Raw genomic sequence first — 115,343 nt, forward strand, 5'->3', positions numbered from 1 at the left:
CGTATGGGTTCGCGCATCTGCGGGTTCGGCGACCGCATCCGGAGATTCTGGAGTATCTGGAACGTATTCAGGACACCCTGGATCCGTTCGGCGGCCGGTTCGTCATTCACGGTGAGCCGGTGGAGGTGGTGGAGGGGGAGTGGCCGGGCAGCATGGTGCTGCTGGAGTTCCCGAGCATGGAGCGGGCGCGGGCCTGGTACCGCTCGCCCGCGTATCAAGAGATCTTGCATTTGCGGTCGGATCACATCGACGGTGACCTTTTGTTGATCGAGGGCGTCGGCCCGGACTACGACCCGAGCGAGCGCGCCGCCAAGCTGCGCGCCCGCGCTTGATCGCGCCCGAGTCGAATCGGTCTCAGCCGACCGGTGTTTGGCGCGTAGCCGCGAGCTGCCCGCGCATCTTCATCACCTTGCCGGTCATACCCGCGCCGACCACGGCGACCAGGGTGCCGTCCCGGAACAGATGGGCCAGGAATTTGCGTCCCTTGTCCTCCACGATCTGTACCTCGTCGGCGAGCGCGGGGGTGCCGAGCACCTGGATCTTGACGTCGTACTGATCGCTCCAGACGTACGGAACCCGGACGGCGGCGGGCGGTTCGGCACCGAGCAGTGCGGCGGCCAGCAGCTGCGCCTGTTCGCCCGCATTGGTCCAGTGTTCGACGCGCCGGTTGCGCCCGGCTTCGTGCGCGCCGCGCCAGGCCGCCACATCGCCGACGGCCCAGACGCCGTCGACGCCGGTGTGCCCGTTCTCATCGGTGAGCACGCCGCCGCCCTCTGCGGGTGCGGCGAGCGGGATGCCGGAGTCGGCGAGCCATTCGGTGACGGGTACCGAGCCGACGCCGATGACGACGAGATCGGCGTCCACGACGCTGCCGTCACCGAGTCGCACACCTGTCACGGCCGGTCGCGAATCATCCTGGCCCGCAGCGGATTCGGTGGTGATCAGCGCGTCGACGCCGACGCCGCAGCGCACATCGACGCCCTCTTCGCGGTGCATGCGCGCCACCAGTTCACCGATCTCGGTGCCGAGCGCGGCGGCCAGGGGAGTGGCCTGCGGTTCCACCAGCGTCACGTCCACTCCGCGCGCCCGGAAGCTGGCGGTGAGTTCGCAGCCGATGAATCCCGCGCCGACGACGACCGCGTGCCGCGCGTCCGCCAGCTGTTCGCGGAGTCCGGTGGCGTCGTCATGGGTGCGCAGTACGTGCACGCCGGCCGCGTCGGGGAAGCTGGGAATGCGCCGGGGCCGCAGTCCGGTGGCGATGACGAGCTGGTCGTAGCCGATCGTTTCGCCGTCGCCGAGCCGTACCCGCCGGGCGGTGGTGTCCACGCCGGTGGCGGTGACTCCGAGGCGCAGGTCGATGCGGTTTTCGGTGAAGAATTCGGCGGGCCGCAGGGCGGTGTCGTCGATTTCGCCGCGGACGAACTGTTTGGACAGCGGGGGCCGGTCGTAGGGTGCGTGCGGTTCGTCGCCGAGCAGGGTCAGTTCCCCGTCGTAACCTGCGCGTCGCAACTCTTCGGCGGTTCGTAGTCCGGCCAGCCCGGCCCCGACAATTAGAACGTGTTCTACCGATTGCGACATGGTGCTCACCATATCGGTTCCGGAGGGGCCTTGACGCTGTGTCACGGGTCACATCCGATCAGGTGCTGAATCGTAGCCGGGAGTTTATTGATCGGGCGGTCAATCAGGACTAAACCGGAAAGTAGGACATATCCTCAGCCTTTAGGAGGCACCCCATGTTCACCGAGAGCCGCTCCCACGCGGTGACCGTTATCCTCGGCGCCGTCGCCGCCCTGTCGCCCCTGTGGGTCGGCCACAACGACAAGGCCCTGTGGTCCCTGGTCGTGCTGGGCGTGCTGATCGCCCTCACCGGTCTGGGCCTGATCGGCGATCTGCTCGGCGGTATCGCCGACTACGCGCTGCTGGTCCTGGGCGCACTGCTGTTCATCTCCCCCTGGGTGATGAGCTTCGATTCCTACAGCGGGGCCTCGTGGACCGCGTGGGTCGTCGGCGCGCTGAGCGTCGTGATGGCACTGTCGGCCATGCCCGCGGTGACGGGCCGTCTGCACCTGGGCGCCAGCCACTGATGCAGATGCGTCGACCGGGAGCGGGGCGCCGCCGGACCAGGAAGCTGGACGGCGACGCCCGTCAGCTCATTCTCGATGCCGCCGAAAAGCTTTTCGCGGCACAGGGATTCGATGCGACCCCGACCGCCGCGATCGCCGCGGCGGCCGGGGTTCCCAAGGGTTTGGTCTTCTATTACTTTCCGGCCAAGGACGCCATTCTGTCGGCGTTGATGGCCGAGCGGGTCCCGGCGCAGCCGATCGATGACATCGAATCATTGGTCGCCCCGGGCGATCCGGTGAAGAGCCTGGTGAATCTGGATGCGGCGCTGAATCTTCGGGATACCCGCTCCGGGGTGTTGCGGGTGATCATGTGGCGGGAGGCGGATACGCACCCGGACGTCCGGAAACAGTTGCGCCGCATGCGCGATCAGATGCTCGATATCACCGCGCGGGTATTGCAGGCGAGTGCGCCCGATCCGGTGCAGCCCACCACCCTGCGGGCGTGTGCGGCGGCCTTCGTTTCGGCCATGTTCGCCATCGCGAGCACCGATCGATTGCATGCGCTGGACGGTCTGCCGCTACCGACCTCGGACGAGATATTCACTGTCGCGCAGGTGGTCGCGGCCGGTATGGCGCAACTCGGTTAACTCATTTGCTGGTGTGTCGCTGAAGCATCTGAAACGTTTCGCTGTGACACTCGATGTGGGGCAGAAAATGCACCACGACGAGGTAAATCATGGTGGAGGTGCGGATGCGGTCCGGATGGTTGCTACACAAGGTCATGCTCGTGGGGGCGGTCCTGGTGAGCGTGATCATCGCCGCCCCGGCCGCCACGGCGGAACCCATATATCCAAGACCGGATCCGGACCCGTTCTACGCGCAGCCCGCCGATCTGGCGCGGCACGATCCGGGCGATGTGCTGGATTCGCGAATCATGCCGCCGCTGCCGTTCTTTCCGGATACCACCGTCACGGTGATCAAATTCCGTTCCACGAATTCGCGGGGCGCGCCGATTGCCGCGATCACCACCGTGCTGACTCCGCGCGAGCATCGCCCGGACGGTCCGCTGCTGTCGTATCAGCACATCATCAATGGCCTGGGCAGTCAGTGCGCGGTGTCGAAGGTGCTGTACACCTCGGACCCGAATCTGTTCGTCAAGGAATCGGTCGCTTTGAATGTGGCGCTGCGGCGCGGCTGGTCGGTGGCGCTGCCCGATCATCTGGGCCCGAATTTCGCCTATGGCGCGGCCAAATTGGGCGGTCAGATCACCCTGGACGGTATTCGCGCGGCCCAGCGGCTGCCGCAGTTGGCGGTGGCGAACAGTCCGGTGGCGATGGCCGGTTATTCCGGCGGCGGGATGGCGACCGCGTGGGCGGCCGCGCTGGCCCCGTCGTACGCGCCGGATCTGCGCATCGCGGGCGCGGCCACGGGCGGTGTGCCCATGAATATGCTGAAGATGGTGAATTCGCTGGGCTGGCAACCGCATCCGGCCTTCGGTCTGGCGATGGCGGCGGCGATCGGCCTGGAGCGCGAGTATCCGGATCGGCTGCCCATCAGCACCCAGATGAATCGTCAGGGTCTGGCGGCGCGCGATGCCATGGCCAATGGCTGCACCAATGAGATCATGGCCGTCGGGGCCGGTCACAGTGCTCGCGAATTCGCCGCCAGTACATCGATGATCGATGATCCGGGCGTCCAGGACGTACTGCGGGAGAACAGTCTGGAGCTGTTCGACGGGGTGCCGAATATGCCGGTGTTCGAATGGCATTCGCCGAGTGATCCGCTGATTCCGGTGGATGCCATAGTCAATACCGATCGACGCTATTGTGCGGCGGGGGTGCGGCTGCAAATGGATGTGAACGCCTCGCCCGAGCACCTGTCCGCCGCGGTGTTCGGGGTGCCGTCGGCGCTGGCCTGGGTGGATGCGCGCTTGCGGGGTGAGCCCGCACCGTCGAACTGCTGATATACCGTCAATCCCCCAATACTGTTGCTCGTGAATCGCTTTCGCCGCGGCCCGACTCGCATGGGCCACGGTGGAGCGGTAAGAATGTCGCCCATGGATGCCGATTTCACCAACGGCTCGAGTTCTTCGCGGAACTCGCGTCAGGAGAACTACCGCCTCACCAATCCGAATGGCGCCGATTCGAACGGTTACGGCTCTCCGGCGCTGACCGGCGTCGATACCGGCTCCCACGCCACCCTCGGGCGCACCGCCCTGGACCAGCCGGAACAGCCGGTGCAGTGGTCATCGCCGATGACCCGCCGCACCGCCGAATCGGATCCGCCGCAGCGGCGTTCGGTCCAGGATTTCGCGTCGACCCCGCGTCTGTCGACGCCGGAGGTGGATACGCCCACGCGTCGCTCGGTGCAGGATTTCGATGCCGCGCCCAACTTCACGGCCGATTTTCCCCCGGCCACCAATGGGCACGCGATCACCGAAGCGGATTCGCGTCGTGCGTCCCAGGATCTGGAATCCTCGCGCCGCGCCGCACAGGATCTGGAGGCGTCGCTGCGCCGTGCGGCCGAGCTCGAGGCCGCGGTGCGGCGTGCGGCCGCCGAATCCGATTCCGCCCCGCAGGCTCTCGCGGAGCCCGAACCCGGGTCGCGGCGTGCGATTCCGGAGCCGGAGCTCGCCTCCTGGCGTGCCACGCCCGAGCCCGAACTCGCGTCCTGGCGTGCGATTCCGGAGCCGGAACCCGCCTCCCGGCGCACCGCTCCGGAGCCCGATCTCCCGTCCCGGCGTGCGGCTCCGGAGCCCGACCTGCCGTCTCGGCGTGCGGCCCCGGAACCCGAACTCGCATCCCAGCATTCGGCCGCGGACGCGGGCACCTCGCACCGCGCGGTCGCCGAGGTCGACGCGCCCGCACGCCGTGCCGCCCCGGAGGTGAACACGCCCGCCGGTCATGCCGCGCCGGAGTCGAACGGGATCTCGCGCCGGGCGGAGCGGTCGAACGTGTCGTCGGGCCGCCGTGCCGCCCCGGAACCCGAACTGCCGCAGCCGGTTCCGAACGCCGATGGTGAGCGTGCCCGGCAGTTCCGCGCCGAGGACGCCCCCAATATCGATCTGCACCACATCATGGGCCTGCTGGTCGCCAGCCATGACCTGGAGGTGGCGGCGCAGGCGGCGGAGTCCGGTGCCGGTTCGGTCGCGGATCTGGCCGAGGCCGCGCGCCGCACGCGCACGGCGGCGGTGGATTTGGTGGCGGCCTGGTACGGCGGCCCGGATCATATGCGCCGATTCGGCGAGGTGCTGTTACAGGCCGCGGCTGAAACCGCTTGATATCGCGCATCGTCCGGTGCGCTCCCGAATTCGGGAGCAGGGACCCGATGATGCCGGTTGACGATTTACCGCTCCGGCGTGGAGCGGAGTTGGTGTCGGTGCCCTGCCCGATCATGGTGGGGTGACTGGTGAATTGACCGCGGCGGCGGTGCAGGGGGAATTGTCGAAGGTCGCCGATGCGGGGGACGCCGTGCATCTGCGGCGCTTCTTCAAAACCGGGCCGGGTGAGTACGGCGCGGGGGATGTGTTCATCGGGGTGCGGGTGCCCAAGACACGGGCGGTGGTGAAATCGTTCGCGGGTATGCCGCTTTCGGAGATCGATCTATTGCTCGACAGTGCGGTGCATGAGCATCGGCTGGCGGGTCTGATCATTCTGAATGGGGAGATGGCGCGGGCCACGCGCACCAGGGGTGCGGATGTGGCGGCGCAGCAGCGGATCACCGATCTGTATTTGGCGGCGGTGCGTCGTGGCCGGGTGAACAACTGGGATCTGGTGGACGCTTCGGCGGAGTTCGTGCTTGGCCCGTGGTTGCTGGCGCGCCCGCGCGATGTGCTGTTCGAGTTGGCGGCCGCGGATTCGCTCTGGGAGCGGCGGGTGGCTTTGCTGACGACTTTCGCGTTCATCAAGGCGGGGGATACCGGTACCACGCTGGAACTGTGTGAGCGATTCCTCGAGGACAAACGCGATCTGATTCAGAAGGCGGTGGGCTGGATGCTGCGCGAAATCGGTAAGCGGGTGGATCGCGCGATTCTCACCGGATTTCTCGACGCGCACGCCCCAGCTATGGGCCGGACAGCTTTGAGCTACGCCACAGAACACCTGACTTCGGAGCAGCGGGCGCACTATCGATCCCTGCGCTGAGCGGGGGAATCGGTGGAACGCGTGACAGTCGCGCCCATCCGGCAATCTATCTGTTCATCTTCAGTTAAGTTTACGTTAACCTAGCGCAATCATTCTGTGACTTACCAAGAACAGACCGCGCGTCCGGTTATAGCCGGACGTACTCGACCTTCATGCGGAATCCTCCGCGATCCGAGACGCCTCCGGCGGCGGTGTTCACCACATAAGTCAGCAGGTCATCAGAATGCGAAAACTGTTTCCCCTAGCCGTACTCGCCGCGCTCGCGGTGGTGCCCGTCCAGGCGCATGCCGATGTCCCCGGCGTCCCGGCGGAGCTGCAGCAGCCCGTCGAGCAGGCTCAGCAGTTCGCTCGCACGCTGCCCGCGCCGCAGCAGGATCAGATCCGCCAGTTCACCCAGACGCTGCCCGCGCCGTACACCGAGCTGCTGCCGCCGACCTTCACCGATGATCTGGACGGCTGGATCAAGAACGCCCTCTACGTGATGGGCAAGAACAACATCCCGGGCGATTACGACAGCATCTTCCGGAACATCATCCGCGAGTCCGGCGGCAACCCGCGCGCCATCAACCTCTACGACTCGAACGCGGCGGCGGGCATCCCCTCCAAGGGTCTGCTCCAGGTCATCGACCCCACCTTCCAGGCGTACCACGTCGAAGGCACCTCCTGGGATATCTACGACCCGGTCGCCAACATCACCGCCGCCTGCAACTACGCGGCCCACCGCTACGGCACCATCGCCAACGTCTTCTCGGCCTACTGAGGCTGTCTCCCAACGAAATTGGCCGCCGCGTCACTGACGCGGCGGCCAATTTCGAGAATTGGGTAGCTAGAACTGGATCTTCAAGCGATCCGTCGTCGGCCGCGCCTGGCAGCCGAGGATGTAGCCGTTGGCGATGTCCTCGGGATCCAGGATCTCCGCGTTCTCCATCTCGACCGAGCCCTCCACGACGGTGCAGGCGCACGAGCCGCATTCGCCCTCGAGGCAGGAGTAGGGCACGTCCAAGCCCTTGGAGAGCATGATGTCGACCAGCGTCTGACTGCGCGGCCAGGTGAGTTCGTGTGTCTCCCCGTCGAGTTCGACCTCGACGGTCGCCGCGTCCGCCGCTTCCTCTTCGCTGATCTCGCTGGGTGCGACATCGGCGAACGGATCGCCGGAGAGCGAGTTGAACACCTCGGCGTGAGTCCGGTTGCGCGGCATCTCGTTCTGCGCGAGCGCGTCGTGCACCCGATCCATGAACGGCTTGGGCCCGCACATGAACGCCTCGTACCCGGCGTAGGGCGCGGTGAGGGTGGCGAGCGCGTCTGCGGTCGGCAGCCCCTGTAGATGCTCGAGCCAGTGGATGACCACGAGCCGCTGCGGATGCTTGTCCGCGAGTTCGCGGAGCTCCGAGGCGAAGATGACCGATTCGTGGTCCCGGTTGGCGTACACGACCACGATGCGCCCGTTGCCGCGCGCGAGCCCGGACTTGAGGATCGACATCACCGGGGTGATGCCGGATCCGGCCGCGAACAGCAGCAGATCCTCGTCGAGGTTCTTGGGCGTGAAAACGCCGGAGGGCGGCAGTACTTCGATCTCGCTGCCCGCGACGAGGTTGTCGCACACCCAGTTCGAGGCGTAGCCGTCGACGGTGCGCTTGACGGTCACCTTGGGCTGGTCGTCGGTGTGGGGTGAGCTGGCGAGCGAGTAGCAGCGCGCGACGGACCCGGTGAGGTCGCTGGGAATGCGCAGGGTCAGGAATTGGCCCGGCTGGTAGGCGAAGCGTTCGCGCATATCCTCGGGGACGTCGAATACCAGCGATACGGCGTCGGCTGTCTCATTGATGACCGCGGAGACCCGCAGCACAACCGATCGTGAGCTGTGCGGTACGTCGACGGTGGTCATAGTGTCCTCTCGAACCCGGCGCGGTAAGCGATTCCGGCCCAGTGTGCCCAAACTAGAACGTGTTCTAGTTTAACTATACGGTGCTGTCTCGCTGCCGGACAAGCTGAGCCTCGAGACCGGCGACCAGCACATCCATCGAGAAGTCGTAGGAATACTTTCCGCGCAGGTCGCCCAGGTGTTTCATGGCTCTTTCCACCGCCTCGGGCAGCGCCCGATCCTGGAGTGCCCCGCGATCGCGCGGATTCACTTTGCTGCGCCCGAACAGATAGGTGTGGATGGTCGCATAGGCGGCGAGCACATTGCGTTCGTTGAATCCGGCGTCGAACAGGATCTCCATCACCGCGGCGATCAGGTCGAGCTGTTTGCCGAGCATCTGCTCGATCAGCACATCGCCGAGTCCCGGGTGCCTGCGCAGTTTTTCGTCGATCTGATCGATGAGGTCGCGCAATCGCATTTGCCAGGGCCCGAATTCGGGTGGCTGCTTGCGTACTCCGGTGAGGGCGGCGGTGGCGACGAGATCGAGTAGCTCGCGCTTGTCGGCGACGTAGTAATAGGGAGCCATCGGGGAGACGCCGAGTTCGCGCGAGAGCCGGCGCATGGAGAGTTTTTCCACGCCGTCCTGACGAACCACCCGCAATGCGGCTTCGACGATCTCTGCTTCGGAGAGAGTGTTACTCCCGCCCCCGCTGGTCTGCATACGTCCTACTCCCATGCCACCGGATTTCCGTTCCTGCCTGTTCACCTGCCGGTTTTTCCGCCCCCGCAGTGTAGAGCGCCGGGTGTTCGACCGGTTCCGCCACTGTGATCCGCACGGACTTATGGACTATCGGTGATAGTGAGCGGCGCGCCAATCATGATTGCCGGTGGTGTGCTGACCTAGCATTTCAGGAATGCGCCATGATCGCCTTCCCGATGGTTTCGGGGTGCGAATCGATCCGCGGGTGCGCACTTACTCCGGTGGACGGTTCCTGGTCGGCGGCACGCCGAACCGGTTGCTCCGCCTTGCGCCGGAGGCTGCGGCCATGATCGGTGACGGGTACCTCGAAGTTAAGGACCCTACTTCCGCCCGGGTTGCCAGACGTCTGCTCGATTCCGGTGTCGGTAATCCGCGGCCGCGGTTGCTGCCTTCGCTGGAGGACGTCACGGTTATCGTTCCGGTGCACAATGATCCGGATGGTCTGACTCGGTTGCTGTCCGCTTTGCGCGGTTATGCGGTGATCGTCGTCGATGACGGATCAGACCGCCCGGTTCGAATTCCGGTGGCGCGCGCCAATCGCTGCCGGGTGACCGTGCTCCGCCGCGATAAACGCTACGGCCCGGCCGCCGCCCGCAATTTCGGATTGCGCTGCGCCTCGACCGAATTCGTGGCCTTCCTGGATCCGGATGTGGTGCCGCGCACCGGCTGGCTGGAGGTCATGCTCGGACATTTCAGCGATCCGAAGGTGGCGCTGGTGGCCCCGCGCATCCTGGCCATGGATCCGGACTCCACACTGCTGGCCCGCTATGAGCACACCCGCGGTTCGCTGCATCGCGGCCGCCGCGAATCGGCGGTGCAGGCGCACGGCCCGGTGCCGTACGTGCCGAGTACCGCACTGCTGGTGCGCCGCTTGGCCCTACTGGCCGAGGGCGGTTTCGACGAGTCCATGGCGGCGGGCGGCGATATCGACCTGTGCTGGCGGCTGGATCGCGCGGGCTGGCGGCTGCGCTACGAACCGGCCGCCCGGGTGGCGCACAGCAATCCGGTATCGCTGCGAAAGTGGTTCGCGCACAAGGTGACCCACGGCACCGGCGTCGCGCCGCTGGGCCAGCGGCACGCGGGTATGGCCGCACCGCTGTCGATTCCGATCTGGACGGCCGTGGCCGCACTGCTCTTCGGCACCCTGACCCGCTGGGGTGCGGTCGGCGGTGTGCTCACCCTGGTGGCCACGCTCTTCCGATTACGCCGCGTCTTCGCCGAACTCGACAACCCGACCCGGGTCTCCGCCATATATATGGCGCGCGGATTCTCCGGCGGCCTATGGCGTTTGGCGTCGTCCCTGTGTCGTCACTACTGGCCGGTGACCCTGCTCGGCATGCTGTGCTCGCGCCGCATCCGCCACCTCGCGGTGACGATCGCGGTGGCCGACGGCCTGGCCGACTGGTTCATCCACCGCGAGACCGGGAGCCTGGACCCGACCCGCTACGTGGCCTGCAAACGCCTGGAGGACGTGGCCTACGGCACCGGCCTCTGGTGGGGCGCGGCCAAACTCCGCGATCTCGCCGCCCTACGACCCACCCTGCCCCCCAACTGATTTCGCGGTCAACCGCACCGGCATATGCCGCACGCCCGTGTGTTTGTTGCTGCGCGTGTATTCGATCGGCCCGGTGAGTTCGACGCCGTCGACCTGATCGAGCAGTGCGGTGAACACCACGCGCATCTCCATCCGCGCCAGCGCCGCACCGAGGCAGAAGTGGCCGCCGCGCCCGAATGCCAGGTGCGGGTTGGGTTTTCGGGTGATGTCGAAGCGGTGCGGGTCGGCGAAGACCGCCGCGTCGCGATTGGCGGAGGCCCACCAGAGGGTGATCTTGTCCCCGGCGCGGATCCGCTGTCCGTGCAGTTCGTGGTCGCGGGTGGCGGTGCGCCGGTTGTACGGCGTGGAGGAGGCCCAGCGCAATATCTCCTCGACGGCCCCGTCCAGCAGCGTGCGATCCCGCCAGAGCGCGCGCCAGAGCTCGGGCCGTTCGATGAGCGCCGCCATGCCCAATGCGACGGAGTTCCTGGTGGTTTCGCTCCCGGCGGCGATGAGCAGGCTGAACAGCATGGCCTGTTCCATATCCGAGAGCGGTGCGCCGTCGATGGTCGCGGTGGCGGCCAGTGACATCAGATCGTCCGCGGGATCGCGTTTCTTGGCCGCCAGCAACCGCGTCCCGTAGGCCCGGGTCTCGGCCACGGCCTGCCGGGTGCGCTCGGTGATTTCGCCGAGTTCGCGATCCTGGTAGTCCAGCGCCACATTCGCCCAGCCGAACAGTCGATGCCGGTCTTCCTGCGGCACGCCCAGCAATTGCGCGACCGCCTGCAGCGGTAGCTCCGCGGCGAGGTCGATCAGGAAATCGCATTCGCCCTTGGCAACCGCAGCCGCGACGATGGCATCGGCCCGCTCGCGCAGTTCGTCTTCGATCAGCCGCAGCGTGCGCGGTGCGACGCTCGGTGCCAGCAGGCGTCGTACGCGTGCGTGCCGAGGGTCGTCCATCATGTTGAGCAAAACTCCGGCGGCCCAGTCGGCGGGCAGGTCTTCGATGAGTGTGCCGCCGCCGGAACGGTTTCCGCCGCCCTGTGAGGAGTAGGTGCCGGAATCCCCGGCCGCGGTGACGATATCGGCGTACCGGCTCAGTACCCAGAAGCCATCCCCGTCGGGGGTGTGCGCGGTGGGCGAATGCCAGTGGACCGGGGCGTTTTCCCGGAGCCGATCGAAGTGCGCGTGTGGAAACCCGGCCGTGAAGAGGTCCAGTGCGGTCAGGTCGATATCGTCCACAACCCCGTGCTTACACCGTATGACGCAGTCCCGTGGCGGATCCGCAATTAGACGGGGCTCACATTCTGCGTGGTTCGGTTTCCGGTGTGACCTGCGGGACAAACGATCGGTCTCGTACTTGTGTGCGGTAGCCGGTCGGTACTCTTCGGGTACGGAAAGAAAGGCAAATGGTCAGCAATCTCGCAGGTGGGAGCAGTCCGCAGCACGGTGCCGAACCGGGCACTCAGTTGGGTGCGCTCGAGGCCTATGCCGCGCAAGCCCACGGATATCTCAGTGTGGGCGGCGAACAATTGGGTCAGCTGCCTGGTTTGTTGCGACCGATGGTGCTCGAGTCGTGGCTGCGCAGTGTGCGCGGCGGCGTCGATCCCATGGACGACAATGACGGCCGCGGACTGCGCGGCGCTGATCTCGAACGTTATCGCGACGCGCACCCGATCGCGGCGGTCATGCCCCTGGTGGACAAGCTGCTGCTGCGCGACGCGACCAGTACCGGTCTGATCGTCGTCATCGCCGATCAATTCGGGCGGGTGCTGTCGGTGCACGGTAATCCCGATCGGGTGCAGGCGGCGGCCGATGCCGGTTTGCGCGAGGGCAATGATCTGAGCGAGCGCCGGGTGGGCACCAATGCCGTTGGGCTGGTGGTGCGTACCGGTCGCGCCGCGTGGATTCACGGTCCGGAGCATTTCCTGCATCGCATGCATCAGATCACCGGTGCGGCCGCGCCCGTTCACGATCCGGATGGCCGCCTGGTGGGCGTGCTGATGATCGCGGGTGGGGTGCGGGTCGCGCGCCCGGAGATTCTGGCGCTGGTGAAGGCGGCGGCGACGGCGGCGGAGATGGATCTGCTGCTGGCGGCGGTGCGTTCGGGTCATGATCGCCGCGCGGGTGCGGACGCCCCGATGCCGGAGCGCCTGGGTCTCGAGGTGCTGGGCCTGGGTCAGCCGCAGTTGACGGTGGCGGGTGAGCGAGTTCCGTTGTCGCAGCGCCATGCCGAGATCCTGTTGCTGCTGGCCGAACATCCGGAGGGTTTGTCCGCGGATCATCTGGCGCTGCTGCTCGATGACGCGGATCTGGACAACGCCACGATTCGCGCCGCCATGTCGCGGTTGCGGTCGGTGGTGGGTCCGAATGTGTTCGGTTCGCGCCCTTACCGTTTGCGCGTTCCGATCGCCACGGATGTGGAGGCTTTGCGGGCCGCCCTGGATTCCGGGGACGTCGATGCGGCGGTGCGGCTCTATGCGGGTCCGGCGCTGCCGCGTTCGAATGCGCCGGGAGTTATAGACATTCGCGATGAATTGCGAGTCCGCCTGCGGACCGCCGTGTTGCGTTCCGGTGAAGCGGCGGTCCTGAGCAAGTGGACCGCGGGTGCGGAAGGCCGGGACGATGCGGCCGCGTGGGCGGTGTATCGATCGACCGTCGACCGTGATTCGCCACTGTATTCACAGATCGAGGCGAAGATTCGCGTGCTCGATCGGCGCATGGGCGCCGATGCAACGCAGATGCAACGTTTCGACTCATAGTCTTCGCAACCGAAAGTGCGCTCGGTCACACGTTGGCCTCGCCATGTGGTTGCACCCACATTCTCTGCGGTCTCCGCGTAATCTCCGGAACCAACTAGACGCTCGTCCAACTTTTTTTCGGGAAAAAGTTCCGTTTTATTCACTTTGCCCCTAGTCTTCGCAATGCATGGACGGCATCCATGTGATGCAGGCGACAGGGCATCGCTCACCAAGATCGAGTGGGCGCGGTGAAGTTGGAGGAGATCGACAGCACGACAAACCGATGCGGATGACCCGGAGGCACCCGCATCCCGGCCGAGAACAACGGGCACCCGGCCGGAGCGAGAACCAGTAGGAATCACGCGCGAAAGCGTCATCCCCGACGCCGCGCATTCGTCGAATCACCCAGGGCAGTGCGGTTTTCCGCGACCTGGCGGCCGGTTTCCCACCGGCACGCACAGGTCTATTTCGCGATGCCCGAAAGCGTTCGGCCACAAAGCAATTCGGGCAAATCGAGGAGGCTCTGGTGCAGGGTACGGAGTTGGGTGGTTTCGGACCGGGCAGCGATCGGGCGGTGGGCAGCGGCCCCGCGCCGGAGGCTTTCGAACTCACCCCCGGGCAGCTCGGACTCTGGTACGCCCAGCTGCTCGATCCGGATGTGCCGATCAATGTCGCGCAGTACGTGGACGTACAGGGCGAACTCGATCCGGCCGCCATCGCCGAGGCCACCGGCCACACCATGCGCGAGTACCAGGCGCTGGTCACGCGCCTGATCGAGGTCGACGGCCAGCCCCGGCAGATCGTCGATCCCACGCTGCCGGTTCCGGTGCCGTACCTGGATATGCGCGATGCGGCCGATCCGATCGCCGCCGCCCGCGAATGGATGCACGCCGACTTCTCCGCACCCGCGGATCTGCTGCGCGACCGCCTGTTCAACGGTGCGGTGCTGCAGGTCGCGGATCACCGCTACTTCTTCTACCTGCGCTGCCACCACATCCTGCTGGACGGATTCGGCGCGCTCAACATCACTTTGCGCGTGGCCGATCGGTACAACGCGCTGATGACCGGCGGTGAACCGTCGGCCATCGATCCGGGCGATATCCCGGTGCTGGTCGAGAACGAGCAGCGGTATCGCGCCAGCGCGCAGTTCGCCGGGGATCGCGAGTACTGGGCCGATCGGGTGCTGGGCCTGGAGGCCACCACCCTGGATCGCCGTACCGCCCCGCCCGCCGCCGCCAATCTGCGATTCGGCCGGCAGCTGCCGCAGCGGGTGCTGGATCGCGTGAACCAGGTTGCCCGCGAACGGGATTCGAAGCCCGTGGTGGTGCTGCTGGCCGCCTTCGGCGCCTATCTGGCCCGGCTCACCGATCAGCGCGAAGTGGTGGTGAGCCTGCCGGTGACGGCGCGCACCGATGACTACACCCGGCGTTCGGCGGGCATGCTCTCCAATATCGTGCCGTTGCGCCTGGCCGTCGGCGATCAGGACAGCTGGGGCGCGGTACTGGCCGGGGCGCGGCAGGAATTGTCGAACGCGGTGCGCCACCAGCGGTATCGGCACGAGGACATTCGCCGGGACGCCGATCGCGACGGGCAGCAGACCCGGCGCGCGCTGTTCGGCCCGCTGGCCAATTTCATGCTCTTCGATATGGCCCTGCCGCTCGGTGCGGCGACGGCGCGCTATCACGTGCTCACCACCGGTCCGGTCGAGGATCTGAGTCTGCAGGTGTACTACGCGGACACCGATCAGCTGCACCTGGAGCTGGAGGCCAATCCGAATCTGTACGGCAGCGACGATCTGGCCCGCCATCACGCGCGCTTCACCGGTTTCCTGGAGCGGCTGCTGGAGCTGGATCCGGCGACCCCCCTCGCCGCGGTCCCGGTCATCACCGAGCTGGAACGCGAAGTGAGCCTGCGGATTTGGAATGACACCGCGCGGGACTTCGGCGCGGCCGAGCCGCCGGTCGCCGAGGACGCGACGCTGGTGTCCATGTTCGCGGCGCAGGCCGCGCGCACCCCGGATGCGGTAGCGCTGCGCTACGCCGGGGAACCGGCGGTCGAACTGACCTACGCCGAACTCGCGGGACGGGTGAATCGTCTTGCCCGGCATCTGATTTCGCTGGGCGTCGGCCCGGAGACCACGGTGGCGCTGCATCTGCGCCGTTCGGCCGAGCTGGTGACGGCGCTGTACGCCGTGCAGGCGGCGGGCGGCGCCTATGTGCCGCTGGATCCGGATCATCCGGCCGATCGCACCGCGCACATCGTGGCGACGGCGCAACCGGCAGTGGTGCTGACCAGCTCCGCCGACCGGCCCGCCGCCGAATTCGACGCACCGGTGTTGCATCTGGACGAACTCGCGCTGGACGCGTACTCGGCCGCACCCCTCGATGCAGCGGAACTGCTTGCGCCGCTGCGTCCTTCCAATACCGCCTATGTCATCTTCACCTCGGGGTCGACCGGTCTCCCCAAGGGTGTCGCGGTCACGCACCGCGGCATCGTGAACCGGCTGGCCTGGATGCAGTCCGAGTACGGTCTGACCGCCGAAGACATTGTGCTGCAGAAGACCCCGGCCACCTTCGACGTCTCGGTGTGGGAGTTCTTCTGGCCGTTGCAGATCGGCGCGACGCTGATCGTGGCGACGCCGGACGGGCATCGCGATCCCGGCTATCTGGCGGAAACCATTGTCCGCGAACGGATCACGGTCGCGCACTTCGTGCCCGCCATGCTGGCGGTGTTCCTGGGCGAGCTGGTCGCGGCGTCCGCGCGCGATATGCGGCTGCGCCTGGTCTTCTCCTCCGGTGAGGCGCTGCCCGCCGCCACCGCGCAGCGCTTGCGCGCGCTCACCGGCGCGGCGCTGCACAACCTCTACGGACCGACGGAGGCGGCGGTCGACGTCACCTTCCACGCGGTCACCGACTTGGATACCGAGGTGGTGCCGATCGGCGCGCCCGTATCCAATACCCGGCTGTACGTGCTCGATTCACGTCTGCGGCCGGTCCCCGTGGGGACCCCGGGTGAGCTGTATCTGTCGGGGGTTCAGCTCGCCCGGGGCTACGTGGCACGGCCCGGACTGACCGCGGAGCGCTTCGTCGCCGATCCCTTCACCGGGCGCGACGGTCACGGCGACGCGGGTGAATTGATGTACCGCACCGGCGATCTGGTGCGCTGGACGCCGCAGGGCGAACTGGTCTATCTGGAGCGCACCGATTTCCAGGTGAAGCTGCGCGGTCTGCGCATCGAACTGGGCGAGATCGAAACCGTGCTCGCCGCACAGGATTCCGTGCGCCAGGCGGTCGTGGTGGTGCGCGACGAACAGCTCGTCGCCTATCTGGTTCCGGTCGCCGATCGAGCGCCGGATGTGGCGGCGTTGCGCATCGCGGCCGCCGAGGCGCTGCCCTCCTATATGGTGCCGTCCGCGTACGTGGTGCTGGATGCGTTGCCGCTCAATGCTTCCGGCAAGCTGGACCGCCGGGCGCTGCCCGCGCCGGAGCCGACCGTCACCGTCTATCGCGCCCCCGTTTCGGTGGTGGAGCAGGCGATAGCGCGGGTCTTCGGCGAGGTGCTCGAGCGCGAGGGCCTGGGGCTCGACGACGATTTCTTCGCCCTGGGCGGCAACAGCCTGATCGCCACCCGGGTGGCGGCGCGCATCAGCGGTGATCTGGGCTGCCGGATCGGGGTGCGCGAGCTCTTCGGCGCGCCGACGGTGGCGACGCTGGCCGAGCTGGTGGAGCGGCAGTTCCTCGATGACGATGCCGAATTCGGCACGAGGGTGCCGGAACTCGCGGTGCGTGAGCGCCCCGAGGTGCTCCCGCTCTCGCCCGCTCAGCAGCGCATCTGGTTCATGAACCGGTTCGCCACCGGCAGCGCCGACTACAACATGCCGTTCGTGCTGCGCCTGCACGGTGAGCTGGACGCGGACGCCATGCGGGCCGCGATCGCGGATCTGGTGGCCAGGCACGAGGTGCTGCGCACCGTCTTCCCGCAGACCCCGCAGGGTCCGTGCCAGCGCGTGATTCCGGCGGCCTCGCTGTCCCCGCGCGGTGCGCTGGAGACGCTCGCTGATCAGTTGCTGACCGATGCGGTGACCGAGTTCGACGCCACCGCGACGGGTCTGATCGCGGGCACCGATCTGATCGCCGTGGTCGAGGAGATCGCGGCCGCGGATCTCGAGGCCGAACTGCTCGAGTTCGCCGCTCGCGGCTTCGATCTCGAGACCGAGATCCCTTTCCGGACCCGCCTTTTCGACATTCGGGACGAAAAGGACAGTGGCGAGGCGGATTTCGCGCTCGCCGTCGTCCTGCACCACATCGCGGCGGACGGTCTGTCGCTGCCCGTGCTGGCGCGGGATCTGGTGGCCGCGTACACCGCGCGCCTGGCCGGTCACGCGCCCGGCTGGGCCCCGCTGCCGCTGCAGTACGCGGATTACGCACTGTGGCAGCGGGAACGGCTCGGGGACGCGGCCGATCCGAATTCCCTGCTGGCGCAGCAGTTGGAGTTCTGGACGCGCACGCTGGCCGGCGCGCCGGAGCAGTTGGATCTGCCCTCGGATCGCCCGCGTCCGGCGGTGGCGAGCGGTCGCGGCGGTACCCACCATCTGGAAATACCGGCCGGTCTGCACTCTCAAATTCTGGAAACCGCTCAGGAACATGGGGTTTCGGCCTTCATGCTCATGCACGCGGTGCTCGCGGTGCTGCTCGCGCGCCTGTCCGGGGGTGATGACATCGTCATCGGCACCCCCGTCGGCGGTCGCGGCGAACGCGATCTCGACGAACTGATCGGTATGTTCGTCGGCACCCTCCCGCTGCGCACGCATATCGACACGCGCAGCACCTTCGCCGAATTGCTAGGCACCGTACGGGAATCCGATCTGGCCGCCTTCGCGCACGCCGATGTGCCGTTCGAGCAGCTGGTCGAGACCCTGAATCCGGCGCGCTCACAAGCCCGCCATCCGGTCTTCCAGGTGACGCTGTCTTTCACCGGTACCGGGAATATCGACATCGAACTGCCCGGATTGCTTGCCATGCCGGGTACGCTGGACACCGGAGTGGCCAAGTTCGACCTATCGATCGCGGTCACCGAAAGCTTCGCCGGTGCCGGTCCCGGGGAAGGTCCGGCACCGGCGGGGATCCAGGCGGAGTTCGCTTTCGCCACGGACCTCTTCGATTCCGCCTCCATCTCCGTGCTCGCCGCGCGCTTCCTGCGCCTGCTCGAGTCCGTCACCGCCGCCCCCGCGACCGTGGTCGCCGATCTACCGCTGCTGTCCCCGCGCGAATACGCCAATCTCACCACCCGCTCCGGTGGCCCGGTCGTCGCGACCGGTTTGCTGCCCGAGGTGCTGGCCGAGGCGGCCGAGGCCGATCCGGACGATATCGCCCTGTGCGATGAGCGCCGCGCCCTCACCTACGCCGAACTCGACGCCGCCTCTTCGCGTTTGGCGCGACTGCTGATCGATCGCGGCATCGGCCCGGACGATCTGGTCGCCGTCGGCGTGCCGCGTTCCATCGAACAGGTCACCGCGGTCTGGGCCGTCATCAAATCGGGTGCGGGCTGGCTCCCGGTGGATCCCGCCTACCCGGTGGACCGCATCACCCATATGGTGACCGATTCCCGCGCGGTCCTGGGCCTGACCACGGCCGCGTCCCAGGCCGCGCTGCCGGGCCCGCTGCCCTGGCTGCTGCTGGACGATCCCACGTTCGAGGCCGCCTGCGCCGGATTCTCGGCCGAGCAGATCACCGACGCGGACCGGCTGCGCCCGCTGCACCCGCAGCACATCGCGTATGCCATCTACACCTCCGGTTCCACGGGTCTGCCCAAGGGCGTGCTGGTCACGCATGAGGCGCTGGTGAGCCTGGCGGCCGAGCAGACCGTGCACTACTTCGGTCATCCGGGCGCGCGGGTGCTGAGTGTGGCCTCGCCTTCCTTCGATATCTCGGTTGCCGAACTGTTGCTGGCGGTGAACTCCGGGGCGACCCTGGTGATCGCGCCCGCCGGTGCGACCGTCGGTCAGGAGCTCGCGGATTTCGCTCGGGTACAGCGGGTCACGCATCTGGCCATGACGCCGTCCGCCGCCGCCTCGCTGGATCCGGCGGATCTGCCGGATGTGCAGTCGGTCGCGGTCGGCGGTGAGGCCGTACCGGCCGAACTGGTGCGCCGCTGGGTCGAGGCCGGGCGGACCATCGTCGACGCCTACGGCCCGACCGAGACCACGGTCATCGTGAATATGTCGCAGCCGTTGCGCGCGGGTGAGCCCGTGCACGTGGGCCGCCCCATCCGCGGTGTGCGCGAATGGGTGCTCGATGCCGCGCTGCAGCCGGTGCCGGTCGGCGCGATCGGCGAATTGTATGTTTCCGGAACGCAATTGGCGCGCGGCTACCACGGTCGCCCGGAGCTGACCGCGAATCGTTTCGTGGCCTGCCCGTGGGCGCCGGGCGAGCGCATGTACCGCACCGGCGATCTGGTGCGCTGGGCCGCCGACGGCTCCGTCATCTATGTGGGCCGCAACGACTCCCAGGTGAAGGTGCGCGGCTACCGCATCGAACTCGGTGAGATCGAATCCGCGCTGGCCGCGCACGAGCAGGTGCGCCAGGCCGTCGTGGTGGTGCACAGCGATGCGGTGCGCGGCGATCAGCTGGCCGCCTACCTGGTGCCCGCCGATGCCGCCGCGGGCGTGCGCACCGAGTCGGTGCGGGCGAGCCTGGCGGGCCGGTTGGCCCCGCATATGGTGCCCGCCGCCTTCACGGTCATCGCCGAACTGCCGATGACCCCGAACGGCAAGCTCAACCACAAGGCGCTGCCCGCACCGGAATTCGCGGCTCGTGAATACCGTGCGCTCACCACCTCGGCCGAGCGCCTGGTGGCCGCCGCCTTCGCCGAGGTGCTCGGTGGCAGTGCCGCCATCGGCGCGGACGACGACTTCTTCGATCTGGGCGGCAATTCCCTCATCGCCACCCGCCTGACCGCCCGCCTCGGCGCGGCCCTGGACGCCCGCGTCCCCGTGCGCCTGATCTTCGACGCCCGCACGGTCGCCGAATTGGCCGCGGCCCTCGGCGATCTCGCGGGCACCGGCGGCCGCCCGCCGCTGGTCGCGGGCGAACGCCCCGCCACCGTGCCGCTGTCCTACGCCCAGCAGCGCATGTGGTTCCTGAACCGCTTCGACACCGCCTCGGTGGCCGATAACCTGGTCGCCGCCATCCGCCTCTCCGGCGACCTGGACCGCGAAGCCCTCGCAGCGGCCCTCGACGATGTCATCGAGCGCCACGAAACCCTGCGCACCATCTACCCCGCCACCGACGGCATCGGCCGCCAGCAGGTACTCCCGCGCACCGAAGCCGCCGTCGGCCTGCGCACCGAAGATGTCGCCGCCGCCGATCTGGATGCCCGCATCCGCGAACTGGCCCTCCAGCCCTTCGCCGTCGACAGCCGGGTTCCCCTGCGCCTCAACCTGCTTCGCACCTCCGATGACGAGCACATGCTCGTGTTCGCGGTGCATCACATTGCCGCCGACGGTCTGTCGGTCGCGCCGCTGACCTTCGATCTGATGGCCGCTTACGCCGCTCGCCGTCGCGGTGAGGCTCCGCAGTGGGCCGCGCTGCCGGTGCAGTACGCCGATTACGCGCTGTGGCAGCGGGAACTGCTCGGCGACGCCGGTGTGCCGGAGTCGCGGCTGGCGCAGCAGATTTCGTTCTGGCGGGATGAGCTGTCCGGGCTGGCTCCGGAACTGTCGCTGCCCTTGGATCGGCCGCGTCCGGCCACCGCCTCCGGGCGTGGCGCGCGGTTCGAGTTCACCCTCGACGCCGGGCTGCACGAGCGGCTGCGGGAGCTCGCGGAGCGCTCGAACGCCTCGCTGTTCATGGTGGTGCACGCGGCCCTGGCCACGCTGCTGGCCAAGGTTTCGGGACAGTCGGATATCGCCATCGGCACCCCGGTCGCCGGTCGTGGTGAGCAGGCGCTGGACGGCCTGGTCGGCATGTTCGTCAACACCCTCGCCCTGCGCACCGAGGTCGCGCCGCGAAACTCGTTCGCGGAGTTGGTCTCCGCCGTCCGCGACGCCGACCTGCGCGCCTTCGCGCACGCCGACGTCCCGTTCGAGCGACTGGTCGAGGCGCTGAACCCGGTGCGCACGCAGGGTCTGCACCCGCTGTTCCAGGTGGTGCTGGACTTCCAGAACATCGCGGGCGCGGCCCTCGAGCTGGAGGGTCTGGAGGTGTCGCGGCTCGATATCGATACGCACACCGCCAAATTCGACCTGCAACTCTCCATCGGCGAGCAGGCCGACGGCGGCCTGGCCGCCGTATTCACCTACGCCACCGATATTTTCGACGCCGACGGCATCGCGGCGCTGGCTCGCCGCTTCGAGCGCGTGGTCACCGCGGTCGCGAACGACGACCTGCTGCCGGTCGGCGATATCGAGGTCCTCGATGCCGATGAGCGCGAGCTGGTACTGCACGAGTGGTCGGCCACCGGCACGGATATCGCCGAAACCGCCACGCTGGCGGATCGTTTCGCCGCCGCCGCGCTGATCGATCCGCACGCCGTCGCCGTCCGCTCGGGCGAGACCACCCTCACCTACGCTCAGCTCGACGCCCGCGCGAACCGGCTGGCCCGCCGCCTCATCGCCGCCGGTGTCGGCCCGGAATCGCTGGTGGCCGTTGCGCTTCCGCGCACCGCCGAACTCGTCGTCGCATTGCTCGCGGTGCTCAAGTCCGGTGGCGGTTACCTGCCCATCGATCCGAACTACCCGGCCGATCGCATCGAGTACGTGCTCGATGACGCCCGTCCGGTGTGCGCGCTCACCAGCGCGGCCGCGAATCTGCCCGCCGGTTGGTTCGGCGGTCCGGTGCTGGATCTCGACGCCCTGGATCTGGCGGACCACTCCGACGCCCCGGTCACCAATGCCGATCGGCGCGCCACGCTGAACCCGGCGAACACCGCCTACGTCATCTACACCTCGGGTTCCACCGGCCGCCCCAAGGGCGTGCTCATCCCGCATCTGAATGTGGTTCGGCTGCTCGACAATTCGCAGCGGCACTTCGAATTCGGCCCGTCCGACGTGTGGACCATGTTCCACTCCTACGCCTTCGATTTCTCGGTGTGGGAGCTGTGGGGCCCGCTGCTGTCCGGCGGCAGCGTCGTGGTGGTCGACTATTTCACCTCGCGTTCGCCGCAGCAGTTCCGGGAACTGCTCGCCGCCGAGCGGGTTACGGTGCTCAACCAGACTCCGTCGGCGTTCTACCAGCTGATCGCCGCCGATCAGGAGCGGGAGGCCGACGATCTCGCACTGCGCGTGGTGATCTTCGGTGGCGAGGCCCTGGAGCCGCAGCGGCTGCGCGAGTGGTTCGCCCGCCATCCGCAGGCCCCGGCGCTGGTGAACATGTACGGCATCACCGAGACCACGGTGCACGTGTCGTACCGCCCCATCACCCCGGACACCGGTTCGGCCAGTGTGATCGGCGGTGCGCTGCCGGGCCTGGTTGTGCGCGTGCTGGATTCGCGGTTGCGCCCGGTTGCGCCGGGTGTGCCCGGTGAGGTCTACGTCTCCGGCGGGCAGCTCGCGCGCGGTTACCTGTCGCGTCCCTCGCTGTCGGCGGCCCGCTTCGTCGCGGACCCGTTCGGCCCCGCCGGTAGCTCCGCCTACCGCACCGGCGACCTGGCCCGCTGGACCGCGACCGGTGAACTGGAATACCTGGGTCGCGCCGATCAGCAGGTCAACCTGCGCGGATTCCGCGTGGAACTCGGCGAGATCGAGGCCGCGCTGCTCGATGAACGCGGTGTGCGCGAGGCCGCCGTGGTGGTCCGGCACGACGATATCGTCGCCGAGGACCGCCTGGTCGGTTACGTGGTTGCCGAGGCGACCGTGGACACCGCCGTGCTCCGGCAGGCGATCGCCCGTCGTTTGCCCGAGCATATGGTGCCTTCCGCCATCGTGGTGATCGATCGAATTCCGCTGACGGTCAATGGAAAACTGGATCGCGCCGCTCTGCCAGCCCCGACTTTCGAGGGTGCGGCGTACCGGGAGCCCGGCACGCCCGCCGAGATCGCGGTGGCCGGTGTGTTCGCCGAACTGCTCGGTCTCGAGCGGGTCGGCGTCGACGATGATTTCTTCGCGCTCGGCGGCAGTTCGCTGCTGGCGGCGCGCGCGGTCGCCCGCATCGGCGTGGCCCTGGATTGCGAGATCCCGGTGCGCGCGCTGTTCGAAACCCGCAGTGTGGCAGCGCTGGCCGAGTACGCGCACGAACGCTCCGGCGCCGGCGCGCGCACGCCGCTGCTGCCGCGCATGCGCCCGGAGCGGTTGCCGCTGGCCCTGGCGCAGCAGCGCATGTGGTTCCTGAACCGGTACTGGGCGGCGGAGGAAACCGCCGGACCCGGTGCGGCGGCGGACAATATCCCGCTGGTCATCCGGTTCTCCGGACAACTGGACACGGTCGCGCTGGCGGGTGCGCTCGCCGATCTGGTGGCGCGGCACGAAACCCTGCGCACCGTGTACCCGGACGGGGTGGAAGGTCCCGAACAGGTGATTCTGCCTGTCGCCCAGAGCGTTCCGGCGGTCGTCGCCGAGCAGCTCGACGAATCCGAACTGGATGCCCGCCTGGTCGACGCCGCCACCCACGCGTTCGACCTGACCTCCGAAACCCCCGTGCGCGCTGAGCTTTTCCGGCTGTCGGGCACCGAACACGTACTGGCCCTTGTCCTGCACCACATCAGCGCAGACGGTTTCTCGCTCGGCCCGCTGGCGCAGGATCTGATGGCGGCGTACATCGCCCGCCACACCGGTCAGGTCCCGGCCTGGCAGCCGCTGCCCGTGCAGTACGCGGATTACACGCTGTGGCAGTCCGAGGTGCTCGGTGCGGACACCGATCCGGAGTCCGAGGCCGCGCGTCAGCTGAACTACTGGCGCACCCGCCTGGCCGGGCTGCCCGATCAGCTGGACCTGCCCGCCGATCGCCCGCGCCCCGCGGTGTCGACCCAGCGCGGCGGCACGCACCACTTCACCGTGGACGCGGGCCTGCACGGTGATCTCGCGGCGCTGGCGCTGAAGCTGGACACCACCATGTTCAGCACCGTGCACGCGGCGCTGGCGGTCCTGCTGTCCCGGCTGTCCGGCGCCACCGATATCGCCATCGGCACCCCGGTGGCCGGACGTGGTGAACAGGCCCTGGACGGTCTGATCGGCATGTTCGTCAACACGCTGGTGCTGCGCACCGAGATCGATCCGCGCACCGGGTTCGACACCCTGCTCGGTCAGGTCCGCGGCGGTGATATCGCGGCCCTGTCGCACACCGACATCCCGTTCGAACGTGTCGTGGAGGCGCTCGCCCCCGCCCGCGCCCAGAACCGGCACCCGCTGTTCCAGGTGCTGCTGACCTTCCAGAACTTCCCGCTGCCCACCCTGGAACTGCCCGGTCTGCGCGTGCACCCCGCCCAGATCGAGTCGGGCATCGCCAAATTCGACCTCCAGTTCACGGTGACCGAATCCTTCGCCGCCGAGGGCCGCACCGGCGGCATGGATATCGAGATCACCTACGCCACCGACCTTTTCGACGCCGACAGCATCGCCCTGCTGGCCCGCCGCTTCGAACAGGTGCTGGAGACGGTGGCCTCCGACCGCATGATCGCCGTCGGCGATATCGACCTGCTGCGCGCCGACGAACGCCGTCGCGTCCTCACCGAGTGGAACGCCACCGCCCGCGACATCACCACCGTGCTGCCCGGCAATCGGTCCGGCGCTCCCGCGCTGACCGAGGCCAACCTCGTATCGCTGTTCGAGGCGCAGGCCGCGGCCACCCCCGATGCGCGGGCCATCGTCTTCGAGGCGATGCCCGAGCAGGCACAGGCTCGCGTGGAACTGTCCTATGCCGAGTTCGCCGCCCGGGTGCACCGCCTCGCCCGGCACCTGATCGCCCAGGGCATCGGCGCGGAAGCGACTGTCGCCCTGGCGATTCGCCGCTCGGTCGACCTGGTGATCGCCATGTACGCGGTGCTCGAGGCCGGTGCGGCCTACGTTCCGCTGGATCCGGATCAGCCCGCCGACCGCATCGACTACGTCCTGGATACGGCGCGCCCCGCCGCCATCCTGACCACCGGTCGCGATGCCGTCGCGACCGCCAGCGGTGCCCTGCTGGTGGAGGTCGACACCCTCGACCTCGCCGAGTACTCCGCCGCACCGATCACCGATGCCGAACGCGGACAGGCGATCAGCCCGTCGCATACCGCGTACGTCATCTTCACCTCCGGTTCGACCGGTCGCCCCAAGGGCGTGGCGGTGGAGCACGGTGCGATCGTGAACCGTCTGCTGTGGATGCAGCACGAGTACCCGATCTCCGCCGAAGACGCTGTGCTGCAGAAGACTCCGGCCACGTTCGATGTGTCGGTGTGGGAGTTCTTCTGGCCCTTGCAGACCGGTGCGCGTCTGGTCGTCGCCAAGCCCGACGGCCACCGTGATCCGGTGTATCTGGCGCAGATCATCGCCGAACAGGGCATCACCACAGCGCATTTCGTGCCGTCCATGCTGGCACTGTTCGTTGCGGAACTCGGCGACGCCGCTGCCTCCACGATCGGCGATACCGCCGATACGGCTCTGCGCCAGGTGTTCGCGTCCGGTGAGGCGCTGCCCGTCACCATCGCGCAGCAGTTGCGCGAGCTGACCGGTGCCCGCCTGCACAACCTGTACGGCCCCACCGAGGCCGCCGTCGACGTCACCTACCACGAGGTCATCGACGCCGACACGCTGTCGGTGCCGATCGGCCGCCCGGTGTGGAATACCCGCACCTACGTGCTCGACGCCCGCCTGAACCCGGTCGCCCCGGGTGTCGCGGGTGAGCTGTACCTCGCGGGTGATCAGCTGGCCCGTGGCTACCTGGGCCGCCCGGACCTGTCCGCGGATCGTTTCGTGGCCAACCCCTTCGGCGCCTCCGAGCGCATGTACCGCACCGGCGATCTGGTGAAGTGGAACGCCGAAGGCGAGATCGAATACCTCGGCCGCACCGATTTCCAGGTGAAGCTGCGCGGTCTGCGCATCGAGCTCGGCGAGATCGAATCCGCGCTCGTCGCACAGGATTCCATCGCTCAAGCCGTGGTCGTGGTCCGCTCCGACGACCGCCTCGGTGACCAGCTGGTCGCCTATCTGGTCCCCGCGATCTCCGCCGCCCCGGTCGCGAATATCGCGAACGCGCCGGAATGCGCCGCGACCGCGAGCACAGGAATCACGGACACCGCCGCGAACACTCGCGGCGCGGGTGCCGCTGACAGCGCACAGATTTCGGCGACCGCCGCGGATCGTGTACAGCTGGATCAGATCCGCTCCGCACTCGCGGCGGCACTGCCCGGCTACATGGTCCCGGCCGCCTTCGTGGTGCTGGACGCGTTCCCGCTCAATGCCTCCGGCAAGCTGGATCGCAAGGCGCTGCCCGCGCCGGTGTTCGAGGCCAAGGTGTTCCGGGCTCCGTCCACACCGGTGGAGGAGATCGTGGCCGGGGTGTTCGCCGATCTGCTCGGCAGTGAGCGCGTCGGCGTGGACGACGACTTCTTCGAACTGGGCGGCAGTTCGCTGCTGGCCGCGAAGGCGGTCGCGCGGATCGGGCAGGCGCTCGGCACCACCGTGGGTGTGCGGGCGATGTTCGAGGCGTCCGCCGTCGGCACGCTGGCGGCCCGCGTCGAGGTCGCGCCGCAGGGTGTTTCGCGTCCCGCGCTGGTGGCGGGGGAGCGGCCCGACAGTCTGCCGCTCTCGCCCGCACAGCAGCGCATGTGGTTCCTGAACCGCTTCGACGGCAGCTCGACCGCGTACACGATTCCGCTGGCGCTGCGCCTGCGCGGCGATCTGGATATCGCCGTCATGCGCGCGGCCGTGGCCGAACTCGTCGAACGGCACGAGACGCTGCGCACCGTCTATCCGGAGACCGCCGCCGGACCGGTGCAGGTCGTGCTGTCCGCCGAACAGGCCGCACAGTCGCTGGATGTCATCGACTGCACCGCGGCCGAACTGCGGCGGCGCATGCTGGAGCTGGCCGGAACCGAATTCGATGTCACCACCGCGGTTCCGGTGCGGTTCGCACTGTTCCGGATCACCGACGCGGTCGGCCCGGAATACGTGTTCGCCGGTGCGCTGCACCATATTTCGGCCGACGGCTCCTCGCTGGTGCCGTTCGTGCGCGATCTCATGCACGCCTATGACGCACACCTGGCCGGGGCCGCCCCGGCGTGGTCGCCACTGGCGGCGCAGTACGCCGATTACGCGCTGTGGCAGCGCGCGCTGCTCGGTGCCGAGAGCGATGCGGAATCGATTGCGGCACAGCAGCTCACCTTCTGGCGCGAGACCCTGGCCGGTCTGCCGGATCAGCTGGATCTGCCCGCCGATTTCCCGCGCCCGGCACGGCAGAGCCTGCGCGGTAAGCGCATCGCGTTCGGCGTGGACGCCCAGCTGCACGCCGAGCTGACCCAGGTGGGCCGCCGGCACGGCGCGACCCTGTTCATGGTGGTGCACGCCGCGTTCTCGGCCCTGCTGGCCCGGTTGTCCGGTACCGCCGACATCACCGTCGGCACCCCGATCGCCGGTCGCGGCGAGGCCGCCCTGGACGACATCATCGGCATGTTCGTCAACACCCTGGCGCTGCGCACCGAAATCGATGCGGCGGAACCGTTCTCGGCGCTGCTCGGCCGGGTGCGCACCGCCGATATCGCCGCCTTCACGCACGCCGACGTCCCGTTCGAGCGTCTGGTGGAGGTGCTCAACCCGCAGCGCTCCACCGCCCGGCATCCGCTGTTCCAGGTCGGCTTCTCCTTCCAGAACCATGAGCGCGCCGCCCTGGAGCTGCCCGGTCTGACGGTCTCGGAGGTCGAATTCGACAATGAGATCGCCCAGTTCGACCTGCACCTGTTCGCGGTCGATCACTACGGTGCCGCCGGTGTGCCCGCCGGGGTCGAACTGACCCTGGGCTATGCCACCGATCTGTTCACCGAGGCCACCGCGCTGCGCTTCGCCGCCGCGCTGCGGCGGGTGCTGGAAACCGTTGCGGCCGAACCGGACAGCATTGTCGGCTCGATCGATCTGCTCGGCGCGAACCTGCGCGAGCGGGTGCTCACGGAGTGGAATGCCACCGCGCACGCGGTCGCTCCGGTCACCCTGGTGGATCTGGTCGACGCCCAGGCCGCCGCCACCCCGGATGCGGTCGCACTGCTCAGCGCGGATGGCGAAATCGCCCTGAGCTACGCCGAATTCGATGCTCGGGTGAACCGCCTGGCCCGCCGCCTGATCGCCGACGGCGTGGGTCCGGAGCAGACGGTTGTGCTGGCCATGCGCCGCTCCGTCGAGCTGGTGATCGCCATGTACGCGGTGGTCAAATCCGGTGCCGCGTACGTGCCGATCGATCCGGACCACCCGGCTGATCGCATCGCCTACATCGTCGAGACCGCCGCTCCCGCAGCGGTTCTCACCACCTCCGCCGACGGCGTCCCGTTCGAGACGGTGCTCCCGGTGCACGAGGTGGATCGCCTCGACACCGCCGCGCTCTCGTCCGCGCCGATCGCCGACGGTGAGCGGGTGCGCCCGCTGCGCCCGCACAATCCCGCCTACCTGATCTTCACCTCCGGCTCCACCGGCAAGCCCAAGGGCGTCTCCCTCCCGCACGCCGCCATCGCCAACCAATTGCAGTGGCTGCGTGACACTTTCGCCCTGGGCGCGGGGGATCGCGCACTGCTGAAGACCCCCGCCACCTTCGATCTGTCGGTGTGGGAGTTCTGGTCGCCGCTGACCACCGGCGGCAGCCTGGTCGTCACCGCCCCCGGTGACGAGCGCGATCCGGACCGCCTGTGGGAACTGCTGGACACGCACGCCGTCACCGTCCTGCACCCGGTCCCGTCCCTGCTCGGCATGCTGCTCACCACCGGCCCCCTCCCGGCTTCGGTGCGCACGGTGCTGGCCATCGGCGAGGCCCTGCCGGTCGCCACCGCCGCCGAGTTCCTGCGGCTGCACGCCTCGGGTTCGGCTCGCCTGTTCAACCTGTACGGCCCGACCGAAGCCGCCGTGTCCATCACCGCGTTCGAGGTATCGGAGCAGCCCGAGCAGGTCGTTCCGATCGGCGCTCCGGCCTGGAACAGCGGTGCGTACGTACTGGATTCGCGTTTGCAGCCGGTGCTGATCGGCGTCCCCGGCGAGCTCTACCTCTCCGGTGCGCAGCTGGCGCGCGGCTACCACGGCCGCCCCGGGCTCACCGCGGATCGCTTCGTGGCCAACCCGTTCGGCGCGGGCCGCCTGTACCGCACCGGCGATATCGTCCGCCGCCGTGCCGATGGCGCACTGGAATACGTCGATCGCGCCGATTTCCAGGTGAAGATCGGCGGCTTCCGCATCGAGCTCGGCGAGGTCGAGACGACGCTGCGCCGGCAGGACGGGGTGACCGCCGCGGTGGCGGTGGCTCGCGATGACAGTGGCAATGGAGCCAGGCTGGTCGCCTATGCGGCCGTGCCGGGTGCCGACCCGGCCCGCTACGACGAGGTGGCGGCCGGGTTGCGCACCGCGCTCGCGGCCGAACTGCCGCACTACATGGTCCCCGCCGCCCTGGTGGTGCTGAACGCGTTGCCGCTCAACGCCAATGGCAAGGTCGACCGGGCGCGCCTGCCCGAACCGGTCTTCACCGCCGCCGCCTACCGTGCCCCGGTATCGCGGATCGAGCGCCTGGTCGCGGCCGCGTTCACCGAGGTCATCGGCCTCGCCGCGACCGATGCGGCTGCCGCCGAGGCAACCCCGGAGTCCGGTGCCACTGTCGGCCTCGACGCCGATTTCTTCGCCCTGGGCGGTAATTCGCTCATGGCGACCCGGCTCGCGGCCCGCCTGGGCGCGGATCTGGGTGTGCGGGTGCCGGTCGCGGCGGTGTTCGAAGCGCCGACCGTATCGGCGCTGGCCGAGCGGCTGGCCGCGATCGATCCGTCGGACACCCGGCCCGCCCTGGTCCGCCGGACCGGTACCGGACCGGCTCCGCTGTCGCTGGCACAGCAGCGCATGTGGGTGGTGAACCAGCTCTACCCGGCTTCAGGTGCGTACAACGTCCCCGCCGCGATACGCCTCACCGGCACGCTGAATCACGCCGCACTTGCCGCCGCCCTGCGGGATCTGGTGCAGCGCCACGAGATCCTGCGCACCCGCTACCCCAAGCTGGACAGCGGTGAGGTCCAGCAGGTGCTGGCCGTCGACGACGTACATTTCGATCTGACCCCGATCCCGGTGTCCGCCAACGGCATAGACGATCGCATCGCCGAAATCGTCGCGGCCGGTTTCGATGTCACGATCGCACCGCCGGTGCGCATCGCGCTGCTGTCGGTATCGGCGAGCGATCACGTGCTGGTCGTGGTCATGCACCACATCAGCACCGACGGCTACTCGGTCGCACCGATGGCGCGAGACCTGGTGTCGGCGTACACGAGTCGACTCGGCGGTGCCGCCCCGTCCTGGGCTCCACTGGCCATCCAGTACGGCGATTACAGCGACTGGCAGCGCACCGTGCTCGGCGCCGAGGCCGACGCGGACAGCCTGCTCAACGCCCAGCTCGGCTTCTGGCGCACCGAATTGGCCGCTCTCCCGGAGCAGCTCCCGCTGCCCACCGACCGCCCGCGCCCGGCTCGCCGCGAAATGCGCGGTGACACGGTCGATTTCGAGATCTCCGCCGATCTCACCGAGCGACTGTCCACCCTCGCCCGCGAGCACAACGCCACCCTGTTCGGCGTACTGCACGGCGCTTTCGCGGTGCTGCTGTCCAAGCTGTCGGGCCTGAGCGATATCGCCGTCGGCACCCCGGTCGCCGGTCGCGGTGAACGCGCCCTGGACGACCTGATCGGCATGTTCGTCAACACCGTGGTGCTGCGCGCCGAGGTGGACACCCGAGCGCCGTTCACCGATCTGCTGCGTCAGGTCCGGGATCGCGATCTGGCCGCCCTGGCCCAGGCCGACGCCCCGTTCGAGCGGGTGGTGGAGGCGGTGCTGGCCGCGTCCGGCCGCGCCCGTTCCACCGCGTACACCCCGCTCTTCCAGGTCATGTTCACCTACCAGAACATGAACACCGGCACGGTCGCCCTGCCCGGCCTGGATGTCGAGGTGCTGGAACCGCGCTTGGCCGAGGCCAAGTTCGACCTCCAGCTCACCGCACTGGAGCAGTACGACCCGCGCGGCCGCGTCACCGGATTGCGCATGCAATTCGCCTACGCGACCGATATTTTCGACTCCGCCACCATTCGCCTGCTGGCTGAGCGGCTGCTGGGCGTGCTCACCGCGATCGCCGCGAATCCCGCGATCACGGTGCGCGCCATCGATATTCGTACCGAATCGGAGCGGCCTCGCAGCGGCAACTCCGGTCCGGCGTCCACCCCGGTGCCGTCGCGTGCGGCGGCCGGGGCGGAGCGGACACCCGCCGAGGTGCCCGCGGCCGAGCTCCCGGCGCTCATCGCAGCCGCCGCCGAGCTCGCTCCCGACGCTGTCGCCGTCACGCACGGCGCGCACAGCGTCACCTACCGCGATCTGGCCACCAAGATCGCCGCCGTCGCCCGGGCCATGGGCGCCGCGGCGAAGCCGGAGGCCCTGGTGAATATCGCGCTCGCCGGTTTGGTGCCCGGCATCCTGGCCGCCCTCGGTGCGGGTGGCCTGTCCCAAGTCCTGCACACGCTTTCGGGCGCGGCGCAGGCGCTGGTTCAGTCAGAAGGAGACCTCTGATGTCTCGTGTGGAGTCGGTCGCCCTCAACCGGTTCGGTAACCATGCGGCGCTGCGCAGCGCCTACGGCGCCGCGGACCTGCCGAATCTGATCGAAACGGTGGCAGCCCTGGACCCGGATCGCATAGCGGTCCGGCACGGGGAGCTCACCGTCGCCTACGGCCCGCTCGCGGCCGAACTGGGTGCGCTGGCCGAGGCCATGGGCGGCGCACTGGAACCCGAGGCCCTGGTCCAGGTGGTCATCTCGGGTCAATTGCCGGCGCTCATGGAGGGGGAGGAGGGCGCGCTCACCGCCGTCCTGGACGACCTGCTCGATGACGCCGTCGAGGCCGCGGCCGCCGTGCTCACCCCGCACTTGGCCCCGGTCGAAACCCTCGCGACGCTGTTCGAGGAGCAGGTGCGCCGCACCCCCGACGCGGTGGCGCTGCAATTCGGCGGCGAAAGCCTGACCTACGCCGAATTCGACGCCCGCGCCGACACTCTGGCCCGCCGTCTGATCGCCTCGGGCGTCGGCCCGGATGTGCTGGTGGGCCTGGCCGTGCGGCGTTCGTTCGAACTGCTGGTCGGCATGTACGCGATCATCAAGGCCGGTGGCGCGTACGTGCCGCTGGATCCGGATCATCCGGCCGAGCGCCTGTCCTATGTGCTGTCGGTCGCGAATCCCGCCGTGGTGCTGACCACCACGGCCGATGAACCGGATTTCGAGACCGCCGTCCCGGTGCTGCGCATCGACGAGTTCGAGCGCACGGTCACCACCTCGGCGCTGTCGCCCAGCGCGGATCCCGAGGTGCCGCAGGCGATGGCGGACAACATCGCCTACGTCATCTTCACCTCCGGTTCCACCGGCCGCCCCAAGGGCGTTGCGGTCTCGCATCGCGCGATCGTGGCGAATCTGCGCTGGCGGCAGCGCATGTACCGGCTGCACGGCGATGACGCGGTCTTGCAGAAGACCCCCTTCACCTTCGACGTATCGGTGTGGGAGTTCTTCTGGCCCTTGCAGATCGGCGCGCGCCTGGTGATCGCGGAACCGGACGGGCATCGTGATCCGGCCTATCTGCTGCGCACCATCGCCGACTACGGCATCTCCATCGCGCATTTCGTGCCGTCCATGCTGTCGGTGTTCGTGGCCGAGGCCGCGCACGAGGGCGTATCCGATTCGCTGCGCGCGGTTTTCGCCTCCGGTGAGGCGCTGCCCGCCGCCACCGCGGCCGGATTCCGCGATGTCAGCGGTGCGACGCTGCACAATCTGTACGGCCCCACCGAGGCCGCGGTCGACGTGACCGCGCACGAGGTGACCGCCGCCGATACCGTGCAGGTGCCGATCGGCGCGGCCGCCGACGATACCGATCTGCTGGTGCTGGACGAGAACCTGCGCCCGGTCCCGATCGGCGTGGTCGGTGAGCTCTACCTGGCGGGTGTGCAGCTGGCACGCGGCTATGTGGCGCGCACCGGTCTGACCTCCGAGCGCTTCGTCGCCAATCCCGAAGGCGCGCCCGGTGATCGCATGTACCGCACCGGTGACCTGGTGCGCTGGCAGCCCGCCGTGGACGGCGGCCCGAACGAGCTGGAATACCTGGGCCGCACCGATTTCCAGGTGAAGCTGCGCGGTCTGCGCATCGAACTCGGCGAGGTGGAGGCCGCGCTGCTGACCCATCAGCAGGTGGCGCAGGCGGCGGTGCTGCTGCACCACACCGCGACCGGTGATCATCTGATCGGCTACGTGGTGCCCGCCGCGGCCGAACTGGATACCGCCGCGGTGCTGGCGGCGGCGCGGGATCGGCTGCCCGAGTACATGGTTCCGGCCGTGCTCATGGCGCTGCCGGAATTCCCGCTCAACCCGAACGGCAAGCTGGACCGGCGCGCGCTGCCGGAGCCCGAATTCACCGATGCCGCGGTCGAATTCCGGGCGCCGGAGACCACCGCCGAGCTGGCGGTGGCGGCCATCTTCGCGGATCTGCTCGGTACCGACCGGGTCGGCGCGGATGACGATTTCTTCGCCCTGGGCGGCAATTCGCTCATCGCCACCCGGGCCATCGCCCGGGTCGGCGAGGCGCTGCGCATCACCCTGGATGTGCGCGATTTCTTCGAGCGCCCGACCGTCGCCGCGCTCGCCCTGCTCGCCGATGATCCCGCCGCCCAGCTGGATTCGGACGCCGAACTGATCGGCCCGGCCGAATTCGACGCCGATCGCCCCGTGCTCGCGGCGGGGGAGCGGCCCGCCCTGGTGCCGCTCTCGCCCGCACAGCAGCGCATGTGGTTCCTGAATCGCCTCGCGCACGACGAATCCGCAACGCCCGCCGACGGTTTCGACGCGGCGGCGGTCGACAATGTGATCGTCGCGCTGCGCCTGCGCGGTGATCTGGACACGGCCGCGCTCACCGCCGCGGTCACCGATCTGATCGCCCGCCACGAGGTGCTGCGCACCTCGTATCCGCAGACCCCCGCCGGTCCGATCCAGCTCGTGCACGCCGCACCGTTCGGCCCGATCTCGGCCGGGCATCCGATCGCCGCCGAGCTGACCCCGGCCGATACCACCGAGGGTGAGCTGCGCGCCGCCATCGAGGCCGAGGCGAAGCGCGGATTCGATGTGGCGGCACAGGTTCCGCTGCGCCTGCGCCTGCTGCGCGCCGATGCCACCGATCACACGCTGGTGCTGGTGGTGCACCATATCGCCGCCGACGGCGTCTCCATGGCCCCGCTGGTGCGCGATCTGGTCGAGGCGTACACCGCGCGCCGGGCCGGGGAGCGGCCGGACTGGGCTCCCCTGGAGATCCAGTACGCGGATTACGCCCTGTGGCAGCAGCGCCTGCTCGGCGATGACGCCGACTCGGAATCGCTTGCCGCGCGCCAGCTCTCGTTCTGGACCCGGGAATTGGCCGAACTGCCCGCGCAATTGGATCTGCCCGCCGATCGCCCGCGCCCCGCGGTCTCCGGATATCGCGGCGCGACCGTCGGTTTCGCACTCGACGCCGATTTGCGCGCCGCCGTGGACGCGCTCGCCGCCCAGGCCCGGGCCACCCCGTTCATGGTGCTGCACGCCGCGCTGGCCGCCCTGCTGGCGCGGTTGTCCGGCACCACCGATATCGCCATCGGCACCGCCGTCGCGGGTCGCGGCGAACGCGCCCTGGACGATCTGGTCGGCATGTTCGTCAATACGCTGGTGCTGCGCACCGAGGTGCGCGGCGAACTGTCCTTCGCCGACCTGGTTTCGGTTGCCCGCGAACGTGATCTGCGCGCGTTCGCGCACCGCGATGTGCCGTTCGAGCGCCTGGTGGAGGTGCTCAATCCGGCCCGCGCGCGCAATCGCCATCCGCTGTTCCAGGTCGCCCTGGTCTTCCAGAACCTGGGCGTCTCCACCCCCGAACTTCCCGGGGTGGACACCGAAACCGTCGAATTCGACGCCGGTTTCGCCAAATTCGACCTCCAGCTGACCGTGGCCGAGGACGGCGACGGCTATCGCGCCGAATTCAACTACGCCACAGAACTGTTCGACGCGCCCACCGTCGCGGAGTTCGCCGCCAAATTCACCCGCCTGCTGACCGCCGCCACCGCCGCGCCCGAGCGCGCGATCGGCGATCTCGAACTGCTGGACGCCGGTGAACTCGACTATGTCGTGGATTCCTGGAACGCCACCGGCCACAAGGTCCCGGATCTGTTCCTGCACGCCGGTTTCGACGCCCAGGCGCAGCGCACCCCCGCGGCGCGCGCCCTGGTATTCGGCACGACCGAGCTGACGTACGCCGATCTCGACGAGCGCGCCAATCGACTGGCCCGCCTGCTCATCGAATCCGGTGTCGGTCCCGAATCCCTGGTCGTGCTGGCCATGGGCCGTTCGGTGGAGCTCATCGTCGCCATGTACGCGGTGCTGCGCGCCGGTGGCGCGTACGTCCCCGTCGACCCCTCGCATCCGATCGAGCGCATCGGCCATATTCTCGGCACCGCCGAACCGCAGCTCGTATTGACCACCGCCGGTGACGGTTTCGCGCTGCCCGCGCATATCGACGTCCCGCTGCACCGCGTCGACGAACTCGATCTCGCCGAGTACTCCGCCGCCAAGATCACCGATCGCCAGCGTCGCGCGGTGCTGCATCCGGAGCACCCCGCGTACGTGCTGTTCACCTCTGGCTCCACCGGTAAGCCCAAGGGCGTCGCCGTGAGCCATCGCGCCATCGCCAACCAGATGGCGTGGATGCAGGCCGAATACGGTATCGGCCGCAAGGACGTCTACCTGCAGAAGACCGTCTCCACCTTCGATGTCTCGCTGTGGGGCTACTTCCTGCCGCTGCGCGCCGGTGCCACCATGGTGCTGGCCGCGCCGGACGGGCATCGCGATGCCCGCTACCTCGCCGAAACCGTCGCCGCGCACGGTGTCACGCTCACCGATTTCGTACCGTCCATGCTGTCGGTCTTCGCCGCCCACGCCGAGGCGGGCGAACTCGATTCCCTGCGTGCGGTTTTCGTCGCCGGTGAGGCGTTCCCGCCGGAGACCGTCGCGGCGTTCCGCGCGGTCTGCGACGCCGATCTGCACAATCTGTACGGCCCCACCGAGGCCGCGGTCACCGTCACCTACCGCGAGGTTGGCGATGAGCCGCACGCGGTCCCCATGGGTGAGCCGGAGTGGAACACCCAGGTCTACGTCCTGGATTCGCGCCTGCGCCCCGCCCCGATCGGCGTCCCCGGTGAGCTCTACCTGGCCGGTGTGCAGCTGGCGCGCGGCTATCACCGCCGCGTCGACCTCACCTCGGATCGCTTCGTGGCCAACCCCTTCGGGTTCGGCGGCGAGCGCATGTACCGCACCGGCGATCTGGTGAAGTGGACCCAGGACGGTGAACTGGTCTACCTGGGCCGCATCGATTTCCAGGTGAAGTTCCGCGGTCAGCGCATCGAACTCGCCGAGATCGAGACCGCGCTGCTGACCGCCCCCGAGGTCGCGCAGGCCGCGGTCCGGGTGATCGCGGGCGATACCGGCGACTACCTCGCCGGGTACGTGATCCGCACGGCCGGAACCGAACTCGACACCGAGGCGCTGCGCACCCGCCTCACCGCACTGGTGCCCGCCTACATGGTGCCCACCGTCATCGTGGAGCTCACCGAGTTCCCGCTCGGCACCAGCGGCAAGCTGGATCGCGGCGCACTGCCCGTTCCGACCTTGGCCGCCAAGCGTTTCCGCGCCCCCGTCGACTCCGCGCAGCGCCTGGTCGCCCGCGTCTTCGGTGAGGTGCTGGGCCTGGAGCGGATCGGCCTGGACGACGATTTCTTCGCCCTCGGCGGCAGCTCGCTCTACGCCACCCAGGTGACCGCCCGCGCCGGAGCCGAACTGGGCGTGCGCATTCCGGTGCGCACCCTGTTCGACGCGGGCACCGTGGCCGGTTTCGCCGCGGCCGTCGGCGAATTGGCCGGTGCCGCAAAGCGTCCCGCGCTGGTCCCGCAGCCGCGCGTCGATCGCGTCCCGCTGTCCTCCGCGCAGCAGCGGCTATGGTTCCTCAATCGCCTGGAGAGCGAACAGGAACTCCCCAGCAGCTACAACCTGCCGATCGTGCTGCGCCTGTCCGGCCGTCTCGATGTGACCGCGCTGGAGCAGGCCATGCTGGACCTGCTGGCCAGGCACGACGCACTGCGCACCTACTTCCCGGACACCGAATTCGGCCCGTACCAGAAGACCCTCGATCCCGCCGATGTCGGTCTCACCCTGAACCCGGTGCCGGTCCGCGAATCGGAGATCGTCGCCGCCGTCACGGCCATCGCCGAGGCCCCGTTCGACGTGGTCCGCGAACTCCCGTCGCGCATCGCCCTGCTCGTGGTGGATCGCGGTGCGGACGCGCCCTTCGACTCCGATGAGTACGTGCTGGTCATCGTCCTGCACCACATCGCGGGCGATGCCCTGTCCATGACGCCCCTGCTCGGCGATGTGGTGCGCGCGTACACCGCCCGCCTGGCCGGACAGGCCCCCGGCTGGGAGCCGCTGGCCATCCAGTACGCCGATTACAGCCTGTGGCAGCGCGCGCTGCTCGGCTCGGACACCACCCCCGGCGATCTGGCCCACCAGCAGCTGGAATTCTGGCGCGACACCCTCGCCGGTCTCCCCGCCCAGCTGGCCCTGCCCACCGACCGCCCGCGTCCCGCCCAGCCCCGGAACACCGGTGGCGCAATCGATTTCGAACTCGGCCCGGATATCCTCGCCGCCCTGCGCGATCTCGCCGCCACCCGGCAGGCCACCCTGTTCATGGTGCTGCACGCCGCTTTCGCCGCCACCCTGGCGCGCCTGGCGGGCAGCACCGATATCGCCATCGGCACCCCCGTCGGCGGCCGTGGCGAGCGCGAATTGGACGCGCTTATCGGCATGTTCGTCAACACCCTGGTGCTGCGCACCGAGGTCGACCTCGCCGCCCCCTTCACCGAACTGCTCACCCGCGCCCGCGACACCGATCTGGCCGCCTTCGCCAATGCCGACCTGCCCTTCGAGCGCCTGGTCGACGATCTGGTGGTGGACCGCTCCACCGGCGCGCATCCGCTCTTCCAGGTCATGCTCAGCTTCGGCGAAGACCGCGGCGCGACAACGGATCTGACGCTTCCGGGCCTGACCGTCACCCCCGTCGAACTCCCCGACGCGGTCGCCAAGTTCGATCTCCAATTGGTCATCAACGAGCGTTCCACCGTCCCCGGCGACGCCCTCACCGGCAGCCTCCGCTACGCCACCGAACTGTTCGACCCCGCCACCGCGTCCGCCCTGACCACCCGCCTCACCCGCGTCCTGGCGGCGGTGGCCGCCGACCCGAACGTCCGCGTCGGCGATATCGACCTCCTCGACGCCACCGAGCGGGAGTTGGTTCTACACGGCTGGAACGACACCGCCACCCCCGTCGACACCACCGCGACCCTGGTCTCCCTCTTCGAGGCCTGCGCCCTGACCAGCCCCGACGCCCCCGCGCTCGAATTCGAGGGGACAGTCCTGTCCTACGCCGAATTCGCCGCCCGCGTAAATCAACTGGCCCGCTACCTGGTGGCCCAGGGTGTCGGCGCGGAATCATCGGTGGCCCTCGGCATGCGCCGCTCCCTGGACCTGGTGATCGGCATGTACGCCGTCATCACCGCCGGCGGCGCCTACGTCCCACTCGATCCCGATCACCCGGCCGACCGCACCCGCTACATCGTCGAGACCGCGCGCCCGGTGTGCGTGCTGACCTCCGGCCACGACCTGGAAGAGGTTGCGGCGCAGCAGGTTCGCATCGATACCCTCGACCTGTCCGGCTATTCCGATGCCCCGCTGACCGATGCCGAACGGGTCACCCCGCCGCGGCCGTCGAATACCGCGTACATCATCTTCACCTCCGGTTCCACCGGTCGCCCCAAGGGTGTCGCGGTCTCGCACGCCGCCATCGTCAACCGCCTGGTCTGGATGCAGGCCCGGTACGGCCTGACCGCCGCCGATGTGGTGCTGCAGAAGACCCCCGCGACCTTCGATGTCTCGGTGTGGGAGTTCTTCTGGCCCATGCAGATCGGTGCCCGACTAATCGTGGCCAGGCCGGACGGGCATCGCGATCCGGCGTATCTGGCCGAACTCATCGCCGACCGCGGTGTCACCGTCGCGCATTTCGTGCCGTCCATGCTGGCGGTGTTCGTCGCCGAGCCCGCGGCCGCCGAATGCGATTCGCTGCGTATGGTTTTCGCCTCCGGTGAGGCGCTGCCCGCGCCGATCGCGCAGCAACTGCGCGCGCTGACCGGTGCGGCGCTGCACAATCTGTACGGCCCCACCGAGGCCGCCGTCGACGTCACCCATCACGAGGTCATCGATGCCGATGCGGTGTCGGTGCCGATCGGCGCGCCGGTGTTCAACACCCGGCTGTTCGTCCTGGACGCGCGCCTGCACCCCGTTCCCGTCGGCGTTCCCGGCGAGCTGTACCTCGCCGGGGCGCAGCTCGCCACCGCGTACGCCGCCCGCCCCGATCTGACCTCGGATCGCTTCGTGGCCAACCCGTTCGGCGCGTCCGAGCGCATGTACCGCACCGGCGACCTGGTGAAGTGGACCCCCGGAGGTGAGCTGGAATACCTGGGCCGCACCGATTTCCAGGTGAAGCTGCGCGGTCTGCGCATCGAACTCGGCGAGATCGAATCCGCCTTGACCGCACAGGATTCCATCGCACAGGCGGTGGTCGTGGTGCGTTCCGACCACAACACCGGTGACCGCCTGGTCGCCTATCTGGTACCCGAGGCCGATGCCCGCATCGAGATCGATCTGCTGAAGATCGCCCTCGATCAGCGCCTGCCCGCCTATATGGTGCCCGCCGCCTTCGTGGTGCTGGACGCGCTGCCGCTCAATGCTTCCGGCAAGCTCGACCGCCTCGCGCTGCCCGCGCCCGTGCTCACCTCCCGCGCCTTCCAGGCTCCCGCGACCCGGGCCGAGCGCATCGTCGCCCGCATCTTCGGCGAGGTGCTCGGGCTGGAAGCCCCGGTCGGGGCCGGGGACGACTTCTTCGAACTGGGCGGAAATTCGCTCATCGCGACCCGTCTGGTGGCGCGGCTCGGCGCGGCCCTGGACACCCGGGTGCCCTTGCGCGCGCTCTTCGAGCACAGCACGGTCACCGCGCTGGCCGCCGATGTCGGCGATCACGCCGGTGCGGGCGCACGGCCCGCGCTGGTCGCGGGTCCGCGCCCGGATGAGATTCCGCTGTCGCTGGCGCAGCGCCGCATGTGGTTCCTGAACCGCTTCGACACCGAATCGGTCGTCGACAATATTCCGCTCGCGGTGCGGCTCACCGGCGCTCTCGATGTCGACGCGCTGCTGACCGCGGTCGCCGATGTGGTGGACCGGCACGAGGTGCTGCGCACCATCTACCCCGAGACCGCGACCGGGCACGGCGTGCAGGTGATCCTGCCCGCCGGACGGGGGCTGCCGGACCTCGGACCGGAACCGGTCACCGCGGCCGAACTGCCCGCCCGCGTCCGCGAGCTGGTGCTCGCCGGATTCGACGTGACGATGGAGGTTCCGGTGCGCGCCCGGCTGTTCCGGGTGACCGACGCCGAAACGCCCACGCACGTCATGGCGCTGGTGGTGCACCACATCGCCGGTGACGGCTGGTCCGTGCATCCGCTCGCCCGCGATATCATGGCCGCCTACACCGCGCGCACCGAAGGCCGTGCGCCGCAGTGGAATCCGCTGCCGGTGCAGTATGCCGACTACGCGCTCTGGCAGCGCACGGTGCTCGGCTCCGAGGACGATCCGGATTCGATCATCGCCCAGCAGGCCGCGTACTGGTCCGGCGCCCTGGCCGGCCTGCCGGATCAGCTGGAACTGCCCGCCGATCGCCCCCGCCCGGCCGTCGCCTCGTATCGCGGTGACGTGCACGGCTTCTCGATCGACGCCGAGCTGCTGGACGCGCTGAACAGCCTGGCCCGCAGGCACGGGGCCAGCCTGTTCATGGTGGTGCACGCCGCCTTCGCCACCCTGCTCGCGCGGCTGTCCGGACAGGACGATCTCGCCATCGGCACCCCGGTCGCGGGGCGCGGTGAGGCGGTGCTGGACGACGCGGTCGGCATGTTCGTCAACACCCTGGTGCTGCGCACCGCCGTCGATTCCGGCGCCACCTTCCCCGAGCTGCTGGCCCGGATCAAGGACGTCGACCTGACCGCGTTCGAGCACGCCGAACTGCCCTTCGAGCGGCTCGTGGAACTGCTCGATCCGGCCCGATCGCAGGCCCGGCACCCGCTGTTCCAGGTGATGCTGTCGTTCCAGAACACCGGCAGCACCACCTTCGAGGTGCCCGGTCTGGACGTTACCGGGCTGCCGGTGGAGGTGGCCTCGGCCAAGGTCGACCTGCAGCTCAACTTCTCCGAGGTGCCCGGTGTCGACGGCCTCGCCGCCGAATTCACCTATGCCACGGATCTTTTCGACGCCGACACGATCGCGGCCATGGCGGACCGCCTGCTGCGTGTGCTGCACGCCGCCATCGCCCAGACCGGCGAGCCGATCGGCGATATCGAGCTGCTGCGCACCGCCGAGCGCGATCTGGTGCTCTCCGAATGGAACTCCAGCACCGTCGAACTCCGGCCCGCGCTGCCCGAGAACACCGCGGCGACCCTGGTGTCGCTGTTCGAGGCGCAGGCCCTGACCAGTGCCGACGCACCCGCGCTCAGCTTCGACGGGACAACTCTGTCCTACGCCGAACTCGCCACCCGGGTACACCGCCTGGCCCGTCATCTCATCGCCCAGGGTGTCGGCCCGGAAACCACCGTCGCGCTTGCCATTCGGCGCTCACTGGATCTCGTCATCGCGATGTACGCGGTGCTGGAGTCCGGTGCGGCCTACGTCCCGCTCGATCCGGATCAGCCCGCCGACCGCATCGAATACGTGCTGGACACGGCCCGACCGGTCGTCATCCTGACCACCGGTCGCGATGACTTCCAGGCCAGCCGCTTCACCCCGGTCCTGGCGGTCGATGCCCTCGACCTCACCGGATACCCGAGCACGCCGATCGTCGATGCGGAACGCCGCACCGCGCTGCTGCCGTCGCACCCCGCGTACGTCATCTTCACCTCCGGTTCGACCGGCCGCCCCAAGGGTGTCGCGGTGGAGCATCGCGCCATCGTGAACCGCCTGCTGTGGATGCAGTCGGAGTATCCGATCGATGCGAATGACGCTGTGCTGCAGAAGACTCCGGCGACATTCGATGTGTCGGTGTGGGAGTTCTTCTGGCCCTTGCAGACCGGTGCGCGTCTGGTCGTCGCCAAGCCCGATGGCCACCGCGATCCGGCCTACCTCGCCCGGGTCATCGCCGAAGAGGGCATCACCACGGCGCATTTCGTGCCGTCCATGCTCGCGCTCTTCGTCGCCGAGCCGGCGACGGCCGAACGCACCGCGCTGCGTCAGGTATTCGCCTCCGGTGAGGCACTGCCCGCCTCGACCGCGCAGCGCCTGCGCGAGTTGACCGGCGCCCGCCTGCACAACCTGTACGGCCCGACCGAGGCCGCCGTCGACGTCACCTTCCACGAGATCGCCGACGCCGACACCCTTTCCGTGCCGATCGGCCGCCCGGTGTGGAACACCCGGCTGTACGTGCTGGATGCACGGCTGCACCCGGTGGCCCCCGGTGTCGCGGGTGAGCTGTACCTCGCGGGTGATCAGCTCGCTCGCGGGTACCTGGGCCGCCCGGACCTGTCGGCGGATCGTTTCGTGGCCAACCCGTTCGGCACGTCCGAGCGCATGTACCGCACGGGCGACCTGGTGAAGTGGAACGCCGAGGGTGAGATCGAATACCTCGGCCGGACCGATTTCCAGGTGAAGCTGCGCGGTCTGCGCATCGAGCTGGGTGAGATCGAATCCGCTTTGACCGCACAGGATTCCATCGCCCAGGCCGTGGTCGTGGTCCGCTCCGACGACCGTCTCGGTGACCAGCTCGTCGCCTATCTGGTCCCCGTGGATTCCGCCGCACCGGCCTCGACCGAGGTGAGCTCCACCGGTGCGGGCGTCGTTGACGGCGTATCTGTTTCGGCGGCCGCCACCGATCGCGTGCGAGTGGAACAGGTGCGTGCCGCGCTGGCGGATGTGCTGCCCGGGTACATGGTTCCGGCCGCGTACGTGGTGCTGGATGCCATGCCGCTCAACGCCTCCGGCAAACTGGACCGCAGGCAGCTGCCCGCGCCGGTGTTCGAGGCCAAGGCGTTCCGCGTGCCCGCGACTCCAATTCAGGAGATCGTGGCGGGCACCTTCGCCGAGGTGCTCGGCGTCGAGCCCGCGCTGGGTTCGGTCGGTCTCGATGACGACTTCTTCGGGCTCGGCGGTAATTCGCTGCTCGCCACCCAGGTGACCGCCCGATTGTCGGCCGCCGTCACCGCCGAGCTGTCGGTGCGTGATCTGTTCGAGGCGTCCACCGTCGTCGCGCTGGCGGCGCTGCTGGAATCCCGTGCGGGCGCGGGCAGCAGCCGCCCTCCGCTGGTGGCGGGGGAGCGCCCGGCCGAGCTGCCGCTATCGCTGGCGCAGCAGCGCATGTGGTTCCTGAACCGATTCGATCCCGAATCGGCGGTGGACAATATTCCGCTGGCCGTGCGGTTGCGTTCGGACGCTGCGGGTTTCGGCGCGCTGGACACCGAGGCGCTGCGGCTGGCCGTCGGTGATGTGATCGACCGGCACGAGGTGCTGCGGACCGTCTACCCGGCCACCGAGAGCGGTAGTGGCGTTCAGGTCGTGCTGCCGCCCGGGCAGTCGATCGGCGATCTCACCCCGATTCCGGTGACCGAGGACGAACTGGCCCGTCGCATTGCCGGACTCGTCGGCACGCCGTTCGATGTGACCTCCGAGATCCCGGTGCGCGCAGCGCTTTTCACCCTGCCCTCGGGTGCCGAACATGTGCTCGTGGTGGTCCTGCATCACATCTCGGGCGACGGCTGGTCGCTCGGCCCGCTGGCCCGCGATGTCATGGCCGCCTATGCGGCGCGCAGCGAAGGGCAAGCGCCGCGGTGGAATTCGCTGCCGGTGCAGTACGCGGACTTCGCACTGTGGCAGCGTGCGGCACTGGGCTCGGAATCCGATCCGGAGTCCGTCCTCGCGCGCCAGCTCGACTACTGGAGCGATGCGCTCGCCGCCCTGCCGGACGAGCTGCGGCTCTCCACCCGCCCGCGCCCGCCGGTGGCTTCGGGACAGGCCGGTACGCACCGGTTCGAGGTGCCCGTCGATGTGGTGACCGCACTGCATCGCGTCGCGCGATCGCACGGCAGCACGCTGTTCATGGTGGTGCACAGCGCCTTCGCGGCGCTACTGGCCCGGCTCAGCGGCAGCGACGATATCGCCGTCGGCATTCCGGTCGCCGGACGCGGTGAGCAGGCGCTGGACGCATTGGTCGGCATGTTCGTCAACACCCTGGTGCTGCGGGCCCGGGTCGATACCGGCGCGACCTTCACCGAACTGCTGCAGTCGGTGCGCGAGCGCGATCTGCAAGCCTTCGCGCATACCGATGTGCCGTTCGAGCGTCTGGTCGAGGCGCTCGACCCGGCTCGCTCGCAGGCCCGGCATCCGCTGTTCCAGGTCATGCTGTCCTTCCAGAACCAGGGCGGCACCGCCCTCGAACTGCCGGGCCTGGCCGTCACCGAATACCGCCTGGATCAGCAGGGCGCGAAGTTCGATCTCCAGCTCGCACTCGGCGGTGGCACCGATGCGGAGCCGATGCGCGCCGAACTCGTCTACGCCACCGACCTTTTCGACGCCGAGTACGCGGATTCGTTCGGACGCCGCCTGCTGCTCATGCTGGCGGCGGTCGCGGCCGATCCGGCCGCCCGCATCGGCGATGTGGAACTGCTGGACGCCGCGGAGCGGTCGCGGGTGCTACACGGCTGGAACGACACCGATGCCGATCTGTGGCTGGAGGGCGTCGCCCCCACCCTGGTTTCGCTGTTCGAGGCGCAGGCCGCGCGTTCGGAACAGCGCACGGCGGTGAGCTTCGACGGGACGGGTCTGTCCTACGGCGAATTCGCCGAACGGGTGAACCAGCTGGCCCGGCACCTCATCGCGCACGGTGTCGGACCCGATTCCCTTGTCGCCCTGGGCATGCGCCGCTCCCTGGATCTGGTCGTCGGCATGTACGCCGTGCTCACCGCCGGTGGCGCGTACGTGCCGCTGGATCCGGATCAGCCCGCCGAGCGCATCGAATACATTCTCGCCACCGCCGACCCCGTCGCCGTACTGACCTCGGGTGCGGACCTGTCCATCGATACCGCGCAGGTGCGCATCGACCTGCTGGACCTGTCCGGCTACGCGGCCGATCCGATCGCCGACGCCGATCGCCGCCGCCCGCTGCGCGCGGACAACATCGCCTACGTCATCTTCACCTCGGGTTCGACCGGTCGCCCCAAGGGTGTCGCGGTGCCGCATTCGGCGATCGTGAACCGCCTGGTCTGGATGCAGTCCGAATACCGGCTGGCCGCCGATGACGTCGTGCTGCAGAAGACCCCGGCCACCTTCGACGTCTCGGTCTGGGAGTTCTTCTGGCCGTTGCTGACCGGCGCCCGCCTGGCGCTGGCCAAGCCGGAAGGTCATCGCGATCCCGCCTACCTGGCCCGGATCATCGCCGAGGAGAGCGTCACCACTGCGCATTTCGTACCGTCCATGCTCTCGGTGTTCGTCGCCGAGCCGGGTGTGGCCGAATGCGTCTCACTGCGTACGGTTTTCGCCTCCGGTGAAGCCCTGCCCGCCCCGACCGCACAGCGACTGCGCGCGCTGACCGGAGCGGCGCTGCACAATCTGTACGGTCCCACCGAAGCCGCCGTCGACGTCACCTATCACGAGGTGACCGACGCCGACACCGTCACCGTGCCCATCGGCGGCCCGGTGTGGAACACCCGGGTGTACGTACTGGATTCGCGCCTGCACCCGGTGGGCGCCGGTATCGCGGGTGAGCTCTATCTCGCGGGCGAGCAGCTGGCCCGTGGCTACCTGGGCCGTCCGGAGCTGTCCGCGGACCGCTTCGTCGCCAATCCCTTCACCCCCGGCGAGCGCATGTACCGCACCGGTGACCTGGTGGTCTGGACCGCCGACGGTGAGCTGGAATACCTGGGCCGCACCGACTTCCAGGTCAAACTGCGCGGCCTGCGCATCGAACTGGGTGAGATCGAGGCGGCGCTCACCGCGCACGACTCCGTCGCCCAGGCGGTGGTGGTGCTGCGTTCGGACGCGCGCACCGGCGATCTGCTCGTCGGCTATGTGGTTCCGTCCGCCGCCGGGTCGGTCGATGTGGCGGCCCTGCGCACCCACCTGGCCGCGGCGCTGCCGTCGTACATGGTGCCGTCGGCCCTGGTGGTGCTGGAATCCTTCCCGCTCAATGCCAACGGCAAGCTGGATCGCAACGCGCTACCCGCTCCCGAGATCACCGCGGCCGCGTTCGAGGCCCCGGAGGGTGAGGTCGAGGCGCTGGTCGCGGCGATCTTCGCCGATCTGCTCGGCGTGGAACGAGTCGGCGCGGGTGATGACTTCTTCGCCCTCGGCGGAAATTCGCTGATCGCCACCCAGTTGGCGGCGCGCCTGTCCAAGGCCATGACCACGCCGGTGCCGGTGCGCACCGTCTTCGATGCCGCCACGGTGCGCGAACTCGCCACCCGGGTGACCGCGCTCGCGAACGAAGCGGACGCGAATCTGCCACTGCCCCCGCTGGTTTCGCAGCCGCGCGAGGGCCGCATCCCGCTGTCCATCGCACAGCAGCGGATGTGGTTCCTGAACCGCTTCGACGCACAGGGCGGCGGCTACAACATCCCCTTCGCCCTGCGGTTGACCGGTGCGCTGAACGTGCCTGCGCTACAGGCCGCCATCGCCGATGTGATCGACCGGCACGAGACGCTGCGCACCCTGTATCCCGAGCGTGACGGCGAGGCCGCACAGCTGATCCTGCCCGCCGGAACGCATCTGGTGGAGCTGGAGCCGGAGACCATCGCCGCGGCCGAACTCCCCGCACTGGTGGAATCGGTGTCCGCCACCGTTTTCGACGTCACCGTCGAGGTGCCGATTCGGGTGCGGCTGCTCGAACTCGCCGATGAACACCCGCAGACGCACATCCTGCTGTTCGTGGTGCACCACATCGCGGCCGACGGCTGGTCCTTCGCGCCCCTGGCCCGGGATCTGGCCAAGGCGTACGTGGCCCGCTGTGCCAATACCGTCCCGAATCTCGGTGTGCCGCAGGTGCAGTACGCGGATTACGCGCTCTGGCAGCGGGCCGCGCTCGGAGCGGTCACCGATGAACAGTCGGTGCTGGCCCGGCAACTGCGCTACTGGAAGCGCCGCCTGGCGGGCGCGCCCGAACTGCTCACACTGCCCACCGACCGTCCCCGCCCGGCCGTGGCGAGCACCCGCGGCGCGGCGCTGCTCGGCACCCTGGACTCCGAATTGCATTCCGATATCGTGGAATTCGCGGCCGAGCACCGGGTGACCCCGTTCATGGTGCTGCACACCGCATTGGCCGTGCTGCTGGCCCGGCTGTCCGGAAGCGCCGATATCGTCATCGGCACCCCCGTCGCGGGTCGCGGCCAGCAGGAGCTGGACGATCTGGTCGGCATGTTCGTCAACACCCTGGTGCTGCGCAGCGAGATTCGCCCCGGCGCTGCCCTGGGTGAGGTGCTGGCGCAGGTGCGCGATACCGATCTGGCGGCCTTCGATCACGCCGCGCTGCCCTTCGAAGCACTCGTCGACGCGCTGAATCCGGCACGCTCCCAGGCGCATTCACCGATCTATCAGGTCGCGTTCACGCTGCAGAACCACGCCAAGCCGGAGTTCCGGTTGCAGCGGCTGTCCATCACCGGACTCGACGCCGGGGTGCCGCCCATCCAGTTCGATATGGACTGGACCCTGCACGAGCATTTCGCCGACGGTGTGCCCGCCGGACTCGACGTGCACGTGCACTACGCCCGAGATCTGTTCGACGAGAACACCATCGGCGAATTCCTGGTCCGCTACGAGCGGGTGCTGCGCGCCCTGCTCACCGATCCGCGCACCACCGCCGCCGATGTGGAACTCATGTCGGTGGCCGAGCGCGGCGTGGTGCTGTCCGACCGCAACGCCACCGCGCGGATGATCCCGCGCGAAACCCTCGCCGATCTGCTGGACCGGCGCGCCGCCGTCGATCCGGCGGTGACGGCGGTGGTGCTCGAGGACGAAACCCTGAGCTACGGCGAACTGGCCGCCCGCGCGAATCGACTGGCGCGCTGGCTGATCAGCCAGGGCGTCGGCCCGGACGATATCGTCGGCGTGACCGCGCAGCGTGGATTCGATATGGTCATCGCGCTGTACGCCGTGGTCGCGGCGGGTGCGGCCTATCTGCCGGTGGACCCGGCGCATCCGGCGGATCGCCTCGCGCACATTCTCGGCACCGCCGAAACCACCCTGGTGCTGGCGGTCGACGAGCTGCTCCCGCCCGCGCTGGACGGCGTGCGCACCGTGGCCGTCGCGGATCTGGATCTGAGCGGCTACGCGGGCACACCCGTCACCGATGCCGAGCGGATCGTGCCGCTGCGCCCGGACAACCTGGCGTACGTGCTGTTCACCTCCGGCTCGACCGGTCTGCCCAAGGGTGTGGCCACCAGCCACCACGCCATCGTCAATCAGCTGTACTGGCTCGAACACCGCTACGGCGTCACCGCCGCCGACCGCATCATGCAGCGCGCGCCGCTGTCCTTCGACGTCTCGGTGTGGGAGTGCTTCCTGCCCGCGCTGGTGGGCGCGCCGCTGGTGCTGCTGAAGCCCGGCGGGCACCTGGACCTGGACTACCTGGCCGGGAAGATGCGCGAGCACGGCATCACCATCGCCGAGCATGTGCCGTCCGTGCTGGCCGCCCTGGTCGCCGAGGGCCAGGGATCCGCGCTGGGTTCGTTCCGGCATCTGCACACCGGTGGTGAGGCGCTGCCCGCCGAACTGCTCGCCGCGCTGCGCGAGCACGTCGGCGGTGCGGTGCACAACGCCTACGGACCCACCGAGGCCGCCGTCTCGACCATCTACCACGAATTCACCGACGCCGATCCGGATTACGAGGTCGCCATCGGCCGTCCCAACTGGAACACCCGCGCGTACGTGCTGGACGCCCGGCTGCGCCCGGTGCCGACCGGCGTCATCGGCGAGCTGTACCTCGCCGGTGATCAGCTGGCTCGCGGCTACCAGGGCCGCGGTGCGCTCAGCGCGGAACGCTTCATCGCCGATCCGTTCGGCGTGCCCGGTGCGCGCATGTATCGCACCGGCGATCTGGTGCGCTGGAACCGCTCCGGTGATCTGGTGTACCTGGGCCGCAACGACTTCCAGGTGAAGCTGCGCGGTCAGCGTATCGAGCTCGGCGAGATCGAGGCGGCCCTGCTGACGGCCGCCGGTGTCGCCAATGCCGCCGTGCTGCTCGCCAAGGACTCCGCCGGCACCGATGCCCTGGTCGGATACGTCTCCGGCCCCGGTCTTTCCGCCGAAGCGGTACTGGCGCATATCCGCGAGCAGTTGCCCGCGTACATGGTGCCCGCGCACCTGGTGGTGCTCGACGATATGCCGCGCACCAGCGTCGGCAAACTGGACCGCAAGGCCCTGCCGCCGGTCGAATTCACCGCCGCGGCAACCGCTTTCCGCGCACTGCGGGAAGGCTCGGAGTCGATGCTGGCCGGGCTGCTGCACGATCTGCTCGGCGGTGATCCGATCGGCGCCGATGACGATTTCTTCGACCGGGGCGGTAACTCGCTGCTGGCCATGCGTCTGGTGGCGCGCGTCAACGCGGCCTTCGGCTGCGAGATCGGCGTGCGCGAGATCTTCGAGGCCCCGACCGTTGCCGAACTGGCCACCCGGGTCGCGGGCGGTGGCCGCACCCTGCCGCCGCTGACCGCGGCGCCGCGGCCGGATCGAATCCCGTTGTCACTGGCGCAGACTCGTATCTGGCTGCTGAACCGGCTCGATCCGGAATCGGCCGCGTACAACATCCCGGCCGCCATCCGGCTGATGGGCGATCTCGACATTCCGGCATTGCGCGCCGCCCTCACCGATGTGATGACCCGGCACGAGGTGCTGCGCACCATCTACCCGATGGACGCCGAGGGCGAGGGCTACCAGGTGATCCTGCCCGCGGGCACCGCCATCGAGTTGCCGGTCGAACTCGTCAGGGGTTCGGTGCTGCCGCGCATCTACGAATTCGGTTCCACCGGTTTCGATATCACCACCGAACTGCCGATGCGCGCGGTGCTGCTGCGCGAATCCGAGCACAGCACCGTACTGGTCGCGGTGCTGCACCACATCGCCGGTGACGGTGCGTCCATGGATCCGCTGCTGCGCGATGTGATTCTGGCGTATCTGGCGCGCACCTCCGGGTCCGCACCGCAGTGGGAACCCCTGGCCGTGCAGTACGCCGATTACGCCCTGTGGCAGCACGACGTGCTGGAAACGGTTGCCGCACCGGAACTCTCGTACTGGCGCGAACAGCTCGCCGGACTGCCGGACGAGCTCCCGCTGCGCACCGACCGGCCCCGTCCGGCGGTCTCCTCCTATGCGGGCGCGGTGGTGCGCGGTCGCATAGGCGGCGATGTCGGCGAACGAGTGCGCACGGTTGCCAAGCGGCACAACGCGACTCCGTTCATGGTGTATCACGCCGCGCTGGCCGTACTGCTGGCCCGGCTCTCGGGCACCGAGGACATCGCGATCGGCACCCCGGTCGCCGGCCGCGGCGAGGCCGCCCTGGACGACCTGGTCGGCATGTTCGTCAACACCCTGGCGCTGCGCACCCGCCCGGCCCTGGACCGCCCCTTCGCCGACCTGCTGGCCGAGAGCCGGACCGTGGACCTGGCCGCCTTCGCCAATGCCACGGTGCCGTTCGAGCGCGTGGTGAACGAGCTCGGCATCGAAACCAATCGGTCCCGGCATCCGCTGTTCACGGTGACGCTGAACTACCTGAACCTGGACGGCGATACGCACGGTGTGCCCGGACTGGTGCTGGAGAACGTCGAATTCGACGACACCATCGCCAAATTCGACCTCACCTTCTCCATCGGCGATGAACTCGACGATGACGGCCACCTGATCGTCGAGGTCACCTACGCCACCGATCTGTACGACGAGGCGACCGCGGCGGATCTGCTGCGCCGCTTCGGCCGGGTGCTCGGCGCGGTCACCACCGATCCGGCGGTGACCATCGGCGAGATCGAACTGCTGGCTCCGGTGGAGCGCGCCGAACTGCTGGCCCGGCGTGGCCCGCGGGCGCTGCCGCCACGCACCCTCGCCGAGCTCATGCGGGCCGCGGTCGAGCTGAATCCCGAAGCGACGGCGCTGATTTCGAGCGGTGAGACGCTCACCTACGGACAGCTGGACGAGCGCTCCTCGCGGCTGGCCCGGTTGCTCATCGGATTCGGCGTCGGCGCGGAGGATTTCGTCGCCGTCGCGGTGCCCCGCTCCATCGATTCCGTGGTGGCGCTGTGGGCGGTCGCCAAGACCGGCGCGGCCTTCCTGCCGGTCGACCCCACCTATCCGGCCGAGCGCATCGCCTACATGCTGGCCGATTCCGGCGCCACCCTCGGGCTGACGCTCACCGCGCACCTGGAACAGCTTCCGGCGCAGGCGACCTGGATCGTGCTCGACGGCGAATCGCTGTCCCGCGATCTGCTCGCCTTCGACGCGAACCCCATCGCGGACACCGAACCGGTGCGCCCGGTGCGCATCGGCAACGCCGCCTGGATGATGTACACCTCCGGTTCCACCGGCCGCCCGAAGGGCGTGGTGGTCAGCCACGCCGGTCTGCCGGGCGTCGCGGCCATCCATCAGGAGCACGCGCCGACCTCCGCGTCGGCCCGCGTCCTGCACCGGGCCTCGCCCAGCTTCGACGCCTCGCTGATGGAACTGCTGATGGCCCTGCCGGTCGGGGCGGCACTGGTCATCTCGCCCGCCGACGTCTTCGGCGGCGAGGAGATGAGCGAGCTCATCCACCGTCAGCGGGTGACCCACGCGCTCATCACCCCGTCGGTGCTGCAGACGCTCGATCCGGAGCGACTGCGTGGCCTGCGGCACCTGTCGGTCGGCGGCGAGAGCTTCGGCCCGGAACTGGTGGAACGCTGGGGCGGCGGCCGCGATCTGTACAACTCGTACGGGCCGACCGAGGTCACCATCACCACGCATATGAGCTCGCCGCTGCGGCCGGGCGACGGTGTGGTGCTGGGCGGGCTCGCGCACGGTCTCGGCGCGGTGGTGCTGGATGCCCGGCTGAGCCCCGTGCCGGACGGCGCGGTCGGCGAAATGTACCTGCGCGGACCGGGATTGGCGCGCGGCTATCACGGTCGCGCCGATATCACCGCGGACCGCTTCATCGCCGACCCGTTCGGCGAGCCCGGCGGGCGGCTCTACCGCACCGGTGATCTGGTGCGCTGGGTGCGGCGCTCGGTCGGCGGCATCAGCTACCCGGTGCTCGAATACCTGGGCCGCTCCGACGATCAGGTCAAGGTGCGCGGCCTGCGCATCGAACTCGGCGAGATCGACACCGTGCTCACCACCCATGAGAGCGTCGATTTCGCGGTCACCATCGGCCACACCGGTCGTTCCGGCGATATCTCGCTGGTGTCCTACGTGGTGCCCGCACCGGGCCGCGTCGTGGACACCGAAGAGTTGCGCGCCTTCGCGGGCCGCTCGCTCATCGCCTATATGGTGCCCGCCGCCATCATGGTGATCGACGCCATTCCGCTCACCCCGACGGCCAAACTGGATCGAAAGGCACTGCCGGAACCGGTATTCCGCACCGCGGAGTTCCGGGCCCCGGTCACGGTCGCAGAACGAGCCATCGCGACCGTCATGGCCGAACTGCTCGGGGCCGCCGATCCGGTCGGCCTGGATGACGATTTCTTCGCACTCGGCGGCAATTCGCTGAGCGCGGTGAAGCTTTCGGCCCGGTTGTCCGCGCGCCTGGGTGTCGCGGTGGCCATGCGCACCGTGTTCGAGCATCCGACCGTGGCCGGATTGGCCGCTGTCATCAGCACCTCCGGCGAAATCGTCGCGACCGGTCCGGAGCTCGTGTCGCGCCGCGAGCAGGGCCCGGTGCCGCTTTCGCTGGCACAGCGGCGCATGTGGTTCCTGAACCGGTTCGACGGTGAATCGGCGGCCTACAATATGCCGCTCGCCATCCGGCTCACCGGTGAGCTGGACATCGCCGCCCTCGACGCGGCGTTCGCCGATGTGGTGGCCCGGCACGAGGTGCTGCGCACGCTGTACCCGCTCACCGAATCCGGTCCGGTGCAGGTGATCCTGCCCGCCGCCGAGGCGCGCGGGCCGCGGCTCAGCCCGATTCCGGTGGCGGCGAGCGAATTGCTCACCGTCGTCAGCGAATTCGTTTCCGTGGGCTTCGATGTCACCGCCGCGGTACCGCTGCGCGCCCGGCTCTACCTGCCCTCGGATGCCGCGGATGAGCACGTGCTGGTCGTGGTGCTGCACCATATCGCCGCCGACGGCGCCTCCATGGCCCCGCTGGCCCGCGATGTCATGGCCGCCTACGCCGCCCGGCATGCGGGCGCCGCGCCCGTGTGGGAGCCACTGCCGGTGCAGTACGCGGATTACGCGCTCTGGCAACGGGATCGGCTCGGCTCCGAAGACGATGCCCAATCGCTGCTGGCACAGCAGCTGCGGTTCTGGACCGAGGCCCTGGCCGGGCTGCCGGATCAGTTGGAGTTGCCCGGCGATCGACCGCGTCCGGCGGTGGCTTCCACCGTCGGCGACGAGATCAATTTCGGCATCGACGCCGGGCTGCACGCCCGGCTCGCCGAACTGGGCCGCGCCCAGGGCTCGACGCTGTTCATGGTGGTGCACGCGGCCTTCGCGCTGCTGCTGTCCCGGCTGTCCGGGAGCGCCGATATCGCGGTCGGCACACCGGTCGCGGGTCGCGGCGAGGACGCGCTCGACGATCTCGTCGGCATGTTCGTCAACACCCTGGTGCTGCGCGCCGAGATCGATCCCGCGCTCGGCTTCAGCGCCCTGCTGAACCAGGTCCGCGCCCGCGATCTGGCTGCCTTCTCGCACGCCGACGTGCCGTTCGAGCGCCTGGTGGAGGTGCTCAACCCGGAGCGCTCCACCGCTCGGCATCCGCTGTTCCAGGTCGGCTTCTCGTTCAACAACACCGAGCCCGCCGCCTTCGAACTCGACGGATTGCGCGTCGGCGCGGTCGATTTCGAGACCGCCATCTCGCAGTTCGATCTGCACCTGGTGGTCGTGGACCGCTATGACGCGGACGGCACGCCCGCCGGACTCGCGGTCTCGCTCACCTACGCGACCGCGCTGTTCGACGCCGACACCGTCGCCGGATTCGCCCGGCGCTTCGAACGCCTGCTGGCCGCGGTGGTCGCCACCCCGGAGCTCGCGGTCGGCGCGCTGGAACTGCTCGCGCCCGACGAGCGCGTCCGAATCCTGGAGTCCTGGAACGGCACCGCGCAGCCGGTCGACACCGAGGCGACCCTGGCCACCCTGCTGGACCGAGTTGTCGCCGGCGATCCGAAGGAGATCGCACTCGTCGCCGATACCGCCACCGGGCGTGAGGAATTGACCTACGCCGAGCTCGACGCGCGGGTGAACCGTTTGGCGCGTGAGTTGATCGCGCGTGGTATCGGTGCGGAAGACCGTGTGGCGCTTGCCATCCGGCGTTCCACCGATCTTGTGGTCGCGATGTACGCGGTGGCCAAGTCCGGTGCGGCGTATGTGCCGATCGATCCGGATCAGCCCGCCGATCGCACCGGTTACATCCTCGAAACCGCCGCTCCGGCGGTGGTGCTGACCACCTCGCGGGACGGCTTCGAGCATGAATCCGCATCGGTAGCGCGTATCGATGAGCTGGATCTGTCCGGATACTCGGACGAGCCGATCACCGCTGCCGAGCGGGTGCGGGAGCTGACGTCCGCCAATACCGCGTACGTCATCTTCACCTCCGGTTCCACCGGCCGTCCCAAGGGTGTGGCGCTGCCGCATGCGGCGGTCGTGAACCAGTTGCTCTGGAAGGTCACCGAATTCGGTCTGGATCCGGCCGATGCGGTGCTGCTCAAGACCGCCGCGACCTTCGATCTCTCGGTGTGGGAGTTCTGGTCGGCGGTGGCCTGCGGTGGCCGTCTGGTCATCGCGCAGCCGGACGGGCACAAGGATCCGGCGTACCTGAACGAGCTCATGGCTCGGGAGTGGGTGACCACCCTGCACGTGGTGCCGTCGATGTTGGACGCGCTGCTGGCGGACGGGCTGCCGGATTCGCTGTGGCGCATCCTGGCGATCGGTGAGGCGTTGCCGGGCGCGCTGGCCCAGCGGGTACTGGCCGAGCGTCCGCGTACCGAGCTGTTCAACCTGTACGGTCCGACCGAGGCCGCGGTCTCGATCACCAATCACAGGGTCACCGATGCGGATCAGACCGCGGTGTCCATCGGCGCGCCCGAATGGAACAGCCGGGTGTACGTGCTGGACGCACGGCTGCGTCCGGTGCCGGTCGGCGTCTCGGGTGAGCTGTACCTGGCGGGTGCGCAGCTGGCGCGCGGCTACTTCGGCCGCGCGGATCTGACTGCGGATCGCTTCGTGGCCAACCCGTTCAGCGCGGGCGAGCGCATGTACCGCACCGGTGACCTGGTGGCCTGGAATGCCAAGGGCGAGTTGGACTACCGGGGTCGCACCGACTTCCAGGTGAAGATCCGCGGCTTCCGCATCGAACTCGGCGAGATCGAGGCCGCGCTGCTGGCGCTGCCGGAGATCGCACAGGTCGCGGTGCTGGCCAAGTCGGATCAGCGCACCGGTGACCGCCTGGTCGCCTACCTCGTTTCCTCCGACGCGAATGTCGATGTGGCTCAGGTGAAGTCGGCATTGTCGGCGACCCTGCCGTCGTACATGGTGCCTTCGGCGTTCGTGGTGCTGGACGCGCTGCCGTTGAACCTCAACGGCAAACTGGATCGAAAGGCGTTGCCGGAGCCCGAGTTCGAGACCACGGCCTTCCGTGCGCCGTCCACCCCGATCGAGGAGATCGTGGCGGGCGTGTTCACCGATGTGCTGGGCGTCGAACGCGTCGGCGCGGATGACGATTTCTTCGCTCTCGGCGGAAACTCGCTGCTGGCAACGCAGATCGTCGCCCGGATCGGCGCGGCCCTGGACAGCCGCATTCCGGTGCGCGCGCTTTTCGAGGCGTCCACCGTCGCCGGACTGGCCGCGAATGTCGCGCGGCAGTCGGGTGCGGGTGACCGCCGGGCCCTGGTGGCCCGGTCGCGCCCGGCGGCGATTCCGCTTTCCCCGGCCCAGCAGCGCATGTGGTTCCTGAACCAGTTCGACACCGAATCCGCCGCCTTCAACGTGCCCATCGCGGTCCGGCTGTCCGGTGCGCTGGATGTGCCCGCGCTGCGGACCGCCATCGCGGATCTGATTGCCCGGCACGAGATTCTGCGCACCGTCTACCCGATGACGGGGGAGTCGGACGCCGCGCGCCCCGCCCAGGTGATCCTGGCCCCCGCGCAGGCGACCCCGGAGCTCGAACTGCGCGTCGTCCCCGGCGCCGAACTCGAGGCCGTACTCGACGAATTGGCCCGCATCACCTTCGACGTCACCGCGCAGGTGCCGGTCCGGGTGCTGCTGCTCGATATCGACGGCGCCGGAAACGATTACGTGCTCGCGATGGTCGTGCACCACATCTCCGGCGACGGTTCCTCGGTCGGCCCACTGACCCGGGATCTCATGACCGCCTACGCCGCCCGGTCACGCGGTGTCCAGCCGGGCTGGACGGCGCTGCCCGTGCAGTACGCCGATTACGCCATCTGGCAGCGTGAGGTGCTCGGCGACGAAAGCGATCCGGAATCGCTGTTCGCCACCCAGGTCGGCTATTGGAAGTCGGCGCTGGCGGGACTGCCCGATCAGCTGGATCTGCCGTTCGATCGGCCGCGTCCGGCATCGCAGTCCCTCGAGGGCGGCAAGACGCCGGTGCTCATCGACGCCGAAACCCACTGTGCGCTGGTCGAACTCGCCCGCGCACAGGGCGCGACGCTGTTCATGGTGGTGCACACCGCCATCGCACTGCTGCTGGCCCGGTTGTCCGGCACCGGCGATATCGCCATCGGCACCCCGATCGCGGGTCGCGGCGAGGCCGCGCTCGACGATCTGGTCGGCATGTTCGGCAATACGCTGGTGTTCCGCACCGAGGTCGACGCCGCGGCCGCGTTCACCGAACTGCTGGCCCGCCAGCGCGAGATCGATATCCAGGCGTTCGCGCACGCCGACGTGCCCTTCGAGCGTCTGGTCGAGGTCCTCAACCCGGTGCGATCGACCTCGCGCAATCCGCTCTTCCAGGTCGGCCTGTCGTTCCAGAATCTGGCGCGCACCCGGCTCGAGCTGCCGGGGCTGACCGTCTCCGAGGTCGACTTCGACAATGTGATGGCGGCACTGGATCTGCACTGGATCCTGTCCGACGGGTACGAGCAGGACGGCACGCCCGCCGGTATCGCGGGCAATCTCGTATACGCCGGTGATCTGTTCGACGCGAGCACCGCGGTCGGGTTCACCGAGCGACTCGGTCGCCTGCTTGCCGCCATCGTGGCGGATCCGACCCGCCCGGTCGGTGATATCGATATTCTCGATCGCGCCGAGCTGGATCGAATCCTGCAGGGCCGTAACGAAACCCGACATGAGATCGTCGACGAGCCGCTGCTCGCCGGTTACCGCCGGACGGTGGCCGCGCATCCGGATGCGATCGCGGTGGTCTACGAGGGCATCGAGCTCACCTATCGCGAATTCGACGAGCGGGTCAATCGACTGGCCCGGTTGCTCATCGCCCAGGGTGTCGGCACGGAATCCGTTGTGGCGGTGGCGATTCGGCGCTCTCTGGATCTGGTGGTCGGACTCTATGCCGTGCTGTCGGCGGGTGGGGTGTACGTACCGCTGGATCCGGACCATCCCGCCGACCGCATCGCGAATATCTTCGACACCGCCCAGCCGGTCTGCCTGCTCACCAACACCGCCGACGCGGTGCGCGCGCCCGCGGGCGTTCCGGTACTGAACCTGGACGAGCTCGAGCTGGACCGGTTCTCGGCCGCACCGGTACGGCCGGAGGAACTGCTGCGCCCCATCACCGATGAGAACCTGGCCTACATCATCTTCACCTCGGGTTCCACCGGCAGGCCCAAGGGCGTCGCCACCGGGCACTGGGCCATCCACAACCAGATCGAGTGGATGCTTGCCGAATATCCGATGACGCCGGCGGACGCGTATCTGTTCAAGACCGCGACCACCTTCGACGTCTCGCTGTGGAGCATCTTCATGACCATGCGGGTCGGGGCGACGCTGGTCATCGCCGCGCCCGGCGGGCACCTGGACACCGCCTACATCGCGGATGTCATCGCGGCCCAGCGTGTCACGATGGTGGACTTCGTGCCCTCCATGCTCACGGTCTTCGCCGCGCACACCCCGGCGGGGTCGCTGACGACCCTGCGCGATGTGTTCGTCATCGGTGAGGCATTGCCGCCGGAGACGGTGACCTCGACACTGGCGCTGGGCGCCGGGGTGCAGGTGCACAACCTGTACGGCCCGACCGAGGCCGCGATCTCGACCACCTACTGGAAGGCGACGGGCGGCGAGACCCGCTCGGTTCCGATCGGCCTACCGCAGTGGAACACCCAGGTCTACGTCCTGGACGCGCGGCTGCGTCCGGTGCCCGCCGGGGTGCCCGGCGAGCTCTACCTGGCCGGCGACCAGTTGGCGCGCGGTTATGAGCGCCGACCGGATCTGACCTCGGATCGGTTCGTGGCCAACCCGTTCGGTGTCGGCGCGCGCATGTACCGCACCGGCGATCTGGTGCGCTGGAACGCCGCCGGAGCGCTGGAGTACATCGGCCGCACCGACTTCCAGGTGAAGTTCCGCGGCCAGCGCATCGAGCTCGGCGAGATCGAGATGGCGCTGCTGGCGCATCCGGCGGTGAGCCAGGTGGTGGTGCTGGTGGTGCCGACGGCGCTGGGCGATCAGCTGGTGGCGTACGCGGTGCCGGTGCCCGGCGCGGTCATCGATCCCGCCGGACTGCGGTCCACGGCGGCGGATGCCCTGCCCGCCTACATGGTTCCGGCCCAGGTCATCGTGCTCGAGGCGTATCCGCTCAACGCCAATGGCAAGCTGGAACGCCGGGCGCTGCCGGAGCCGGTCTTCACCGGCCGCGAATTCCGGTCGCCCGAAACCGAGTTGGAGATCAAGGTCTGCGCGGCCTTCGCCGAGGTGTTGAAGTCCGAGCGAATCGGCCTGGATGACAACTTCTTCGAGCTCGGCGGAACCTCGCTGGTTGCCGTGCAACTGGCGGCTCGGCTCAGCGCCGCTGTCGGTGAGCGTGTTCCGGTGACCTGGTTGTTCTCCGCTTCCACCCCGGCGGCCCTGGTCGCCGAACTGGAAAGGGCCACCGGCGGTCTGGGTGAGAGTGCCTTCCAGGTGCTGCTGCCGCTGCGCACCGGCGGATCCGGCGAACCGCTGTTCTGCATCCACCCGGTCGGCGGCATCTCCTGGTCGTTCGCCGGTCTGGCCGCACACCTGGACGAGGACCGCCCGATCTACGGTCTGCAATCGCCCACCCTGGCCTCGGATGTGCCGCTGCCGGCCTCCATCGACGAATGGGCGGCGCGGTACGTGCGGGAGATTCGCGCCGTACAGCCCGAGGGCCCGTACCACCTGCTCGGCTGGTCGCTCGGCGGCGTGCTGGCGCATTCGGTCGCGGTGCAGCTCCAGGCGCTGGGACAGGAGGTGCCGACGCTGGCCATTCTGGACAGCTGGCTCGGCGGGGACACCGAAGCCACCGGGCCGGTACGCATTCCGGTCGCCGAGGTGCTCGGCGGTCTGTTCGCCGGACAGGTCGAACTGGGCGACGGTGATATGGATCCGGAGGAGCTGGCCGAGAAGCTGGCCGGACTTCCCGAACCGTTCGCCTCCCTGGGCACGGACCGGCTGACCCGGATGGTGCGCACCGGTGTCGACTCGCTCGCGCTCATCGGCGCGTACCGGCCCGAGCGCTTCAAGGGTGAACTGCGGTATTTCGCTGCCGCCCTTGATGATCCGAGCTGCACGGAAGGCGTGTCCACCTGGACCGATGCCATCGACGGTGTGCTGCACACCCATGCGGTGCAGGCCACGCACTGGCGCATGACCGAACCCGCGGCGCTGGCCGATATCGCCCGGGTGCTGAACCACTCTTCGAATCCCTTGTGAGAAAGGCACTTCGCGATGAGCAATCCCTTCGATGACGACGACGCGCAGTTCTACGTACTGGTGAACGAGGAGGCGCAGCATTCGCTGTGGCCGATCTTCGCCGCCATCCCCGGTGGCTGGACCATCGCGCACGGACCGGCGCAACGTCGTACCTGCCTCGACTACGTCGAAACCCATTGGACCGATATGCGCCCCAAATCCCTGGCCGACGCCATGGCCACCGAGGTCGACTGATTCGGTTCGAAAATCTCTGCGGCCCAACAACTCCGCAGTAAGGACTCGGGGCGCGAGCGCGCCCCGTGCGGCGGTCCCGGCGCATTCACTGGTGATCCAGGCGAACAGTTTTCGGGGGTCTGTCCGCGAACGAAGAAAGGAAACACATGACCACTCCTCCTGCTACCGATCCCACCGGCGGCGTCGACATCGGCGGCATCCTGACCACCCTGCTCAAGTTCCTGAGCGGTGGCTCGACCGCCAGCTACACCCCGCACTGATCCGTAGCCCCCCAACACCTTTCGAAAGGAAAACACAATGCTCAGTGGCAGCGGCTTCACCGACCTGCTCATGGCTTTCGCCCACCTGGTCGGCTCGGGTTCATCCACCTCGGTAACCCAGCCCACCCCGCCGGTGACCACCCCGGTCGTCTAGGAGCCCAAATGTTCTCTGGCAGCATGGTTAACGACCTCTTCGCCACCCTGGCCAAGATGCTCGGCACCGGCTCCTCCTACACCTTCCCGCCGCAATAGCGACCGGAAAGGTCGTGAGGCCGCCAGCGCGCAACGCCCTGGCGACCCCACATTCCACCTGAATAAGCGCCGCGATGTACCGTTCCACCACTCCCTGCCGGACCGGTACATCGCGGCGTCCAGGCATTGTGAGTATCTCAGCTACCTCGCTCCGGTAGTCCCGCTCGCGCCGATCGATACAGTGCGGTGATATCCGCGCATCGGATAGCGGCTGTCGATGACATCGAATGCACCGGGCCGCCGGCATTTGCGGAGTTCCCGATCCCGGCGTCCGGGCGGCCCGCGATACCCGATATTTGCAACCGATTGGTATCTAATACGGACGCGGTTTTCGGCGGTATCCGGCCCTCGCTCGTGTGGAAGTTCTCGCGGTGTGTCGACCGATTCGTGCGCGAGTCGCGGTGCGCAACCGGATAATTCGGACATCTTATGGTGTGGTGGTTTGCGCCGCGGCCGATCGGATTCGACATGATTCCGCATGTCGGTCCGGCATTCCGGCCGGATAGCGGTTCCGAAAAGTGGAGCTTTATTCTTCGGCGAATTCGACTCACCCCCTTCACTTCCTGCATCCGCGAATGTTTGGCAAATATATTTGTGCGGAAGGCAAGGCATAGTCGCCGCGAAACAGGCCCGGAAGTGTGGGAGCGAATACTTTTCGATAGCGCGCAACGAAGGGATTTCCAATGATGACGGTTACGGAATCCACTGAGCAGCCAGCGGTCACGGAGAGGAACACCATGAGCCGGAGCATTACGGTCGAGCCGCGTACCGTCGGTCTCTACTGGGACCGCGACGGTGATATCTGGCAGCGCGAGGAAGCCGGTTGGCGCCTCATTCTGCAGAGCGGCGTCGCCGTTGATCCGATCTCATTGTGGGAGTGGGAGGACGGGCACGTGGCCGACTACGCGCCGTTCACCCCCATGTCCGTCTTCACCCCGGCATAAGACCCCGCCGGTGCGGCGCGGTTACGCTCGCGCCGCACCGAAGAGGCTGACCTCCATCAGCCGGATCACCCTTTCCTGCGGGCAGATTCGCGGATCGTCACCGAAGACGCGCCCCATATCGACCACCAGTCCGAACCCGGCGTGCACCAGGATTCTGGCCTCGCCCTCGGACAGTTCCGGGCGCACCGCCACCAGCAGCCGCACCCATTCGGCCACGATCAGCCGCTGCACATTGCGCAGCATGGTGCGCTCATCGGGCGAAACATGGCTGAACTCCGCGTAATACACATAGGTCAGCTCGCGTTCGGCGAATGAGCCCGCGACATAGAGGTCGACGAGCTTGCCGAGCGCCTCGGCCGGAGTCGCGGACGACGACACCGCCGGTCCGATCGCCCCGGACACCCGATCGGCCGCGCGCCGGAAGGCCGCCGCCAGCAGATCACCCTTGCTCCGGTAGTACCGGTACACCGCCGAGGCCGCGGACAGATCGGCCGCCGAGGCGATGTCCTCCACGCTCACATTGGGGTATCCGCGCTGATGGAAGAGCTCGACGGCCTTCTTCAACAGCAACTCGTGCTTGAAGGACTGCGGGATCTCGGTGGCCCGCGGCAGGCTGGCATCGGTGCCGGGCGGCGGTAGTTCGGCGGCGATGAGCGCATCGCAGGCCGAATGCAGCAATGCGGTCAGCGCTTTCACCGGCAGCGCCGCGTGATGGTCGCCGATACTGCTGACCACGCTGAAGATGGCCACCGCGCGCACCGCGCGATCCTGTTCGTCCAGCTCCGGTCGCACCGCCCCGATGAGATCGCGCAGCACCTTCAGCGCCGCGGTGAACTGATCGGACAGCGTCTGCCGATCGGCATCGTCGAGGTATCGCTGCTCCCAGCGCAACAGGGTGACCGTGGCGCGATTGGCGATGGTCTCGGCGATGATCCGATCCAGCACGCTCGACAGTCGTGCGGCCGGGTCCAGACCCTCGCCGTCCTCCGGCGGCGTGGTCGCGTCGACGGTGAGCTGACCCAGTCGCAGCAGCTCCTCGCGGAACAGCGCGTACTTGCTCGGGTAGTGCCGATACAGTGCGGCCGAGGAGATTCCGAGTCGCGCGGCGATATCCTCCATGCTCACCCCGTGATAGCCGAGCGAGCCGAAGGCGGCCGCCGAGGTGGCGGCGATCTGGGCGCGCCGGTTCTTCGGGCGGCGGCGGATCACACGCTGCTCCTCGACATTCATGCCCGTAATGGTAGTCACCAGGTCTTTTGCCGCCCTGCCGGGTTGGGGAGGGCTGTGCTTGCAGGCGAAAGCACAAGGCGCTCACCCGATTCGGCGTTTCGCACGCGTTTCGTTCTACGATCGGCGGCCCATCTCGTAGGCTGCGCAGAGGTTAGGGCGAGATCAGGATGGAGCCGGCATGCGCACGGTCGATGTTCAGCGCACGATCCGGGCTCCACTCCCGGATGTCTTCGACTGGCTCACCGATGCGACCAACTATCAGCGCGTACCCATGGTCCGCCGGGTAACCCTGGTCCGCCCCGGCAACACCACCGGTCACGGTGCCGGAGCGGTCCGGTTGATCGTGACCCCGCTCATTCGCCTCACCGAAGAGATCGTGGAGTACGAGCCCCAGCGCCTCATGCGTTATCGACTCCTGAAATCCGTTCCGCCACTGCGACATCAAGAAGGTTTCATAGCTTTCGAGGAGGTCGCTCGCGGCACCCGCGTGCGCTGGTTCTCCACCTTCGAGATCGCCTCGCCGATGTGCGGCGGTCTGGCCACCACCCTGTTCCTGCCCGTCATCCGAGGCGGATTCCTCATGGTGCTGCGCACCGCCGAACGCGAACTTCGCGGTGCCTGAACACAATTCGAGCGCGCTCGGGGTGTAGATCACACCAGGGCGGCCACGGCCATGCGGCGCAGCACCGGCCGGGCGCGGGTCGCGGTCGCGGCCGGGGCGCTGTGCGGGGTGGAGTTGATCAGGCCGAAGATCGCGTGCGCCTGCACGCGGGCGGTCGCCTCGGGGAGGTCGGGCCGGACTTCGCGCAGTACGGCGACCCAGACCTCCACATATTGGCGCTGGGTGCGGCGGACCTGGCGGCGCGCGGCTTCGGGCAGATTCTCCAGATCGCGATCCTGGATGCGAATGAGTTCCGGCTCACCCAGGGCGAAGTCGAGGTGGAAATCGATCAGCGCGTCCAGCGCCTCGGCGGGTGCGGTGGCCGCCGCCGCGACCGCCCGGCCACCGTCGAGCAGCCGCTGACTGATGCCGACCAGCAATTCCACCAGCAGCGCTTCCTTATTGGGGAAGTGGCGGTAGACCGCCGGGCCGCTGATACCCGCCGCCGCGCCCAGATCGTCCAGGCGCATACCGAGGAAGCCGCGGTCCGCGATCAGCCGCGCGCCCGCGTCCAGCAACTGCGCGCGCCGCTGCGCCTTCAACTGTTCGCGCCGGGTGAGCGGTGCTGCCGCCAGCGCGGCGCGGGTCGTCGCGGCGGTTTCGGCCGGTGCCGAGGGCACGGTTTCCGCGCTGTTCACCGTGGCTCCCTCCTGCGGTTCTGGACAACTCAGTTAGTGAAGATTATCTTACATTTGAGTTATTGGTGATTAACCGAGCCTGAGGATGACGTCATGACGGTGGCTGGGGAGGTGCGCTCCGGGAACCGGGCCGCGCATCACGCACTGGTCGAAGAGCTGCGCGAGCGCTTGGCCGTGAGCGCGCTGGGCGGACCGGACAAGGCCCGCGAGCGGCATCTGGCCCGCGGCAAACTGCTACCGCGGCAGCGGGTGGATCAGCTGCTCGATCCCGGCTCGCCGTTCCTGGAGCTGTCGCCGCTGGCGGCCACCGGGCTGTACGGCGATGAATGCCCGGGCGCGGGCGTGATCGGCGGTATCGGCCGGGTCTCCGGGCGCGAATGCGTGATCATCGCCAATGACGCCACGGTCAAGGGCGGCACCTACTACCCGATGACGGTCAAGAAGCATCTGCGCGCGCAGGAGGTGGCGCTGCAGAACAACCTGCCGTGTATCTACCTGGTCGACTCGGGCGGTGCGTTCCTGCCCAAGCAGGATGAGGTCTTCCCCGATCGCGAGCACTTCGGCCGCATCTTCTTCAACCAGGCGAATATGAGCGCCAAGGGGATCGCGCAGATCTCCGCGGTCATGGGCTCCTGCACCGCGGGCGGCGCGTACGTCCCCGCCATGAGCGATGAGACCGTCATCGTGCGCAATCAGGGCACCATCTTCCTGGGCGGCCCGCCGCTGGTGAAGGCCGCCACCGGCGAAGTGGTCACCGCCGAGGAACTGGGCGGCGGCGAATTGCATTCGCGCACTTCCGGTGTCACCGATCATCTGGCCGAGAGCGATCAGGACGCACTGCGCATCGTGCGGAACATCATCGCCACGCTCGGCCCGAAGACGCCGACGCCGTGGGAGGTCCGGCCCACGGTCGACGCCATCGCGCCGCAGGACGAGCTGTACGACATTGTCCCCGTTGATCTCCGGACGCCCTACGACGTCCGCGATGTCATCACCCGCATGGTCGACGGCGGCGAATTCGCCGAGTTCAAGGCCGAATACGGCCGCACCCTGGTCACCGGCTTCGCGCACATCCACGGCCATCCGGTCGGCATCGTGGCCAATAACGGCGTGCTGTTCGCCGAATCCGCCATGAAGGGCGCGCATTTCATCGAACTCTGCGATAAGCGCAAGATCCCGCTGCTGTTCCTGCAGAACATCACCGGCTTCATGGTCGGCCGCGATTACGAGGCGGGCGGTATCGCCAAGCACGGCGCGAAGATGGTCACCGCGGTGGCCTGCGCACGGGTGCCCAAGCTGACCGTGGTCATCGGCGGCTCCTACGGCGCGGGCAACTACTCCATGTGCGGGCGCGCGTATTCGCCGCGCTTCCTGTGGATGTGGCCGAACGCGCGCATCTCGGTGATGGGCGGCGAGCAGGCCGCCTCCGTGCTCGCGACCGTGCGCGGCGATCAGCTGGACGGCTCCGGCAAGCCGTGGTCGGACGAGGATCAGGAGGCTTTCAAGGCCCCTATCCGCGATCAGTACGAGGCGCAGGGCAATCCGTACTACTCCACGGCCCGGCTCTGGGACGATGGCGTCATCGATCCCGCCGATACCAGAACAGTTGTCGGCCTGGCGCTTTCGGCGTGCGCGCAAGCGCCGCTGGAGGACGTCTCCTACGGCGTCTTCAGGATGTGATCGCCTTGATGAACAAAGCTCACCCCGTCGCCTTCGATACGGTGCTGGTCGCCAATCGCGGGGAAATCGCGGTGCGGGTCATCCGCACCTTGCGCGCCATGGGAATTCGCTCGGTCGCGGTGTATAGCGATGCCGATGTGAACGCCCGGCACGTGCACGAGGCCGATATCGCGGTCCGGCTCGGACCGGCCCCGGCCCGCGAGTCGTATCTGGATATCGCCAAGGTGGTGGACGCGGCGGTGCGCTCGGGCGCGCAGGCCGTGCACCCCGGCTACGGATTCCTCTCGGAGAACGCGGCTTTCGCGGCGGCGCTGGACGCGGCCGATATCGTCTTCCTCGGTCCGCCCGCCCGGGCCATCGAGATCATGGGCGACAAGATCGCCGCCAAGAACGCGGTCTCCGCGTACGGCGTCCCCGTCGTGCCCGGTATCGCCCGCCCCGGTCTCACCGATGCCGAATTGATCGAGGCGGCAACGGAAATCGGCTATCCCGTGCTGGTCAAACCGTCCGCCGGTGGTGGCGGCAAGGGTATGCGCCGGGTCGAGGATCCGGCGCTGCTGCCCGAGGCCCTGCTCAGCGCGCGCCGCGAGGCCGGTTCGGCCTTCGGTGACGACACCCTGTTCCTGGAGCGATTCGTGAACCGCCCCAGGCATATCGAGGTGCAGATCCTCGCCGATGAATTCGGTCAGGTGCTGCATCTGGGCGAGCGTGAATGCAGTCTGCAGCGCCGCCACCAGAAGGTGATCGAGGAAGCGCCGTCACCGCTGCTGGACCCGCGCACCCGCGCCCGCATCGGCGCGGCGGCCTGCAATACCGCGCGCAGCGTCGACTACGTGGGCGCGGGCACCGTGGAATTCATCGTCTCGGCCGATAAGCCGGACGAGTTCTTCTTCATGGAGATGAATACCCGGCTGCAGGTGGAGCATCCGGTCACCGAACTGGTCACCGGCGTGGATCTGGTGGAATGCCAGGTGCGCATCGCGGCCGGGCAGAAGCTGGCGGTCAGCCAGGAGGACATCAAGCTGACCGGGCACGCCATCGAGGCGCGCGTGTACGCCGAGGATCCGGGCCGGGGCTTCCTGCCCACCGGCGGCACCGTGCTCGCGCTGTCCGAGCCGGAAGGCAAGGGCGTGCGGGTGGATTCGGGCCTCCGCGCCGGAACGGTGGTCGGCACCGACTACGACCCGATGCTGTCCAAGGTCATCGCGCACGCGGGGGATCGCGCCACCGCGATATCGAAACTCGATGCGGCGCTTCGTGATACCCAGATTCTGGGCGTGCGGGACAATATCGACTTCCTGCGCTTCCTGCTCGCGGACGCCGATGTGCGGGCCGGAAATCTGGATACCGCCCTGCTGGACCGGCGGGTGGTCGACTACGGCCCGCCGGTGGTCTCCGATGCCCAATTCATCGCCGCGGCAACGGATCTCTGGTTGCGCCGGTGGCCGAGCGCGGCGGCCGATCTGTGGGCGACGCCGAACGGCTGGCGGATCGGCGCGCACGCGCCCACCGTATTCCGGCTCACCGGCGGCGATCGCACCGCGCACGTCTATCTGTCGGGCACGCCCGGCAATGCGCTCGCATGGGTAGCGGACGGCGAAAAGCATTCCCTCACCGCCACTTCCGATGCCGAATGGCTCACCCTCACCCTCGACGGCCTGCGCACCCGCTACCGCGTCGCCACCGGTGACGGTCAGCTCTGGGTGGCCGACGCCACCGGCGTCGCCCAGCTGCGCGAGGTCGCCGAGGCCGATATCCGCGGCGGCGGCGAACACATCGGCGATGCCGAAATCAAGAGTCCCATGCCGGGTTCGGTCATCGCCGTGCCCGCGGTACACGGCAGCGAGGTCGAGGCCGGGGCCCCGATCGTCATTGTCGAAGCCATGAAAATGGAGCACACCCTCACCGCCCCCGTGGCCGGTCGGGTGGAGGTGCTCGTCGAGCCCGGTGCCCAGGTCAAGCTGGAAGAGCTGCTGGCCCGCATCATCACCGCCGATTCCCAGGAGAACACCGCGTCATGACCGACTTCCTGTCCACCGGAACGCTGCCGGACGAATATCGCGAACTGGCGCTCACCGTCCGCGATTTCGCCAATCAGGTGGTGGCCCCGGTCGCCGCGAAACACGATGCGGAGCACAGCTTCCCGTACGAGGTCATCGCGGGCATGGCGGATATGGGCCTGTTCGGCCTGCCGTTCCCGGAGGAGTTCGGCGGTATGGGCGGCGACTACTTCGCGCTCTGCCTGGCTCTGGAGGAGCTCGGCAAGGTCGATCAGAGCGTGGCCATCACCCTCGAGGCCGGTGTCTCGCTGGGGGCCATGCCGATCTACCGCTTCGGCAATGACAAGCAGAAGCAGGAGTGGCTGCCATTGCTCGCCAGCGGGCGCGCGCTCGGCGCGTTCGGGCTCACCGAACCCGGCGCGGGCAGTGACGCGGGCGGCACCCGCACCACCGCCGTTCAGGACGGCGACAGCTGGATCATCAACGGCAGCAAGCAGTTCATCACCAATTCGGGCACCGATATCACCCGGCTGGTGACCGTCACCGCGGTGACCGGCACGACCGAGGGCAAGAAGGAGATCTCCACGATCATCGTGCCCGCCGACACCCCCGGATTCGTGGCCGAGCCCGCGTACAACAAGGTCGGCTGGAACGCCTCGGACACTCATCCGCTGAGCTTCACCGATGTGCGCGTCCCGGCCGAGAACCTGCTCGGCGAACGCGGCCGCGGTTACGCCAACTTCCTGCGCATTCTCGACGAGGGCCGGATCGCCATCGCCGCGCTGTCGGTCGGCGCGGCACAGGGCTGCGTGAACGAGAGCGTCAAATACGCCAAGGAGCGTGAGGCGTTCGGCCGCCCGATCGGCAGCAATCAGGCCATTGCCTTCAAGATCGCCCGCATGGAGGTGCGCGCGCATATGGCCCGCACCGCCTACTACGACGCTGCCGCGCTCATGCTGTCCGGTAAGCCGTTCAAGAAGCAGGCCTCGATCGCGAAACTCGTGGCCAGCGAGGCCGCCATGGACAATGCCCGGGACGCCACCCAGATTTTCGGCGGCTACGGCTTCATGAACGAATATGCTGTGGCACGGCACTATCGCGACAGCAAGATTCTCGAGATCGGCGAGGGCACCACGGAGGTGCAGTTGATGCTTATCGGGCGGGAGCTGGGTCTGTGACCGAACAGGATTCGCAGGCGCGCCGGATCGTTCAGCGCGGCCTGTGGTTCGAGGAGTTCGAAACCGGTGTGGTGTACGAGCACCGGCCCGGCCGCACGATTACCGAAGCCGACAATGTGCTGTTCACGACGCTCACCATGAACACCCAGGCGATGCATCTTGACGCGGCGTTCGCCGCCACCCAGGAGCCGTTCCGGCAGGTGCTGGTGAACTCCATGTTCACCCTGTCCACCCTGGTGGGCCTGTCGGTGGCGCAGCTGACCCAGGGCACCATCGTGGCCAATCTCGGCTTCTCCGAAATCGCCTTTCCCAAACCGCTTTTCCACGGCGACACGCTGTACGCCGAAACCGTGGTCACCGACCTGCGGGAATCCAAGAGCCGTCCCGGGGAGGGCATCGTGACCTTCGCGCACACCGGCCGCAATCAACACGGGGACGTGGTGGCGACGGCCGTCCGCAAAACCCTGGTGAGAAAGCAGAAATAGATGAGCTGGGAGCTGCCCGGACCGGCGTGGCTGTTCTGTCCCGCGGATCGCCCCGAGCGCTACGCCAAGGCCGCCGCCGCGGCCGATGTGGTGATCATCGATCTGGAAGACGGTGTGGCCGAAGCGGATAAGGCGGCCGCCCGCGAGGCGCTGATCGCCACCCCGCAGGATCCCGAACGCACCGTCATCCGGGTGAACGCGGCGGGCACCGTCGAGCACATGCTCGATCTGGACGCCCTGCTGCGCACCGAGTACCGGCGGCTCATGCTCCCCAAATGCGAATCGGCGGAACAGATTACCCGGCTGGCCGATTACGAGGTGATCGCGCTCATCGAATCCCCGCTGGGCGCGATGGCGGTCGGGCGAGCGGTCATGGTGCGCAATGCCATCGGCGTCATGTGGGGCGCGGAGGATCTGGTCGCGGCGCTGGGCGGCAATTCCAGCAGGCACGCCGACGGCGGCTATCGGGATGTGGCGCTGCATGTGCGCTCGCAATCGCTGTTGGCGGCCAAGGCATATGGCAAATTCGCACTCGATTCGGTGTTCCTGAATATCCCGGATCTGGATGGGCTGGCGGCGGAGTCCGAGGACGCGGTCGCCGTCGGCTTCGACGCCAAGGTCGCTATTCATCCGAGTCAGATTCCGGTCATCCGGCGCGCCTACGCACCGGTGCCCAAGGAAGTCGATTGGGCGCAAAGGCTTTTGGCCGAGGTGCCGAACCATCGGGGTGTGTTCACCTTCGAGGGCCGCATGGTGGATATGCCGGTCATCCGGCATGCCGAGCGAATCGTGCAGCGCGCGCAGGTCGCGGACAGCGCCGGATTCGCGTCGTAGGAGGTAGTGCAGGTGGAACCACAGTGGATGCCGTCCGCGGCCGATATCGCCGGGGCGCGGGTCACCGATTTCGCGGCGTTCGTGACGGCGCGGACGGGGGAATCGTTTCCGGACTACCACTCGCTCTGGCAGTGGTCGGTCGACAATGTGGCGGGCTTCTGGGGTGCGCTCTGGGACTATTTCGAACTGGGGGAGCGCACCGGCGCGGTGCTCGTCTCCACCGAAATGCCCGGCACCAAATGGTTTCCGGCGGCGCAGCTGAACTATGTCGAACAGGTGGTGCGGCAGGCGCGCACCGATCGGCCCGCCATTCTCGGCGTGGACGAGGACGGCAGCGTCATCGAGCTGTCCTGGGCCGAATTGCTGAGCGGCACCGCGGCTTTCGCCCGTGCCCTGCGGGAACTCGGTGTGGGCCGGGGTGATCGGGTCGCGGGCTATCTGCCGAATATCCCGCAGGCCGTGATCGCGTTCCTGGCCACGGCCAGTATCGGAGCCGTCTGGAGCGCCTGCGGTCAGGACTATTCCGCGCAGGCCGCGCTGGACCGGCTCGGTCAGCTGAAACCCAAGGTGCTGGTCACCGCCGACGGCTATCGCTTCGGCGGCAAGGACCACGATAAGACCGCCGATATCGAGGCGCTGCGGGCGGGGTTGCCGTCACTGGCCGCCACCGTGCTGGTATCGCGCATCGGGGCGACCCTGCCCGATGTACTCGCCTGGGATGAGCTGCTCGACGCACCCGGTGGCGAAATCGATATCGCGCCGGTGGATTTCGAACATCCGCTGTGGGTGCTGTACTCCTCCGGCACCACCGGCAAACCCAAGGGCATCGTGCACGGTCACGGCGGGGTGCTGCTGGAGCATTTGAAAGCCGTTGCCCTGCAATCCGATATCGGGCGCGACGACACCTTCTTCTGGTACACCAGCCCGAGCTGGATGATGTGGAATTTCCAGATCGCCGGATTGCTGGTGGGCGCGACCATCGTCACCTACGACGGCAGCCCGTCCGCGCCGACCACGGATGCGTTGTGGGCCATAGCCGCTCGCACCGGCGCGACGGTGGTGGGCACCAGTCCGGGCTATGTGCTGGCCTGTATCAAGGCGGGGGTGGTACCGCGCCGCGATCACGATCTGTCGGCGCTGCGCATGGTCGGCATCACCGGTTCCTCGCTGCCGCCGTCCTCCTCACTCTGGTTGCGCGACAACGTCGGTGAGCATATTCCGGTCGCCTCCATCAGCGGCGGCACCGATGTGGTCTCGGCCTTCATCGGCGGTGTGCGCACCGTCCCGGTGTGGCCCGGTGAACTCTCCGCCCCCTACCTGGGCGTGGCATTGGACGCCTGGGACGAGAAGGGCCATCCGGTGCGCGGTGAGGTCGGCGAACTCGTCATCACCAAACCGATGCCCTCCATGCCCGTGCACTTCTGGGACGATCTCGACGGATCCCGTTACCACGACGCGTATTTCGATATGTACCCCGGCGTCTGGCGGCACGGCGACTGGATCACCGTCAACGACCACGGCAGCATCACCGTGCACGGCCGCTCCGATTCCACCCTGAATCGGCACGGCATCCGCATGGGCAGCGCCGATATCTACCAGGTCGTGGAGGCGCTCCCCGAGGTGGCCGAGGCACTGGTGCTCGGCATCGAACTGCCCGAGGGCCGCTACTGGATGCCGCTGTTCGTGGTGCCCGCCCCCGGCGTGGAACTCACCGATGAGGTCAAGGCGCGCATCAACGCCGCCATTCGCGCCGAGGTGTCCCCGCGGCACGTCCCCGACGAAATCATCGTCGCCCCCGGCATTCCGCACACCCGCACCGGCAAGAAACTCGAAGTCCCGCTCAAGAAACTCTTCCAGGGTGCGGAACTATCCAGGGTGGTGGCCCCCACCGCGGTGGACGATCCGGCATTGCTGACCTGGTATGCGCAACATACCCCGCCGAAATAGCGGAAACCCGAACAATTTTCCGCAATCGACGACCCGGCCGCTCAATGCGCGCCGGGTAACCGTCGTCGTCCGGAACACACTTCGGACGCCAAATCCTCATAGCCGACGGCTAATTCGGCCAGCCTTTCCCAAATGCGCGTCAATTCCGGCCCCGAGGCATGGGCGAGCGCCTCATAGGCGTGCGCCGTCAACTGCGCGAGCCGGTCGATAACCGCCCCCATGGTCTCGGTATGCACCCGCGCCGCCCCATGTGAAGGTGGCAGCCGCGAGGTGACCCAGCAATCGATGCTGTGCACCAATTCATCTCGCAGACTATCGAGTTCACCGCAGACATCCGGCCCGGCAGCCATCTTCCGCCCGTGCAACTCCGTCAATTCATGAGCCGCACTAAGTACCGGATGCCCCGGAAAGCCGGACCCCCGGCAAGCCAGCAAAACCTGCCTCTTACTAGGAAGCGTATCCCGCATCGCAACCCCTCCTCATCCGAGAACTGCGAATTCCGAGAACGCTATTCCCTCAAAATGACCACCTCGTAACCTCCACCCCAACACCCCATTTCGCGATCATCCGAATGGTGCGGACGCCGGGGTGAGCTGTCATGCGTTCCGGCCGCGCAGCGCGGATTCGGGTTCGGCCGCCGCCAGCACCCGGGCGGCCTCGCGGCCCGCATTGGTATTCGGCAGTCCCGCACGCGATCCCGCCAGCTTGGCGCGGATGTGGTCGGCGACCGTCACCGGCTCGTATTCGCTGCCCTCACCGACGCAGGACGGCAGCGTCTCGATGAGCGCGTCGATATTGCCGTCGTGGAAATACGCGGCGCTGCGCCGGCGCTGAATCGTGCCGTCCACGATCGGCGGCTTGACCCGGTGCAGCGTGGACAGCCAGCGCTCATTGGTCCAGCGGGCCATGAGATCACCGAGATTCACCAGGAGAGCGCCGTCGGCGGGCTGTACGTCATGCCAGCGGCCGTCCGCGCCGAGCACCTGCAATCCGGGTGCCTGATCGGCCCACAGCACGGTGACGATGCCGTAGTCGGTATGTTCGCCCATCCCGATCAGATCGCCGTCCAGATCGACGGTGCCGGGCGGGAGCGCGTAATTGTTCATGCGCAGCACATCGAGGGAATGATCGGTATAGCCGCCGAAGTACCCGGCGGGCAGTTCGAGCGCATCGGCGAAGGCGGTGGTGAGGGTGCGCGCCACCCGCGCGGCCTCGGCGTAGTACGCCTCGACGGGCACCCGATACCCCGGAACCTCCTGCGGCCACACGTTTTCCGCGTAGTCGGCCGCCGGTAGATCCAGGCCCGGGTAATCGGCGAGCGATGCGCCGATATTGAACGCCTCGAAGAAATCGTTCATCCGGGTCGCCGATTCCACGCCGAGGCTCAAACTCAAGCTTTCACTCTTGGGCGGCGAATAGCCCCGATTGATCTCGGGCGGAGTGCGATACCGCTTCTTGGTCTCCAGATCCAGGGCGAAGAACTCGTCCAGCGCACCGGCGAATCCGTCGATCACCGATCCGGGCACCCCATGCCCGACGATCTGCATGAACCCGACCGTACGAGCGGCCTCGTCGATCCGCCGTGCGACGGCGCGCCGGGCCGTGGCGTCCCCGCCGCCGACGTACGGCGCGATATCGATGATCGGCACGTGAAAATCCATGGAGACGTCCGTCCCGCCGTAGTGATAGGTCAGGCGATCAGATTCTCCCACCCGTGTTCCCGCGGTGTGTGGACGCTATTACGCCTGTGGGTAGGTGCCGCTGCGGGGACCGCGCAATTCGGTGAGCATGTCGCGAAATTCATCATCGCTATCGGTGGTCGGCGGGATCTGCAGCGCTATGCCATCGCAGTACGAGCCGTACCAGCGGTCCAGCACCGTCGGCAGATCGGCGTAGACCGCTTCGGGGACAAGGGTTTCCAGTACGTCATCGGTCAGGATGGCGGGCAGGTCGGTCCATGCGCCGGCGTGCGCGGCGGCGCTCAGGCGATCGGCGGTCTCGGGATGGCCGACAAGATCGAGGGTGCCCCGGTAGGCCGGGGTGGAGTAGAGGAAGGCCAATTCCGAGCGCAGCCGCTCGCGGGACTCCGCCAGGGATTCGGCGTCGGGACCGGTGATCATCTTGGGGACCACGATGATTCGGGGGCCGCCGTCGGTGCGCCGGGCTCGCTGCGCGCCGATGTGGAGGGCGGGCAGCACCCGATCGGCGAGGGAGAGCGGATGTGAACCCGTCGGGTGGGCCACGAAGCCGTCCGCCGCCGCCCCGGCCAGCTCGCACATGCGCGGGCCTACGCCGCCCATCCAGAGGGACGGCGGGGTCACGTCCAAGGGACCGGGGTTGAAATATGGCTGCAGGCGGGTGAATTCGTAGTGCGAGCCGTGATGGTCCAGGCGCGAGCCGGTCTGGAAGGACTCGAAGATGGCGCGGAGGGCGGCGGCGTAGTCCGAGAGCTGGGCTACCGGATCGGTCCAAGGGGTGGAGTAGCGGCCGACTATATTGCCCCTGACCTGGGAGGCTATGCCTAGCTGGAAGCGGCCGCCGGAGAAGCGGGCCAGATCCCAGGCGGCGTAGGCGGTGAGCATGGGGCTGCGGGGGAAGGCGACCACCATGCTGGTCCGGATGGTCAGGGCGGTGCTGTGTTCGGCCGCGAGGGCGCAGACGCCGAAGGGATCGCGCACGGTTTCGGAGATGTGCACGGTATCGAAGCCCAGGGCCTCTATCCGGCGGATTCGTGTCGCCACCTCCGACAGGGGTGTGTCGGCGGGTAGCGATGTCACGAGTTCCATGACGGTCCTTCGGGATCGGCGCGGCTACCGGGCTCGGCGCGCGGAAGCCGCTCGATCCTGTCAGACCGCGTGGGCGGCTCGGTGCTCGGACTCCAGGGTCAGGCTGCCGTCGACCATGCGGTGCACGGTGTCCATCTGATGCAGGTGCGCGCGATCGTGCGTGACCAGCAGGGTGGCGGCATTGTGCTCGCGGGAGATGCGCACGATCAGGTCGATGATGGCCGCCCCGCGCTCCTGGTCGAGGGAGCTGGTCGGCTCGTCGATGACCAGCAGGGCCGGATTGTTCATCAGGGCGCGAGCGATATTGACGCGCTGGCGCTGACCGCCGGAGAGCTGGGCGGGACGCTTGTTCTCCTGACCGGCGAGGCCGACCGCGTCGAGGAGTTCCCTTGCGTGCGAACGGGCTTCGCGGCGACGGGCGGGGGAGACGAAGAAGGTCTGCCCGAGATGGACCATGGCCTCCAGCTGTTCGAGCGCGGTCAGCGCCGGAACCAGATTGGATTGCTGGAACACGATGCCGATGGAGTTCCGCCGCAGGGTGGTGGCGTCGCGACGGCTCAGCTGCGCCAGATCCACCGTGCCACCGGAGGTTTCGAGCTCGATGCGCCCCGAGTCGGGCCGGATGAGCGTCGACACCGTAGCCAGCAGTGTGGATTTGCCGGAGCCGGACGGCCCGGTGATGGCGGCGATCTCGCCGCCGCGCACCGCGAGGTTCACCTGCTTCAGCGCGGTGATGCGCTCGCCGCCGTCCGGGAAGGTGAGGGTGAGGTCGGCGACCGTGAGGGCGTTGGTCATCGCAAAACTCCTGGGGGACAAGGTGATCAGCGCGCCTGGTTGAGGGCGGTGAGCGGATCGGTGGTGGCGAGGAAGCGCAGCGCGAAGGCCGCGCCGAGCAGGCCGAGCAGAATGAGCGCGGCCGCGGGGAAGAGCGTGGTGCTCACGCTGAGCACGAAAGGCAGTGCGTCACCGAGGAATAGGCTCGCCAGCGCGGTGATCCCCACGCCGACACCGACACCGGCGACCAGCACCACCAGCGCCTGACCCAGCGCATCCCGGACCAGTGAACCGGTGGTCGCGCCGAGGGCTTTCAGCGTGGCGATATCGGGGGTGCGCTGCACCGTCCACACCGTGAAGAACGCGCCGATCACCAGCGCCGAAATGGCGAACAGCATGCCCGTCATCAAGGTCAGCGAACCGTTCTCGGCCTGATACGAACTCATGGCCGACAGCGAACCCTTGGACGAGGTCGTGGTGGTGTGCGCCGCCGCGTTGATCGCGGACTCGTCGTGCACCCCGGAGACCGCCATGATGGTCGCCGCACCCGAGCGCGGATTGAGCGTCTGCCAATCGCCGAGCGTCATCCACACCACCGGGGTGTGCGCGTACCAGTCGTCCTCGGTCACGCTCCGCACGGTGAAGTTCCCCGCGCCCAGCGCGACGGTGTCACCCGGCCCGGCCTCGAGATCCTTGGCGGCGGCCTTGGACAGCACCACCTGCCCGGCATCGGTTGCCACACGATTGCCGAACGGCGTCCCCTGCACCCCGAACAGTGCGACCTGCGCGGGGGAGGCCCCATCGTGCGTGGCCCGGGTCCGGCTGATGCCGATCGGGTCGACGGTCCCGTCCGATCCGGCGGCGGACTGCCAGGCCCGCACCTGCTCATCGCTGAGCGTGGAGGAGTCGAAGGAGGCCGCCGACCCGGTGTCCGCGAAGACGACCGTGCCGGTCTGCAACGATTGGATGGCCGAAATGTTTTGGTGCCCGAGCCCGGCGGTCAACCCGCTCAAGAAGCTGACGAGCAGCGCGACCATGGTCACCACGAGGGCAATGAGCAGGAAGCGGCCGCGGGCGGCCCGCAGATCCCGGAGTGCTACGAACATGACTCCACTCTGGTGCGGATGCCCGGCGAATCCATCGCGCCGCGGGACGAATCCGGCCCCAGCCAACGGTGGTCCGGCGTTTCCTACTTTCGATGGATGCCGGTGCGGTTGCCCGACATAAGCTGGTCGACGTGCATCGATCGCCCCTCACCCCCGTCCTTTCCGCCGTGCAGCTGGGTCTGCACGCGCTGGTGGTGGCGCTGACGGCGGTGGTGGCGGCGCGGGCCATCATCGCCGACGCGCACCCCTATCTGGTGGTGGTGCTGTCCGGGGCATTCCTCGGGGTCTACTTCGCCGGTGGCCTGTTCCGCCGCAGGCTGGTGGCCGCACGGGTGTGGCTGGTCGTGCTGACCGTGCTGTGGCTGGTGCTGGTGGCCTTCGTGCCCGAGGCGGTCTATCTCGTCTTCGGCCTGTTCTTCCTGTATCTGCATCTGCTGCCCCGTAACTGGGGCCTGGTGGCGGTCACCGTCACCACGGTGGTGTCGGTGGTCGGCTTCGCCCTGCATCGCGGCTGGACCTTCGGCGGCATCATCGGCCCGCTGCTGGGCGCGCTGGTGGCGGTCGGCATCGGCCTCGGCTATGAGGCGCTGTTCCGCGAGGCCGCCGAACGCCAGCGCCTGATCGACGAATTGCTCACCACCAGAAACACTCTCGCGGAACAGGAGCGCACCGCGGGCAAGATGGCCGAGCGCGAACGCCTGGCCCAGGAGATCCACGACACCGTCGCCCAGGGTCTGAGCAGCATTCAACTGCTGCTGCACGCGGTGGAGCGCGCGGCCCCGGATCACCCGGCACTGGCCAAGATTCGGCTCGCCCGCGAAACCGCCGCCGACAGCCTGGTCGAAACCCGCCATCTCATAGCCGAACTCACCCCGGCCGCCCTGGAAGGCCAATCCCTCGCGGGCGCGCTCACCCGAATCACGCAGCGCGCCACCGCCCCCGGCCTGCACGCCGAAATGCTGGTCGAGGGCGATCCGCACGCGCTGCCCATGCCCATCGAGGCCGCCCTGGTGCGCATCGCGCAGGGCGCGGTCTCGAATGTGGTGCGGCACGCACAGGCGCAGCGTATGCGGGTCACCCTCACCTACGCCGGTGACGCCGTGCACCTGGATGTGGTCGACGACGGCATCGGCATCGCTCCCGAGGTGCTGGCCCAATCGCCTTCCGGCAGTTTCGGTCTCACCGCCATGCGCAATCGAGTGGAGCAGCAGGGCGGCACCATGGAGGTGGAGTCCGAACCCGGTCATACCGCCGTCACCGTCTCGTTCCCGCTGGAGGAGCAGTGACTTCCGCTGGAGGACGAATGATTCGCATCCTGCTCGCCGACGATCACGCCATCGTGCGCGCGGGCCTGCGCGCCCTACTGGATTCCGGTGCGGCGGAAAGCGATTCCGGTGCGGAGATCGATGTGATCGGCGAGGTCGCCACCGCCGAGGAGGCCGTCGCGTTCTGTTCCACCACCCGGGTCGATCTGGTGCTGATGGATCTGCGCTTCGGCCCGGGCAAGTCCGGTGCGGACGCCACCGCGGCCCTGCGCGAACTGCCCGATCCGCCGAATGTGCTGGTGGTCACCAACTATGACACCGACGCCGATATCCTCGGCGCCATCGAGGCGGGCGCGGTCGGCTACATCCTCAAGGACACCCCGCCCTCGGAATTGCTGGCCGCGGTCCGTTCGGCGGCCGAGGGCGAGAGCGTGCTGTCCCCGTCGGTGGCCTCGCGGCTGATGACTCGCGTCCGCAAACCCGACACCACGCTGAGCCCGCGCGAGATCGAGGTGCTCCGGCTGGTCGCGGACGGGCATTCCAATCGTGAGATCGGCCGCCGCCTGTTCCTGAGCGAGACCACGGTGAAATCGCACCTCGTGCACATCTACGCCAAGCTCGGTGTGAAATCGCGGACCTCCGCCGTGGCGCGTGCTCGCGAACGCGGGGCCATCTGACCCTACGGTGGGTCCATGGCTTCCCTCTCCGATCCCGAAGTGCGCGAATTCCTCTCCGAGGGCACCCGCACCGGCAAGGTCGCGTTCATCGCGGCCGATGGACGTCCGCTCGTCACCCCGGTCTGGTTCGTCCTCGATGGTGACGCCGTCGTTTTCAATACCGGTGCGACCTCGGCCAAGGGCAGGTCCATCGCTCGCGACGGCCGCCTGACCATGGTCGTCGATCTCGAGGCCGCCCCCTACGGCTATGTCCAGGTGCAGGGCAAGGCGGAGGTCTCCGAGGATCTGGGCGAACTGGTGCGCACCGCCACGCTGATAGGCGCTCGCTATATGGGAGCGGACCGGGCCGAGGAATTCGGCAAACGCAATGGGGTCGCGGGCGAGCTGGTGGTGCGCCTGGTGCCCACCAAGGTGACCGCCGCCTTCAACGTCAGCGACTGAGACCCGTCCGCACGCCCGGCCGCGGGGGTGCGGGGGTGCGAGACGGCGGCGGGCCGGGGCAATGCCAGACTCGGCGGCATGACTGTGCACTTCATCGGGGCCGGACCCGGAGCCGCGGACCTGCTGACGGTGCGCGCGGTGGGTCTGCTGCGCGAGTCGCCCGTCTGTCTCTACGCCGGGACCTATCTCGACCCCGAGGTGCTGGCGCACTGCGCGCCCGATGCCGAACTCATCGATACCCAGGGCCTGGATCTGGATCGGATCATCGAGCACTGCGTGCGCGCCACGGCCGCGGGCAAGGACGTCGCCCGGCTGTGTTCGGGTGATCCGTCCATATATTCGGCGCTATCCGAGCAGACCGGCAGGCTGGACGCCGCCGGTGTGCCCTGGGATGTCACCCCGGGCGTTCCCGCCTACGCGGCCGCGGCGGCGCTGCTGGGCACCGAACTGACGGTCCCCGAGCTGACCCAGTCCGTCGTGCTCACGCGCACGCAGGCCCGTTCCACCGCGATGCCCGACTCGGAGGCGCTGTCCAACTTCGCCCGCACCCGCGCGACCCTGGTATTGCATCTCGCTATCACCCGCATCCGAGCCCTCGCCGATGAGCTGATTCCCGACTATGGGAACGACTGTCCGGTCGCGGTCGTCTACCGGGCCAGTCAGCCCGATCAGCTGGTCCTGCGCGGCACGCTGACCGATATCGCGGACCGCGTCGAGGCCGCCGATCTGCGTCAGGCGGCGGTCATCCTGGTCGGTCGCGCACTGGCGAAATCGGTGGATTGCGCCCAGTCACACCTCTATGACCCCGCCCGGGACAGGACGCATATCACTGGCTGAGACCGCGAAATGCGGTGATAGTTCGCAGCTATGGTGCTTCTTCGTTAGGGGTTGCAAGCTGCCGGTAGATTGGTCCGGGTGTTCAGCAGCATTGTGCCGATAGCGGCCGGAAGTCCATTGGACGTTCGTACGCCCATGTAACAAGTTCGGTCGACTGGGTAGATAGCCCAGGGGATCTCAAAAATACGTGAAGTGAGCCCCGAGCATCGGACGCCACCCTGGCTGGTGTGGCGTCCTGTTCGGGTTTTCGGTGGGGAGCGCTGTGGTGTTCCAGAAGCGAGGTTTGGGTTGGACCGGCTAGATTTCGGCGGCAACGGCGAAGCTGGCAGCGAAATCGCGCCGGGATCGGGCGAGGCGTTTCCGCTGTCGCCTGCTCAGCTGGGCATTTGGTACGCCCAGCATCTCGACCCGCAGGTGCCGATCAATATCGCGCAGTACGTCGAACTGCGCGGTGTGATCGACGTTCCGCTCCTGGAGCAGGCCATGGTCGACGGCTCGCTCGAGGTGGGTTCGGGCTTCCTGCGCATCATCGAGCGCAATGGCGAACCGCTGCAGCTGATCGACGAGTCGCTGGACCGCACGATCTATCAGGTCGATGTCCGCGATGCCGAGGATCCGCGCGCGGCCGCCCTGGAGTGGATGCGCGCCGACTACAGCCGGCCGCTGAACATCACCGAGGATCGCCTGATCCGCTCGGCGATGATCCAGGTGGGCGAGGACCACTACTACTGGTACGCCCGCGTGCACCACATCGTGCTCGACGGTTTCAGCGCCATGACCTACCTGGGTCGCGTCGCGGAGATCTACACCGCGCGCTACAACGGCGAGGAACCCGCCGCCTCCAAGGCGACCCCGCTGCGCACCATGGTCGAGCAGGAGTTCGCGTACCGCGAGAGCACCCGCTTCACCGGGGACAAGGCGCACTGGGCCGAGCGAGTGGCCGGTCTGGAAGAGGGGACATCTCTGTCCGGGCGCAGCGCGCCCCCGGCCGCGATGAACAGCGTCGCCTCCGCCTCGCTCACCGATGATCAGAGCGCACTGCTCGATACCGCGGTGGCCGTTCATGATTCGTCTCCGGCGGTGCTGCTGGTGGCCGGTTTCGCGGGTTATCTGGCGCAGTGGACCGGCACCGAGGACGTCATCCTGTCGCTGCCGGTGACCGCGCGCACCACCGCGGCCATGCGCCGCTCGGGTGGCGCGGCATCGAACATCGTGCCGCTGCGCCTGCGGGTCGGGCACGGCACCACCATCGACGAGCTGGTCAAACAGGTCACCGTCGAGATCTCCGGCGCGCTGCGGCATCAGCGCTACCGGCACGAGGACATTCGCCGCGACAGCGCGGGCGAGGGCGTGGTGAACCGGGAGTTCTTCGGACCCTGGGTCAACATCATGCTGTTCCACAACGAGGTGACCCTGGGCCCGGTCACCGGTGAGTACAGCGTGCTGTCCACCGGTTCCATCGAGGATCTGGGCATCAACTTCTACCAGTCGGTGGCGGGCACCCGGAACCACATCGACTTCGAGACCAACCCGAACCTGTACACCGAAGACGAGACGCGTCAGCATCATTCGCGTTTCCTGGAGTTCTTCGACAACTTCCTGGCCGCGAGCGCCGAGCAGCGGGTGTGGGGTCTGCCCATCACCACCGCCGCCGAACGCACTCGCACCCTGGTGGAATGGAATTCGGCGGGACATCAGGTCCCGACCACTACGCTGCCGGATCTGCTGGACGCACAGATCCCGCTGACGCCGGACAATATCGCCCTGGAATTCGAGGGCGCGACGCTGACCTACGCCGAATTCGGCGAGCGCGTCAACCGCCTGGCGCGGTTCCTGATCGCCGACGGCGTCGGCCCGGAATCGCTTGTCGCCCTTGGCATGCGGCGCTCGCTGGAACTGGTCATCGGTATGCACGCGGTGCTGCGCGCCGGTGGCGCGTACGTGCCGATCGACCCGGATCATCCGGCCGATCGCACCGCCTACATCCTCGAGTCCGCGGCACCGGTCTGTGTGCTGACCACCGCGCGCGATGAACTCGCGCTGCCGGATTCGGTGCGGCGCTTGGAGATCGACACCCTCGACGTATCGGGCTACTCGAACAATCCGGTGACGGACGCGGATCGAATCGCCCCGCTGCGCCCGCTCAATACCGCGTACGTCATCTACACCTCGGGTTCCACCGGCCGCCCCAAGGGCGTCGCGGTCACCCACCACGCCATCGTCAACCAGGAACTCTGGATGCTGGACGAGTACGGCTTCACCGCCGACGACGTCTACCTCCAGAAGACCGCCACCACCTTCGACGTCTCGCTGTGGGGTTACTTCCTGCCGCTGATGGTGGGCGCGAAGATGATCATCGCGACCCCGGACGGGCATCGCGATCCGGTGTACGTCGCGGAAACCATTCAGCGCCACGGGGTCACGGTCACCGACTTCGTGCCGTCGATGCTGACCGTGTTCGTCTCGCATGCCAGTGCCGCGCAGTGCGTTTCGCTGCAGACCGTCTTCGTCATCGGTGAGGCGCTGCCGCCGGAGACCGGCGCGAGCTTCCGGGCGCTGAGTTCGGCGGGCCTGCACAACCTGTACGGCCCCACCGAGGCCGCGGTCTCGGTGACGTACTGGGAGAACACCGATGCCGACACCGTCACCGTGCCGATCGGCGTGCCGGAGTGGAATGTCGATGTCTACGTACTGGATTCGCGCCTGCGCCCGGCCGCGATCGGTGCGCACGGTGAGCTCTACCTGGGCGGGCGTCAGCTCGCGCGCGGGTACAAGGGCCGCCCGGATCTGACCTCGGATCGCTTCGTCGCGAATCCGTTGTCGGACACCGGCGAACGCATGTACCGCACCGGTGACCTGGTGCGCTGGAATGCTTCCGGTGCGCTGGAGTACATCGGCCGCACCGACTTCCAGGTCAAGTTCCGCGGTCAGCGCATCGAACTCGGTGAGATCGAGACCGATCTGCTCGCGCATCCGTCGGTCAGCCAGGCCGCCGTGCTGGTGATGGACACCGCGACCGGTCAGCAATTGGTCGCGTACGTGGTGCCGATGCCCGGCCAGAGCATCGAACCGGCCGAGCTGACCCGTTTCGCCGCCGAGAAGCTGCCGACCTACATGGTCCCGGCCTCGATCATGGTGCTGGCGGCGTTCCCGCTCAACACCTCCGGCAAGCTGGACCGCAAGGGCCTGCCCGATCCGGTGTTCAGCGTGGACGCCGCCGGGTACCGCGCCCCGCGCACCGCCGCCGAGGAGATCGTGGCGGGCATCTTCGCCGATGTCCTGGGCCACGAGCGCGTCGGCATCGATGACAATTTCTTCGATCTGGGCGGTAACTCGCTGGTCGCCACGCAGGTGGTGGCCCGCATCTCGGCCGCGTTCAGCACCCGCCTGGGTGTGCGCGCGCTGTTCGAGACGCCCACCGTCGCGGGCATCGCCACCCGCATGGAGAACACCGCCCCGTCCGAGGTTTCGCGGCTGCCGCTGGTGGCGCAGCGGCGACCGGAGCGGGTGCCGCTGTCGCTGGCGCAGCAGCGCATGTGGTTCCTGAACCAGTTCGACCCCAATGTGCCCACCTACAACCTGCCGTTCGTGGTGCGGTTGCGCGGCGGCGTCGATCTCGACGCGCTGCAGTCGGCGCTGCACGATGTGGTGGAGCGGCAGGAATCGCTGCGCACCGTCTTCCCGGAATCCGGTGACGGCGGCCTGCAGCAGGTGCTGCCCATGTCCGAGGTGGATCTCGGCATCGAGGTCCAGCCCATCGCCGATAGCGAATTGTTCTCCGCGCTGGCCGAATTCGCCTCGCGCGGTTTCGATGTCTCGCGCGAACTGCCCATTCGGGTGCGGGTGTTCCAGGTGGGCGAGGCGACGGCCGAATCGGCCGATTACGCCGTGGCCTTCGTGGTGCATCACATCGCGGCGGACGGTTTCTCCTTCGGTCCGCTCTCGCGCGATATGACCGCCGCCTATCTGGCGCGGGTCGGCGGGCAGGAGCCCGCGTGGGCTCCGCTGCCGGTGCAGTACCAGGACTTCTCCCTCTGGCAGCGTGAGGTACTGGGTTCGGAATCCGATCCCGAATCCATGGCCGCCCGCCAGATCGCCTACTGGCGTTCGTCTTTGGCGGGTCTGCCCGATCAGCTGGACCTGCCCGCGGATCGCCCGCGCCCGCCGGTGCAGTCGTTCCGGGGTAGCCGCGTCACCTTCGAGATCCCGGCCGAGCTGCACGGCAAACTCGCCGGATTGGCTCGCGCGCAGGGTGTTTCGCTGTTCATGGTGATGCACTCCGCGCTCGCGGTGCTGCTGGCCCGGCTCTCGGGCACCTCCGATATCGCCATCGGCACCCCGGTCGCCGGTCGCGGCGAGCAGGCCCTGGACGACCTGATCGGCATGTTCGTCAACACCCTGGTGTTGCGGTCGGAAGTGCGCGGGGCGGAGAGCTTCTCCGAATTCCTCTCGCGCACCCGGGAAACCGATCTCGCGGCGTTCGCGGCCACCGATGTGCCGTTCGAGCGTCTGGTCGAGGTCATCAACCCGACCCGCTCGCAGGCGCGGCATCCGCTGTTCCAGGTGATGCTGTCCTTCCAGGAGATGTCGCACGGCTCCATGGAGCTGCCAGGGCTCACCGTGTCCGCGGATGAGCTCGAGGTCGATATCGCCAAGTTCGACCTGCAGTGGACCCTGACCGAACAGCGTGACCTGTCCGGCGCTGCCGCCGGACTGTCGGTGGTGCTGTCCTACGCCACCGATCTGTTCGATGCCGAGACCGTGGCCGAGTTCGGGCACCGTTTCGTGCGCGTGCTCGAAACCGCCGTCACCGCACCGGAAACCGTGGTCCGCGATATCGACATCCTCAACGAGGATGAGCGCGCCCAGGTGCTGGGCGATTGGAGCCGCAACGAACACGCGCTGCCCGGCGCGCGCACCGTGCTGGATCTGTTCGAGGAGCAGGTCCGGGTGCGCCCGCACGGCACCGCCCTGATCTTCGATCCGGGCGAGCGCAGCGGCAGCATGTTCGGCGCGGCCGCCGAACTCAGCTACGCCGATTTCGCCGACCGGGTGAATCGCCTGGCGCGCAAGCTCATTGCCGAGGGCGTGGGTCCGGAGACGCTGGTCGCGGTCGGCATCCGCCGTTCCATCGACATGCTGGTGGCCATCTACGCCACCCTCACCGCCGGTGGCGGTTACGTACCGGTCGATCCCGATCATCCGGCCGAGCGCACCGATTACGTCCTCGGCAGCTCGCGTCCCGTGGTCCTGCTGACCACCACCGATGACGCGGTCGAGAACGCCGAATGCACCGTGCTGCACCTGGATTCGCTGGATCTGAGCGAATTCGACGCCGCGCCGATCACCGACGCCGATCGACTGGCTCCGCTGCGCCCGTCGAACACCGCGTACGTGCTCTACACCTCCGGCTCCACCGGCCGCCCCAAGGGCGTCGCGGTCCCGCACGGCGCGGTACTGAACCAGATCGCCTGGATCACAAGCGAATACGGCATCGACGACACCGATGTGATCCTGCAGAAGACCCCCGTCACCTTCGACGTGTCGGTGTGGGAGCTCTTCGGTTCGCTCGCCGTGGGCGCACAGCAGGTCATCGCGGCCCCGGACGGGCACCGCGATCCCATGTACCTGTCCGAGGTCATCGGACGGCACCGGGTCACCATGACCTCGTTCGTGCCGTCCATGCTGAGCGTGTTCGCCAGCAGCGCCTCGGCGGCCGAATGCCTTTCCCTGCGTGCAGTTCTGGTCGCCGGTGAAGCCCTGCCGCCCGCCACGGTCACCGCGTTCCGGCGCTTCTCCACCGCGGCCGTGCACAACCTGTACGGCCCCACCGAGTTCACGGTGCACGCGACCTACGCCGCCATCGCCAACCCGACCCCGGCGCAGGTGCCGATCGGGCGTCCGGTGTGGAACGCGCACACCTACGTCCTGGACGAGGGCCTGCGTCCGGTCCCGGCCGGTGTCCCGGGTGAGCTGTACCTGGGCGGCACCCAGGTCGCGCGCGGTTACTACGGCCGCCCCGACCTGAGCGCCGAACGCTTCGTCGCCGACCCGTTCGGCACCCCGGGTTCGCGCCTGTACCGCACCGGTGACCTGGTGCGCTGGAACGCCTCCGGCGCACTCGAGTACATCGGCCGCACCGACTTCCAGGTGAAGTTCCGCGGTCAGCGCATCGAACTCGGCGAGATCGAGACCGCCCTGCTCGGCCACCCGTCGGTCAATCAGGCCGTGGTGCTGGTCATCGACACCGTCGCCGGTGATCAGCTGGTCGCCTACGTGGTGACCCGCGGCCCGGTGGATCTGGACAGCGTGAAGGCGCTGCTGCACCGCACGCTGCCCGCGTACATGGTGCCGTCGGCTTTCGTTGTGCTGGAAGCCTTCCCGCTCAATGCCTCGGGCAAGCTGGACCGCCGGGCGCTGCCCGCGCCGGTGTTCGAGGTGCGCGAATTCCGCGCTCCCACAACGCCTATCGAAGAGATCGTGGCGCAGATCTTCGGCGAGGTGCTCGGCATCGCGCGCGTCGGCGTCGATGACGACTTCTTCGAACTCGGCGGCAACTCGCTCATCGCGACCCAGGTGGCGACCCGCCTGGGCACGGCCCTCGATACCCGCGTGCCGGTGCGCATGCTGTTCGAGGCCGCCACCGTGGCCGCGCTCGCGGCCCGGGTGGAATCGCATGCCGGTGACGGTGCGCGCAAGGCCCTGGTGGCCCGCGAGCGGCCCGCCGATATCCCGCTTTCCCTTGCGCAGCAGCGCATGTGGTTCCTGAACCGCTTCGATACCGCCTCGGCGGTCAACAACATCCCGGTCGCCATCCGGCTCTCGGGTGAACTCGATGTGGCCGCGCTCCAGGTCGCGGTCATCGATGTCATCGACCGGCACGAATCGCTGCGCACCGTCTTCCCGGAGACCGCGCACGGCCCGGTGCAGCGCGTGCTCGATGCCGCGCAGATCGTGCCCGACCTGACCCCGGTGCCGGTCACTCAGGCCAACCTCATCGACCATCTGGTCGAGCTGGCGTCGATGGCGTTCGACGTCACCGATGAGGTGCCGATGCACGCCGCGCTGTTCGAACTCAGCGAGTCCGAGTTCGTACTGGGCATGGTGGTGCACCACATCTCCGCCGACGGCTGGTCCATGGGACCGCTCGCGCGCGATGTCATGGTCGCCTACGCCGCCCGCACCTCGTGGGAGGCTCCGGCGTGGGCGGAACTGCCCGTGCAGTACGCCGACTACGCGCTCTGGCAGCGCGAGGTGCTCGGTTCCGAGGATGATCCGAACTCGTTGATCGCCAAGCAGATTCGGTACTGGGCCGACACCCTGGCCGATCTGCCGGACGAGCTGGTGCTGCCCTCGGATCGCCCGCGCCCGGCCACCGCCTCGTACCGCGGCGGCACCTACCCGTTCGCTATTTCCGCCGAGACGCAGCAGCGCCTGGTGGAATTGGGCCGCAGGCACAATGCCTCGCTGTTCATGGTGCTGCACAGTGCGCTCGCGGTCCTGCTGGCCCGCCTGTCGGGCACCAGCGATATCGCCATCGGCACGCCGGTGCACGGTCGCGGTGAGGCCGCGCTCGACGATCTGATCGGCATGTTCGTCAACACCCTGGTGCTGCGCAGCGAGGTGGAGTCGGAGAAGACCTTCGCCGATCTGCTGGCGCAGGCGCGCGAGAGCGATCTGCACGCCTTCGCGCACGCCGATGTGCCGTTCGAGCGCCTGGTCGAGGTGCTCAACCCGGCCCGCTCGCAGGCCCGTCACCCGCTGTTCCAGGTCATGCTGACCTTCCAGAACACCCGGCAGGCCAGCCTGGAACTGCCCGGACTCTCGGTCAACGGCATCGACTACGACGCCCAGCTGGCCAAGTTCGATCTGCAATTGACGTTGCAGGAGGCACAGGACGCGCACGGCGAGAATGCGGGCATGTCTGCCGAGTTCTCCTACGCCCGTGACCTTTTCGACGAGGCCACGGTCGCGGCGTTCGCGCATCGGCTGGACTTGATTCTGGCGGCCGTCGTGGCCGATCCGTCGCAGCCGATCGGCGATATCGATCTGCTGATCGACGGTGAGCGCGACAGGGTGCTCGAGGGCTGGAACAACACGGCCTTCGACCTCGCCGAGGTATTGCCCGCACTGCCCGAAGGCGATGCGGCGACGCTGGTTTCGCTCTTCGAGGCACAGGCTCTGACCAGCCCCGATACGACTGCCGTCGTTTTCGAGGGGACAGCTCTGTCCTACGCCGAGTTCTCGGGCCGCGTACATCGCCTGGCCCGCAAGCTCATCGCCCAGGGCGTCGGCGCGGAATCGCTGGTGGCCCTTGCCATCCGCCGTTCGGTCGATCTCGTGGTCGCCATGTACGCGGTGCTCGAGGCCGGTGGCGCGTACGTGCCGCTGGATCCCGATCAGCCCGCCGAGCGCATCGACTACGTCCTCGACACCGCCCGCCCGGTCGCCATCCTGACCACCGGCCGTGACGACTACGTCACCGGCCGCAATGTGCCGGTGCTGGAGATCGATTCCCTCAACCTCGAGGGCAATTCGGCCGCGCCGATCACCGATGCCGAACGCGGACAGGCGATCAGCCCGTCGCATACCGCGTACGTCATTTTCACCTCGGGTTCGACCGGTCGCCCCAAGGGTGTGGCGGTGGAGCACGGTGCGATCGTGAACCGTCTGCTGTGGATGCAGCACGAGTACCCGATCGACGCGAATGACGCTGTGCTGCAGAAGACTCCGGCGACGTTCGATGTGTCGGTGTGGGAGTTCTTCTGGCCCTTGCAGACCGGTGCGCGTCTGGTTGTCGCCAAGCCCGATGGCCACCGCGACCCGGTGTATCTGGCGCAGATCATCGCCGAACAGGGCATCACCACGGCGCACTTCGTGCCGTCGATGCTCTCGGTCTTCGTCGCCACCCTCGGCAATGAGAACGGTGACTCCACCGTTGCCGCGCCGCGGCTGCGGCAGGTCTTCGCCTCCGGTGAGGCGCTGCCCGCCCCGACCGCGCAGAAGCTGCGCGAACTGACCGGCGCTCGCCTGCACAACCTCTACGGCCCCACCGAAGCCGCCGTCGACGTCACGTACCACGAGGTCGTGGACGCCGACACCGTCTTCGTGCCGATCGGCCGCCCGGTGTGGAACACCCGCACCTACGTCCTGGACGCCCGCCTGAACCCGGTCGCGCCGGGTGTCGCGGGTGAGCTCTATCTCGCGGGCGATCAGCTCGCTCGCGGGTACCTGGGCCGACCCGATCTGTCCGCGGATCGCTTCGTGGCCAACCCCTTCGGCGTTCCCGGTGCTCGCATGTATCGCACCGGCGACCTGGTGAAGTGGACCGGCGCGGGGGAGATCGAATACCTGGGCCGCACCGACTTCCAGGTGAAGTTGCGCGGTCTGCGCATCGAACTCGGTGAGATCGAGGCCGCCCTGCTGTCGCAGCAGGGTGTCGCGCAGTCCGTCGTGGTGGTTCGCGCCGATGCCCATGCCGGTGATCAGCTCGTCGGTTACGTGGTCCGTGAGCCGGAGGCGGTCATCGATCTGGACGCGGTCAAGGCCGCGCTCGGTCGCTCGCTGCCGGGCTATATGGTCCCGGCCGCGATCATCGTGCTGGACGCCTTCCCGGTGAACGCCTCCGGCAAGCTGGATCGCAAGGCGCTGCCCGCACCGGTCTTCGAGGCCAGGCGTTTCCGCGCCCCCGCCACCCCGATCGAGGAGATCACCGCCTCGATCTTCGCCGAACTGCTCGGCATCGACCGGGTCGGCGTCGACGACGATTTCTTCGAACTCGGCGGCAACTCGCTGGTCGCCACCCAGGTGGTCGCCCGGTTGTCCGCCGCGCTCAATGCCGAGATCGGCGTGCGCGTGCTGTTCGAGGCGCCTACCGTGGCCGCGCTGGCCGCCCGCGTGGAGTCGCACGCCGGAACCGGTGTGCGCCAAGCGCTTACGGTGCGCACCCGGCCCGAGCATCCGCCGCTGTCGCTCGCACAGCAGCGCATGTGGTTCCTGAACCGGTTCGACACCGATTCGGCCGCCAATAACATCCCGGCGGCCGTAAGGCTCACCGGCGCACTGGATCTCGCCGCCATGCGCGGTGCGATCGCCGATGTGGTGGCGCGGCACGAATCGCTGCGCACCATCTACCCGTCCTACGAGGGCGTCGCCTATCAGAAGGTGCTGCCCACCGCCCGCGCGATTCCGCAGCTCGACGTGCTGGACGTGGCCGAGGGCGAATTGTTCGCCGCCGTCTACGATTTCGCCGGTCGCGGCTTCGACGTCACCGCCGAACCGCCGGTGCGCCTGCGCGCGTTCCGCCTGGCCGAAGACGATCACGTATTGGTGCTCGTCGCGCATCACATCGCGGCCGACGGTTTCTCGATGAACCCGCTGGTGCGCGATCTCATGACCGGGTACGTCGCGCGCAACAACGGCGAGGCCCCGGGCTGGCCGGAACTGCCGGTGCAGTACGCGGATTACGCGCTGTGGCAGCGCGAAACGCTCGGCTCCGAGGATGATCAGCGCTCGCTCATCACCGAACAGCTCGACTACTGGCGGCGCACGCTGGCCGGACTGCCGGATGAGCTGCGCCTGTCCGCCAAGCCGCGCCCGGCCGTGGCCACCTACGAGGCGGGCACACACCGCTTCCGGGTGTCCGGTGAGCTGATCACCGGATTGCAGCGGGTCGCGCAATCGCACGGCACCACGCTGTTCATGGTGGTGCACAGTGCTTTCGCCGCGCTGCTGGCCCGCCTGAGCGGCACCGATGACATCGCGGTCGGCATTCCGGTCGCCGGTCGTGGTGAGCAGGCGCTCGACGATCTCGTCGGCATGTTCGTCAACACCCTGGTGCTGCGTTCGCCGGTCGATACCGAGGAGAGCTTCGCCGAACTGCTGAAGAAGGTGCGCGAGCGCGATCTCGCCGCCTTCGCGCACGCCGATGTGCCGTTCGAACGCCTGGTGGACGTGCTGAACCCGGCGCGTTCGCAGGCCCGGCACCCGCTGTTCCAGGTCATGCTGTCGTTCCAGAATCTGGGCCGCACCGCACTGGAACTGCCCGGGCTGAGCGTGTCCGAGCTGGGCATCGACCAGCAGTCGGCCAAATTCGATCTGCAACTGACGCTGTCCGAGGTGCCGGCCGCCGGTGCAGACGCGGCGAATCCGGCCGGCATGGACGCCGAACTCGTCTATGCCACCGACCTTTTCGACGGTGCGTTCGCCGAGGTCTTCGCGCAGCGGTTCGAGCGCATGCTCACCGCCCTGGTCACCGATCCCACCGTGCGGGTCGGCGATGTGGAGCTGCTCGGCGATCGTGAGCGCCAGCGCGTGCTGCGCGGCTGGAACGACACCGCGTTCGAGCTGGACGCGGCGCTGCCGGAGATCGCGGAAGGCGCTGCGGCGACCCTGGTTTCGCTGTTCGAAGCACAGGTCGCACTGACTCCGGACGCGACCGCGGTCACCTTCGAGGGGACGAGTCTGTCCTACGCGCAGTTCGCCGGACGCGTCCGGCAGCTCGCGCGCTGGCTCATCGCCGAGGGCGTCGGCCCGGAATCCTTTGTGGCCCTGGGTATGCGCCGCTCCATCGATCTGGTGGCGGGTATGTACGCCGTCACCGTCGCCGGTGGCGCGTACGTGCCGCTGGATCCGGATCATCCGGCCGAGCGCACGCAGTACATCCTGGAGACCGCGCGGCCGGTGTGCGTGCTGACCTCCGGGGATGATTTGGACGGCGTCGCGGATCTGGAAGGGTCTGCCGCACGCCGGGTTCGGATCGATCAGCTGGATCTGTCCGGTTTCGCGGACACCCCGCTCACCGATGCCGACCGCATCGCCCCGCTGCGGCCGCGGAACACCGCGTACGTGATCTTCACGTCCGGTTCCACCGGTCGCCCGAAGGGTGTGGCGGTCAGCCATGCCGCGATCGTGAACCGCCTGGTCTGGATGCACGCCCAGTACGGCCTCGCCGCCGACGACGTGGTGTTGCAGAAGACCCCCGCCACCTTCGACGTGTCGGTGTGGGAGTTCTTCTGGCCCTTGCAGGTCGGTGCGCGCCTGGTCGTCGCCAAGCCGGACGGCCATCGCGATCCCGCCTACCTGGTGCGCCTCATCACCGCCGAGCACGTCACCACGGTGCACTTCGTACCGTCCATGCTGGCCGTGTTCGTGGCCGCCGAGGGCGCCGCCGACTGCACCAGCCTGCGCAATGTCTTCGCCTCCGGTGAGGGCCTGTCCGCGCCGACCGCGCAGCGGCTGCGCGCGCTGACCGGTGCGCGCCTGCACAACCTGTACGGCCCCACCGAGGCCGCGGTCGACGTGACCTTCCACGAGGTCACCGATGCCGACATCGCCACGGTGCCGATCGGCGCGCCGGTCTTCAATACCCAGGTGTACGTGCTGGATTCGCGGCTGCGGCCGGTTCCGGTGGGTGTCGCGGGTGAGCTCTATCTGGCGGGCGATCAGCTCGCCACCGCGTACGTGGCGCGTCCCGATCTGACCTCGGATCGCTTCGTGGCCAACCCGTTCGGGGCCGGTGCGCGCATGTACCGCACCGGTGACCTCGTGGTCTGGACCGGTACGGGTGAGCTGGAGTACCTGGGCCGCACCGACTTCCAGGTCAAGCTGCGCGGTCTGCGCATCGAACTCGGTGAGATCGAATCGGCGCTCACCGCGCTGAACTCGGTCGCGCAGTCCGTGGTCGTGGTGCGCAATGACGAGCGCACCGGCGATCAGCTGGTGGCGTACCTGGTCGCGGCGGACGGTCATATCGACCTCGACGCCGTGAAAGACGCACTGTCCCAGCAGCTTCCGGCCTATATGGTCCCGGCCGCCTTCATGGTGCTGGACGCCTTCCCGCTCAACGCCTCCGGCAAGCTGGATCGCAAGGCGCTGCCCGCCCCGGCCTTCGCGGCCAAGGTGTACCGCGCCCCGGAGACCCCGGTGCAGCAGACCGTCGCCGGTGTCTTCGCCGATGTGCTCGGCGGCGATACGGTCGGCCTGGACGACGATTTCTTCGAACTCGGCGGCAATTCGCTGATCGCCACCCAGGTGGTGGCGCGCCTGTCCACCGCGCTCGACGCCGATGTGCCGCTGCGCACGCTGTTCGAGGCCACCACCGTGGCCGCCCTCGCGGCGCAATTGGAATCGCGCGTCGGCACCGGCAGCCGCGCACCACTGGTCGCGCAGGAGCGCCCCGCCCCGGTGCCGCTGCCGACCGGTGAGACCGCCGCGCTCGCACCGCTGTCCCCGGCACAGCAGCGCATGTGGTTCCTGAACCGCTTCGACAACCGCACCGCCGTCAACAACATCCCGGTGGCGCTGCGCCTGACCGGCGAGGTCGATCTCGCGGCCTTCAATGCCGCCGTCGGCGATGTGCTGGCGCGGCACGAGGCGCTGCGCACCGTCTACCCCGAGGTCGCCGGTGACGGCTTCCAGCGCGTGCTGGAACTGTCCGAGATCGATTTCGAGGTGCGCACCGAGACGGTCAACCTGGCCGAATTGCCTTCGCGCATCACCGAACTCGCGAGCGTGTACTTCGACGTCACCCGTGAGCTGCCGTTCCGCGCCACCGTGCTCACGGTGACCCCGGAGGGCAAGCACGCCCGCGCCACCCACGTGCTGGTACTGGTGCTGCACCACATCAGCGCCGATGGTTTCTCGCTGCGTCCGCTGCTGCGCGACGTGGTGGGCGCGTACCTGGCCCGCAGTGGCGGTTCGGCTCCCGAGTGGACGCCGCTGCCCGTGCAGTACGCGGATTACGCGCTGTGGCAGCGCGAGGTGCTCGGCGATGAGCGCGATCCGGAATCGGTCGCCGCACAGCAGGTGCACTACTGGAGCGAACAGCTGCGCGATCTGCCCGAGCAGATCGAGTTGCCCGCCGACCGGCCGCGTCCCGAGGTCGCCACCAATGCCGGTGGCACCTACGACTTCTCGATCGACGCCGAACTGCGCCGCGCGCTCACCGGGCTCGCCCGCGAGCACGATGTCACGCTGTTCATGGTGCTGCACGCCGCGCTGGCCACCTGGTCCGCGCGCCTGTCCCGCTCCATCGATATCGCCGTCGGCACCCCGATCGCCGGTCGCGGCGATCGCGCGCTGGACGATCTGATCGGCATGTTCGTCAACACCCTGGTGCTGCGCACCCCGGTGCTGCCGGACGCCTCCTTCCGCGAGCTGCTCGCGCAGGTGCGCCGCACCGATCTGGCCGCCTTCGCGCACGCCGATGTGCCGTTCGAACGCCTGGTGGATGTGCTCAGCCCGGTGCGCTCACAGGCGCATCACCCGCTGTTCCAGGTGGCGCTGACCTTCGAGGCCGCCGGCGCCAAGGACGCGGGCGCGGTCTCGCTGCCCGGCCTGGAGCTGGAAGCCGTCGAATTCGATCCCGGCACGGCCAAATTCGATATTCAGCTGACCGTTGGCGAACGCGCCGACGATTCGCTGAGCCTGTCCTGGAACTACGCCACCGATCTGTTCGATCCCGAGACCGTGGCCTCGTTCGCCGAGCGCCTGGTCCGTATCCTGCGCGCGGTCACCGAGGATCCCTCGGTGTTGCTGGGCGATATCGATCTGCTCGGCGGCGTCGAACGCCACGAGGTGTCCGAGCGCTGGGTCTCCGCCGGTGACGACATCGTGGAACTGGCCGCGGTCGCCCGTGCCGCCGTGCGCGCCAACGAGATCGCCGTCGAGACGAACGGCGCGGCGCACACCGCAGGCACGAACGGCGTCGCGATCGCGCACACCGGCAACGCCGATATCTCGGCCGAGGAACTGGCCGAGGTGCTCACGCCGGGCGGCGTGCTCGGTGCCGTCGGTGAACTGTTCACCGATCCGGTGGCGGCGCTGTCCAGCCCGTTCGTGGACGCGGACGCCACGCTGTCGAGCCTGTTCGATCGGGCCGTCGCGGCGCATCCGGAGCGGATCGCGGTGCGGTTCGGCGAGGACGAGCTGACCTATCACGATCTGGATCGGCGCTCGAATGTGGTGGCGCGCAGGCTGATCGAGGACGGCGCGGGTCCGGAGTCGCTGGTCGCGGTGCTGCTGCCGCGTTCGCTGGATCTGGTCGTCGCGCTGCTCGCGGTCATCAAGACCGGTGCGGGTTATGTGCCGGTCGATCCGACCTACCCGGCCGATCGCATCGCGTACGTGCTGTCCGATGCGAAGCCGACCAGCGTGGTCGTGGATTCGACCGTGACGGTGGAACTGCCCGCCGGACTGCCGACCGTATCGCTGGACGGGTACACCGTCGAAGCGGGCGATGTGGTGGATGCCGACGATTCGCCGATCACCGATGCCGATCGCACCGCCGCGCTGCGGCCCGATCACGTCGCGTACGTCATCTACACCTCCGGTTCCACCGGCCGCCCCAAGGGCGTGGCCGTGGCGCACCGGAATGTGGTGCGGCTCATGGCCAATACCGATCGCGAGTTCGGATTCACCGCCGATGACGTGTGGACGCTGTTCCACTCCTACGCGTTCGACTTCTCGGTGTGGGAACTCTGGGGACCGCTGCTCTACGGCGGCAAGCTCGTGGTGGTCGACTACTACGTCTCGCGCTCGCCGGAGCAGTTCCTGGAATTGCTGCGCCGCGAACGGGTTACGGTGCTCAACCAGACCCCGTCGGCGTTCTATCAGCTGGCCGAGGCCGAGCGCATCGCCGCCGCGGCGGGTGACGAACAGTCGCTCGCGCTGCGCTACGTGGTCTTCGGCGGTGAGGCCCTGGAGCTGCGCCGCCTGAGCGATTGGGTTGCGCGCCACGGTGATTCGTCGCCGTACCTGGTGAACATGTACGGCATCACCGAGACCACGGTGCACGTTTCGCATCGGGTCCTGGACGCCGACACCATCGCCGCCGCCACCGGCAGCGTGGTGGGTCGCGCCATCGCGGGTCTGCGCGTGTATGTGCTCGATGAGCGCCTGCACCCGGTCCCGGTGGGTGTGGCGGGCGAAATGTATGTCGCCGGTGCGCAATTGGCGCGCGGCTACCTGGGTCGCCCCGACCTGACCTCGGCTCGTTTCGTGGCCAGCCCGTTCGGCGCGCACGGCAGTCGCCTGTACCGCTCGGGTGACGTCGCGCGCTGGAACCGCTTCGGTGAGCTCGAATACCTCGGCCGCGCCGATGATCAGGTCAAGGTGCGCGGTTTCCGCATCGAGCTCGGTGAGATCGAAGCGGCCGTGCTGGCCCAGCCGGGCGTCGCCCAGGCCGCGGTCATCGTGCGCGAGGACGCCCCGGGCGATCAGCGCATCGTCGCCTACGTGGTGCCCGAGGCCGGTGTCGAGCCGACCGATATCCGCCTGCTCAAGATCCGCGACGGCGCGGGCGAACGCCTGCCGTCGTACATGGTCCCGGCCGCCATGGTGGCCATGGATCGAATCCCGTTGACCGTCAACGGCAAACTCGACCGCCGTGCGCTGCCCGCCCCCGCGGTGCAGGCGCGCGCCTTCCGCGCGTCCGAGACCCCGATCCAGGAGACGGTCGCCGCCGTCTTCGCCGAGGTGCTCGACCTGCCGCGAGTCGGTCTGGATGACGACTTCTTCGATCTGGGCGGCAATTCGCTCATCGCCACCCGGGTGGTCTCGCGCATCGGCGCGGCCCTGGACACCACGGTCGCGGTGCGCACGCTGTTCGAAGCGAGCACGGTGGAGGCCCTCGCGGCCCGCATCGAATCGCATGCCGACGGCGCGTCGCGCGCCAAGCTAGTGGCCCGCCCGCGCGTGCCGGGTGAGCTCGCGCCGCTGTCGTTCGCGCAGCAGCGCATGTGGTTCCTGAACCAGTACGACACCTCCTCGGCGGCCTACAACCTGCCGCTGGCGATTCGCCTCACCGGTGAACTCGACACCGCCGCACTGGAACTCGCGGTCGCCGATGTCGTGCGCAGGCACGAGTCGCTGCGCACTCGCTATCCCGAGCACGGCGGCACGCCGATGCAGGTGGTCGTCCCGGCCGAGCAGATCGCCCTCGATCTGCGCCCGGTCACGGTCGCGGCGGGTGAGCTCACCGAGACGGTGACCGCCTTCGCCACCCTCGGATTCAATGTGGCGGACCAGGTTCCGCTGCGCGCCCGGCTGTTCCGGGTCGGCACCGAGGACGCGTCCGAACATGTGCTCGTGGTCGTGGTGCACCACATCGCGGGTGACGGTTTCTCGATGGCCCCCCTGACCCGCGATGTCATGGTGGCATACTCGGCGCGCACCCAGGGTGCGGTGCCGGGCTGGGCCCCGCTGGCCGTGCAGTACGCGGACTTCGCCGTCTGGCAGCGCGAAGTCCTCGGTAGCGAAGAGGATTCGTCCTCGCTGATGGCCCGCCAGGTGGGCTACTGGCAGCGGACCCTCGACGGTGTGCCGGATGAGCTGGCGCTGCCGATCGATCGCCCGCGCCCGGCCGTGGCCACCCATCGCGGTGCGACCTTGCAGCGCAGCCTGAGCCCCGAACTCATTGGCGCGCTGGAAGACATTGCGCGCAAGCGCGGTTCGTCGCTGTTCATGGTCATGCACAGCGCGCTCGCGGTGCTGCTGGCCCGGCTGTCGGGTGGCGATGACATCGCCGTCGGCACCCCGGTCGCCGGTCGTGGTGAGGCCGCGCTGGACGATCTGGTCGGCATGTTCGTCAACACCCTGGTGCTGCGCACCGGAATCGATCCGGCGGAATCGTTCTCGGATCTGCTCGATCGCGCCCGGCATACCGACCTCGACGCCTTCGGCAATGCCGATGTGCCGTTCGAGCGCCTGGTGGAACTGCTCGCACCGGAGCGATCGCAGGCCCGGAACCCGCTGTTCCAGGTCATGCTGGCATTCCAGAATCTGGATCGCGCCACCCTGGAACTGCCGGGGCTGACCGTCGCGGCGCTGGATCTCGACGAGAACATCTCGCGGTTCGATCTGCAGTTCACGCTGTCCGAGCAGGACGCCGGTATGGCGCTCGCGCTGACCTATGCCACGGATCTGTTCGACGCGGATACCGCCGCCGGGTTCGCGCAGCGCTGGCTGCGGGTGCTGGAAGCCGTCGCCGCCGATCCGGAGGTCACGGTCGGGGCGATCGATATCCTCGATCAATCCGAGCGCGCCGATCTGGTCGCGCGTTTCGGCGCTCCCGCCATCGCGGGCCGCACCCTGCCCGAGCTGCTGGCCGAGGCCGTGGCGCGGGATCCGCAGGCCGTGGCCGTCCGCTTCCAGGGGCGAGGTCTGTCCTACGCCGAACTCGACGAGCGCTCGAATCGCCTGGCGCGCCTGCTCATCGAGCGCGGTATCGGCACCGAGAACCTGGTCGCCATCGCGGTGCCGCGTTCGGATGATTCGTACTTCGCGGAATGGGCGGTCACCAAGACCGGTGCGGCGTTCGTTCCGGTCGACCCGAACTATCCGGCCGACCGCATCGCGCATATGGTCACCGATTCGGGTTCCCCGGTCGGCCTGACCGTCGCCGCGGTGCACGCCGATCTCCCGGAATCGGTGGAGTGGCTGGTTCTGGACGAACTGGACCTGAACGCCTTCTCCGCCAAGGCCATTGGCGATGCCGAGCGGGTGCGCCCGCTGCGCCCGGAGCATCCGGCGTACGTCATCTACACCTCCGGCTCCACCGGCGTCCCCAAGGGCGTCGTGGTCTCGCATGCCGGTCTGGCCAACTTCAGTGTCGAGCAGGTCGAGCGCTACGGCCTCGATTCCGCTTCGCGCGCACTGCATTTCGCCTCGCCATCGTTCGACGCCTCCATGCTGGAGTTCCTGCTCGCCATCGGCGCGGGTGGTGCGCTCGTGGTGGTGCCGCCGGGCGTCTACGGCGGTGACGAGCTGTCGGAGCTGATTCGCTCCGAGGGCGTCACGCACGCGTTCATCACCCCGGCCGCGCTGGCCACCTTCGATCCGGCCGGACTGGATACGCTGCGCGTACTGTCCGCCGGTGGTGAGGCGGTCCCGGCCGATCTGGTCGCAAAGTGGGCTATTCCGTTGGCGGACGGCACGATTCGCGCCTTCCACAATGGTTACGGTCCGACCGAGACCACCATCATGACCAATATCAGCGATCCGCTGGTCGCGGGCGATCTGGTCACCATCGGCGGCCCGACCCGGGGTATGCAGTCGCTGATCCTGGACAACCGGCTGCGCCCCGTCCCGGTCGGTGTCGCGGGTGAGCTCTATCTGTCCGGCATTCAGCTGGCGCGCGGCTACCACGCGCGTCCGGGCCTGAGCGCGGATCGCTTCGTCGCGAACCCGTACGTGGACGGCGAGCGCATGTACCGCACCGGTGACGTGGTCCGCTGGACCCGCACGGGCGAGGTCGAATACGTCGGCCGCTCGGACTTCCAGGTCAAGGTGCGCGGTTTCCGCATCGAGCTCGGTGAGATCGACGCCGCGCTGGCCTCGCACGAGAGCGTGGACTTCGCGGTCACCATCGGCCATAAGAACGCCGCCGGTGCGACCTCGCTGGTGTCGTATGTGGTTGCCGCGCCGGGTCATTCGGTCGATATCGCCGCGGTCACCGCGCATGTCGAACAGCGCCTGCCCGCGTACATGGTGCCGTCCTCGGTCATGATCATCGATCGGGTGCCGCTGACCCCGGTCGGCAAGCTGGACCGCAAGGCGCTGCCCGAACCGGTGTTCGCCACCGAGGTGGTGTTCCGCGCCGCGCGAAACACCCTCGAGCACACCATTTCCGAGGTGTTCGCCGAGGTGCTGGGCCTGGAGCGGGTCGGCATCGACGATTCGTTCTTCGCCCTCGGCGGCGATTCCATCGTCTCCATTCAGCTGGTGTCGCGGGCCAAGGCGCGCGGTGTGATCTTCAGTCCGCGTGACGTTTTCGAACAGCGCACCGTCTCCGGTCTGGCCGCCATCGCGGAAACCGCCGACGGCCAGGGCGATTCGGCTCCGCAGCTGCTGGAACTGCCCGGCGGCGGTGTCGGTGTCATGCCGCTCACCCCGGTGGTGCGGTTCATGGTGGAGCGACCGGGCGAGTTCGGGCGCTTCAACCAGACCATGGCGCTGGAACTCCCGATCGGCATCGACCGGGCCGGTATCGCCGCCACGGTCGGCGCGGTCATCGACCGGCACGACATGCTGCGGGCGCGCCTGCGGCGGGTGCCGGGTGCGGACTGGATCGTGGAGACCGCCGCGGCGGGCGCGATCGATGTGGATTCGCTCATCGATCGCACCGAATTCGATCCGAGCGTCGGCGCGGAGGAGTTCCTCGAAATCGCCTCGGCCGCACTGGATGCCACGCTGGACAAGCTGGATCCGACCGCGGGCGTCGTCGTGCGCTTCGTCTGGTTGGCACCGGCCACGGCGGGCCGTGAATCCGGTACCGATCAGTCCCGCGCCGGTCGCCTCATCGTGGCCGCGCACCACCTGGTGGTGGACGGTGTCACCTGGCGCATCCTGGTGCCGGACTTCGTCGCCGCCTGGGGACAGATCTCCGCCGGGCAGACCCCGGAACTGGTCGCCCCCGCGACCAGCATGCGTACCTGGGCGCACGCCCTCGAGCGCGAGGCCGCCACCGAGGAGCGGCTCGCCGAACTCGACTTCTGGCGCGGCGTCGTCGACGGACCGGATCCGCTGCTCACCGAGCGCGCCATGGATCCGGCGGTGGATGTCACCGCCGTCGTCGAGAAGCACAAGGTCGAGGTTTCCGCCGAGACCACCAAATCGCTGCTCACCACCGTGCCCGCGCTGTTCCACGGCGGCGTCAATGACGGTCTGCTGACCGCGCTGGCGCTGACCGTGGCGAAGTGGCGCTCGGACAAGGGGATTGCGGCGGGGGAGAAGGCCGGGGCGCAGAACACAGCGCTCGTTCGGCTCGAAGGCCACGGCCGCGAAGAAGAGGTCGTGCCCGGCGCGGATCTGTCCCGCACGGTCGGCTGGTTCACCGCGATCTTCCCGGTGCGCTTCGATCTCTCCGGGATCGATGTGGACGCCGCCCTCACCGGCGGCGACGCCATGGGCCGCGCCATCAAGGCGGTCAAGGAGCAGCTGCTCGCGGTGCCGGACAAGGGCATCGGCTACGGCCTGCTGCGCTACCTGAACCAGGCCACCGCCGATCAGCTGCCCAAACAGCTGCCCGGCCAGGTCAGCTTCAACTACCTGGGCCGCGTCAACGAGGGTGATGTGCCCGAGGCGCTGCGCGGCTTCGGCTGGATTCCGGCTCCCGAGCTCGGCAATCTGGGCGGCGCGTACGACGCCGATATGCCCGCCATGGCCCCGATCGATATCAACGCGATCGTGGTCGGGGACAAGCTGACCGCGAATATCGGCTACCCGAGCACCCTGCTCGACGCGGCCGCCGTCGCCGAATTCGGCGCACTGTGGATCTCCGCGCTGGATGCCGTCGCGCACCACGCGGAATCGGCGCAGGCCGGTGGGCACACCCCGTCCGACTTCGGTCTGGTGAATATCACCCAGCGCGATATCGACGGCTGGGAACAGCGTTTCGGCGCGATCGACCAGGTGTGGCCGCTGTCCGCGCTGCAGGCCGGTCTGCTCTTCCACGCCCAGCTCGCCGCCACCTCGGTGGATGTGTACACCGCGCAGGCGGTGCTCACCCTCACCGGTCGCGTCGACGGCGACCGCCTGCGCGCGGCCGCCCAGGCGCTGCTGGATCGGCACGAAATCCTGCGCACCGCATACGTTTCCGACGCCAATGGCGTTCCGGTACAGGTGGTGCTGGACGGCGTGCACGTGGCCTGGGCCGCGCACGATTTCAGCGATATCGCCGATGCGGACGCTCGCCGCGCCGCCGTGGAACAGGTCATCGACGCCGATCGCATGACCCGGTTCGACCTCACCGCGCCGCCGCTGATTCGCTACACGCTGGTGCGGACCGCCGCCGATGAGTGGCAGCTGGCCGTGGCCAACCATCACATCCTGCTCGACGGCTGGTCCATGCCGCTGCTCATGCAGGATCTGCTGGTGCTGTACGCCACGCATTCCGATGTGAGCGTGCTGCCGCCGGTGCGGTCCTACCGGTACTTCCTGGAATGGGTTGCGCAGCAGGACCGTTCGGCTTCGCTCGATGCCTGGAAGCAGGCGCTGCGCGGGGTGTCCGAGCCGACGCTGCTGACCCGCCCGGACGCGGGCCGTGAGATCACCGCGCTGTCCGGTGAGTACTTCTTCGATCTAGACGAGGCCGCGACCGCGCGCCTGACCGCGCTGGCCGCCGATATCGGCGTCACGCCGAATACGGTGCTCCAGGTGGCGTGGGGCATTCTGCTCGGCCGCCTCACCGGCCGCGAGGACGTGCTGTTCGGCACCACCGTGTCGGGTCGCCCGGCGCAGCTGTCCGGTGTGGAATCCATGGTGGGCCTGTTCATCAACACCGTGCCGGTGCGGGTCGCGTTCGATCCGGCCGAATCGGCGCGGGCGCTGCTCAACCGCACCCAGGGCGAGCAGGCCGATCTGCTCGATCACCACTACATCGGCCTGGCCGATATCCAGTCGGCCGCGCGCATCGGCGGGCTCTTCGACACCCTGGTGGTGTTCGAGTCCTATCCCGTTGACGCCGAAGGCATTCGGTCGCAGGCCGCGGATATCGACGGTATGGCCGTCACCGGCCTGGACGCCGCCGATGCCACGCACTACCCGCTGACCCTCATTGCCCAGCTCGACACCCGCCTGCGCGTTCGCGCGGGTTACCTGCGCGATCTGTTCGACGAGGACACCGTTCACCGCATCGCGGATCGCCTGATTCGGGTGCTCACCGCGATCACCACCGAACCCGAAGCGGCAGTGGGCGATATCGAACTGCTCGATGCCGATGAGCTGGCGCTCGTCACCACCGAGTGGAACGAGACCGGATACGACGTCGACACCGCCCTGGCCGTGACCTACGGGCTGGCGGACACCGATCGTGTGGATCCCGGCCACAAGCATGCCGGAATGACGGGGGCGGAGCCCGACGCCGCGAAGACGCTGGTCGCGCTGTTCGAGGCGCAGGCGGAGCGGACGCCCGATGCGATCGCGCTCAGCTTCGAGGGCACAAGTCTGTCCTACGGCGAGTTCGCCGAGCGGGTGCACCGCCTCTCGCGCTGGCTCATCGAGCGCGGCGTCGGCGCGGAATCGTTTGTGGCGCTGGGTATGCGGCGCTCGGTCGACCTGGTGGTCGGCATGTACGCCGTCACCGTGGCCGGAGCCGCGTACGTGCCGCTGGATCCGGATCATCCGGCCGAGCGCACCGAATACATCCTGGCCACCGCCGATCCGGTGACCGTGCTGACCTCCGGTGAGGATCTGCCGGTGCAGACCGCGCAGGTGCGGATCGATCTGCTGGATCTGTCCAGCTACTCGGCCGCCCCGCTCACCGACGCGGATCGCGTTGTGCCGCTGCGGGCTTCGAATACCGCGTACGTCATCTTCACCTCCGGTTCCACCGGTCGCCCGAAGGGTGTGGCGGTGCCGCACGCGGCGATCGTGAACCGCCTGGTGTGGATGCAGTCCGAATACGGGCTCACCGCCGATGACGTGGTGCTGCAGAAGACCCCGGCCACCTTCGACGTTTCGGTGTGGGAGTTCTTCTGGCCCTTGCAGATCGGCGCGCGCCTGGCCATCGCCAAGCCGGACGGCCATCGCGACCCGGCCTACCTCGCCGAACTCATCGCGGGCGAAGGCGTCACGGTCACCCACTTCGTGCCGTCCATGCTGGCGGTGTTCGTGGCCGAGGAAGCGGCGGTGCGCTGCACCAGCCTGCGCATGGTCTTCGCCTCCGGTGAAGCGCTCTCGCCCAAGCCCTCGCACAAGCTGCGCGAGATCACCGGTGCGGAACTGCACAACCTGTACGGCCCGACCGAAGCCGCCGTCGACGTCACGTACCACCATGTGACGGCCGTGGACGTGGACTCGGTGCCGATCGGCCGCCCGGTCTTCAATACCCAGGTCTACGTACTGGATTCGCGCCTGCGCCCGGTTCCGGTGGGTGTCGCGGGTGAGCTGTACCTGGCGGGCGATCAGCTCGCCACCGCCTATGTGGCGCGTCCCGATCTGACCTCGGATCGGTTCGTGGCCAACCCGTTCGGCTCTTCCGAGCGCATGTACCGCACCGGCGACCTCGTGGTGTGGAACGCCGACGGCGAGATCGAGTACATCGGCCGCACCGACTTCCAGGTGAAGCTGCGCGGTCTGCGCATCGAACTCGGTGAGATCGAATCCGCGCTCACCGCACTGGGTTCGGTCGCCCAGTCGGTGGTCGTGGTGCGCGGGGATCAGCACACCGGTGATCAGCTGGTCGCCTATGTCATCGCCGCGCCGAACCGCACCGTGGACATCGAGGGCGTGCGCGCCGAACTGGCCGAACGCCTGCCCGCGTACATGGTGCCGTCGGTGCTCATGGTCCTGGACGAGTTCCCGCTCAACGCCTCCGGCAAGCTGGACCGCCGCGCGCTGCCCGCACCGGTCTTCGAGGCCGCGGTGTTCCGCGCCCCGACCACCCCGATCGAGCAGATCGTGTCGGGCGTGTTCGCCGAGGTCCTGGGCCTGGAACGGGTCGGCCTGGACGATGACTTCTTCGCCCTCGGCGGTAACTCGCTCATCGCCACCCAGGTGGCGGCGCGCCTGTCCGCCGCGCTCGACACCCATTTGGGTGTGCGGGAGATCTTCGAGGCGTCCAGCGTCGCCGCGCTGGCATCGCGCGCCGAATCGCATGCCGGGACGAACGCGCGTCAGGCCCTGATCGCGCGGGAACGCCCCGAACGCCTGCCGTTGTCGCTGGCACAGCAGCGCATGTGGTTCCTGAACCGGTTCGATCCCGAATCGGCGGTGGACAATATCCCCGCCGCCGTGCGCCTCTCGGGTCTGGTCGACCGGCAGGCGCTGCAGATCGCCGTCGCCGATGTGCTGGCGCGGCATGAATCGCTGCGCACCCGCTACCCCGAGATCGACGGCACCGCGTACCAGGAGATCGTGCCCACCGGCCAGGTCATCCCGGACCTGACGCCCGTCGACGCCACCGAAGCCGGACTGCCGCAGGCGCTTTCGGAATTCCTGAGCACCGGCTTCGACGTCACCGTCGATGTGCCGTTCCGCGCCCGCCTGTTCGAAGTGAGCCCCACCGAACACGTGCTCGCACTGGTGGTGCACCACATCTCCGCCGACGGTTTCTCCATGGGCCCGCTCACCCGGGATGTCATGACCGCCTACGGCGCTCGCGTCGAGGGTGGCGAACCCGCCTGGCAGCCACTGGAAGTCCAGTACGCGGACTACGCGCTGTGGCAGCGCGAGGTGCTCGGCGACGAGGCCGACGCGGAATCGGTTATCGCACGGCAGATCTCGTACTGGGGCCGGGCGCTGCGCGGACTGCCGGATCAGCTCGACCTGCCCGCCGACCGGCCGCGTCCCGCGGTCGCCACCGGCAAGGGCGCGACGCACACCTTCGCCATCGACGGCGAAACCCATGCCAAGTTGGTCGAATTGGCGCGTCAGCGCGGGGCCACGCTGTTCATGGTGGCGCACACCGCGCTCGCGGTGCTGCTGTCCCGCCTGTCCGGTGAAGAGGACATCGCCATCGGCACGCCCGTCGCGGGCCGTGGTGAACGCGCCCTCGACGATCTGATCGGCATGTTCGTCAACACCCTGGTGTTGCGGACCCCGATCGATGCCGGCGCGGGCTTCACCCAGCTGCTGGAATCAGTGCGCGCCACCGATATCCAGGCGTTCGGTCATGCCGATCTGCCGTTCGAGCGGCTGGTGGAAATCCTCAACCCGGCCCGTTCGCAGGCCCGGCACCCGCTGTTCCAGGTCATGCTCTCGTTCCAGAACATGGGACCGGCCGAACTGGAGCTCCCGGGTCTGACCGTGAGCGGTGTGGATCTGCCGCTGGACACCGCCAAGTTCGATCTGCAACTGGTCCTCACCGAGGCCACCGCCGCGCACAATGTGTCCGGCAACGGTTTCGGCGGCACCCCGTCCGGCATCACCGCCGAACTCATCTACGCCACCGACCTGTTCGACGCGGCCACGATGGAACGCTTCGCGGCGCGGTTCAACCGTTTGCTGGAAGCCATTGCGGCACAGCCGGAAACACCGGTCGGCGATATCGATCTGCTCGCCGGTGGTGAGCGGTCGCGGGTCGTGCTGGATTGGAACCGCACCTACTACTCCGTCGACGAGGTCGTCGCCGAGCAGACCGATGCGGTCGAGCGCGACGATATCGACTGGGCCGCACTGGAAGTCCCGGGTGCGTCCCGGCACGACCTGTGGCAGCTGCCCGAGACCGGTGACGCCGCGAACACGCTGGTCGCGCTGTTCGAGGCGCAGGCCGCGCGCACGCCCGACGCCGCTGCGCTCGGCTTCGAGGGCACAGGTCTGTCCTACGGCGAGTTCGCCGGGCGCGTACATCAGCTGGCGCGCAAGCTGATCGAGGCCGGAGTCGGCCCGGACAGCCTGGTGGCGCTGGGTATCCGCCGCTCGCTCGATCTGGTCGTGGCCATGTACGCGGTGCTGGAGGCCGGTGGCGCGTACGTGCCGCTGGATCCCGATCAGCCTGCGGACCGCATCGACTACGTGCTCGAGACGGCGCGGCCGGTCTGCGTGCTGACCACCGAACGCGATGGGTTCACTCATGCGAGCGTTCCGGTGCTCGCGGTGGACACGCTCGACCTCTCGGGCTACTCGGACGCGCCGCTGGGTGATGCGGATCGTGTTGCGCCGCTGCGTCCTTCGAATACCGCGTACGTCATCTTCACCTCGGGTTCGACCGGTCGCCCCAAGGGTGTCGCGGTCAGCCACGCGGCGATCGTGAACCGCCTGGTGTGGATGCAGGCCGAATACGGCTTGACCGCCGAAGACGTGGTGTTGCAGAAGACCCCCGCCACCTTCGATGTGTCGGTGTGGGAGTTCTTCTGGCCGCTGCAGGTCGGCGCGCGCTTGGTCGTGGCCAGGCCCGATGGTCATCGCGATCCGGCCTACCTGGCGGAAGTCATTGCCGCCGAAGGGATTACCACCGCGCACTTCGTGCCTTCGATGCTCGCGGTGTTCACCGCGGAGCTCGGGGCCAGTGGTGGATCGCTGCCGTTGCGCCTGGTCTTCGCCTCCGGTGAGGCGCTGCCCGCCACCACCGCGCAGCAGTTGCGGGCGCTGACCGGTGCGGAGCTGCACAACCTGTACGGCCCGACCGAAGCCGCCGTCGACGTCACCTACCACCACGTGGTGGACGTCGATACCGAGACGGTGCCGATCGGCCGCCCGGTGTTCAACACCCAGGTCTATGTGCTCGACGCGCGCCTGAACCCGGTCGCGCCGGGTATGGCGGGTGAGCTCTACCTCGCCGGTGATCAGCTGGCTCGCGGCTACGTCGCGCGCCCGGATCTGACCGCCGACCGCTTCGTCGCCAACCCGTTCGCGGCCTTCGGCGCGTCCAAGCGCATGTACCGCACCGGTGACCTGGTCACCTGGACCGCCGCCGGCGAACTGGAATACCTGGGCCGCACCGACTTCCAGGTGAAGCTGCGCGGTCTGCGCATCGAACTCGGCGAGATCGAGGCCGCCCTCACCGCGCACAACGCCGTCTCCCAGGCGGTCGTGGTGCTGCGCTCGGACGCCCGCACCGGTGACCAACTGGTCGCCTACGTGGTCCCGTCCGGCTCGGCGTCGGCCGCCGCCGGTGCCACCGCGCAACTCACCGATTCCGACGCTGCCGCCGCGACGCCGGGGAACCCCGGTGCTCCGGCCGCCGGTGACACCGCCGTATCGGCTGCTCCCGGCACCGTGGCGCTGCCCGCCGGTGCGGTGGATGTGGACGCTCTGCGCGAGCACCTCACGGCGCAGTTGCCGTCGTACATGGTTCCGGCCGCGTTCGTGGCCGTTGCCGAGTTCCCGCTCAATGCCAATGGCAAGCTGGATCGCCGGGCGCTGCCCGAGCCGGAGTTCGCGGCTCGCGAATTCCGTGCTCCCGCAACGCCCGCCGAGGAGATCGTGGCGAGCGTGTTCGCCGAGGTGCTCGGACTGGAGAACCCGGTCGGCGCCGATGACGACTTCTTCGAGCTGGGCGGTAACTCGCTCATCGCGACCCAGGTGGTCGCGCGACTGGGCGCGGCGCTCGATACCCGCGTGCCGGTGCGCACCCTGTTCGACGCCCCGACGGTCGCCACCCTGGCCGCCCGCGTCGAGGCGCAGTCCGGTACCGGCCGCCGCCGCGAGCTGGTGGCGCAGGAACGGCCCGAAGAGATTCCGCTGTCCCTCGCACAGCAGCGCATGTGGTTCCTGAACCGCTTCGACACCGCCTCGGCCGTGAACAATATTCCGCTCGCGGTCCGCCTCACCGGCGATCTCGACGCGGACGCGTTGCGCCTGGCCGTCGGCGATGTGCTCGAGCGCCACGAGGTGCTGCGCACGGTCTACCCCGAGAACGCCGAAGGCCGTGGCGTGCAGGTCATCCTGCCCGCCGATCAGGTCAGCGTGGCCGCCGAGGCGGTCGACGTGACCGAGGCGCAGCTGCGCGATCGCGTCGCGGAGCTGGTGCTCACCGGGTTCGACGTGACCGTGGCCCCGCCCGTGCGCGCGGGTCTGTTCCGGGTGACCGATGCCGAAACGCCTACGCACGTGCTGGTTTTCGTGGTGCACCACATTTCCGGTGACGGCTGGTCGGTGCGACCGCTGGCCCGCGATGTGATGCTCGCGTACGCCTCGCGCGCCAATGGTGTTGCCCCGCAGTGGGAACCGCTGCCGGTGCAGTACGCGGACTTCGCGCTGTGGCAGCGTGAGACGCTCGGCGACGAGTCCGATGCCGAATCGCTGATCGCCCAGCAGGTCTCGTACTGGTCCACCGAACTGGCGGGCCTGCCCGATCAGATCGATCTGCCCTCGGATCGCCCGCGCCCGGCCGTGGCCTCGAACCGCGGTGGCGTGCACGAGTTCGCCATCGACACCGCGCTGCTGAACAGCCTGAACAACCTCGCCCGCGAACACGGCGCGTCGCTGTTCATGGTGGTGCACGCGGCGTTCGCGGCCCTGCTGGCGCGCCTGTCCGGCGGCGATGACATCGCCATCGGCACCGCGGTCGCCGGTCGTGGTGAAGCGGCCGTCGACGATGCCATCGGCATGTTCGTCAACACCCTGGTGCTGCGCACGGCGGTGGACGGTGGCGAGAAGTTCACCGAGCTGCTGGCCCGCACCAAGGACACCGATCTGTCGGCGTTCGGTCATGCCGATCTGCCGTTCGAACGCCTGGTGGAGATCCTCAACCCGGCGCGCTCGCAGGCCCGGCATCCGCTGTTCCAGGTCATGCTGTCGTTCCAGAACACCGGTGAAGCCACCTTCACGCTGCCGGGTCTGGAAGTGGCCGGCGTGCCCCTGGACGTGGTGACCGCCAAGTTCGATCTGCACCTGAACCTGACCGAACGGGTCGGCGCGGACGGCGCGACCGCCGGTATGACCGGTGAATTCGCCTACGCCACCGATATTTTCGACGCCGCCACGGTGTCGGCGTTCGCGGATCGCCTACTGCGCACGCTGACCACCATCGTGCTGGAGCCGACCACCCTGGTCGGCGATATCGAACTCCTGGACGACCTGGAGCGCCGCCGCGTGCTGCGGTCCTGGAACGCCACCGAATACGACGTCACCCGCGTCGCGCTGGCGGGCCGCAAATCCGCCGCCGATGTCACGCTGGCCTCGATGTTCGCGGTGCAGGCCGCACAGACGCCCAAGGCCCCGGCCGTGGCGTTCGAGGGGACGACGCTGTCCTACGGCGAACTGGCCTCGCGGGTGAACAAGCTGGCCCGGCACCTGATCGCCAACGGTGTGGGACCGGATTCGCTTGTCGCACTGGGTATGCGCCGTTCGCTGGATCTGGTGATCGGCATGTACGCGGTGATCGCCGCCGGTGGCGCGTACGTGCCGCTGGATCCGGATCACCCGGACGAGCGCAACGGCTATGTGCTCGACACCGCACAGCCGGTGTGCGTGCTCACCACCGCCCGCGACGGCTTCGACGCCGCCCGCTCGGCCACCGTGCGCATCGATGAGCTCGATCTGTCCGAGTACTCGGACGCCCCGCTCACCGACGCGGATCGGATTGCGCCGCTGCGGGAGTCGAACACCGCGTACGTCATCTTCACCTCCGGTTCCACCGGCCGCCCCAAGGGTGTGGCCGTCTCGCACGCCGCGATCGTGAACCGCCTGGTGTGGATGCAGACCGAATACGGCCTGTTCGACGACGATGTGGTGTTGCAGAAGACCCCGGCCACCTTCGACGTGTCCGTCTGGGAGTTCTTCTGGCCCTTGCAGGTCGGTGCGCAGTTGGTCGTCGCCAAGCCGGACGGTCACCGCGATCCCGCCTACCTGGCGGATCTGATCACCGAATACGACGTCACCACTGCGCATTTCGTGCCGTCGATGATGTCGGTGTTCGTGGCCGAGGCCAAGGCCGCCGAATGCGTCTCGCTGCGACAGGTTTTCGCCTCCGGTGAAGCCCTGCCCGCACCGACCGCGCAGAAGCTGCTGGAACTGACCGGTGCGCAGCTGCACAATCTGTACGGCCCCACCGAGGCCGCGGTCGACGTCACCTATCACGAGGTGACCGCCGCGGACACGCTGTCCGTGCCGATCGGCCGCCCGGTCTTCAATACCCGCGTGTACGTGCTGGATTCGCGCCTGCACCCGGTCGCCGCCGGTGTCGCGGGTGAGCTCTACCTGGCGGGCGCGCAGCTGGCGCGCGGCTATGTGGCGCGTCCGGAACTGACCTCGGACCGCTTCGTCGCCGATCCGTTCCACGCCGGTCAGCGCATGTACCGCACCGGTGACCTGGTCAAGTGGACCGGCGCGGGTGAACTGGAGTACCTGGGCCGCACCGACTTCCAGGTGAAGCTGCGCGGTCTGCGCATCGAACTCGGCGAAATCGAATCCGCTTTGACGGCAATCGATTCCATCGCCCAGTCGGTGGTCGTGGTGCGCAGCGATGATCGCCTCGGCGATCAGCTGGTCGGCTATGTCATCCCGGCCACCGGTCGCAGCGTCGATGTGGAGGGTGTGCGCGCCGAACTGCAGGACGCGCTGCCCGGCTATATGGTCCCGACCGCGTTCGTGGTGCTGGACGCCTTCCCGCTCAATGCCTCCGGCAAGCTGGATCGCAAGCAGTTGCCCGCACCGGTGTTCGAGGCCAAGGTCTTCCGCGCCCCGTCCACCCCGATCGAGGAGATCGTGGCGGGCACCTTCGCCGATGTCCTCGGTGTCGGCCGCGTCGGCGTCGACGACGATTTCTTCGAACTCGGCGGCAACTCGCTGATCGCCACCCAGGTCACCGCACGACTGGGCGCGGCGCTGGAAATCCAGCTCGCCGTGCGCGATCTGTTCGAAGCCTCCACCGTCGCGGCACTGGCCGCGCGGGTGGAACGGCACGCCGGTTCCGGCCGCACCCGCCCGCGCCTGGTCGCGGGGGAGCGCCCGGAGCACCTGCCGCTGTCCCCGGCACAGGCGCGGTACTGGTTCCTGAACCAGTTCGACACCAGCACCTCGGCCGTGGACAACATTCCGCTCGCGGTGCGGCTCACCGGTGCGCTGGACCTGAACGCCATGGGTCTGGCAATCGGCGATGTGCTCAGCCGCCACGAGGTGCTGCGCACGGTGTACCCGCGGGCCGCCGACGGACCGCACCAGGTGATCCTGCCCGCGACCCAGACCGATGTGGGTCTGGTGCCGGAGCCGGTCACCGAAGGCGAATTGCTCGGCAAGGTCATCGAATTCGCGATGACCACCTTCGACGTCACCGTCGAGGTGCCGCTGGCCGTCAAGCTGTTCCGCATCACGGACAGTGTGGTGGAACAGCATGTGCTGGCCTTCACCATCCACCACGTCTCCGCCGACGGCTCCTCCATGGGCCCGATGGCGCGCGATGTGATGGCCGCGTACGTGGCCCGCGCCAACGGCGAATCCCCGCAGTGGGCCGCGCTTCCGGTGCAGTACGCCGATTACGCGCTGTGGCAGCGCGAGGTGCTCGGTACCGAGGACGATCCGGAATCGCTTGCCGCACAGCAGGTCGCCTACTGGACCCGCGCCCTGGCCGAGCTGCCCGATCAGCTGGAACTGCCCACCGATCGGCCGCGCCCGCCCGCGCAGTCGTTCCACGGCAAGGCGATTCGCTTCGATATCGACGCCGAACGGCACGCCAAACTGCATGAGCTGGCGCGCGCCAATAACGCGTCGCTGTTCATGGTCGTGCACGCCGCGCTGGCGATCCTGCTGGCGCGCCTGTCCGGCACCGATGACATCGCGGTCGGCACCCCGATCGCGGGTCGCGGCGAGCGCGAACTCGACGACCTCATCGGCATGTTCGTGAACACCCTGATCTTCCGCACGAAGATCGATCACGGGGTGCCGTTCGCCGATGTGCTGGCCGAGGTGCGCGAACGCGATCTGGAAGCCTTCGCCAATGCCGAGGTGCCGTTCGAGCGCCTGGTCGAGGTGCTCAACCCGGTGCGCTCCAACGCCCGCAATCCGCTTTTCCAGGTCGGCCTGTCCTTCCAGAACCTGGCCGAGACCGCGTTCGAACTGCCCGGCCTGCACGTGAGCGCGGTCCAGTTCGAATCGCAGCTGGCCAAGACCGATCTGCACGTCACGCTGTACGACAGGTACACCGATGAGGGCGCGCCCGCCGAGATCCTCACCGAATTCGGTTACGCCACAGATCTGTTCGACGAGAGCACCGTGCGTGCGTTCGCCGATCGGTTCCTGCGGGTGCTGGACGCGGTGCTGGATGATTCGGGCATCACCGTCGGCGATATCGATCTGCTCGACGCCGATGAGAACGAGCGGATTCTCCAGCGCTGGAACAACACCGCGCAGGATGTGGCGCAGGTGTTCCCGGAGGGAGCCGAGGCCACGCTGGTCTCGTTGCTCGACGCGGCCGTGGCTTCCGACCCGAAGGCGGTGGCCATCGTGGCCGATACCGCCGACGGGGTGGAGAACCTGACCTACGCCGAGCTCGATGCCCGGGTGAACCGTCTGGCGCGTGAGTTGATCGCGCGCGGTATCGGTGCGGAAGACCGTGTGGCGCTTGCCATTCGGCGTTCGACCGATCTTGTGGTCGCGATGTACGCGGTGGCCAAGTCCGGTGCGGCGTATGTGCCGATCGATCCGGATCAGCCCGCCGATCGCACCGGTTACATCCTCGAAACCGCCGCTCCGGCAGTGGTTCTGACCACCGTCGCGGATGCTTTCGAACACGACACCGCGACGGTGCTGAAGATCGATGAGCTCGAGCTGTCGGAGTACTCGGCCAAGCCGATTACCGCCGAGGAGCGGGTGCGGGAGCTGACCTCCACCAATACCGCGTACATCATCTTCACCTCCGGTTCGACCGGTCGCCCGAAGGGTGTGGCACTGCCGCACGCCGCCGTGGTGAACCAGTTGCTCTGGAAGGTCACCGAATTCGGTCTCGATCCGGCCGATGCGGTGCTGCTCAAGACCGCCGCCACCTTCGACCTCTCGGTCTGGGAGTTCTGGTCGGCCGTAGCCTGCGGTGGCCGCCTGGTCATCGCGCAGCCCGGCGGGCATAAGGATCCGGCGTACCTGAACGAGCTCATGGCTCGTGAATGGGTGACCACCCTGCACGTGGTGCCGTCCATGCTGGACGCGCTGCTGGCCGATGGTCTGCCGGATTCGCTGTGGCGCATCCTCGCCATCGGTGAGGCGCTGCCCGGACCGCTGGCCCAGCGCGTGCTGGCCGAGCGTCCGCGCACCGAACTGTTCAACCTGTACGGCCCCACCGAGGCCGCGGTCTCGATCACCAACCACCGGGTGACCACCGCCGATGAGGTGTCGGTGTCCATCGGTGCGCCGGAATGGAACAGCCAGGTCTACGTGCTGGACGCGCATCTGCGCCCGGTGCCGGTCGGCGTCTCCGGTGAGCTGTACCTGGCCGGTGCGCAGCTGGCGCGCGGCTACTACGGCCGCAGCGATCTGACCGCCGACCGCTTCGTGGCGAATCCGTTCGGCACCGGGCAGCGCATGTACCGCACCGGTGACCTGGTGGCCTGGAATGCCAAGGGCGAGTTGGACTACCGGGGTCGCACCGACTTCCAGGTGAAGATCCGCGGTTTCCGCATCGAGCTCGGCGATATCGAATCCGCCCTGCTGCGTCAGCCCGCGGTGGCCTCGGCCGCCGTTGTGGCGCACCAGGATTCGGCGCTCGGCGATCGCCTGGTCGCGTACGTCGTCGGTGCCGACGGCGATCTCGACAAGCAGGCGCTGCAATCCGCGCTCGCCGCGGAACTGCCGTCCTACATGATCCCGTCGGTGTTCATGCAGCTCGACGCGCTGCCGCTGAACGCCAACGGCAAGCTCGATCGCAAGGCGCTGCCGGAACCCACCTTCGAGAAGGCGGTCTTCCGCGCACCCGTCACCCCGATCGAGCAGATCGTGGCCGGCGTCTTCGCGGATGTGCTGCGCATCGAGGGCGGTCGCATCGGTCTCGATGACGACTTCTTCGCGTGGGGCGGCAACTCGCTGCTCGCCACCCAGGTGGCGGCGCGCCTCGGCGAGGCACTGAACACCCGGGTGCCGGTGCGCCTGATGTTCGAAGCCTCCACCGTGGCCGCACTGGCCGCCCGGGTGGAACTCGACGCCGGTGCGGGCCGCAAGGCGCTCACGGCGGGCGAACGGCCGGAACACATTCCGCTCTCGCTCGCACAGCAGCGCATGTGGTTCCTGAACCGCTTCGACAACCAGTCCGCGGCCTACAACGTGCCCGTCGCGGTGCGCCTGTCCGGTGCGCTGGATATCGAGGCCATGCGCGCCGCCAT

At 68.4% G+C, this 115,343-nt stretch carries 36 protein-coding genes (2 of these 36 running past the window's edge); 25 read left to right on the top strand and 11 right to left on the bottom strand.

Annotated elements, in window-relative coordinates:
- A protein-coding gene (locus ACFC0O_RS32010) for a DUF1330 domain-containing protein (protein ID WP_375964508.1) crosses the window boundary here: on the top strand, positions 1 to 332 show its 3' portion. It extends 7 nt beyond the left edge of the window; only the last 332 of its 339 coding nucleotides appear in the window; its start codon lies off the left edge, out of view; it ends in the stop codon at positions 330 to 332.
- Between the two features lie 22 nt (positions 333 to 354).
- Here ACFC0O_RS32010 and ACFC0O_RS32015 read toward each other — a convergent pair whose 3' ends face one another.
- Positions 355 to 1,578, bottom strand: coding sequence for an NAD(P)/FAD-dependent oxidoreductase (locus ACFC0O_RS32015; protein ID WP_375964510.1), 1,224 nt, complete (start codon positions 1,576 to 1,578; stop codon positions 355 to 357).
- Between the two features lie 155 nt (positions 1,579 to 1,733).
- Here ACFC0O_RS32015 and ACFC0O_RS32020 point away from each other — a divergent pair, with 155 nt between their 5' ends.
- From ACFC0O_RS32020 to ACFC0O_RS32045, 6 genes are all read left to right on the top strand, one after another.
- Entirely contained in the window at positions 1,734 to 2,084 is a 351-nt protein-coding gene (locus ACFC0O_RS32020; protein WP_375964512.1) for an SPW repeat protein, read from the top strand.
- Positions 2,085 to 2,089: 5 nt separating this feature from the next.
- Entirely contained in the window at positions 2,090 to 2,710 is a 621-nt protein-coding gene (locus tag ACFC0O_RS32025) for a TetR/AcrR family transcriptional regulator (RefSeq protein ID WP_375964515.1), read from the top strand.
- 89 nt (positions 2,711 to 2,799) lie between these two features.
- Positions 2,800 to 4,026 carry a lipase family protein gene (locus ACFC0O_RS32030; RefSeq protein ID WP_375964517.1) on the top strand — a complete coding sequence of 409 codons (1,227 nt, stop codon included), beginning with the start codon at positions 2,800 to 2,802 and terminating at the stop codon, positions 4,024 to 4,026.
- Between the two features lie 93 nt (positions 4,027 to 4,119).
- On the top strand, positions 4,120 to 5,343 hold the full coding sequence (locus tag ACFC0O_RS32035; protein ID WP_375964520.1) for a hypothetical protein: 1,224 nt from the start codon (positions 4,120 to 4,122) through the stop codon (positions 5,341 to 5,343).
- 121 nt (positions 5,344 to 5,464) lie between these two features.
- The gene (locus tag ACFC0O_RS32040; protein ID WP_375964522.1) at positions 5,465 to 6,205 is read left to right on the top strand and encodes a DNA alkylation repair protein; all 741 of its coding nucleotides are present in this window, start codon (positions 5,465 to 5,467) and stop codon (positions 6,203 to 6,205) included.
- A gap of 223 nt (positions 6,206 to 6,428) precedes the next feature.
- The gene (locus ACFC0O_RS32045; protein WP_364642644.1) at positions 6,429 to 6,965 is read left to right on the top strand and encodes a transglycosylase SLT domain-containing protein; all 537 of its coding nucleotides are present in this window, start codon (positions 6,429 to 6,431) and stop codon (positions 6,963 to 6,965) included.
- Positions 6,966 to 7,031: 66 nt separating this feature from the next.
- Here ACFC0O_RS32045 and ACFC0O_RS32050 read toward each other — a convergent pair whose 3' ends face one another.
- The gene (locus tag ACFC0O_RS32050) at positions 7,032 to 8,087 is read right to left on the bottom strand and encodes a 2Fe-2S iron-sulfur cluster-binding protein (protein WP_375964525.1); all 1,056 of its coding nucleotides are present in this window, start codon (positions 8,085 to 8,087) and stop codon (positions 7,032 to 7,034) included.
- A gap of 73 nt (positions 8,088 to 8,160) precedes the next feature.
- Positions 8,161 to 8,784 carry a mycofactocin system transcriptional regulator MftR2 gene (mftR2, locus tag ACFC0O_RS32055; protein ID WP_375964527.1) on the bottom strand — a complete coding sequence of 208 codons (624 nt, stop codon included), beginning with the start codon at positions 8,782 to 8,784 and terminating at the stop codon, positions 8,161 to 8,163.
- A 193-nt stretch (positions 8,785 to 8,977) separates the two neighbouring features.
- Here mftR2 and mftF point away from each other — a divergent pair, with 193 nt between their 5' ends.
- Positions 8,978 to 10,378 (top strand): mycofactocin biosynthesis glycosyltransferase MftF, encoded by a 1,401-nt coding sequence (mftF, locus tag ACFC0O_RS32060; RefSeq protein ID WP_364642635.1) that lies wholly within the window; start codon positions 8,978 to 8,980, stop codon positions 10,376 to 10,378.
- On the opposite strand, the gene ACFC0O_RS32065 is transcribed toward mftF, so the two are convergent.
- Positions 10,352 to 11,599 (bottom strand): cytochrome P450, encoded by a 1,248-nt coding sequence (locus tag ACFC0O_RS32065; RefSeq protein ID WP_375964531.1) that lies wholly within the window; start codon positions 11,597 to 11,599, stop codon positions 10,352 to 10,354. The genes mftF and ACFC0O_RS32065 overlap by 27 nt on opposite strands.
- A 167-nt stretch (positions 11,600 to 11,766) precedes the next feature.
- Between ACFC0O_RS32065 and ACFC0O_RS32070 the strand changes: the two genes are divergently transcribed.
- From ACFC0O_RS32070 to ACFC0O_RS32090, 5 genes are all read left to right on the top strand, one after another.
- Positions 11,767 to 13,119, top strand: coding sequence for a GAF domain-containing protein (locus tag ACFC0O_RS32070; protein WP_364642629.1), 1,353 nt, complete (start codon positions 11,767 to 11,769; stop codon positions 13,117 to 13,119).
- Between the two features lie 505 nt (positions 13,120 to 13,624).
- A complete protein-coding gene (locus ACFC0O_RS32075) occupies positions 13,625 to 31,786 on the top strand; it encodes a non-ribosomal peptide synthase/polyketide synthase (RefSeq protein WP_375964534.1) in 18,162 nt (6,053 codons plus the stop codon).
- Between the two features lie 8 nt (positions 31,787 to 31,794).
- Positions 31,795 to 60,426: a non-ribosomal peptide synthase/polyketide synthase gene (locus tag ACFC0O_RS32080; protein ID WP_375966363.1), complete on the top strand. Its 28,632-nt coding sequence runs from the start codon at positions 31,795 to 31,797 to the stop codon at positions 60,424 to 60,426.
- Between the two features lie 15 nt (positions 60,427 to 60,441).
- On the top strand, positions 60,442 to 60,660 hold the full coding sequence (locus ACFC0O_RS32085) for an MbtH family protein (RefSeq protein WP_375964537.1): 219 nt from the start codon (positions 60,442 to 60,444) through the stop codon (positions 60,658 to 60,660).
- A 1,249-nt stretch (positions 60,661 to 61,909) separates the two neighbouring features.
- Positions 61,910 to 62,116, top strand: coding sequence for a hypothetical protein (locus ACFC0O_RS32090; RefSeq protein WP_364642617.1), 207 nt, complete (start codon positions 61,910 to 61,912; stop codon positions 62,114 to 62,116).
- A 21-nt stretch (positions 62,117 to 62,137) separates the two neighbouring features.
- Here ACFC0O_RS32090 and ACFC0O_RS32095 read toward each other — a convergent pair whose 3' ends face one another.
- Positions 62,138 to 63,346 (bottom strand): TetR/AcrR family transcriptional regulator, encoded by a 1,209-nt coding sequence (locus ACFC0O_RS32095; protein WP_375964540.1) that lies wholly within the window; start codon positions 63,344 to 63,346, stop codon positions 62,138 to 62,140.
- Between the two features lie 178 nt (positions 63,347 to 63,524).
- On the opposite strand from ACFC0O_RS32095, the gene ACFC0O_RS32100 reads away from it, so the two are divergent.
- Positions 63,525 to 63,968, top strand: coding sequence for an SRPBCC family protein (locus ACFC0O_RS32100; RefSeq protein ID WP_364642611.1), 444 nt, complete (start codon positions 63,525 to 63,527; stop codon positions 63,966 to 63,968).
- Between the two features lie 29 nt (positions 63,969 to 63,997).
- On the opposite strand, the gene ACFC0O_RS32105 is transcribed toward ACFC0O_RS32100, so the two are convergent.
- A complete protein-coding gene (locus ACFC0O_RS32105; RefSeq protein WP_375966366.1) occupies positions 63,998 to 64,582 on the bottom strand; it encodes a TetR/AcrR family transcriptional regulator in 585 nt (194 codons plus the stop codon).
- A gap of 156 nt (positions 64,583 to 64,738) precedes the next feature.
- Between ACFC0O_RS32105 and ACFC0O_RS32110 the strand changes: the two genes are divergently transcribed.
- From ACFC0O_RS32110 to ACFC0O_RS32135, 6 genes are read left to right on the top strand one after another with little or no spacing between them, the layout of a single operon-like run.
- Complete coding sequence (locus ACFC0O_RS32110) at positions 64,739 to 66,325, top strand: carboxyl transferase domain-containing protein (protein WP_375964542.1); 1,587 nt, start codon at positions 64,739 to 64,741, stop codon at positions 66,323 to 66,325.
- Positions 66,326 to 66,333: 8 nt separating this feature from the next.
- Positions 66,334 to 68,346, top strand: coding sequence for a biotin carboxylase N-terminal domain-containing protein (locus ACFC0O_RS32115; protein ID WP_375964544.1), 2,013 nt, complete (start codon positions 66,334 to 66,336; stop codon positions 68,344 to 68,346).
- Positions 68,343 to 69,503 carry an acyl-CoA dehydrogenase family protein gene (locus tag ACFC0O_RS32120; protein ID WP_375964547.1) on the top strand — a complete coding sequence of 387 codons (1,161 nt, stop codon included), beginning with the start codon at positions 68,343 to 68,345 and terminating at the stop codon, positions 69,501 to 69,503. Before ACFC0O_RS32115 ends, ACFC0O_RS32120 begins: the two co-directional genes overlap by 4 nt.
- Entirely contained in the window at positions 69,500 to 69,988 is a 489-nt protein-coding gene (locus ACFC0O_RS32125) for a MaoC family dehydratase (RefSeq protein WP_364642599.1), read from the top strand. Before ACFC0O_RS32120 ends, ACFC0O_RS32125 begins: the two co-directional genes overlap by 4 nt.
- Complete coding sequence (locus ACFC0O_RS32130) at positions 69,989 to 70,822, top strand: HpcH/HpaI aldolase/citrate lyase family protein (RefSeq protein WP_375964550.1); 834 nt, start codon at positions 69,989 to 69,991, stop codon at positions 70,820 to 70,822.
- Positions 70,823 to 70,849: 27 nt separating this feature from the next.
- A complete protein-coding gene (locus ACFC0O_RS32135) occupies positions 70,850 to 72,769 on the top strand; it encodes an acetoacetate--CoA ligase (RefSeq protein WP_375966369.1) in 1,920 nt (639 codons plus the stop codon).
- Between the two features lie 41 nt (positions 72,770 to 72,810).
- On the opposite strand, the gene ACFC0O_RS32140 is transcribed toward ACFC0O_RS32135, so the two are convergent.
- The 5 genes from ACFC0O_RS32140 to ACFC0O_RS32160 all read right to left on the bottom strand — a co-directional run bounded on the left by ACFC0O_RS32140 (position 72,811) and on the right by ACFC0O_RS32160 (position 77,435).
- A complete protein-coding gene (locus ACFC0O_RS32140) occupies positions 72,811 to 73,119 on the bottom strand; it encodes a DUF4254 domain-containing protein (protein WP_375964552.1) in 309 nt (102 codons plus the stop codon).
- Positions 73,120 to 73,365: 246 nt separating this feature from the next.
- Positions 73,366 to 74,430, bottom strand: coding sequence for an isopenicillin N synthase family dioxygenase (locus tag ACFC0O_RS32145; RefSeq protein WP_375966371.1), 1,065 nt, complete (start codon positions 74,428 to 74,430; stop codon positions 73,366 to 73,368).
- A 78-nt stretch (positions 74,431 to 74,508) separates the two neighbouring features.
- Complete coding sequence (locus ACFC0O_RS32150; RefSeq protein WP_375964555.1) at positions 74,509 to 75,555, bottom strand: TIGR03617 family F420-dependent LLM class oxidoreductase; 1,047 nt, start codon at positions 75,553 to 75,555, stop codon at positions 74,509 to 74,511.
- 60 nt (positions 75,556 to 75,615) lie between these two features.
- Entirely contained in the window at positions 75,616 to 76,350 is a 735-nt protein-coding gene (locus ACFC0O_RS32155; protein WP_375964557.1) for an ABC transporter ATP-binding protein, read from the bottom strand.
- A gap of 26 nt (positions 76,351 to 76,376) precedes the next feature.
- Positions 76,377 to 77,435 (bottom strand): ABC transporter permease, encoded by a 1,059-nt coding sequence (locus ACFC0O_RS32160; RefSeq protein WP_375964559.1) that lies wholly within the window; start codon positions 77,433 to 77,435, stop codon positions 76,377 to 76,379.
- Between the two features lie 131 nt (positions 77,436 to 77,566).
- Between ACFC0O_RS32160 and ACFC0O_RS32165 the strand changes: the two genes are divergently transcribed.
- The 5 genes from ACFC0O_RS32165 to ACFC0O_RS32185 form a co-directional block, all read left to right on the top strand.
- Positions 77,567 to 78,721 carry a sensor histidine kinase gene (locus ACFC0O_RS32165; protein WP_375964562.1) on the top strand — a complete coding sequence of 385 codons (1,155 nt, stop codon included), beginning with the start codon at positions 77,567 to 77,569 and terminating at the stop codon, positions 78,719 to 78,721.
- A gap of 17 nt (positions 78,722 to 78,738) precedes the next feature.
- Positions 78,739 to 79,377 (top strand): response regulator transcription factor, encoded by a 639-nt coding sequence (locus ACFC0O_RS32170; protein ID WP_364642570.1) that lies wholly within the window; start codon positions 78,739 to 78,741, stop codon positions 79,375 to 79,377.
- 15 nt (positions 79,378 to 79,392) lie between these two features.
- Positions 79,393 to 79,818 carry a PPOX class F420-dependent oxidoreductase gene (locus tag ACFC0O_RS32175; protein WP_375964565.1) on the top strand — a complete coding sequence of 142 codons (426 nt, stop codon included), beginning with the start codon at positions 79,393 to 79,395 and terminating at the stop codon, positions 79,816 to 79,818.
- A gap of 78 nt (positions 79,819 to 79,896) precedes the next feature.
- Positions 79,897 to 80,655, top strand: coding sequence for a precorrin-4 C(11)-methyltransferase (gene cobM / locus ACFC0O_RS32180; protein ID WP_375964568.1), 759 nt, complete (start codon positions 79,897 to 79,899; stop codon positions 80,653 to 80,655).
- A 288-nt stretch (positions 80,656 to 80,943) separates the two neighbouring features.
- A protein-coding gene (locus ACFC0O_RS32185; protein ID WP_375964570.1) for a non-ribosomal peptide synthase/polyketide synthase crosses the window boundary here: on the top strand, positions 80,944 to 115,343 show its 5' portion. 9,997 nt of this gene lie beyond the right edge of the window; only the first 34,400 of its 44,397 coding nucleotides appear in the window; its start codon is at positions 80,944 to 80,946; the stop codon falls past the right edge of the window.

Origin of the sequence: Nocardia sp. NPDC056100 (assembly GCF_042266325.1) — a bacterium.
Lineage (GTDB): Bacteria > Actinomycetota > Actinomycetes > Mycobacteriales > Mycobacteriaceae > Nocardia.

What these genes read in the sequence shown, in the direction of transcription:
- ACFC0O_RS32025 (WP_375964515.1), top strand. Translation starts at nt 2,090, where the DNA reads ATGCGTCGACCGGGAGCGGGGCGCCGCCGGACCAGGAAGCTGGACGGC.
- ACFC0O_RS32155 (WP_375964557.1), bottom strand. Translation starts at nt 76,350, where the DNA reads ATGACCAACGCCCTCACGGTCGCCGACCTCACCCTCACCTTCCCGGAC.
- ACFC0O_RS32030 (WP_375964517.1), top strand. Translation starts at nt 2,800, where the DNA reads ATGGTGGAGGTGCGGATGCGGTCCGGATGGTTGCTACACAAGGTCATG.
- mftF (WP_364642635.1), top strand. Translation starts at nt 8,978, where the DNA reads ATGCGCCATGATCGCCTTCCCGATGGTTTCGGGGTGCGAATCGATCCG.
- ACFC0O_RS32085 (WP_375964537.1), top strand. Translation starts at nt 60,442, where the DNA reads ATGAGCAATCCCTTCGATGACGACGACGCGCAGTTCTACGTACTGGTG.
- ACFC0O_RS32090 (WP_364642617.1), top strand. Translation starts at nt 61,910, where the DNA reads ATGAGCCGGAGCATTACGGTCGAGCCGCGTACCGTCGGTCTCTACTGG.
- ACFC0O_RS32020 (WP_375964512.1), top strand. Translation starts at nt 1,734, where the DNA reads ATGTTCACCGAGAGCCGCTCCCACGCGGTGACCGTTATCCTCGGCGCC.
- ACFC0O_RS32045 (WP_364642644.1), top strand. Translation starts at nt 6,429, where the DNA reads ATGCGAAAACTGTTTCCCCTAGCCGTACTCGCCGCGCTCGCGGTGGTG.
- ACFC0O_RS32110 (WP_375964542.1), top strand. Translation starts at nt 64,739, where the DNA reads ATGACGGTGGCTGGGGAGGTGCGCTCCGGGAACCGGGCCGCGCATCAC.
- cobM (WP_375964568.1), top strand. Translation starts at nt 79,897, where the DNA reads ATGACTGTGCACTTCATCGGGGCCGGACCCGGAGCCGCGGACCTGCTG.
- ACFC0O_RS32175 (WP_375964565.1), top strand. Translation starts at nt 79,393, where the DNA reads ATGGCTTCCCTCTCCGATCCCGAAGTGCGCGAATTCCTCTCCGAGGGC.
- ACFC0O_RS32015 (WP_375964510.1), bottom strand. Translation starts at nt 1,578, where the DNA reads ATGTCGCAATCGGTAGAACACGTTCTAATTGTCGGGGCCGGGCTGGCC.
- ACFC0O_RS32130 (WP_375964550.1), top strand. Translation starts at nt 69,989, where the DNA reads ATGAGCTGGGAGCTGCCCGGACCGGCGTGGCTGTTCTGTCCCGCGGAT.
- ACFC0O_RS32160 (WP_375964559.1), bottom strand. Translation starts at nt 77,435, where the DNA reads ATGTTCGTAGCACTCCGGGATCTGCGGGCCGCCCGCGGCCGCTTCCTG.
- ACFC0O_RS32135 (WP_375966369.1), top strand. Translation starts at nt 70,850, where the DNA reads ATGCCGTCCGCGGCCGATATCGCCGGGGCGCGGGTCACCGATTTCGCG.
- ACFC0O_RS32035 (WP_375964520.1), top strand. Translation starts at nt 4,120, where the DNA reads ATGGATGCCGATTTCACCAACGGCTCGAGTTCTTCGCGGAACTCGCGT.
- ACFC0O_RS32095 (WP_375964540.1), bottom strand. Translation starts at nt 63,346, where the DNA reads ATGAATGTCGAGGAGCAGCGTGTGATCCGCCGCCGCCCGAAGAACCGG.
- ACFC0O_RS32145 (WP_375966371.1), bottom strand. Translation starts at nt 74,430, where the DNA reads ATGGATTTTCACGTGCCGATCATCGATATCGCGCCGTACGTCGGCGGC.
- ACFC0O_RS32170 (WP_364642570.1), top strand. Translation starts at nt 78,739, where the DNA reads ATGATTCGCATCCTGCTCGCCGACGATCACGCCATCGTGCGCGCGGGC.
- ACFC0O_RS32100 (WP_364642611.1), top strand. Translation starts at nt 63,525, where the DNA reads ATGCGCACGGTCGATGTTCAGCGCACGATCCGGGCTCCACTCCCGGAT.
- ACFC0O_RS32050 (WP_375964525.1), bottom strand. Translation starts at nt 8,087, where the DNA reads ATGACCACCGTCGACGTACCGCACAGCTCACGATCGGTTGTGCTGCGG.
- ACFC0O_RS32150 (WP_375964555.1), bottom strand. Translation starts at nt 75,555, where the DNA reads ATGGAACTCGTGACATCGCTACCCGCCGACACACCCCTGTCGGAGGTG.
- ACFC0O_RS32120 (WP_375964547.1), top strand. Translation starts at nt 68,343, where the DNA reads ATGACCGACTTCCTGTCCACCGGAACGCTGCCGGACGAATATCGCGAA.
- ACFC0O_RS32070 (WP_364642629.1), top strand. Translation starts at nt 11,767, where the DNA reads ATGGTCAGCAATCTCGCAGGTGGGAGCAGTCCGCAGCACGGTGCCGAA.
- ACFC0O_RS32115 (WP_375964544.1), top strand. Translation starts at nt 66,334, where the DNA reads ATGAACAAAGCTCACCCCGTCGCCTTCGATACGGTGCTGGTCGCCAAT.
- ACFC0O_RS32140 (WP_375964552.1), bottom strand. Translation starts at nt 73,119, where the DNA reads ATGGCTGCCGGGCCGGATGTCTGCGGTGAACTCGATAGTCTGCGAGAT.
- mftR2 (WP_375964527.1), bottom strand. Translation starts at nt 8,784, where the DNA reads ATGCAGACCAGCGGGGGCGGGAGTAACACTCTCTCCGAAGCAGAGATC.